The following is a 115,343-nucleotide window of genomic DNA, read 5'->3' as shown; positions in this document are numbered from 1 at the left end:
CCCACGACAGCACCCTGCGTCTGGAACTGGAAACGGGTACTGATGTGGTGGCGTTGATCAAGGCTGGCTGGCTCGATTTACTCGCTGCCGAGCAACCCGCAACACCCGGACACAATTGTCTGAAAGGCACTGTCGAGGAGATTCTCGACGCCGAAGATGGCCCCAGTGAAGTTCGAATTACCCTGCCCAACGGTCAGACGTTATGCGCCCTGGCCGAGCCGCTGCACCTCAAAACCCTGGGTTTGAGCGCCAAAAAGGCCGTTCAGGTGCAGTTCTCGCCCTCCAACGTTTTGCTCGGCACACCGATCTGACTCAGGCCTGTTGCTACGGATTGCCAGTGTTCCTCAGCCGCGTAACTGCAACATTTGTGTCATAGACGCTCCCTAAGGTGGCTGCAAAAACCAGCAGGGAGCCTGATGTGAGCCTATTAGAAGAAAACCAAGCCACCGACCTCGAAAAAATCGTCGGCCTCAGTCGTCGTAGTTTTATCAGCGCTGGCGCCCTCTGCGGTGCGGCGATGTTCCTCGGTGGCAACCTGCTGAGCCGTAGCGTTCTGGCCGCCAGTGTCAGCGCAGCTTCGAGCAAGTTGCTGGGCTTCGACAGCATTGCAACCGCCACCAGCGACACCATCACCCTGCCGCCCGGTTACAGCTCTTCGGTGTTGATCAGCTGGGGCCAGCCACTGCACAAGAACGGACCGGCCTTTGACCCGAGTGGCAATGGCAGCGCCCAGGCCCAGGAAGTCCAGTTCGGCGACAACAACGACGGCATGAGTCTGTTCGCTTTCCCCGGCGACGACCATCGCGCACTGATGGCAATCAACAACGAATACACCAACTATCGCTACCTCTATCCTCACGGCGGCATGCCGCAGTCAGCCGAAGAAGTGCGCAAAGCGGTGGCCTGCGAAGGCGTGTCGGTAATCGAAGTGCAGCGTAAAAATGGCCACTGGCAATTCGTTCAGGGCTCGCACTACAACCGCCGAATCCACGGCAATGCGCCGCTGCAGTTGAGCGGCCCGGCTGCTGGCCATGAGCTGATGAAAACCAGTGCCGACAAGGCCGGCAAGAATGTGCTCGGAACCTTCCAGAACTGCGCCAATGGCAAGACGCCGTGGGGCACTTATCTGACTTGTGAAGAGAACTTCACTGACTGTTTTGGCAGCAGCAATCCCGAGCACAAGTTCGATGCCGCACAAAAGCGCTATGGCGCATCGATCGCCAGTAAAGAGATCAACTGGCATCAGCACGACCCGCGTTTTGACCTGGCGAAAAACCCCAACGAACTCAACCGTCACGGCTGGGTGGTGGAAATCGACCCGTTCGACCCGCAATCGACCCCGGTCAAGCGCACCGCCCTGGGCCGTTTCAAACACGAAAACGCCGCCCTGGCCGAGACCCACGACGGTCGTGCGGTGGTGTACATGGGCGACGATGAGCGCGGCGAGTTCATCTACAAATTCGTCAGCCGCGACAAGATCAATCACACCCCCCCAAAGCCAACCATGACCTGCTGGACCACGGCACGTTGTACGTCGCACGTTTCGATGCCGGCGACAGCAACCCCGACCATCCAAAAGGTCAGGGCCAGTGGATCGAACTGACTCACGGCAAGAATGGTATCGATGCCGGCAGCGGTTTTGCCGATCAGGCCGAGGTGCTGATTCACGCGCGCCTGGCCGCCAGCGTCGTCGGCGCCACGCGCATGGACCGCCCGGAGTGGATCGTGGTCAGCCCGCAAGACGGCCAGGTCTATTGCACCCTGACCAACAACGCCAAGCGTGGCGAAGACGGGCAACCGGTGGGCGGGCCAAACCCACGGGAGAAAAACGTCTACGGGCAAATCTTGCGCTGGCGCACTGATCACGACGACCACGCATCGCTGACATTTGCCTGGGATCTGTTCGTGGTGGCGGGCAACCCGAGCATACACGCCGGCACACCGAAAGCCGGCTCGTCGAACATCACGCCACACAACATGTTCAACAGCCCGGATGGTTTGGGCTTCGACAAGGCCGGTCGCCTGTGGATTCTCAGCGACGGGGACTACAACAACGCCGGCGACTTCGCCGGCATGGGCAACAATCAGATGCTCTGTGCTGATCCTGCGACCGGTGAAATCCGCCGCTTCATGGTTGGCCCGGTAGGCTGTGAAGTGACCGGCATCAGCTTTTCGCCGGACCAGAAGACCTTGTTTGTCGGCATTCAGCATCCGGGGGAAAACGGTGGGTCGACCTTCCCCGAGCATGTGCCGAACGGTAAACCGCGCTCCTCGGTGATGGCGATTACCCGGGAAGATGGCGGGATCGTCGGCGCCTGATCGGGCCCCATCGCGAGCAGGCTCGCTCCCACCGGGTTACGTGTTCACAGATCCAATAATGAAATGGCTACCCCCGCCGCCCCCTGTGATCGCCCACTAAGCTTTCGCAGGGGGCTCATCGGAGACCGTTGCCATGAACAAAGTAGCTATTGCCGCCATCGATCTGGGAAAACACTCTTTCCATCTACACGCGCAAGATGATCGTGGTCATGAGTTACCGCAAAAAGTTTACTCGTGCGGCGCTCATGCAGCACCTGATGAATCTCGAACCCTGCACCGTTGTGATGGAAGCCTGCGGCGGAGCCCACTTCATGGCGCAGGAGGTCGCGAAGCTGGGACATACGCCCAAGCTCATTGCCCCGCATCTCGTACGCCCTTACGTGAAAAGCAACAAAAACGACTTCGCTGATGCCGAGGCGATCTGCGAGGCGGCGACTCGTCCAACAATGCGCTTTGTACACCCCAAAACCCAGGCTCAGCAGCTGCTGGCCATGCTCAACTCGACACGCGATTCGTTCATCAAAGAGCGCACCGCGACCGTCAATCGGATTCACGCAGCGCTTTTGGAGGTCGGCGTCAGTCTGGCCACAGGCTTCAAGCCCATCAAAGAACTGCCCGCTCGGCTTGAAGCGAGTTCAATTCCTGTGCCCATCAAAAAACTTCTGACGAGGTTGCAGGAGCACTTCACCTATCTGGATGGGCAGATCAAGACGCTGGACAAGGAAGTGGAATGCCAGGCCGCCGAAGATGATCTGGCGGCTCGTTTGATGACCATGCCCTGCGTAGGCCCGATCACCTCCAGCGTCCTGGCTGCCGAATTGGGCGATGGCAAGCAGTTCAAATGCGGCCGAGGCTATTCGGCCTCAATCGGGCTGATACCCAAACCAGCATTCTACGGGCGGCAAGACCGTCCTGCTGGGCATCAGCAAGCGAGGTGATCGCAACCAGCGGCGCCTGCTTGTCCAATGTGCCCGTGTTTACCTGATGCAACTGGACCGACAGAAAGGCTGGCTGGCGGACTGGGTCCGGCAGCTATTGGCCCACCATCACTCCAACCATGTGGTCTGCGCGCTGGCCAACAAGCTGGCGAGGATCGCCTGGGCGATTGCGGCCCACACACCGAATTCGATGCAGGGCCAGCCGCGATGAACGCCTGACCCTGCTTGTCACCCGAGCACCACCACCTGGTTTTGCGATGCTGGATAACTGATGACCGTGAACGGCCAACCGGCCTGACGACAACCCTGAGCTCCCACCACGCTGAAAGGGCCGTTCGAATAATTAGGATCGTCGGGCATCGATTCTCATCGAGGCGCGGGTTGCCACCCCCACACAGACGCCGGATAGATGAAAGCAAGCCAAACACGCATCAAAAACAGTATTGCAGAAAAGGGGGTAACCATAGATGTGGGAGCGAGCCTGCTCGCGATGGCGTCAGCAAGATCAACACTCATCTCAAGCCCAACCACTAAAGACGTCCCTTCTGCGCTACCATGTTTGGCCGGACGCGGCAGCCTGCTGCGCGCAGGAGTCAGCATGTCTCACCCGTTTGAAACACTTACCCCCGATCTGGTGCTCGACGCCGTAGAAAGCATCGGCTTTCTCAGCGACGCCCGTGTCCTTGCGCTCAACAGCTATGAAAACCGTGTCTATCAGGTTGGCATTGAAGATGGCGAGCCACTGATAGCCAAGTTCTACCGTCCGCAACGCTGGACCAACGCCGCCATTCTTGAAGAGCACCGCTTCACCTTCGAACTCGCCGAGTGCGAGGTGCCAGTGGTTGCGCCGTTGATTCACAACGGTGAAAGCCTGCACGAACACGCCGGTTTCCGCTTCACCCTGTTCCCGCGCCGAGGCGGCCGTGCGCCAGAGCCGGGCAATCTCGATCAGCTCTACCGTTTGGGGCAATTGCTTGGTCGCTTGCACGCAGTGGGTGCCACCCGCCCCTTCGAACACCGCGAAGCGCTGGGCGTCAAAAACTTCGGCCATGATTCTCTGACCACCTTGCTTGAAGGCAACTTCATACCGCGCAGTTTGCTGCCCGCCTACGAGTCGGTCGCCCGCGACCTGCTCAAGCGCGTGGAAGAAGTCTACAAAGACACGCCGCACCAGAACATCCGCATGCACGGTGATTGCCACCCCGGCAACATGATGTGCCGTGACGAGATGTTCCACATCGTCGACCTCGACGACTGTCGCATGGGGCCAGCGGTGCAGGACCTGTGGATGATGCTCGCCGGTGATCGTCAGGAATGTCTTGGCCAATTGTCGGAACTGATGGACGGCTACAGTGAGTTCCACGACTTCAACCCGCGTGAATTGGCGCTGATCGAGCCACTGCGTGCCCTGCGCCTGATGCACTACAGCGCGTGGCTGGCCCGTCGTTGGGATGACCCGGCGTTTCCCCACAGCTTTCCGTGGTTTGGCACCGAACGTTATTGGGGCGACCAGGTGCTGGCATTGCGTGAACAACTGGCGGCGCTCAACGAAGAACCGTTGAAGCTCTTTTGATTCACCACTGTCCCCTTGTGGGAGCGAGCCGGCTCCGGGCGGCTCGCTCCCACAGGATTTGGTGTTCACAAATGCTCTACCCATTCAGATACGACATCCGCTGAAAAATCTCCTTACAATCCCCCCTTTGTTAGCTGCCTAAGCAAGGATTCTGCATGCAAGCCGCCAACCCGCGTCGCGGGTACCTATTGGGCCTGAGTGCCTACATCATCTGGGGATTGTTCCCGCTCTACTTCAAAGCCATCGCCGACGTACCTGCCGTGGAAATCATCATCCACCGGGTACTCTGGTCGGCGCTGTTCGGCGCCTTGCTGCTGATGGTCTGGAAGCACCCGGGCTGGTGGCGTGAACTGCGCGAGAACCCACGGCGGCTGGCAGTCCTCGCACTGAGCGGCACATTGATTGCAGCCAACTGGCTGACCTACGTCTGGTCGGTGAACAACGGACGTATGCTTGAGGCCAGCCTCGGTTACTACATCAACCCGCTGGTGAACGTGCTGCTGGGCATGTTGATCCTTGGCGAACGCTTGAGACGCCTGCAGTGGGTCGCTGTCGGGCTGGCCACCGTTGGCGTCGCGCAGCAGGTCTGGCAAGTCGGCAGCCTGCCGTGGGTGTCGCTGGTATTGGCGCTGACATTTGGCTTCTATGGATTGATCCGTAAACAGGCTCCGGTCAAAGCATTGCCCGGGCTGGTGGTGGAAACCTGGATGCTGGTGCCGATTGCCCTTGCCTGGCTGCTCTTCAACCCCACAGCGAGCAGCGCACAAGCGGCGTTCTGGAGTACGTCTGAAGCCTGGTGGCTGGTCGCCGCCGGTCCGGTAACGCTGGTGCCGCTGGTTTGCTTCAACGCTGCGGCACGGCATCTGCCCTACACCACTCTCGGCTTCCTGCAATACCTGGCGCCGACGCTGGTGCTGCTGCAAGCCGTACTGCTGTTCGGCGAGCACCTGTCGTCCACCACGCTGGTGGCCTTCATGTTTATCTGGGCAGGTCTGGCGGTTTACAGCGTCGACGCCTGGATGAGTTTGCGTCGGCGCCGCTGATCAAAAAACGCACAACACCTTACAGGCCACGGTTGACGTGGCCTGCAAGCATCCTTCCCAAGGTTATCCACAGCGTGATCCCCGCCGTTTGTGCACAAGCCCTTGAAACTGCTGGTTTTTTGATCAATCCCTGATGAGCCCCGGCCCGCGGGGGCTGGCGACGTATCTCTACAGGTTATCCACAGGCAGGTGCACGCTTTACTTGGATAACCCGTTTACGGCTCGCTGCGCAGCACCAACTCCACCATCAAATCATCGGCCAGGGTCTCCAGCCGCGACTGCAGCACGTCCAGTGAAAGGGTCAACGGCACCGCAAGAATCGCTTCGGCGTGGAACAGTGGCTCGCTGCTCATCGGCGCCGGACGTACGTCGGTTACCAGGCGTTCAAGGTTGACCCCCTGCTCACTCAGCAAACGCGTGATGTCCCGGACTATTCCCGGCCGGTCGTTTCCGACCAGCTCCATGGCAATCGGCTTCCAGGTGCAGGATTGCTCGATACTGCTTTCGGCGATCAGCACCCGAATCCCTTGAGCGGACAACGCCTGAAGTGCATCGACCAGTTCGTCATAGCCCTCGGCTGGCACGCCAACCCGAAGGATCCCGGCAAACTGCCCGGCCATCCGAGACATGCGGCTCTCCAGCCAGTTACCACCATGCTCGGCAATGCATTGGGCGATGCGCTCGACCTGGCCGGGCTTGTCCGGGGCGAATACGGTGAGTACGAGGTGATCCATGGCACAGCCCTCTTGTCATGACTTTTGTTATAGAAAGGCAAGTATAGGCAAGGAGGCCAATTCAGCGCGGCAGCAAAAAAATCAAAGCTCCATAGCAGTGAATTCAATATTATGTGTACAAGTTTTTAGATTTATCTGGAACAATCCAATAGTTTTTTGAGAACATCCTGTCCCCCGGCGTGACCGGACTGCCTGGCCGGGTCGCTAAACGACGTAATTAGTCTAATTTTCACAACCGCAATTCATCATGTAGTATGCCGCAGCGCGCACTACATAACGTTGGATCGATGTCTGCCCAGGCGCCATCGCAACCCTCAAAGCCCTGTCAGAACGGCGTTATGCCGTTGATTGGAACCACCCAGCCGCCAGCAATGGCATGTACTGGTAGAGGGGTTTGTGGTTTAAATGGCCAGAGGCTTCATTGTCAAATTGAAGAGCTGAAAAGCGAAATAGCTGAGCAGAGTGAGGCAAGCAATGACTGAACACGTTCAAGTCGGTGGCCTGCAGGTCGCCAAAGTCCTGTTCGACTTCGTGAACAACGAAGCCATTCCCGGTACCGGCCTCACCGCCGACAAGTTCTGGGCCGGTGCCGACAAGGTCATCCACGACCTGGCGCCGAAGAACAAAGCCCTACTCGCCAAACGCGACGACCTCCAGGCGAAAATCGATGCCTGGCACCAGTCCCGTGCTGGTCTTGCACATGACGCTGTGGCCTACAAAGCCTTCCTGCAAGACATCGGTTATCTGCTGCCAGAAGCGGCCGATTTCCAGGCAACGACGCAAAACGTCGACGACGAAATCGCCCGTATGGCCGGCCCACAGCTGGTGGTTCCGGTCATGAACGCCCGCTTCGCCCTCAACGCTTCGAACGCCCGCTGGGGTTCGTTGTACGACGCGCTGTATGGCACTGACGCCATCAGCTCCGCCTGCGGCGCGGAAAAAGGCAAAGGCTACAACAAGGTTCGCGGCGACAAGGTCATCGCCTTCGCCCGCGCCTTCCTCGACGAAGCCGCGCCATTGGCTGCCGGCTCTCACGTCGATTCCACCGGCTACAAGATCGTTGACCGTAAACTGGTGGTCGCACTTAAAGGCGGCAGCAACACTGGCCTGCGCAACGACGCACAGCTGATCGGCTTTCACGGCGATGCGGCGGCGCCGACCGCGATCCTGCTGAAAAACAACGGCCTGCATTTCGAAATCCAGATCGACGCCAGCACACCGGTCGGCCAGACCGACGCCGCCGGCGTCAAAGACATCCTGATGGAAGCCGCGCTGACCACCATCATGGACTGCGAAGACTCCGTGGCCGCCGTCGATGCCGATGACAAAGTGGTGATCTACCGCAACTGGCTCGGCCTGATGAAAGGCGATCTGTCGGAAGAAGTCGTCAAGGGTGGCAAGACCTTTACCCGCACCATGAACGCCGACCGCACCTACACCGCCCCAGACGGTAGCGAACTGAGCCTGCACGGCCGCTCGCTGTTGTTCGTGCGCAATGTGGGCCACTTGATGACCATCGACGCGATCCTCGACAAGAACGGCAACGAAGTTCCGGAAGGTATCCTCGACGGCCTGGTCACCAACCTCGCGGCGCTGCACAGCCTCAACGGCAACACCACCCGCAAGAACAGCCGTACCGGTTCGGTCTACATCGTCAAACCGAAAATGCACGGCCCGGAAGAAGCGGCGTTCACCAACGAACTGTTCGGACGCATCGAAGACGTGCTCGAGTTGCCGCGCAACACCCTCAAAGTCGGCATCATGGACGAAGAGCGGCGTACCACGATCAACCTCAAGGCCTGTATCAAGGCTGCCAGCGAGCGCGTGGTCTTCATCAACACCGGCTTCCTCGACCGTACCGGCGATGAAATCCACACGTCCATGGAAGCTGGCGCGATGGTGCGCAAAGCCGACATGAAGGCTGAAAAGTGGATCGGCGCCTACGAAAACTGGAACGTCGACATCGGTTTGAGCACCGGCCTGCAAGGTCGCGCGCAAATCGGTAAAGGCATGTGGGCCATGCCCGACCTGATGGCCGCCATGCTCGAGCAGAAAATCGCTCACCCGCTGGCCGGCGCCAACACTGCCTGGGTGCCTTCGCCGACCGCCGCTGCATTGCACGCGTTGCATTACCACAAGGTTGACGTGTTCGCCCGTCAGGCCGAACTGGCCAAACGCGCACGCACGTCAGTCGACGATATCCTGACTATCCCGTTGGCACACAACCCCAACTGGACAGCAGAACAGATCCAGAACGAACTGAACAACAACGCCCAGGGCATCCTCGGTTATGTGGTGCGCTGGATCGACCAGGGCGTGGGCTGTTCGAAAGTGCCGGACATCAACGACGTCGGCCTGATGGAAGACCGTGCGACGCTGCGTATCTCCAGCCAGCACATCGCCAACTGGCTGCGCCATGGCATTGTCAGCCAAGCTCAGGTGCTGGAAACTCTCAAGCGCATGGCGCCGGTGGTTGACCGCCAGAATGCCAACGACCCGCTGTACCGCCCGCTGGCGCCGAACTTCGACAGCAACATTGCCTTCCAGGCAGCGGTCGAACTGGTGATCGAAGGTACCAAACAGCCAAACGGCTACACCGAGCCGGTGCTGCACCGTCGTCGCCGCGAGTTCAAGGCTGCCAATGGCCTGTGAATAAGCGTTAGCGACATGAAAAAGCCCTGATCGAGAGATCAGGGCTTTTTTTGTTGATCAAAAGATCGTCCCCAGTTGATGCTTGACCAGTGCCAACAGCTCTTTGCTATCGATGGGCTTGAGCAGAAAATCCACCACGCTCAAGTGCATGGCATCAATGACATCTCGGGCCTGGGCGTCACCGGAAACGATGATAATCGGCAATGCCGCCCGTTCCGACTCACGCACTTCGCGGACTAGCTCCAGACCATCGATGTGACGCATCCGCAAATCCGTGATGAGCAAACCGATCGACTTGTTCGAATTCAACAGTTTGAGAGCGCTTTCGCCACTGGCTGCCGTCATGCACCGGATGCCGTCCAGAGCAAGAATCTCCGAAAGCAGCTCCCGCGTGTCCTTGTCATCATCGACGATCAGCACACGCTGTGCTGGCAAATCCGGTTCGTGCATGACTGCACTCAGCGCTTCACGCTCGGCATCACTCAAAATATCGTGGTCGGACATAAATCTCTCTACATGTTCAGATTAATCCCCTAGCACCATAGTCGGACATCGCTAAGCAGAACCTAAATGTGCGCTTCGCCGAATAGTTTTCCAAGTGGGCTAACCAGCGGTTTTGCGCATTAATAGCGTAGGGTATTTCCGAAATCTCGCTTCCTGCACCGCGACCTAGACTTACGTCCAATGGGCACTCTTCACGCAGGGGTCGACCATAGCAGTCACTCCGACAACAACAAATCGAAAAAGACTGCGGTAATGGTTATGAGTAAAGCGGACGCCTTCACCCAGGCAGGGAAAACAGCGGTGTTGCAGAACATCCAGGGCACCTTGCAGTTCCTTCAGCGTTTCCCGCCGTTCAATCAGATGGAACACGCGCACCTGGCCTACCTGGTCGAACAATGCCAACTGCGCTTCTACGGCCCGGGCGACAGCATCATCAAGCCTGCGGACGGACCGGTTGAGCATTTTTACATCGTCAAACAAGGCCGGGTGGTCGGCGAACGTCCGCATACGACCAAGGGTGGCACCGAGACCACCTTCGAAATCACCACCGGCGAGTGTTTCCCCCTCGCCGCACTGTTGGGTGAGCGCGCGACCCGCACCGAACACCTGGCTGCCGAAGACACCTTTTGCCTACAGCTGAACAAGCAAGCCTTCATCAAGCTGTTCGCCATTTCCAGTACGTTTCGCGACTTTGCCCTACGCGGCGTCAGCAGTCTGCTCGATCAGGTCAACCAGCAAGTCCAGCAAAAAGCCGTGGAAACCCTCGGCACCCAGTACTCGCTCAATACCCGCCTCGGCGAATTGGCCATGCGTCATCCCGTAACCTGTAGCCCTACGACTCCACTGCGTGAAGCCGTGACCCTGATGCACGAGCAACAGGTCGGCAGCATTGTGGTGGTCGATGAGCAGAAAGCCCCGCTGGGGATTTTCACCCTGCGCGACTTGCGTCAGGTGGTCGCCGATGGCACCAGTGACTTCAATCAGCCCATCGATCGGCACATGATCCACGCGCCGTTCTTCCTGACGCCGGACCACAGCGCGTTCGATGCAGCCATTGCCATGACCGAGCGGCACATCGCCCATGTCTGCCTGGTGAAAGACCAACGCTTGTGCGGCGTGGTCTCGGAACGCGACCTGTTTTCCCTGCAACGCGTCGATCTGGTGCACTTGGCACGCACCATTCGCAGCGCGCCACGGGTGGAAAACCTGGTGGCGATACGCGGTGAAATCGGCCAACTGGTCGAGCGCATGCTCGCCCACGGCGCGTCCTCGACCCAAATCACCCACATCATCACCTTGCTCAACGATCACACCGTGTGCCGGGTCATCGAGCTGACGCTGGCCGATAAAGGCGATCCCGGCATACCGTTCAGCTGGCTGTGCTTCGGCAGCGAAGGCCGCCGCGAGCAGACACTGCACACCGATCAGGACAACGGCATTCTCTTCGAGGCGCGCGATGCGGTGCAGGCGGCCGAGATTCGCAGCAAGTTGTTGCCGATCGCCCAGCAGATCAATCAGAGCCTGGCGCTCTGCGGCTTTACGCTGTGCAAGGGCACTATCATGGCTGGCAATCCGGAGCTGTGTTTGTCCCGCGCCGAATGGGCGCGGCGTTTCGCGGCGTTTATCCGCGAAGCAACGCCCGAAAATTTGCTCGGGTCGAGTATTTACTTCGACCTGCGGGTGGTCTGGGGCGATGAACAAGGCTGCGAGCAATTGCGCCGCGCGATTCTCGATCAGGTGGCAGACAATCGGCTGTTCCAGCGCATGCTGGCCGAAAATGCCCTACGCCAACGCCCACCTGTTGGGCGTTTCCGCGAGTTCGTGCTGGAGAAAAAGAACGGTGAAAAAGCCACTCTCGACCTGAAAGTCCAAGGGCTGACCCCGTTTGTCGACGGTGCCCGGCTTTTGGCGCTGGCCCATGGCATTGGGGTCAACAATACGCTGGAGCGCTTTCGTCAACTGGTGGCCAAAGAAATCATCGACCCGCTGGACGGTGCGGCCTATGAAGAGGCCTATCACTTCATCCAGCAAACCCGCATGCAGCAGCATCAGCGACAGACCCGTGAGAACTTGCCCTATTCCAATCGGGTCGATCCGGACAGCCTGAATCAGCTGGACCGGCGAATCCTGCGTGAGTCCCTGCGCCAGGCTCAACGCCTGCAAAGCAGCCTGACCCTGCGGTATCAGCTATGAAGCTGTTTTCCTGGCTGCGCCCCGCAGCGCTGACATTGACGGTCGCGCAGCAACAACGCCTGGACCAACTGCCAAGCGCCCCGACGCTGGGCGAATGCAGCCTGCGCGAGCAACGCTGGGTGGTGGTCGACCTGGAAACCACCGGGCTGAACCTGAACAAGGACGTGGTGCTGTCGATCGGTGCCGTGGTGATCGAAGATGGCGCGATCGATTTCAGTCAGCAGTTCGAGCAAACCTTGCAGCGCGGCAACCATAAACTCGGGCCTAGCGTGTTGCTTCATGGCCTGGGCCCAAGCGCGATTGCCGCTGGCAGTGATCCGCGGGACGCGTTGCTGGATTTCATGGAGTTCGTCGGTGACAGTCCGTTGCTGGCGTTTCATGCCCCGTTCGACCAACACATGCTCGGTCGCGCCCTGAAGGACAGCCTGGGTTATCGCTTGCAGCATCCTTTCCTTGATGTGGCCGACATGGCGCCACTGCTGTGCCCACAGGCGAACATCCGCGAAGCCGGACTGGACGACTGGATCAACTGGTTCAAGCTGCAAGTCTTCGAGCGCCATAACGCCAGCGCCGACGCCATGGCCACGGCTGAATTGGTGTTGATCCTGTTCAACCGCGCGCGAATGCAGCAGATTCACAGCCCACTGAATCTGCAACAGCGGTTGAGCCAGTGGAAACGTCGGCAGCAAAGCCATTCCTTCTAGGTGTTCAGCGCCTGTTCTGACGTCATCGCGGGCAGCCTTGCTCAGACAACACGCGAACCTGAGCAAGGCTTGCCCGCGATAGCGATCTTGTCAGCACCACTAAACCCTCGCCAGCCGCGTTGGAACTTACTAGGCTAGATCTCTTGCCTATGCTCCCTGAATACAGCCGAGGAATGTCCATGTCCGCCCCCAGCATGACCTTGTTCCACAACCCTGCTTCGCCTTACGTGCGCAAAGTGATGGTGCTGCTGCACGAAACCGGTCAACTGGACCGCGTGGCGCTGCAACACAGCCAACTGACCCCGGTCAGCCCCGATGCCGCGTTGAACCAGGACAACCCGCTGGGCAAGATTCCGGCGCTGCGCCTGGACGACGGTAACGTGTTGTACGACAGCCGGGTGATCCTCGAATACCTCGATCAGCAACATGTCGGCAACCCGCTGATCCCTCGCGAAGGCTCGGCTCGCTGGCGGCGCCTGACCCTGGCTGCGCTGGCCGACGGGATCATGGACGCCGCGGTACTGATCCGTTACGAACTCGCCCTGCGCGCGCCGGAGAAACACTGGGACCAATGGCTCGACGCCCAGCGCGACAAAATCCGCCGGGCTCTGGCGGTGCTGGAAGCCGACGCCATCGCCGAGCTGACCAGCCATTTCGACGTCGCGGCCATCAGCGTTGCCTGTGCGTTGGGTTACTTGGATTTGCGCCATCCGGATCTGACATGGCGCGACGCTAATCCGCAGTTGGCAGCATGGTATTTCGAGGTCAGTCAGCGGCCTTCGATGCTGGCAACGATGCCGAAACTTTGAGGCTAGCGACACCATCGCACTAGCAGTTCTGATAGTAGGCAAACCCTGAAAAAGCTCCGATGCTGATAGTCTGGTTTTATGGACCTTGCTCGGAGCTCAGCCAATGTCTACGCACTCACGCAAAACAATCCTGTTGGCAACCGATCAGCAGCGCTCAGTGTTGATCGCCCTCGACGAAAATCGACCTCATCCCATCGCCTACACACCTTATGGCCATCGCCCACACGGGAACGGTTTGTTGAGCCTGCTCGGGTTTAACGGTGAAATGCCGGACCCGCTGACCGGGCATTATCATTTGGGCAATGGGTATCGGCAGTTCAACCCGGTGTTGATGCGGTTCAACAGCCCGGACAGTTGGAGTCCGTTTGGGAAGGGGGGGTGAATGCATATGCCTATTGCGCAGGTGAACCCGTCAACCGGGATGACAGAACCGGGCATATGTTCAAATTGCCGCTAAAAACACCACCTATAAAAGGTAGCCTTACTAACCGGGTCGCTTCCCCCAAAAACGCACTGCTGCCGATAACCGAGATTATTGAACCTTCAACAACTAAAGGAACAACGAGCATTGTCGCCAAGCAACTCGCAACCCCCGACATCGCTTCGAACACGACACCCATACAGAAAAAACACCCCCCCACACTCTCAAGCACTACCGACGTCGAGTTTCGTAATTCACTCCACCGAGCAGCCGAAGAGGGAAATCCCATTAGCCTGACCGCTAACAATTCAGGGACGGCACCTACGCCCGCGACGGTTCCTAAGGTGAGACCGACACGCTCGCGAAATACGCATGTACTAGGTGGCAATAGAGACTTTCTGGAACTAAAAATCAAAGCATCAAAATCTGCCGAAATACCCAATCAATCCAAGGGAATTCGAGATGTCTGACTTTCATCAAATTTTTTCCAATTGATGACCGACGTCAGAAGGGTTGCAGTCTTATACGAGAAGCGCCTGGCATGCCGAAGTAAGCCAGCGGCCGTCGATGCTCGCGACTCGGCCACCGGTTTGAATTTGCAGTAGCCGCGGGAATCAGCAGTCGGGTTTATCCGCCACAAACCGCCGCGCCGGGTTCACCGCCGCGCCAAACTCACGCAATGCCTTGGCACCGATCAGCAGCGGGTAATTGAAACTGCTGCGGTCGGTCAGGTTGACCTCGACCGTGCGCTTGATGCTGCCCAGGCACAGCTCCAGCTCGACGACCGGACGCTTGGCGACGTCCGCCGTGTCCTTTTCATCTTCCTCGTCGGCGCGGCTTTTGATTTTGCTGATCCGCAAGACTTTGTGTTCGAAAACCTTGCTGCTTGCATCCTTGGTACCCAGACGGAAGCGCACCCAGTCTTCGCCATCGCGGGTGAAGGTTTCGATGTCTTTGGCCGACAGGGAAGCCGTCAGCGCGCCGGTGTCCATTTTGGCCTTGAGGACCTGGCCACCGATTTCCGGCAGCTTGATGTATTCGTAACGACCATAAAGGGTCGGCTCGGCTGCCATGACCGGCAGGGCCACAAGGGCTAACAATGCGAGGATGGATTTCACGTAATGGATTCCCTGGGAGTAGGACGACGGGATTTTAGACCGCCGTTGTAATGATCGTTCGAGCATACCCAGACAAAAGTGAAACATTCGTCAGCCACCCGGATTTGGCCTCTGGGCCGAAGCTGCTTATCATTGCGCGCCCAAACGCTTTCAAGAGTTATTTATGCGCCGCCTGCTCACCGGCTGTTTCGTCACCTTGCTGCTGTTACTCAACACCCTGGTCCTGTTCGGCCCGTTGATGGTGTTTGCCCTGCTCAAACTGCTCTTGCCGGGGCGCTTGCGTGATGATGCCAGCGCGGCGGTGATGTGGCTTGCCGAAACCTGGGCCGAAATCGACAAGCTGATTTTCGCCCTGTGCATCCCCACACACTGGGACATTCGCGGCGGCGAGGGCCTGCGGGTCGACACCTCGTATCTGGTGATCAGCAATCACCTGTCCTGGGTCGACATCCCGGCGCTGATCCAGACCCTCAACCGGCGCACGCCGTTCTTCAAGTTCTTCCTGAAGAAAGAGCTGATCTGGGTGCCGTTTCTGGGCCTGGCCTGGTGGGCGCTGGATTACCCGTTCATGAAGCGCTACAGCAAAGCTTTTCTGGCCCGCCACCCGCAATTGCACGGCAAGGACCTGGAGATCACCAAAGCCGCCTGCGAGCTGTTCAAGCGCCAGCCGGTGAGTGTAGTCAATTACCTGGAAGGCACCCGCTTCACGCCGGCCAAACGTACCGAACAGCAATCACCCTTCAAGCACTTGCTCAAGCCCAAGGCCGGCGGCGTCGCATTTGTATTGGCGGCGCTGGGTGAACAACTGGATGCGGTGCTCGATGTGACCGTGGTGTATCCACAGGCAAAGATTCCGGGGTTCTGGGATCTGATCAGCGGCGCGGTGCCAAGGGTGATCATCGACATCAGGACCCGTGAGCTGGATCCTGCGTTGTGCCGGGGCGATTACGAAAACGATCCGGCGTTTCGCCAGAGCGTCCAGAACTGGGTCAACCAACTCTGGACCGAGAAAGACTCACGCATCGACGCGTTGCGCGCCGAGCGGGCTGAATCAACCGTCGGCGCCCCAGATCCCGCCAAGGCTATTGAGTAGCGAACCGCCGACACCCTGCTGACCGAGGAATTGCAGCAGGATCGGGGTGAACTGGCCGATCATGCCGCCGTCCATGCCCAGCGCGCTGAAGGCGCTGTTCAGGTCATTGGTGTTCTTCACGTTGTCCAGGTTGCCCAAGGCGCTTTCCAGTGGCGACTTGCCGGAGGAACCGCCGAGCAGCCCGCCCAACATCCCCAGACCACCGCCAGCCGACAGCATGCCCAGCCCCGGCGCGTCCTGGGTCAACTGTGAATAGTCGGTCGAGCTCAACTGGTTTTTCGCCAGACCGAGCATGGCGCTCGTGCCACCGATGGCCTGTTCCGGGGTGACGTTCAGCACACTCAGCGCGCTCAACAAACCGGCTGTTTGTGAAGTCGGTGCAGCGGCAGCCGTCTCGTCGTCGTCCTGCATGCCGGACACAACACCCGCCACATCGTTCAGGCTGAAGCCGGCAGCGAAGACCGGGCTGGTCGCCAGGGTCATGAGCGAAGCCAAAGCAAAACCGCGTGAAATCTTCATCGAAACCAACTCCTGAACCCTGAAAGCCACCCGAATGCGGGCGGAAAACTGCTGGTTTGACCGGAATGGGTCAGGCATTGTTCCGTGGCTACGCCACCCTTTTTAGCACTGCCAGGCGAAGATCCAGAAGGCGATCATCGACATCAAGACCCGTGAGCTGGATCCTGCGTTGTGGCAGGGTGATTACGAATACGATCCAGCGTTTCGCCAGAGCGTCCAGAGCGGGGTCAACCAGCTCTGGACCGAGAAGGGCTCACGCCTCGACGCCTTGCGCGCCGAGCAGGTTGAATCAGCCGCCAACGCCCCAGATCCCGCCGAGGCTGTTGAGTAGCGAACCGCCCACGCCCTGCTGACCGAGGTATTGCAGCAGGATCGGAGCAAACTGGCCGATCATGCCGCTGTCCATGCCCAGCGCGGTGAAGGCGTTGTTCAGGTCACTGGTGTTCTTGACGTTGCCCAAGGCGCTGTCCAGGCCTGCCGACTTAGCAGGCGAACCACCGAGCAGGCCGCTCAAGCCACCCAGGCTGCCCAATGCATTGCTGCCCGATAGCTGATCAAGACCCGGCACTTTATTGGTCAACTGAGAATAATCGGCCGCGCCCAACTGATTCTTCGCCAGCCCCAACATGGCTCCCGTGCCACCAATCGCCTGCTCCGGCGTGACGTTCAGCGAACTCAGCGCACTCAACAGGCCTGCTGCCTGCGGGGTCGGTGCGGCGGCAGCCGTCTTGTCGCTGCCCTGCATACCGGACACGGCACCGGCCACATCGTTCAGGCTGAAGCCTGCGGCGAAGACCGGACTGGTCGCCAGCGTCATGAGCGAAGCCAAAGCAAAACCGCGGGAAATCTTCATCGAAACGAACTCCTGAAACCTGAAAACCACCTGCAATCAGGTGGCGGAAACCAGCCGTTTAACGGGCCGCGACATTAATTGTTCCCGGCCATTGTGCGCCGCACCGGCTTGCGTGAAATCTAGCCGAAAAACAATTTTCCTGCGCTGCATCCGATCTCTGACCCACTGCGTATATCAAGCACGGACAGACATTCCTGGCCGATTCCTCACCTAGGACAATCACCATGAAGCGCACTTCGATTAAAGCCCCGTTGATCGCCAGCCTGCTGAGCCTGGCCGTGACCTGCGGTTTGACCCTCAACAGCGTGCACGCGGCAGACATGAGCCATGACTCTGTGATGGTTGGCGGACAAGCCATGATGCCGAGCAAGGACATCATCGATAACGCCGTGAACTCGGCGGATCACACCACTCTGGTCGCTGCGGTGAAAGCCGCCGGCCTGGTCGACACCCTCAAGGGCAAAGGTCCGTTCACCGTGTTCGCACCGGTCAACTCGGCGTTCGCCGCCCTGCCCGCCGGCACCGTCGATACCCTGCTCAAACCCGCCAACAAAGCCACGCTGAGCCACATCCTCACCTACCACGTGGTCGCCGGCAAACTCGACATGGCGACGCTGGCCCAGCAGATCAAGGCCGGCGGCGGTAAAGCCGAACTCACCACCGTCAGCGGCGGCAAGCTGTGGGTGACGATGAACGGCCCGCACAACATCACCCTCAAGGACGAAAAAGGCGCCACCGCCGACATCACTACCTACGACGTGTACCAATCCAACGGCGTGATTCAAGTCATCGACAAAGTGCTGATGCCGAAAAGCTAAGCACGGACGCCGGCCCTGATGCACAGGGCCGGCGTTGCCTTGAGGGCTGTCGCCGTGAATGGAACGACAACGCGCCGTGAACTAACCTCAGCCTGCAACCGACAGCGCATACCCACCAAGATTGCCTGGAGAACGGTCATTTCCACCGCCGACGCCGAACCGCTCAGACAGCTGCTCGCCCAATGTTCACTGGGCGATCGCCGTGCCTTCGAGACGCTCTACCGCAACGTTGCACCACGCCTGCATGGCGTGGCGCTACGCTTCATGGGACGCAGCGACCTGGCCGAAGAAGTACTGCAGGAAAGCTTCGTGCGCATCTGGAACAATGCCTCGCGCTACCAGGCGCATTTGTCGGCGCCCATGACCTGGATGATCAACATCACCCGCAACCAGGCCATCGACCAGTTACGCAAACACCGCGACCGCCGCCTCAGCGAACGGGAAGAACAGGCGCTGGTCGACGAAGCGCCCTCGGCCCACGAGTTACTCAGCAGCGACCGTGAAGCCAGCGCGCTGAAACGCTGCCTGGAGACCCTTGAAGGCATGCAGCGTCAATCGATCACCGTGGCCTACTTTCAGGGTTTGTCCTGCTCTGAGCTGGCCGACCATCTGGCGGCGCCACTGGGCTCGGTCAAGTCCTGGATTCGTCGTGGCATGGAGCGCCTGCGCAGGTGCCTTGAATCATGAACTATCAAACCAGGCGCTTGCGCCGCGCCCTCGCCGCCGACTACGCCATTGGCCTGATGCCCGCCGCCGCGCGCCGCCGCTTTGAGCAGCTACTGCTGGACGACGCCGAACTGCGCGTTGAGCTGGCCAAGTGGCAAGAAAGCCTGGCCAGCCTCAACGAGCCGCTGGTGGAAGTACCCGTGCCCGACCGGATATGGACAGCCATCAATGCGCGGATCGAGCCCCAAGAACTGCACGTGCCGGCCAAACGTCCGTTCTGGAACGGGTTGCGCGTGACAGTGGCCGTCTGCTCGCTGCTGGTGGCCGTGACGCTGGGCATTCTCTACAACCGTGACAGCAGCCAGTACAGCGCAACCTTACTCAGCGCCAGCGCGCAGCCTGCGTTGCGAATCAAGGCTCACGACGATTACCTGCAAGTCGAACCGCTGGCCCTGGCCACCGTCGCCCCCGGACACAGCCTTGAGCTGTGGGCGGTTCCAGCGGATGGCAAACCGATTTCCCTGGGCGTAATCCCGGCCGGCGGCAAAGGCCGGGTCGCGTTGAGCGAAAAACAGCATGCGCTGCTCGGTAAACCGATAGCGCTGGCAGTCAGCCTTGAGCCTGAAGGCGGTTCGCCGACCGGGCAACCGACGGGGCCGGTGTTGTATCAGGGGGCGTTGGCGGGGTTGTAGGTCCGTCAGGTTCCGTCCGACGGCATTTTGGGAAAACACCTCCTTACCCGAACCTTGTCGCTCCAGAGAATGGCGCTTATAGTTCGCCCGTCGCCCACATGGCGATTCGGGTTTGGCGACTCGGGGGATGTGATGCAAAAGCTCTGTGCTCTCTTGCACGCGTTTTTGCACCCGCAAGGCTGCTTTATGGCAGCTGTGCGCGGGAGACCTTCGGGTCTGCCGGTCTCCATCCCCGGTTCGCCAACCTGCGTACAGCTGCCACCCATATCGTTTGGCGACGATTGAGCGGTCGCTCTCTTCTTAATCAGGATGGAGTTCTACCTATGAACCGCTACATGCCCATCACCGGCGTCGACTGCAACCGCGCCTCCCTGCTCATCGACACCGAAGCTCCACTCGACGTGCTCCACGAAACCGCTGCCTACCGCATCCGTACCGTCACCCAACTACTGGAAAACATCGCCTTTCGCGATGAAATCAGCAGCGACGCCGTGGTGCTCCATGATTTCGCCCAACTTCTGGCCATTCCCCTGCGCGACGGCTGCGACCTGCTCGACGTGATCGGCCGCCGACTACGCGCCAGCGCCACCCCCTAAACCCACCGCCCTGCCCTGATCGTTCCCACGTCGAGACGTCGAACTGTCCGCGTGGGAATGCCGCCCGTGACGCTCTGCGTCATCTCCAGCCGTAGACCCTAGCAGTTCTGCTAGTAGGCAGCCCTGACCGATTGCGTCACAGTAAAACCCCGAATCGACGCGCCTTTCAGGGATCCCGCCCATGCCGACCAATCGCGAAACCCTGCTTTGCCGCTACCGCTACGACCCACTGGATCGCCTGACCGCTTGCGCGCCATCGGTGCAGACGAGCACCCAACGCTTCTACCTCAAAGATCGCCTGGCCACCGAGATCCAGGGCGCGGTGCAGCATTCGATCATGCAGCACGAGGATCAATTGCTGGCACAGCAACGGCGTGAGAGTCGCACCGTGGAAACCCGTTTGCTCGCCACCGATCAACAGCGGTCAGTGTTGAACGCACTCGACGCGATGCCCCCGCACGCCATCGTCTACACACCCTACGGCCATCGCCCGCCGGTAAACGGCTTGCTCAGCCTCCTCGGCTTCAACGGCGAACGACCGGACCCGGTGACCGGGCATTATTTGCTCGGTAATGGCTATCGGGCGTTTAACCCAGTGTTGATGCGGTTTAACAGTCCAGACAGTTTGAGTCCGTTCGCTAGGGGGGGGATCAATCCCTATGCGTATTGTTCGGGAGATCCTCTGAATAGGAGGGATCCTACAGGGCACTTCTCTTTTTTCCCGAAAGGATATAACCCTATCAAGGGCCTTAAAAACATGCTGGGAATCAGGAAACCATCGTCTCTCAAAAAAGAGCCACTGCCAGACGGAACAAAATCCTTAGTTGGATACCACGGAACTTCGGAAACTAGCGCACGAAATATATTAAATAACGGCGTCCAAGAGGGGCATATAGGAAAAAACACCTCGAATTTTGGCGACGGGTTCTATGTATCGGATACCTTAGACGTAGCCCAAGGTTACGCCCGAGATCACCTGAGAAATAATCACCGCGCAGTCGTGTTGAAGGTCTACGTACAAGACATTCAACAGAAAACAATGGGCGTTGATTACGCCGTGGGCACTGGCGGGCACGAAGGAGAAATCGTCTTTTTTCCTTCTACATACAACGATTTGTCATTCAAACGCGACGGCTCGTTCCGACGTGATGAGCGTGGCACTTACCGTCAAACTTTAAACAAGGAAATCCGTTCAACGACAAATGACCCGACTCGGTGACCGGACATTTTCTACTGGGATTTGGCTATCGAGCGTTTAATCCAGTGTATATGCGATTGAACGACCCTCAAGGCAAGTCCGTTGGTTCAACGTCAAAAGGGCAACATCACGTCGCCCTTCTTTCACTTGGAACGCCCTTACGCCGCACTAAACAACTTACGCAGATTATTCACAAACTTCTTCGGCACGCCCGCATCGAACTCGCCATACCCACGTGGCACGTCGTCCAGGCTAATCACCTCAACCCCAACGATGTCGGCGATCTTGATCCGGTCCCACATGATCGCCTGCATCAGCTGGCGGTTGTACTTCATCACCGGGGTCTGGCCGGTGTGGAAGCTGTGGGATTTGGCCCAGCCAAGACCGAAGCGGATGCTCAGGCTGTCCATCTTCGCGGCGGCATCGACGGCACCTGGATCTTCAGTCACGTACAGGCCCGGAATACCGATTTTGCCGGCAACCCGAACCACGCCCATCAGCGAGTTGAGTACAGTGGCCGGTGCTTCGTGTTTCACCCCCGAATGGCCGTGACCACGGGCTTCGAAGCCCACGGCGTCGACGGCGCAATCCACTTCCGGTTCGCCCAACAATGCAGCGATCTGTTCGTGCAGCGGAGTGTCCTGGGACAGGTCGGCGATTTCAAAACCCTGGGCCTTGGCGTGAACCAGGCGGATCGGATTGACGTCACCGATGATCACCACTGTCGCGCCCAGCAGGCGAGCGGAAGCGGCAGCCGCCAGCCCCATCGGACCCGCGCCGGCGATGCAGACGGTGCTGCCCGGGCCAACACCCACCGTGACAGCGCGGTGGTAACCGGTCGCTAGAATGATCGTTGACTCCTGCGTGGGAATCCCGCCCGCGACGCTCTGCGTCATCTCCAGCCGTTGACCCTAGCAGTTCTGATAGTGGGCAAGCCCGGCCAATTGCGCCACAGTGAATCCTTGAATCGACGCACCTTTCAGGAAATCCCGCCCATGCCGCTCAATCGCGGAACCCTGCTTTGCCACTACCGCTACGACCCACTGGATCGCCTAACCGCTTGCGCGCCATCGGTGCGGACGAGCACCCAACGCTTCTACCTCGAAGATCGCCTGGCCACCGAGATCCAGGGTGCGACGCAGTGTTCGATCATGCAGCACGAGGATCAACTGCTCGCACTACAACAGCGTCAAAACGGCGCAGCGGAAACCACCTTGCTCGCCACCGATCAGCAACGTTCGGTGTTGAACGCACTCGACGCCACGCAGCCTCATCCCATCGCCTACACGCCTTACGGCCATCGCGCTCCCGGAGGCGGTTTGCTCAGCCTGCTCGGTTTCAACGGCGAACGGCCGGACCCGGTGACCGGGTGTTATTTGTTGGGTAATGGCTATCGGGCGTTTAATCCGGTGTTGATGCGGTTTAACAGCCCGGACAGTTGGAGTCCGTTTGGGGAGGGTGGGTTGAATGCGTATGCGTATTGCACAGGAGATCCGTTGAATCGAGTGGACAATACGGGGCATAGCTGGGCACTAGTCAGGACCAATCTGAAGCTCCTGGCTCAACAAGCAAAAAAAATTGCTCCTTCAACAACGGCGCAAAAAATGCCAAAAACTCAACATATGCTAAAGAGGCGTCAGATTGCAAAAGGAGTTGTAAGCTACGAGGACACATCTGAAGGTGGTCGACGAATAAATTTTATCGGCCATGGAGTAAAGCCCGCTCCAAACGAAAATTCATTATTAACGACTAGCGAGGGCGAATGGGGCCCACTCAAACTATTCATTGCTGCAAAAAAACAAGGAATCGACTTTGATTCATATAACAACGTTCGAATTTTGTCTTGCTACTCTGCGGAGGGAGAAGCCAATTCTTTTGCAGCAATTTTTGCAAAATTATCTAACAAGCCAACTAAAGGTTACTACGGCGAATTGCTCACAAGGCATGACCTAGCCTTAACCGAACATAAAATCCCCACAAGTCAATTTACCATTATCAAACGAAATCCCTTTGACCCTCTCAATAAAAAAGAAAGAAAAAATATTTCGACTTTTCCTTCAGATCCATAAGACACAGCCCATAAAAATGCAACAAGAATCATAACAAATCGATTTAATGTCCAACCCAACAGTCCAAGATATATATACAAATCAAAAGGACGACATTAAGTCGCCCTTTTTTTCACCTACAGCCCTTACGCCGCACTAAACAACTTATGCGGATCAATCACAAACTTCTTCGGCACGCCCGCATCGAACTCGCCATAGCCACGTGGTGCGTCGTCGAGGCTGATGACCTCGACGCCCACGATGTCGGCAATCTTGATGCGGTCCCACATGATCGCCTGCATCAGCTGGCGGTTGTACTTCATCACCGGGGTCTGCCCGGTGTGGAAGCTGTGGGATTTAGCCCAGCCCAGACCGAAGCGGATGCTCAGGCTGCCCATTTTCGCGGCCGCATCGACTGCACCCGGATCTTCGGTGACGTACAGGCCAGGGATGCCGATTTTGCCGGCAACCCGAACCACGCCCATCAGCGAGTTGAGTACGGTGGCCGGTGCTTCGTGTTTCACCCCGGCATGGCCGTGACCACGGGCTTCGAAGCCCACGGCGTCGACGGCGCAATCCACTTCTGGCTCGCCCAACAGCGCGGCGATCTGTTCGTGCAGTGGGGTGTCTGTCGACAGGTCAGCGATTTCAAAACCCTGGGCCTTGGCGTGAGCCAGGCGGATCGGGTTGACGTCACCGATGATCACCACTGCCGCGCCCAGCAGGCGAGCGGAAGCGGCAGCCGCCAGACCGACCGGACCTGCGCCCGCGATGTACACGGTGCTGCCAGGGCCAACGCCGGCAGTGACTGCGCCGTGGTAACCGGTTGGCAGGATGTCGGAGAGGCAGGTCAGGTCACGGATTTTTTCCATGGCCCGGTCGCGGTCCGGCAGTTTCAGCAGGTTGAAGTCGGCATACGGCACCATTGCGTATTCGGCCTGGCCGCCTGTCCAGTCACCCATGTCGACATAACCATAGGCACCGCCCGGACGGGCCGGGTTAACGCTGAGGCAGACACCGGTGTGCATTTCTTTGCAGGAACGGCAGCGCCCGCACGCCACGTTGAACGGCACCGACACCAGGTCGCCGATTTTCAGGTTCTCGACGTCGCTGCCCTTCTCGATCACTTCACCGGTGATCTCGTGGCCCAGCACCAGACCGGTTTGAGCCGTGGTGCGACCACGCACCATGTGCTGGTCGGAACCACAGATATTGGTGGATACCACGCGCAGGATGACGCCGTGCTCGATCTTCCTGCCGCGTGGGTCCTGCATTTTTGGATAGTCGATTTTCTGTACTTCGACCTTGCCATTGCCGAGATACACCACACCACGATTACCAGACATGCTTTCACCTCGCTGTTGTTTTTATGAAACCGCGTTACCAACTGAGGGCAACGCGTAGATTGCTTGGGTTAGTGCTTGTGTCTTGTGTTGTTTGTAAGGGCCTCATCGCGAGCACGCTTTGCTCCTACGAGGTGACGTCGGCCATTAAATAACGGGACGACGCGATCACTGTAGGAGCAAGGCTTGCCCGCGATGGGTCGCAAAGCGGCCCCAAAAATCTAAAGAACTACTGTTCTGTTGGCGTTGAGAAACACCCGCCGTTCAATGTGATAACCCACCGCTCGGGCCAACGTCAGCCCTTCGATATCCCGGCCTTTGGCAATCAGGTCTTCGGGATAATGGCTGTGATCCACCGCTTCCACGCCTTGGGCGATGATCGGGCCTTCGTCGAGGTCGTTGTTGATGTAGTGCGCCGTGGCGCCCACCAGTTTCACACCCTTGTTGTACGCCTGGTGATACGGCTTGGCGCCTTTGAAACCGGGCAGCAAGGAGTGATGGATATTGATCGCTTTACCATCGAGCTTGCGGCACAGCTCCGGCGACAGCACTTGCATGTAGCGCGCAAGCACCACCAGTTCTGCACTGGACTCTTCGATCACCTGCCAGACTTGCCGCTCTTGCGAGGGCTTGTCGTTGGGGTCGAGCGGGAAGTGGTAATAAGGAATCCCGTGCCAATCGGCCAGCGGCTTGAGGTCCGGGTGGTTGGACACCACCGCGACCACATCCATCGACAGTTGGCCGATGCGCTGGCGATAGAGCAAATCGTTGAGGCAGTGATCGGCCTTGGAGACCATGATCACCACTTTTGGCCGGTGGTGCGGCGGAGTCAGCTCGAACACCATGCCGAACGCGTCGGTCCGTCCGGCTAAACCGCTGCGGAACGTCTGTTCGTCGAAGGCGTCGGGCTGACGGAACTCCACACGAATGAAGAAGCGGCCCGAAAGCCGATCATCGAAGGAATGGTGCTCGGTGACGTAGCAACCCTGTTCGAACAGAAAGCGGGTCACCGCATCCACCGTGCCCAGGACGCTTGGGCAATGGGCAGTCAAAATCCATGTATCTGGTGCGCGGCTCATAGTGCGGTGACTCCTTTGTGGCGAGGGAGCTTGCTCCCGTCGGCTGCGTAGCAGTCGTAAATCTACGGATTCGGTCTCACTGGCGGAATGCTATAGATGGCATTGGGGCTGCTGCGCAGCCCAGCGGGAGCAAGCTCCCTCGCCACAGATCAGGCCTGGACGCTAAGGCCATATTCAGCAGCCGCATCCTGCAACCACAGCCACCAGTAATCCGAGAAGCTGCGACGGATCAGCAGTTCCCAGGTGTCTTCGGCGGTGTGGCGGATCACCAGTTGCGACTTGGCGAACACCGTGCCCACCGCTTTGCCCACCGGGAAGTTGTTAGGGTGCACGTCGTAGCTGGTGGACTTCATCAGCACTTCGCGGACTTTCGGGCCGCTCAGCTCAAGGATCTGCTGGCCGCCGCTGACATTGACGATGGAGATGTGCAGATCGCCCAGGGCTTCACGCAGTTTTTTCTCGGCAGCGAATTCTTCACCACTCGGCACGATCAGCAACCACTCGTCCGGGCCCATCCATTGCAGGCTGGTTTCGCCTTTGGCGACCACGGTCAGCGCGACCGGCAGCTCAAGGCCCAGGGCCTTGTGCACGCCCGCGGCGAATGCCGGGTTGTGGGCATCGCCACGAATGGTCAGATGGCCCAGGAGTTTTTTCTCACGCACGGTGACACCGGCGTTTTTACGGCCCTTGCCCACCAGGCTTTGCAGGCCCGCGTGGTGCAGCGACGACTCGGCCTTTGCCCCAGTGGTTGGGCGCTGTTGGTAAACGTTGGCTGTGGTCATAAAGCACCTGTCTTGAATTCTGTTGGTTCCGGCCCTGGTGGTGGCTACGCTGCCGCCATCGCGAGCAAGCTCGCTCCCACAAAGGTTACGCGATCTCCTGTGGGAGCGAGCCTGCTCGCGATGCAGACAACGCGGTTCAGCTGACACCCCACAGGATTCGAGGCCACTAGATGTTCTGGCGATCGCCTTTCGGATCGAAGAACACCGAAGAAACGATTTCCGCTTCGATCACGCTGCCATCGGCCAACGGCGCGAACACGCGCTCGCCGAGGCGCTTCAAGCCGCCTTTGACCACACCCATGGCAAACGAATAGCCAAGGGAGTTGTGGGCGTAGCTGGAGGTCACGTGACCGACCATGCTCATCGGGATCGCTTGCTTGGTGTTGAACACCAGTTGCGCACCTTCCGGCAGCCATTTGGTCGGGTCGATCGGCTTGAGGCCGACCAACTGTTTGCGCTGATCACGCACACAGTCTTCACGGTTCATGCCACGCCAGCCGATCCACGAGAACGGTTTGGTGCGACCGACGCACCAGCCCATGTTCAGGTCGTCCGGGGTCATCGAGCTGTCAGTGTCCTGACCGACGATGATGAACCCCTTCTCGGCCCGCAGGACGTGCATGGTTTCAGTACCGTACGGCGTCAGGTTGTACTTCTTGCCCGCCTCGACGATTTTTTCCAGAACGCCCATGGCGTAGTCGGCCTGCACGTTGACTTCGTACGACAGCTCACCGGTAAACGAGATCCGGAACACCCGAGCCGGCACACCGCCTACCAAACCTTCTTTCCAGGTCATGAACGGGAAACCGTCCCTGTCCAGATCGATGTCGGTGACTTCGCTGAGCAGCTTGCGGCTGTTCGGCCCGGACAGGGTCATGGTCGCCCAGTGGTCGGTAACCGAGGTGAAGTACACCTTCAGGTCTGGCCATTCGGTCTGGTGGTAGATTTCCAGCCATTGCAGCACGCGCGCAGCGCCGCCGGTGGTGGTGGTCATCACGAAGTGGTTGTCGGCGAGGCATGCAGTGACACCGTCGTCGAAGACCATCCCGTCTTCTTTGCACATCAGGCCGTAGCGGGCCTTGCCCACGTCGAGCTTGGTCCAGGCGTTGGTGTAGACGCGGTTGAGGAACTCACGCGCATCCGGGCCTTGAATGTCGATCTTGCCGAGTGTCGAGGCATCCAGCAGGCCGACGCTTTCACGCACGGCCAGGCATTCACGTTTCACCGCGGCATGCAGGTCTTCACCGTTTTTCGGGAAGTACCAAGGACGCTTCCACTGACCGACGTCTTCGAACTCGGCACCGTTTTTCACGTGCCAGGCGTGCAGTGCGGTGCAACGCACTGGTTCGAAGATGTGCCCACAGTGACGACCGGCTACCGCACCGAAAGTCACCGGCGTGTAGTTCGGGCGGAACATGGTGGTGCCCATCTGCGGGATGGTCACGTTCAGCGAACGGGCGGCGATGGCCAGACCGTTGACGTTGCCAAGCTTGCCCTGGTCAGTACCGAAGCCCAGTGCGGTGTAACGTTTTACGTGCTCGACCGACTCGAAGCCCTCGCGGGTCGCCAGTTCGATGGCGGCAGCGGTGACGTCGTTCTGCAGGTCGACGAATTGCTTCGGCGCACGTGCGGTAGCCTTTTCATGCGGCACCTGGAACAGCGCCAGAGTCGGCTCTTCGACACGGCTCAGGGCTTTGGGCAGGACGCCTTCGACCGCTTTGAAGCCGGCTTCGCTGGCCGCGCGCACGCCGCCTTCAAAACCGTCGGCCAGAGTATCGCCGAGGCTGTAGACGCCATTGATGCCGCCCACGCAGACGCGTTTTTGCGGTGCTTCGCCCGGAATGAAACCGAGGATGTCTTCACGCCAGATCGGTTTGCCACCCAAGTGCGAGGCCAGGTGAACCACTGGGCTGTAGCCGCCGGAACTGGCAACCAGATCGCACTCAAGCCATTCGCCAGGGCTGGTGACGGTGTGCGCCTTGACGTCGATCGCGGCAACACGAGCGGCGGTGACGCGCTTGCTGCCGCGCGCTTCGATGACGGCACTGCCGGTCAGAATACGGATGCCTTTGGCACGTGCTTCTTCTACCAGCGCACCGCGAGGATTGCTCCGCGCATCGGCGATGGCCACCACTTGCAGGCTGGCGTCGAGCCAGTCCAGCGCCACGCGGTAGGCGTGATCGTTGTTGGTCGACAGCACCAGTTTCTTGCCCGGTGCTACGCCGTAACGGCGCACGTAAGTCGAGACGGCACCGGCGAGCATGTTGCCCGGCACGTCGTTGTTGCCGTAGACCAGTGGACGCTCGTGAGCACCCGTCGCCAGTACCACGCGCTTGGCGCGAACCCGGTGGATACGCTGACGAACCTGGCCGATCGGTGCGCGGTCGCCGAGGTGATCGGTGAGGCGCTCGTGAATGGTCAGGAAGTTGTGGTCGTGGTAACCGTTGACGGTCGCACGCGGCAGCACCAACACGTCAGGGGTGTTTTTGAGTTCGGCAATGACACTGGCGACCCACTCGGTGGCGGGTTTGCCGTCGAGGCTTTCACGGGAATCGAGCAGGCTGCCGCCAAACTCTTCCTGCTCATCGGCCAGAATCACTCGGGCACCGCTGCGCGCAGCCGCCAGGGCAGCCGCCAGACCGGCCGGGCCACCGCCGACAATCAGCACGTCGCAGTGCTGGTTCATGTAGTCGTAGGTGTCCGGATCGTTCTCGGTCGGCGAACGGCCAAGACCTGCAGCCTTACGAATGTACTTCTCGTAGGTCATCCAGAACGATTGCGGGTACATGAAGGTTTTGTAGTAGAAACCCGGTGGCATCAGCTTGCCGCCGACCTTGCCGAGAATCCCCATCATGTCGTTGTTCACGCTCGGCCAGCCGTTGGTGCTGGTGGCGACGAGGCCCTGGTACAGCGCCTGTTGAGTGGCGCGCACGTTAGGAATTTGCGTGGCTTCGGTGGCACCGATCTGCAGCACCGCGTTCGGCTCTTCGCTGCCCGCGGCGAAGATCCCGCGAGGACGCGAATACTTGAAGCTGCGACCGATGATGTCGACGCCGTTGGCCAGCAATGCAGCGGCCAGGGAGTCGCCTTCAAAGCCTTTGTAGAGCTGGCCGTTGAAGGTGAAGCTCAGGACTTTGTTGCGGTCGATCCGTCCACCGTTGGACAGGCGATTGATCTGGCTCATACCTTCGCTCCCAGAGCCTGCGCGGCCGCTTTCGGACTTTCAGTCTTGTCGGTGAACTGCGGCTTGGTGCCGATCTTGTAGGTTTCGAGAATCTCGTAGGTCACGGTGTCGCGGGTGACGTTGAAATACTGACGGCAACCGGCGACGTGATCCCACAGCTCGTGGTGCAACCCGCGAGGGTTATCGCGGAAGAACATGTAGTCGCCCCACTCCTCGTCGGTGCAGCTGTTCGGGTCCAGTGGGCGCGGGATGTGCGCCTGGCCGGATGCATGGAATTCCTCTTCGGAGCGCAGCTCGCCGCAGTGAGGACAGAAGATATGCAACATAGGGATTTCTCCTGTTAGTGGGCGACTGCAGCAGCGCCGTGTTCATCGATCAACGCACCGCTGTGGAAACGGTCGATGGAGAAAGGTGCAGCCAATGGGTGCATTTCACCCTTGGCAAGGCTGGCGGCAAACACGTTGCCCGAGCCTGGAGTCGCTTTGAAACCACCGGTGCCCCAACCGCAGTTGAAGAACATGTTCGGTACCGGCGTTTTCGAGATGATCGGGCAGGCGTCCGGGGTGGTGTCGACGATGCCGCCCCACTGACGGTTCATGCGCACTCGGGACAAGACCGGGAACATCTCGACGATGGCCTGGATAGTGTGCTCGATCACCGGATACGAACCGCGCTGACCGTAGCCGTTGTAACCGTCGATACCGGCACCGATGACCAGGTCGCCCTTGTCGGACTGGCTGATGTAACCGTGTACGGCGTTGGACATGATCACGCTGTCGATAATCGGTTTGATCGGCTCGGATACCAGCGCTTGCAGCGGGTGGGATTCGATCGGCAGACGGAAACCGGCCAGTTTGGCCATGTGCCCGGAGTTACCGGCGGTGACTACACCGACGCGCTTGGCGCCGATGAAGCCCTTGTTGGTTTCGACACCGATGCACACACCGTTTTCCTTGCGGAAACCGATCACTTCGGTCTGCTGGATCAGGTCCACGCCCAAGGCATCGGCCGCACGGGCAAAGCCCCAGGCCACGGCATCGTGACGGGCCACGCCGCCGCGACGCTGAACGGTAGCGCCCATCACCGGGTAGCGAGTGTTTTTCGAGCAGTCGAGGTACGGAATCTCGTCAGCCACTTGCTGAGCGGTGAGCAGTTCACCATCGACGCCGTTCAGGCGGTTGGCGCTGACCCGACGCTCGGAATCACGAATGTCCTGCAGGGTGTGGCACAGGTTGTAAACGCCACGCTGGGAGAACATCACGTTGTAGTTCAGGTCCTGGGATAGACCTTCCCAGAGTTTCATCGCGTGTTCGTACAGGTGGGCCGATTCGTCCCACAGGTAGTTGGAACGCACGATGGTGGTGTTGCGCGCGGTGTTACCGCCGCCCAGCCAGCCCTTCTCGACCACGGCCACGTTAGTGATGCCGTGTTCCTTGGCCAGGTAGTAGGCGGTCGCCAGACCATGCCCGCCGCCGCCGACGATGACCACGTCGTAGACTTTTTTCGGAGTCGGCGTGCGCCACATCCGCTGCCAGTTTTCGTGGTGGCTGAGGGAGTGTTTGAAGAGGCCGAAGCCTGAGTAGCGTTGCATAGTCATTTACTCCAAAACCGCGCTCAGCGATAAACCGGGAAGTCCGCGCACAGGGCTGCCACATGCTTGGCAACATTGGCCTCGACATCGGCGTCGCCGAGGTTGTCGAGGATGTCGCAGATCCAGCCGGCCAGCTCAACGCACTGGGTAACCTTGAAACCGCGCGTGGTGACCGCCGGGGTGCCGATACGCAGGCCCGAGGTGACGAACGGCGATTGTGGATCGTTCGGTACGGCGTTCTTGTTCACGGTGATGTGGGCACGACCCAGGGCGGCGTCGGCTTCCTTACCGGTCAGGCCCTGACGGATCAGGCTCACCAGGAACAGGTGGTTATCAGTCCCGCCGGACACTACATCGTAGCCACGTTTGATGAAAACGCCGGCCATTGCCTGTGCGTTGTCGATCACTTGTTGCTGATAGACCTTGAAACCAGGCTCCAACGCTTCCTTGAAGCACACCGCCTTACCGGCGATCACGTGCATCAGCGGGCCGCCCTGGGCACCGGGGAAGACTGCCGCGTTGAGTTTTTTCTCGATTTCTTCGTTAGCCTTGGCCAGGATCAGGCCGCCACGCGGACCGCGCAGGGTCTTGTGGGTGGTGGTGGTCACCACGTCGGCATACGGCAGCGGGTTCGGGTACAGGCCGGCAGCGACCAGACCGGCAACGTGCGCCATGTCGACGAACAGCAGCGCCCCCACCTTGTCGGCGATCTGACGGAAACGTGGGAAGTCCAGAGTCTTGGAGTAAGCCGAGAAACCGGCGACGATCATCTTCGGCTTGCATTCGACGGCCAGACGCTCGACTTCGTCGTAGTCGATCAGGCCGGTTTTGGTGTCGATGCCGTACTGCACGGCGTTGTACAGCTTGCCCGAGGACGACACCTTGGCGCCGTGGGTCAGGTGACCGCCATGGGCCAGGCTCATGCCGAGAATGGTGTCGCCGGGTTGCAGCAGGGCCAGGTAAACGGCGCTGTTGGCCGACGAGCCGGAGTGCGGCTGGACGTTGGCGTAATCGGCACCGAACAGCAGTTTGGCGCGTTCGATGGCCAGCGCTTCGACCTTGTCGACGTGCTCGCAGCCGCCGTAGTAGCGTTTGCCCGGATAGCCTTCGGCGTATTTGTTGGTCAGGCCGCTGCCTTGCGCTTCCATGACGCGCTTGCTGGTGTAGTTCTCTGACGCGATCAGCTCGATGTGATCTTCCTGGCGCAGCTCTTCGGCATTCATCGCCGCCAGCAGTGCATCGTCGTAACCCTTGATCTGGTCTTGCTTGCTGAACATCGCGTCTCTCCCAGCGGCGGCTTGTGCGCCTTTCGTCTCGGTGAGGCACGTACCTTACGGCAGTGCCCTTTGGAAGCGATGGTATGGCCGGCGCAGACAGGTCAAATGCCTATGGACGCCACGCAAAGGTGCGTTTACGACATACACCCAAAGAGCGACCACTGACCGGCGCTCGCGACACACCCGGCAGCTCCTACAGCAGGTTCAACACAACGTTGCGTGTAGTCATGTGCATAATTGCCTGACGTCTTTGTATTTTTCTGACAGACACATCGCGTGTGCTCCCCTGCCAATCTTGGGTACAGTGCGCACCATCATCGACCACGGAGCCGGCCATGACCGACAAGAGCCAACAATTCGCCAGCGACAACTATTCCGGTATCTGCCCGGAAGCCTGGGCCGCCATGGAACAGGCCAATCAAGGCCACCAACGCGCTTATGGCGACGATGAGTGGACCGCACGCGCCTCGGACGATTTCCGCAAACTGTTCGAAACCGACTGCGAAGTGTTCTTTGCCTTCAACGGCACCGCGGCCAACTCGCTGGCGCTGTCGTCGCTGTGCCAGAGCTACCACAGCGTAATCTGCTCGGAAACCGCCCACGTCGAAACCGACGAATGCGGCGCGCCGGAATTTTTCTCCAACGGCTCCAAGCTGCTCATCGCACGCACTGAAAATGGCAAGCTGACCCCGGAATCGATCCGCGAAATCGCCCTCAAGCGCCAGGACATCCACTACCCGAAACCGCGCGTCGTGACCCTGACCCAGGCGACCGAGGTCGGCAGCATCTACACCCCGGAAGAAATCCGCGCCATCAGCACCACTTGCAAGGAACTGGGCCTGAACCTGCACATGGACGGCGCGCGCTTCTCCAACGCCTGCGCATTCCTCAACTGCTCGCCCGCCGACCTGACCTGGAAAGCCGGCGTTGACGTGTTGTGCTTCGGCGGGACGAAAAACGGCATGGCGGTGGGTGAGGCGATTCTGTTCTTCAACCAGAAACTCGCTGAAGACTTCGACTACCGCTGCAAACAGGCCGGGCAACTGGCGTCGAAAATGCGTTTCCTCTCGGCGCCATGGGTCGGCCTGCTGGAAAACGACGCCTGGCTCAAACACGCCCGTCACGCCAACTACTGCGCACAGTTGCTGGCCGAGCTGGTGAGCGACATTCCAGGTGTTGAACTGATGTTCCCGGTGCAAGCCAACGGCGTGTTCCTGCAGCTGTCGGAATCGGCCGTCGCGGCGCTGACCGCCAAGAGCTGGCGTTTCTACACCTTCATCGGCAAAGGCGGCGCACGCTTCATGTGCTCATGGGATACCGAGGTAGAGCGGGTGCGGGAATTGGCGGCGGATATTCGGGAAGTGATGGCGGGGTAATACCCCACCAGAATGCAATGAAACTTTGTGGCGAGGGAGCTTGCTCCCGCTCGGCGGCGAAGCCGTCGTGAATTCAGCAAACACGGTGCACCTGACAGACCGCATGCTCAGGATTTGGGGCTGCTCCGCAACCCAGCGGGAGCAAGCTCCCTCGCCACAGAAAGCTGATCGTTCCCACGCAGAGCGACACTAGTGACGCGCAGCAAAGGAATGCAGCCCGGGACGCTCTGCGTCCCTTCCCCCGGAGTAACGGCTTAAAACTCGATCCGCACATCTCCTTTCGGAATGCTGCAGCACGACAGGATGTAGCCCTCGGCTTCGTCCTCTTCGGTGATCCCACCGTTGTGCTCCATCTCGACCTCGCCGCCCAGCTTCATCACCTTGCACGTTCCGCAGATCCCCATCCCGCAGGCTTTCGGAATCAGCAGGCCAAGCTTGGAGGCGGCGGCGTGGACGGTCTCGCCCGGCGCCACACGGATGCTTTTGCCGGAGGCGGTGAATTCCACCTCATGCAGGTCAGCGGCGTCGATCGCCGGCGCGTCGGCCGCCTGTTCGGCGTGTTCCACGGCGTCGGCGCGAGCCTCCGGCGGCGTGGCACCGAAAGACTCCTCATGGTAGCGCTTCATATTGAAGCCAGCGTTCTCCAGCAGGCGCTTGACCGCATTCATGTACGGCGTCGGGCCGCAGCAGAACACTTCACGCTCAAGGAAGTCCGGGACCATCAGTTCGAGCATCTTGTGGTTCAGGTAACCGCGATACCCGGCCCATGGCTCACCGAAACCATGTTTTTCGCAGATCAGGTGCAGGCTGAAGTTTTCGATCCGCGACGCCATGTGTTCCAGCTCGCGGTGATAGATGATGTCTTTTGGCGAGCGGGCGCTGTGGATGAACGCCATATCGACATTGCCGTTAGTGTCGAAGAACCAGCGGGCCATGGACATGACCGGGGTGATTCCCACACCACCGCTGAGGTACAGCACTTTCGGGTTCGGGAAGTCGATGGCGTTGAACAGCCCGACCGGCCCGTGCACCGCCAGTTCCTGGCCTTCATGCAGGGTGTCGTGCAGCCAGTTGGAAACCTTGCCGCCCGGTACGCGCTTGATGGTTACCGAAAAGCTGTAAGGCACCGACGGCGAACTGGAAATGGTGTACGAGCGCATGATCGGCACGCCCTCGATCTCCAGCTCCAGGGTGACGAACTGCCCCGGTTTGAAAAAGAACATAATCGGCTGGTCGGCCATGAAGCAGAAGGTCCGCACGTCCCAGGTTTCCTGGATGACTTTGACGCAACGGACAATGTGCCGGCCATTGGCCCAGGTCTGGGTGGTGACTGGGTTCAGGAAACTATTGGACATGCTGATCTCCACGGTCGACTGTCGACCTCATGTTGCCGATTCTGCGTATAGCGCAGATTGCCCATTTACCTATCTGCGACATTCACATGCTTATCGCGACCAGCCCACAACCACCGGGGGTTGAGCGTCGGGAACAGATTGGGCCATGTCGCCCATGGATAAGGTTCCAGCCTGCGCCGGCCCCACACTCGCCTCAACAGATAAACGCTGTTTTCTGCCTTGCGTAGCAACCCTGATTAGCCACTATTCGCCGGCCACACAGATGGCCATGAGGACTTAAACGATGGACGTCACCACTACCCTGAGCTTGGGCGATCCGCTGGAACCCGCACGCAAGGCCACCGCGCAGATGCTGCAAGAGCGCGAGCGTACATTTTCGCTGCCACAGCCGTTCTACTCTGATGAGCGCTTGTTTGATATCGACATGCAGGAGATCTTCCAGAAAGAGTGGCTGATCGCCGGCATGACCTGCGAAATCCCGACCAAGGGCAACTTCCTGACCCTGCAGATCGGCAAGAACCCGATCATCGTGATTCGCGGTGCAGAAGGTGTGGTCCATGCCTTCCATAACGTCTGCCGCCACCGTGGTTCGCGTCTGTGCACCAGTGAAAAAGGCAAAGTCGCCAAGCTGGTCTGCCACTACCACCAGTGGACCTACGAGCTGGACGGGCGCCTGCTGTTCGCCGGCTCCGAGATGGGCGACGACTTCGACATGAAGCAGTACGGCCTGAAACCGGTAAACGTGAAAACCGCTGGCGGCTACATCTTCGTCAGCCTCGCGGAAAACCCTCCGGCCATCGATGACTTCCTGTCGACACTGAGCCATTACATGGAACCGTACGACATGGAAAACACCAAGGTGGCGGTGCAAACCACCCTGGTGGAACAGGCCAACTGGAAGCTGGTGCTGGAAAACAACCGCGAGTGCTACCACTGCAACGCGTCGCACCCGGCACTGCTCAAAACCCTGCTGGAATGGGACGACGTCACCGACCCGCGTGCCGACCAGGCGTTCAAGGACCACGTAGCCGCCTCTGCCGCTGCCTGGGAAGCCGAGAAGATTCCTTACGCACACGCCAGCTTCGGCCTGCGTAACCGCATCGTGCGCATGCCGCTGCTCAAAGGCACCGTATCGATGACCCTGGACGGCAAGCAAGCCTGCAAGAAACTCATGGGCCGGATCCAGAACCCGGACCTGGGCTCGATGCGCATCCTGCACCTGCCGCACTCATGGAACCACTGCATGGGCGATCACATCATTGTGTTCACCGTGTGGCCGATCAGCGCGCAGGAAACCATGGTCACCACCAAATGGCTGGTGCACAAGGACGCTGTCGAAGGCGTGGATTACGACGTCGAGCGCATGCGTGAAGTCTGGGATGCCACCAACAACGAAGACCGTCGCCTGGCCGAAGAGAACCAGCGCGGGATCAACTCCACGGCGTACCAGCCAGGCCCGTACTCCAAGACCTATGAGTTCGGCGTGGTGAACTTCGTGGATTGGTACAGCGAGCGCCTGTTGAACAACCTGGGGGCCGAGCCTGCGCCGTACCTCAAGGGCGTGCCGGTACACGGTTAAGCTCTAAAGTATCGCGAGCAGGCTCGCTCCCACATTGATTGATGTTGTTCGCAGCATGTGTGAACACCACCAATCCCCTGTGGGAGCGAGCCTGTTCGCGATAGCGTCCTAGCAGTCACCACTCCCCCCCCTGAATACACTCTCCCGGTCTTTAGAACTGTACGAAATATGATCTATCGCGTTCCAGCCTATAAGGAACGTGGCGTGCAGCCTTCAGCGAACAAGTTATCCACACCTCCACCCACAGCTAATGGGGACAACTGTGGAAAGACTGAGCGTTTTCTCCACAGAAACTGAAGAAAATCCGTGACTTATTCAATTGATCGGTTTTCGACGACTATTGACTGTTTTTTGATCAAAAGCCTGTAAGCCACGTTATTCATGGCTCACAGAGGATCGCAAACACCTTATCCACAGAAGCGCCAACAGACTTTGGGGGCAACTGTGCACATTATTCAGTGTGTTGTGGAAAACCACGTCAAGGCTGCATATTTCGTGGGTTCGAGCAGTCAGCGGAGGACAAAAACCGGCATTTGGTTATTTATTGACCAGAAGCTTGAAAGCCACGATCTGTATGGCTTACAGCGGACAGCAAACATCTTATCCACAGAAGCGCCAACAGAGATTGGGGGCAAGTCGTGAACGACCGATGCCCTTATCCACTGAAAAAAGCTCGAAAAAACGCGGGGTTAGGCTGGTTGTTTTTCGTACAAGGGCTTGCAGGGCTTGATATGCGTGGGGTGTAGCGAGGGGTGAACATGTTATCCACAGAAGCGCTAACAGGGATTGTGGGTAAAAGCTCATAACAACTGTGGGAGCGAGCCTGCTCGCGAAGAGGCCATCAAATTCAACGATGATGTTGACTGACAGATCTCTATCGTCGGATCGCCGCCCGGAGCAGGCTCGCTCCCACAGGGATTTGCTTATGCTTAAGGCCGATACATCAAATAGGCTTCACCCGTGACCCGAATCATCGGGTGGGGTGTGATCTGGCAGGTATCGACGATACGGAAGCCATGTCGCTCGTAAAACCGACGGGCGCCGGTGTTCGCCGCATAGTCGATCAGGCTCAAGCCATTGAGCCCCAACTGGTTGGCACGGTCGTAAGCGTAGGCGAGGAATTGTTGGCCCAAGCCCTGATTGCGCCAGCCCTCATGCAGCGCCAGGCTCGAAATATAGAGGGTGTCGGGGATTTCCAGCTTGGCATACGGCGCCAGGACCGGATCGGTGACGGGAGCGGCCAGCGGATCGTGACGCATCACGTAGCTGTGCAGCATGCCAATGACCTTCCCCTCTGCCTGCGCGATCAGGCAGTTTTGATAGGAGAAATCGACGTCTTCACGGGCGTAGCGACTGGCACCGACATCCAGCAGGTCCTGGCCGGGCTCTGCCAGTTGGCTCCAGATGTAATCCGCGGCACCTTCCGATGAAATCTGAAACAAGCGAGCAATCTCCCGCGCATCCGCGCGCAGGGCTGCACGAAACTCAACGGTCATTATTTTCTCCGACAGGATAATAGCGAGGGTACTTCACGCTTTGAATTTCAGGCAGGTAACAGGGACGCGGAGCGTCCCGGGCGGCCCCCCTTTGCTCCGCGTGGGAACGATCACTGTGTGAAGATCAGCGAACCACGCCTTCTTCGATCAGCAACTTGAGAATCGCTTCAGCCCCGGCTTCGGCACTCAGGCCTTTGAGCACTTGCCCACCGCCACCGCTGGCCTTGGCCGTTGCAGCTTTCATCCGGTCGGCGCCGCTCTTGGCCTTGATCACTTTCAGGCGTTTTGGCCGTGGCTTGGCCGGCTGCAACGTTGCAACCGCGAGCAATTCGTCGTCGATGATTTCAACATCTTCGGCGTGCAACACGCCGCGTCGAGCCGGGCCGAACGCACTTTGCCGAGGTTTTGGCGCGGCGTTATCCACCGTGGCGAGAAACGGCAGGCGCACTTTCAAGCGTCGACGCTGACCGCGAGGCAAGGCTTGCAGCACCAGGGCCGAATTGCCGTCGATGGACTCGACCTGCGCCAGCCCGACCACCAGCGGCCAGCCCAGGCTTTCCGCCAGCAGGAACGGCAACATGCCCGAGCCTTCACCGGTTTCCGCCTGACTGCCGGTCAGCACGACCTGCGCACCGGCATCGCGCAAATAAGCGCTCAACGCTGGCAGCGCATCGGCGCCCTGGGGCTGTTCGAGCACGTGCAACTGTTCCAGGCCCATGCCCAGATAAGCCCGCAGCGCAGGCTCCTCGACGTCACCGGCGTGCAGCACTTGCAGGTTACCACCTGCCAGTTGCAGACCGAGTTCAACCGCCCGCGCATCCTGTTCGGCGCGGCGTGGCCGGCCCGAGGTCGGGTGAGCGCCGATCGACACCAGGCTGATTACATGAGTACTCATAACCCTTTCCTTCTCTTAAGCCGCATCGCGCTTGGCGTCGTTGCGGTAAGCCTCTACCGCCGCGATCAAGGCCTGAAGAATTTCTGCGCTTTCGCCTATCACCGACAGGTCGGCGCGTTTGATCATGTCGCAGCCAGGATCGAGGTTGATCGCCACCACCTTGTCGCAGGCACCGATGCCTTGCAGATGCTGGATCGCCCCGGAAATCCCCACTGCCACGTAGACACGTGCCGTGACCCAGGTGCCGCTGGCGCCGACCTGACGGTCGCGGGCCATGAAACCATCGTCCACCGCGACCCGCGATGCACCTTCGGTAGCGCCCAACGCTGCCGCTGTCCTGTGGAAAAGAGCCCAGTCCTTGACCCCGTTGCCGCCCGAGAAAATGAACTCGGCTTCGGCCATCGGAATCGCTGCCGGGTCGACCGCTACCGCGCCCAGGTCCTCGATCCGCGACAGGCTGCGCGCAACCGTTGTGGATAACTCCACCGGCAACGCTTCATGGCGGGTTTCGCTGACCGGCTCGGCACATTCCACCGCCGCCAGAATCAACCGTGCAACAGGGCGCGCCAAGTCTTGCAGACCGGCACCGGCGCGGCCGATGCACTCCTGATCCTTGACCTGCCAGACCCGCGTGGCCGGGCGTTCGCCGAGTGCCGCGGCAAAGCGTCGACCCAGTTCACCGCCACCGGTGCGGCTGTCCGGCAGCAACCAGTGACGAGGGCTGAACTGGTTATCCACAGCCCGCAGACCCTGCACTCGCTGTTCCGGTGCATAACCCTCGAATTCTACGCCATCAAGTACCAACAGGCGGTCGACGCCCGCGGTGGCGAAGGCGCTTTCCTTGTGTTCGCCGAAGACCACCGCCAGCACTGCACCGTCCTTGCCGGCCAGTTGATGGGCCAGGCCCAGCAGGTCGCGGTCGTGGCTGCTCAAACGGCCGCCGACCATGTCCGGCACCACGCTGATGTAGAACGCAGGTGCAGCCACCTGATGCAGCGGCAATTGCACTTCAACGGCGGCCGTACGCTTGGTCGCCCCGCCCTGCTGTGCACCACTGCGGTCAATCCGCTTGATGCCATTGGGGCCGATGAAACCCATGCCGTGAGGATTCTTGCGAATGATCCCGTTAGGGCCCATCCAGCTGTGTTCCACCGGTTGCATGGCGGCATGCAGCGGATGCAGACGGTTACGGGCGATCCATTCAGCGCGCGGATCGCGGCGGATAATGTCGCTCATCAGTGGGCCTCCGCGGGTTGACGTTTAGTCGGTGCCGGTGACTTGCTGGGCGCCGCGTCTTCGAGCAGCGCGTCGGCCACCAGTTCGGCGATGTCCTTGATCAGCGGTCGTGGTTCGACCACGCCTTCGAGCATCGCGGTGCACTGTGGACAACCCACGGCCACCAGTTCGGCGCCGGTTTCGCGAATGTCGTCCATGCGCATGTCGGGGATCCGTTGCTTGCCCGGAATGTCAGTGATCGGCGCACCGCCGCCACCGCCGCAGCAGCGCGAGCGGAAACCGGAACGTTGCATTTCCTTGACCTCGATCCCCAACGCGCGCAGTACCTGGCGCGGCGCCTCGTATTCGCCGTTGTAGCGGCCGAGGTAGCACGGGTCGTGATAGGTCACGCTGTCGCCTTTGTGCTGACCCAGGTTGAGCGCGCCAGCGTCGATGATTTCGGCCATGTAGGTGCTGTGGTGCTGCACCAGGTAGTTGCCATCGAAGGCACCGTATTCGTTTTTCAACACGTGGAAACTGTGCGGATCGCAGGTGACGATGCGGTTGAAGCTGTATTTGGCCAGGGTCTGGATGTTGCGTTTGGCCAACAGCTGGAAGGTTGCTTCATCACCCAGACGGCGGGCCACGTCACCGCTGTCACGCTCTTCGAGACCGAGCACCGCAAAATCGACTTTCGCAGCTTTCAGCACTTTGACGAAGGCGCGCAAGGTGCGCTGGTTGCGCATGTCGAACGCACCGTCGCCGACCCAGAACAGCACGTCGGTGGATTTCTTCTCGCTGAGCAGCGTCAGGTTCAGATCCGCCGCCCAGTTCATCCGCCCGCCCGGGGCGAAACCGCCCGGGTTGTCGGTGGCGATCAGGTTTTCCAGAACTTCGGCGCCCTTGTTCGGAGTGGCACCTTTTTCCAGGGTCAGATGGCGGCGCATGTCGACGATCGCGTCAACGTGCTCGATCATCATCGGACATTCTTCAACGCAGGCACGGCAAGTGGTGCAAGACCACAGGGTTTCCGCATCCACCAGACCGTTGACGATCGGTTGATGCGGATTACCCGCGTGCTCGCCAATTGGCTTGCCTGGGTACGGGCTGCCAGCGAACTTGGCATCGGTGCCGCCAGCCAGGCCGACGACCATGTCCTGAATCAGTTTTTTCGGGTTCAGTGGCTGGCCAGCGGCAAACGCCGGGCACGCCGCTTCGCATTTACCGCACTGCACGCAGGCGTCGAAGCCGAGCAGTTGGTTCCAGGTGAAATCCTTGGGTTTTTCCACACCGAGCGGTGCGCTTGGATCGTTCAGATCCAGCGGTTTCAAACCGGTGGAACGACCGCCACCAAAACGTTCGGCGCGACGGTGCCAGGCCAGGTGCAAGGCACCGGCGAAGGCGTGCTTCATCGGCCCGCCCCAGGTCATGCCGAAGAACAACTCAGACACGCCCCACAGCACACCGACACCGAGGATCGCCGCCAACAGCCAACCGCCGAAGTTTTCCGGAAGAATGCCCGCCACCGGCAAGGTCACGAGGAAGAACGACGCCGAGAATGCCAGCAAGCTTTTCGGCAGGCGCATCCATGGACCTTTGGATAAACGGGCCGGCGGGTTACGCCGACGCAGGTAAACAAAGATCGCACCGACGAACATCACTGCCGTCATCAACAACAGTGCATAACCGAGGAAGCGGTTATGCAGGCCAAAACCGTGAACCAGGATCGCCAGCACAATCGACGCCACCGCACCACCCGCCGTGGCGACGTGGGTGTTGGCGATGTATTTGTCCCGCGCCACCACGTGGTGCAGATCGACCATGTAGCGTTTGGGCATGGCCAGCAAGCCGCCGATCAGATCGACCTTGGACGCACGGCCCCGGCGCCACATAGCCACCCGCCGCAACGCGCCCAGGACAGCCAGGCCCAGGGCAGCAAACAGCAGGATGGGAAGAAGGGTGTTTAGCATGGTGGAGCTCCCAAAGACCTCGGGGTCATGTACGCGCCGGTAAGGGCGAGCACCTACTTGTGGCGAGGGAGCTTGCTCCCGCTGGAGTGCGAAGCGCTCCCAAAACAGTCGCCAGTGCCTATCTGATGCACCTCGGTTGCAGGTTTTGGGGCTGCTTCGCAGCCCAGCGGGAGCAAGCTCCCTCGCCACAGGTGATGGTGGTGATGTCGTTAGAAATCCTTGCAAAGCCGCAGTGCGTCGTAGATCGCCGCGTGCGTGTTGCGCTGGGCCACGCAGTCACCGATGCGGAACAGCAAGTAGCCGTCACCCGGTTGGCTCAGCGAAGGCTGAGGCTTGATTGCGAACAGGGCTTCGATGTCCATCTGGCCTTTGTTGCGCGAGCCTTCCTTCAGTGCGTAGTAGATTTCTTCGTCCGGCCGCACGCCGTTCTCGACCACGACCTGGTCAACCACCCGCTCCTCTTTGGCGCCGGTGTATTCGTTTTCCAGCACCGCCACCAGCTTGTCGCCTTCGCGGTAGACCTTATCGAGCATCATGTCGCCGGTCATGATCACTTCTTTCGGGTACATGCTGCGGTAGTACGTCGGGAACGACGTACCGCCGATGGCCACACCCGGCTTGATGTCGTCGGTGACGATCTCGACCTGGCTGCCCTTGTCGGCGAGATAGTCGGCAACCGACATCCCGGTGAACTCGCAAATGGTGTCGTAGACCAGCACGTTCTTGCCTGGTGCAACCTTGCCGTCGAGCACGTCCCAGCTGCTGACCACCAAACCTTCAGCCGCGCCCCAGTGTTCGTTCTGCTCAAGGAACGGATGACCGCCAACGGCGAGCACCACGATGTCCGGACGCAGGTCGAGAATGGTCGCCGCGTCGGCGGCCACGCCCAGGCGCAGGTCGACTTTCAAACGCGCCAGTTCCAGCTGGAACCAACGGGTGATACCGGCGATCTGGTCCCGTTGCGGGGCTTTCGAGGCGGTAGTGATCTGTCCGCCGATAAATTCTTTCTTCTCGAACAGGGTCACGTCGTGGCCACGTTCGGCGGCGACACGTGCCGCTTCCATCCCCGCAGGGCCGGCACCGACCACCACGACTTTGCGTTTCACACCGGTCGATTTCTCGATGATGTGCGGTACGCCCATGTATTCACGGGAGGTCGCGGCGTTCTGGATGCACAGCACGTCCAGACCCTGGTACTGACGGTCGATGCAGTAGTTGGCACCCACGCATTGTTTGATCTGGTCGATCTGGCCCATCTTGATCTTGGCGATCAGGTGCGGGTCGGCGATGTGCGCACGGGTCATGCCGACCATGTCGACGTAACCGCCTTCCAGAATACGTGTTGCCTGGTTCGGGTCCTTGATGTTCTGCGCGTGCAGCACCGGGGCCTTGACCACTTCCTTGATACCGGCCGCCAAGTGCAGGAACGGCTCCGGTGGATAACTCATGTTGGGGATGACGTTGGCCAGGGTGTTGTGGGTATCGCACCCCGAGCCCACGACGCCGATGAAGTCGATCATGCCGGTGTCGTCGTAATACTTGGCGATCTGCTTCATGTCCTCATGGCTCAGGCCATCAGGGTGGAATTCGTCACCGCAGATACGGATGCCGACGCAGAAGTCCGGACCGACTTCCTTGCGCACAGCCTTGATCACTTCCAGGCCGAAACGCATGCGGTTCTCGAAGCTGCCGCCCCATTCGTCGGTACGCTTGTTGACGCGCGGGCTCCAGAACTGGTCGATCATGTGCTGGTGCACCGCCGACAGTTCAACGCCGTCCAGGCCACCGGCCTTGGCACGCGCAGCGGCGCTCGCGTAGTTGCCGATCACCCGCCAGATCTCTTCCGGCTCGATGGTTTTGCAGGTCGCGCGGTGCACCGGTTCACGGATCCCCGACGGCGACAGCAGGGTCGGCCAGTGCTCGCCGTCCCAACGCGAACGACGGCCCATGTGGGTAATCTGGATCATGATCTTGGCGCCATGCTTGTGCATGGCATCGGCCAGATTCTGGAAGTGCGGAATAATCCGGTCGTCGGCCAGGTTGACCGATTTCCACCAGCCTTGCGGGCTGTCGATGGCCACGCTGGAAGAACCGCCGCAAATCGCCAGGCCGATCCCGCCCTTGGCTTTCTCTTCGTAGTACTTCACGTACCGATCGGTGGTCATCCCGCCGTCGGTGGCGTAAACCTCGGCATGCGCGGTGCTGAGCACGCGGTTGCGGATGGTCAGTTTGCCGATTTGAATCGGCTGGAACATTGCTTCGAAAGCCATGACAGGATCCTCGACTTACAACGGCTTGACGGTGAACAAGCCGTCGTCGTGGCCTTCTTCGGAGCCACCGTAAACCTGTTCAGCGACGGTGCGAATCTTGCTGCCCCGCGCTTGCAGGATCTGGTCCATGGCACCGGCAAACCAGCCAGTGAACATGTAGTCGACCTTGCGTCCAACCTTGCCGTAGACGTAGACGAACGCCGAGTGCTCGAGCTTGACGCTGGCGGTGCCTTTGTCGAGGTCGATGTCCTGGATCTTGAACAGGCCCCAGCCACGTTGCGACAGGCGCTTCATGTAGTGCTCGAACACCGCAACGCCTTCCAGGCCGTGGCATTCAGCTTCTTTTTCACACCAGTGCCAGGCGGACTTGTAGCCAGCCTTGTAGAGGATCTCGGCATAGGCCTCGCTGCCCAGCACTTCCTCGATGCCCATGTGGTTGTTGACGAAGAAGTGACGCGGCACATACAGCATCGGCAGGGCGTCAGAGGTCCAGACACCGGTTTCGCTGTCGACTTCGATTGGCAGTTGCGGGGCGATCTTGGCCATGAAAACTTAACTCCAGAAAATTTGTTGTGTTGCCCGCTGCTCGGGTGGCAGCGGGAAAGGATTCAGAGGTACGGTGGCTTATTCGCCCCAAACGTCCTTGAGGACGTTGACCCAGTTTTCGCCCATGATCTTGCGCACTACGCGCTCGGAATGGCCGCGCTTGAGCAGCGTCTCGGTCAGGTTCGGGAACTCGCCCACGGTGCGGATGCCCAGCGGGTTGATGATCTTGCCGAAGCTGGTCAGACGGCGGGCGTAGCCCTTGTCATGGGTCAGGTATTCGAAGAAATCCTGGCCATGGCCCTGGGTGAAGTCGGTGCCGATGCCGATGGCGTCTTCGCCGACGATGTTCATGGTGTATTCGATGGCTTCGGCGTAATCGTCGATGGTCGAATCGATACCTTTGGCCAGGAACGGCGCGAACATGGTCACGCCGACGAAACCGCCGTGATCGGCGATGAACTTCAGTTCTTCATCGGATTTGTTGCGCGGGTGCACTTTCAGACCCGACGGCAGGCAATGGGAGTAGCACACCGGCTTCTTGGATTCGAGGATGACTTCTTCGGAAGTCTTCGAACCGACGTGGGACAGATCGCACATGACACCGACGCGGTTCATCTCGGCAACGATTTCACGACCGAAACCCGACAGGCCGCCATCGCGCTCGTAGCAACCGGTACCGACCAGGTTCTGGGTGTTGTAGCACATCTGCACAATACCGACGCCCAGCTGCTTGAAGACCTCGACATAGCCGATCTGGTCTTCGAAGGCGTGAGCGTTCTGGAAGCCGAACAGGATGCCGGTCTTGCCCTGCTCCTTGGCTTTGCGGATGTCGGCGGTGGTGCGCACCGGAATCACCAGGTCGCTGTTCTCGCGAATCAGCTTCTGGCTGGCGGCAATGTTGTTGACGGTGGCCTGAAAGCCCTCCCACACCGAAACGGTGCAGTTGGCCGCGGTCAAGCCGCCTTTGCGCATGTCTTCAAACAGCTCGCGGTTCCACTTGGCAATAATCAGCCCGTCGATAACGATGCTGTCGGCGTGCAATTCGGCTGGGCTCATCAGGCAGTCCCCTATTAGCGATTCATGCGCCGAATCGTCTGCCGGCGCTTTGGGTCAGCATATGCTTGAGGGACGGGGCAGCCGGGTGCAAAAACGACAGGGGAATTGCCGAAAGCGTCAATACGCGACAAAGGGTCTCACCGCAGGCCCTTTGCCCTCCTGTTCTTTCCCGAATAGTTGGGCCAGAATTCGCCGCATCACTGGATGCATCACTGGAACAAGGGGCGGCAACGCGATGAAATCGATCTTCCTGGCTTTGGCACTGATAGCGACCGGCGTACAGGCGGCAGAAGAAGCCGACAAAAACCCATGCGATGCAGTCGAAAACGACGTCCAGACCCTGGAGTGCTCGACCTATAGCAAAAACACCGCCGAACAACTGCTCAAGGACAATTTCCAGGGATTACTGGATCGAATGAAAACCCAATACGCGAACAACAAGGCGCAATTGGCAGACATCACCGGCAAACTCCAGACCGCCGAGCAGCTCTGGATGAAATCGCGGGATGCCGATTGCGCGATTGCAGCGTTCCCTGCAGCGGTGGGCAGCAAGACCTACACCATGGACCTGAACGATTGCCTGGCGAGCAAGAGCGACGAACGCTCGGAGTTTCTGGAATCGATCGGCCAGCAGTAAGCGCGGCTCTACTGCCCTGCAATAGCACCATCATCTCAAGGCGTGTTCATGAAATTCTGCGGCATCGAAATCAAAGGCAGCGAAGCGATCTTCGCCGTCGCCTCCCTCGACAATCAGGTGCTGACCCACGTCGCCCTGAACACCAAAAAAATCGCCCTCGACGACGATGATGAAGCCGCCAACGTCAAAGCCTTCGCCGCGCAAGTCGGCGCCTTTATTCGTGACAACGGCATCGAGCGCATCGCGATCAAGAAGCGCAGCAAAAAAGGCGAATTCGCGGGCGGCCCGACCACCTTCAAGATCGAAGGGGTTTTCCAGTTGCTGGACAACTGCGAGGTGACGCTGCTGTCACCGCAGACCATCAATGCGCAGAACAAGAAGTTCAACTTTGCACTGCCGGCGACGTTGAACAAGTATCAGCATGAAGCGTACAAGGCGGCGTGTTCTGCCCTTATGAAGAAGTAACCCAGCCCTCCAGACAAAGATGATCAAATGTGGGAGCGAGCCGGCTCCGGGCGGCGATCCGACGATGGCAGTGTGTCAGCCGACATCAATGTCGAATGTGCCGGCCCCATCGCGAGCAGGCTCCCCACAAGGACGCTGCGGTGCTTTCAAACCACCTCCCGCCCATCCCCCAACCGCCGGCGGTCTTCTCGCGGGCAGCGGGCAAATCGTGTCCGATAACTGCGGGTGAAATACGACGGCGATTCAAACCCGCAGGCGATGCTCACTTCCAGCACGCTCATGTCGGTCTGGCGCAGCAGTTGCCGGGCTTTTTCCAGTCTTAATCCCAGGTAGAAGTTGCTCGGCGTGTCGTTGAGGTGCAAGCGGAACAGCCGCTCAAGCTGACGTCGCGTCACCTTGATCGTATCCGCCAGTTCCAGGGTGCTGAGCGGCGGCTCGCTGTGCTGTTCCATCTCGCCAATTACGTGCACCAATTTCTTGTTGCTGATGCCGTAACGCGTGGCGATCTGCATGCGTTGGTGGTCTTTGCGCGGGCGAATGCGCCCGAGCACGAATTGCTCGCTGACCTGGATTGCCAACTCGGGGCCGTGCGCCTGGGCGATCAGGTCCAGCATCAGGTCGATAGAGGCTGTGCCACCGGCCGAGGTAATGCGGCGCCGGTCGATCTCGAACAGCTCCTGGGTCACGCTGAGCTGTGGATAAGACTCCTTGAAAGCATCGATGGCTTCCCAGTGCAGGGTCACGCGGTGGCCGTCGAGCAACCCCGCTTCGGCGAGGATAAAACTGCCGGTGTCGATGCCGCCGAGGGTCACGCCGTCGTGATCGAGGCGACGCAGCCAGTGTTCCAGTGTCGGGTTGACGAACTTCAACGGCTCGAACCCCGCGACCACTAACAAGGTCGCGCCCTTTTTCAGCGGCTCCAGCGCCGCATCGGCGTTGAGCGACATGCCGTTGCTGGCCAGTACCGGACCGCCGTCGGCGCTCAGTACGTGCCAGCGGTACAACTCGCCGCGAAAGCGGTTGGCCACCCGAAGCGGTTCGATCGCCGAGATGAAACCGATGGCCGAGAAACCCGGCATCAACAGAAAGTAGAAATCCTGGGACATGGAGCGCACTCGGATGGCGGGCAGCGTGGAACAGGTGATACGCCAATTACTACCCCGCCACAAGAGCACAGGTCGCTGCAGTGCAAGAGCTGGTCGCCGCTGTGCGTTTTCTGCCAGGTTCAGCTGCGTAACGTGACATCACCGGCACGCAGAGATGCCGGACCCCACAATAACGACCTGCCGAGGATCCCACCATGAAACGACTGATCAGCAGCTGCGTTCTCGCACTCAGTGGTACCGCTTTCTTGAGTTCCGGCGCGATGGCTGCCGACCCTGCCGCCTGCCAGAACGTGCGCATGGGGGTGGTGAACTGGACCGACGTGATCGCCACCAGCGCCATGACCCAGGTTCTGCTCGATGGCCTCGGCTACAAGACCAAACAAACCAGTGCTTCCCAGCAAATCATCTTCGCCGGCATCCGCGACCAGCGCCTGGACATGTTCCTCGGCTACTGGAACCCGTTGATGACCCAGACCATCACCCCGTTTGTCAGCGGCAAGCAGGTGAGCGTCCTGAGCGAACCCAGCCTCAAGGATGCCCGCGCCACCCTGGCCGTGCCGACTTACCTCGCCGACAAGGGCCTGAAAACTTTCGCCGACATCGCCAAGTTCGAAAAAGAACTGGGCGGCAAGATCTACGGCATCGAGCCAGGTTCGGGTGCCAACACCCAGATCAAGGAAATGATCGCCAAGAACCAGTTCGGCCTGGGCAAATTCCAACTGGTCGAATCCAGTGAGGCCGGCATGCTCGCGGCGGTCGATCGCGCCGTACGACGCAACGAAGCCGTGGTGTTCTTCGGCTGGGCGCCACACCCGATGAACGTCAACGTGAAAATGACTTACCTCACCGGCAGCCAGGACGCCCTGGGCCCGAACGAAGGCTCGGCCACCGTCTGGACCGTGACCGCCCCAAACTACGCCAGCCAGTGCCCGAACGTCAGCCGCTTGCTGAGCAACCTGACCTTCACCGCCGAAGACGAGAGCCGGATGATGCAACCGCTGCTCGATCACAAGGACGCGTTCGAATCGGCCAAGCAATGGCTCAAGGATCACCCGCAAGACAAGCAGCGCTGGCTTGAAGGCGTGACCACATTCGACGGCAAACCGGCTGCCGAGAACCTGCAACTGACCAGTCAATAACATCGAAATGAACCCCTCTTCGCAGCCGGTTTCGGCTGCGAGCGGGCCCGCTACGCCCAAAAATCATGCCTGAAGGAAACCGCACCATGAACCACGACGTCATCATCACCTGCGCACTCACCGGTGCTGGCGACACGACCGCCAAGAGCCCACACGTGCCGGTCACCCCGAAACAGATCGCAGCCGCTGCTGTGGAAGCCGCCAAAGCCGGCGCCACCGTGGTCCACTGCCATGTGCGCAACCCTGAAACCGGCAAGTTCAGCCGCGATGTGGCGCTGTACCGCGAAGTGATGGAGCGCATTCGCGAAGCGGACGTCGACATCATCGTCAACCTGACGGCCGGCATGGGCGGCGACCTGGAAATCGGCGCTGGCGAAAACCCGATGGAGTTCGGCCCGAACACCGACCTGGTCGGCCCGCTCACCCGTCTGGCCCACGTCGAAGAGCTGCTGCCGGAAATCTGCACGCTCGACTGCGGCACCCTGAACTTCGGCGACGGTGACACCATTTACGTCTCCACCCCAGCCCAGCTGCGCGCTGGCGCCAAACGCATCCAAGAGCTGGGCGTGAAGGCCGAGCTGGAAATCTTCGACACCGGTCACCTGTGGTTTGCCAAACAGCTGATCAAGGAAGGCCTGCTCGACGACCCGCTGTTCCAGCTGTGCCTGGGCATCCCATGGGGCGCACCGGCTGACACCACCACCATGAAAGCCATGGTCGACAACCTGCCGGCCAATGCGGTCTGGGCCGGGTTTGGCATCGGTCGCATGCAAATGCCGATGGCGGCTCAAGCGGTGCTGCTGGGCGGCAACGTGCGGGTCGGGCTGGAAGACAACATCTGGCTGGATCGCGGCGTACTGGCGACCAACGGCCAACTGGTCGAACGCGCCAGCGAAATCCTCAGCCGTCTCGGCGCCCGCGTTCTGACCCCAGCCGAAGGCCGGGCGAAGATGGGCCTGACCAAGCGCGGTTAAACCACACCACACCTATCACCTGTAGGAGCGAGCTTTTGTGGCGAGGGGGCTTGTCGGAACGCCGCACCGCCCCGTTGGGTCGCGAAGCGGCCCCAAAACCTGCAACGGCGGTGTGTCAGGCACACCGCATGCAAAGTTTTACGACTGCTTCGCAGCCGAACGGGGGCAAGCCCCCTCGCCACAAAAGCTCGCTCCCACATTGGATCACCGAATACTTCCAGGAATTTGCCATGAGCTTTATCACCGAAATCAAAACATTCGCCGCGCTGGGCAGTGGAGTCATCGGCAGCGGTTGGGTCTCCCGTGCCCTCGCCCATGGCCTTGATGTGGTGGCCTGGGACCCGGCGCCCGGTGCCGAAGCCGCGCTGCGCAAACGTGTCGCCAATGCCTGGGGCGCGCTGGAAAAACAAGGCCTGGCACCCGGTGCATCACAGGATCGTCTGCGCTTTGTCGCGACCATCGAAGAATGCGTGCGCGATGCCGACTTCATCCAGGAAAGCGCCCCGGAACGCCTTGAACTGAAACTCGACCTGCACAGCAAAATCAGCGCGGCGGCCAAGCCCAATGCACTGATCGGCTCCAGCACTTCGGGACTGTTGCCGAGCGAGTTCTACGAGGGCTCGACCCACCCGGAACGTTGCGTGGTCGGCCATCCGTTCAACCCGGTTTACCTGCTGCCACTGGTGGAAGTGGTCGGCGGCAGGAACACTGCACCAGAAGCGGTGCAGGCCGCCTTGAAAGTGTACGAATCGCTGGGCATGCGCCCGCTGCATGTGCGCAAGGAAGTACCGGGGTTCATCGCTGACCGTCTGCTCGAAGCGCTGTGGCGCGAGGCACTGCACCTGGTCAACGACGGTGTGGCGACCACCGGCGAAATCGACGATGCGATCCGGTTTGGCGCGGGGCTGCGCTGGTCGTTCATGGGCACGTTCCTGACCTACACCCTGGCTGGCGGCGATGCCGGTATGCGGCACTTCATGGCGCAATTCGGCCCGGCGCTGCAACTGCCATGGACATACCTGCCGGCGCCGGAACTGACCGAAAAACTGATCGACGACGTGGTCGATGGCACCAGCGATCAACTGGGCAAACACAGCATTTCGGCGCTGGAACGCTATCGTGATGATTGCTTGCTGGCGGTGCTGGAAGCGGTGAAGACCACCAAGGCCAAGCATGGCATGAGCTTCAGCGAGTAAGCGCAAAACCCTGTGGCGAGGGAGCTTGCTCCCGCTCGGCCGCGAAGCGGTCGTAAAAACCGGTAAAGACGTTTTATCTGATAGAACGCAACTGCAGGTTTTGGGACTGCTACGCAGTCCAGCGGGAGCAAGCTCCCTCGCCACATGTGTTAACCCATGAACATTTGTGGAGCGGCACCATGCCAACCCTCACCACCTACACAACCACCATCGCCCCCGATTGGGTCGACTACAACGGCCATCTGCGCGATGCGTTTTACCTGCTGATTTTCAGCTACGCCACTGACGCGCTGATGGATCAACTGGGCATGGACAGCAACAACCGCGAAGCCAGCGGCAACTCGCTGTTCACCCTCGAACTGCACCTCAATTATCTGCACGAAGTGAAGCTCGGCGCCGAGGTCGAGGTGCATACCCAAATTATTGGTCACGACCGTAAACGCCTGCACCTTTATCACAGCCTGCATCTGGTAGGCGACGCGCAGGAACTGGCGGGCAACGAACAAATGCTGCTGCACGTCGACCTCGCGGGACCGCGCTCGGCACCGTTCAGCGAGCCGGTACTGAACAAACTGCTGGCCATGACCGCCTTGCAATCGGACCTGCCCACTCCTACCTATATTGGCCGCGTGATCGCACTACCGCCTGAAAAATAACAATCAAAACAAGGAGCTCGCATGAACACCGCCGCCGCTGTTGCCGACTTCCGCAGTTACCCGCTAATCAGCGCCTTGACCGCCGTGCAAACCCTGGCAGATCACGTGCGGGTGACCTGGGCCGATGGCCGGCTCAGCCCCTTTCATCATCAATGGCTGCGCGACAACTGTCCGTGCCCGGTTTGCGTATATGCCGTGACCCGCGAACAGGTGCTGGAAATCGTCGATGTCGCTGAAGATCTGTGCCCTGCCGTAGCCCAAGTGGATGCGCAGGGTTGTCTGGCTATCGATTGGCGGGACGGCCATACCAGCCGCTTCGATCCTGGCTGGTTACGTGCTCACGCCTATGACGACGAATCCCGGGCCGAGCGCAACGCCAACAAACCGAAAAGCCGGCTGTGGAACAGCCAACTGAAGCTGCCGGTGTTCGAGTATCAAGCGGTAATGGACGATCCCAAGGCGCTGCTGCAATGGCTTCTGGCACTGCGCGATATCGGCCTGACCCAAGTACGCGGCGTCCCCACCGAACCCGGCTCGCTGACGCACATCGCCAAGCGTATTTCGTTTATCCGCGAGAGCAATTTCGGTGTGCTGTTCAACGTGCAATCCAAGGCCGACGCCGACAGCAACGCTTACACTGCATTCAACCTGCCGCTGCACAGCGACCTGCCGACGCGCGAGTTGCAACCGGGGCTGCAATTTCTGCATTGCCTGGTCAATGAGGCGGACGGTGGCGAGAGCATTTTTGTCGACGGTTTTGCCATTGCCGACGCCTTACGTCAGGAAGACCCCGAGGCCTTCCGGGCGCTGTGCGAGATCCCCGTGGAGTTTCGCAACAAGGACCGCCACAGCGACTACCGCTGCCTGGCACCGATCATCGCCCTCGATACGCTGGGACAGGTATCGGAAATCCGCATGGCGAATTTCCTGCGGGGGCCGTTCGATGCCTCGGTCGAGCAGATGCCCAGCTTGTACCGGGCCTATCGACGGTTTATCGCCATGACCCGCGAAGCGCGTTTCCGGCTCATCACCCGGCTCAACCCCGGTGAAATGTGGTGCTTCGACAACCGCCGAACCCTGCACGCCCGTAACGCTTTCGACCCTACCAGCGGCGCCCGGCATTTCCAGGGCTGCTACATCGATCGTGATGAGTTGCTGTCGCGCATTTTGGTGTTGCAACGCTAGACCGTGTCATCGTTCATCGTCGGAACGCCGCCCGGAGCAAGCTTTGCTCCTGCGAGGGTATCTGATTACCCCCCTGTAGGAGCAAGGCTTGCCCGCGATGGCGTCGCCTCAGACAGCACACTCACACCTGATTCACAGACAAAAAAAGCCCCGATCAAGCCGTGACAGGATCGAGGCAGAAGTTACTGTTGAGGAGCTGTTGCGCGAGGGTGACCAAACCTTCGTGAAGCCAGCTGAATCCAGTGTGCCTACTCCCCACTCACGCAAGTTAGTCGAAAACGACCTATTCATAGGTATAGCGGCCATTGCGACAAATCGTCCTTGCCGCGCCCCATCACCCCTACCAGAATCGAACCACGACACCGTTCCCTGAAGAAGGATTGCGTCATGATGCACGCTGATTTGATTGACCAGGAAGACCTGTTGGGCCAGCTCAAGGCACGCGGATTTGAAGTCCCGATGGGGGCCACTGCAGAGCAGGCCTGTGAATGCGCGGTACGTGGCCTGGATGACACGCGAGCCTATGAGCTGCGCAAGATGGTCAAGGACATGTACACCAGCAGCGCAACGATTCTGCCCGCCGTGCGCCAGGCGATCGACAAGCAACTGCTGCCGGCATTGGCGCTGTACCAGCAAAGCCGTAGCGCCTGATCACTCTCTGTGGCGAGGGAGCTTGCTCCCGCTCGACCGCGAAGCGGTCGCAAATCCGGTAAACGCATTTGACTGACATTGCGCGTTCTTCAATTTGGGGCTGCTACGCAGCCCAGCGGGAGCAAGCTCCCTCGCCACAAAAGCGCGCTCAGTTATAGCCTTACGCTGGCGAAAGTCGACTCATTACGCGCCTGACTCAACGCCGACATCGGTCCGGACAACGGTGCCAGCACCAGTGCCTGCGGGATCGGCATCATTGCCACCTGTTGGGTGGTGTTAGAACCGACGCGCTCGTCGCGTGGTGGAATGCCGAAGTATTCGCGGTAGCACTTGGAGAAGTGCGGGGTCGACACGAAGCCGCAAACCGAAGCCACCTCGATGATCGACATCGGCGTTTGCTTGAGCAGTTGCCGAGCACGGATCAGTCGCAGCTTGAGGTAGTAACGCGACGGCGAGCAGTGCAGGTATTTCTGGAACAGCCGCTCCAACTGACGACGTGACACAGCGACGTACACCGCCAGTTCATCGAGGTCGATCGGCTCTTCAAGGTTGGCCTCCATCAGCGCGACGATTTCCTGCAACTTCGGCTGATTGGTGCCCAGCATGTGCTTGAGCGGCACGCGCTGGTGATCCTGCTCGTTGCGGATGCGCTCGTAGACAAACATCTCCGAGATCGCTGCCGACAGTTCGCGGCCGTGGTCGCGGCTGATCAGGTGCAGCATCATGTCCAGTGGCGCGGTGCCGCCGGAGCTGGTGAACCGGTTACGGTCGAGGGTGAACAAGCGCGTGCTCATGGCCACACGAGGGAAAGCTTCCTGCATCGACGCCAGACACTCCCAGTGCACGCTGCAATCGAAACCGTCCAGCAGACCGGCACACGCCAGGGCCCAACTGCCGGTGCAGACGGCGCCAAGACGGCGCGACTGACGGGCCTGGCTTTGCAGCCACGACACGTGTTCACGGGTTACGGTGCGTTGAATGCCGATGCCACCGCAGACAATCACGGTATCCAGGGGCGGGGCTTTGTGCATCGCCGCATCCGGCGTGATTTGCAGGCCGTCACTGGCCCAGACCTGGCCGCCGTCAACGGTGAGGGTGCTCCAGCGATACAGCTCGCGACCAGACAATTGGTTGGCCATGCGCAGGGGTTCTACTGCGGAAGCCAGGGAAATCAGCGTGAAATTGTCCAGCAGCAAAAAGCCGATGGATTGAGGCGCACGGTTCTGGGGTTGGGCCCCGGAGTTGAACGACGTCATCGCGGTATCTCCTCACACAAAGCGGGTGATGGCCTCAGGCGGAGGCTCTTGTTATGGCCATCGTTCTCTTGCGTGAGACGGGGCTTTGTTATGACAGAGCAATTGCCATGCCTAAAATTGAATGCGCATTCAATAACTCCTGAAAACGACGTCGCGATGTGTCTATATGTGTCTATAGAGCTCAGTCGACGCGTAAGGGTTATCAGGCTGGCAGATGCCCTACCCCGCGGGGTGTGAGCAAATCGGTAGCACTTTTGGGAAACGCATCAAAAGTGCCGGGGAAGAGTGTCACCCCAGGCACAGGTGACGAGCGGTCAGCGCCCGGAATGACGCCTGACCGCCGGGGATATTTGTTGCCTGATTGCGACGCGCTAAAAGGTGGCGCTCAGTTGGATCAGTGTTCACTTAGCGCGCAGTTTTGATCATCCCTGTGGCGAGGGGGCTTGCCCCCGTTGGACCGCGAAGCGGTCCCAGAGTTTGCATCCTTGTTCTTTCAGGCATACCGCGCTCGCAGGTTTCACGACTGCTACGCAGCCGAACGGGGCGTTGCGGCGTTCCGACAAGCCCCCTCGCCACAGGTTTTTAAAAACCCTAATCAACATTCAACCGCGCTGACCGCCAACCCACCGCGCGATGTCTCTTTGTATTTATCGTGCATGTCGGCGCCGGTATCGCGCATGGTGCGGATCACCCGGTCCAGCGAGATGAAGTGCTGACCGTCACCGCGCAAGGCCATTTGCGCAGCGTTGATCGCCTTCACTGCGGCAATCGCGTTGCGCTCGATGCACGGCACCTGTACCAGCCCGCCAACCGGGTCGCACGTCAGTCCGAGGTTGTGCTCCAGGCCGATTTCCGCCGCGTTGCAGAGTTGCTCCGGCGTCGCCCCAAGAATCTCCGCCAACCCGGCCGCCGCCATCGCGCAAGCCGAACCGACTTCGCCCTGGCAGCCGACTTCGGCGCCGGAAATCGAGGCGTTCTTTTTACACAGTATCCCGACCGCTGCCGCACCGAGGAAATAGTCGACGACGTTGGCGTCCGTCACCACCTCGCTGAACTTCATGAAGTAGTGCAACACCGCCGGGATGATCCCTGCCGCACCGTTGGTCGGTGCCGTGACCATCCGCCCGCCTGCCGCATTTTCTTCGTTGACCGCAAGGGCGAACAGATTGACCCACTCCATGGCGCTCAAGGTCGAGCCGATCACGTTGGGCTTGTTCAGCTCTTGCAGGCTGCGATGCAATTTAGCGGCGCGGCGGCGCACATTCAGACCGCCAGGCAGGATGCCTTCGTGCTTGAGGCCCTGCTCGACGCAGTCCTGCATGGCGCGCCAGAGTTTCATCAGGCCGCCGCGGATTTCTTCTTCCGAACGCCAGACCTTTTCGTTCGCCATCATCAACTCGGCGACGCGTAGGTTGTGTTGCTTGCACAGGGCAAGCAGCTCCGCTGCGCTGGAAAAATCGTAAGGCAACACGGTGCGATCCAGATCGACCACGCCGCTTGAAGCCTGCGCCTCATCAACGACAAAACCACCGCCGACTGAATAGTAGGTGTCGCGGTGCAACTCAGCGTTTTCGTCTTCAGCCACCAGGGTCATCGCATTGGGATGGAATGGCAGGTTCTCATCGATCAGGCGCATGTCCCGCGCCCAGATGAAGGGCACCGGCAAGCGACCGTCGAGCAACAGGGTGTGGGTTTCACGCAAGGTCTCGATGCGAATGCCGATTTGCGACGGGTCGATCGCGTCCGGCCATTCACCCATCAAGCCCATGATCACCGCATTGTCGCTGCCGTGACCGATGCCGGTAGCCGACAACGAACCGAACAGCTGGACCTCAATCCGGCGCACCTGCTCCAGCAGCCCCTTCTCGCGCAGCGACTCGACGAATAACGCCGCAGCGCGCATAGGCCCCACAGTGTGCGAACTAGAGGGGCCAATACCGATTTTGAACAGGTCGAAAACACTGATAGCCATGACTTGCGAGACTCCTCGATGAGCAGATTCCAGGCGTCAAAGCACCCGGTGACGGAGCTGCTACGCTCAAGCTGCGATCCGCCGAGATAACCGCATCATCGGGCTTTTGCGATGTCGTTCGACGTCTCACACCGACGTACCCATGCCCACCAACGCCGCTGGCCGCAGACGGCACGTTTTGGCCGTTTTTTTACAGTTCAGAGGACTAAAAAGCGCTGAATAAAGCTGTAAACGACCTCACCGACACTGGAAGCGACCATCCCTGTACTGGATACGACGCACCCTGTAGGCGTCAGAATTTCACTGGTCCATGATCAGTCTCGACTCGATTGCACGGCGCTGTGGTAGAGCAGTCTTCATAACGCCGACCAACCGCAACACTCATAAGTGCGGTCAGAACACCGCCAAAAAAAACACTCAGGAGTCCACCCATGAAAATAGGTTCCCCGTCGTTGTTGTTGGCCGCGATGCTGAGTCTGCCGCTTCTGGCTCATGCCGCAGAACCGGCGCAGTGCAGCACCGTAAACTTCTCCGATGTCGGCTGGACCGACATCACCGCCACCACTGCGACCACCAGCGTCGTGCTTGACGCGCTGGGCTACAAGACCAAGACCACCATGATTTCCGTGCCGGTGACCTACAAGTCCCTGGCCGACGGCAAGAACATGGACGTGTTCCTCGGCAACTGGATGCCGACCATGGAAAACGACATCAAGGCCTACCGCGATGCCGGCACCGTGGAAACCGTGCGCACCAACCTCAAAGGCGCCAAGTACACCCTGGCGGTGCCACAAGCGCTTTACGACAAAGGCCTGCATGACTTCGCCGATATAACCAAATTCAAGAAAGAACTCGACGGCAAAATCTATGGCATCGAGCCGGGTAACGATGGCAACCGCCTGATCCAGAGTATGATCGACAAGAACGCCTTCGGCCTCAAAGACGCTGGTTTCAAAGTGGTCGAGTCCAGTGAAGCCGGCATGCTCTCGCAAGTCGACCGCGCTCAGAAGCGCGATACCGCTGTGGTGTTCCTGGGCTGGGCACCGCACCCGATGAACAAGCGCTTCAAGATCCAGTACCTCACCGGTGGCGATGATTATTTCGGCCCGGATTTCGGTGCGGCGACAGTCCTGACCAACACCCGCAAGGGCTACACCCAGGAATGCAGCAACGTTGGCCAGTTGCTGAAAAATCTGGAGTTCACCGTAGACATGGAAAGCTCGCTGATGGGCAACATCCTGGACGACAAGATGAAACCTGAAGCAGCCGCCAAGGCCTGGCTGAAAAAGAACCCACAGGTACTCGATACCTGGCTCGCTGGCGTGACCACCATTGACGGTAAACCTGGCCTGGAAGCCGTGAAAGCCAAGCTTGCAAAGTAATCGTTGACGCCGGGCGAGTTCGCTCGCCCGGGCTGTTTTTTTCCTCGCATGCGGACGTTCACTACCATGCTGATTGATCAGAAAATCCCTTTAGGCCAGTACATCGCTGCCTTCGTTGAATGGTTGACGCAACACGGCGCCAGCACATTCGATGCGATCGCCACGACACTGGAAACGATGATCCACGGCGTGACGTTTGCGCTGACGTGGTTCAACCCGCTGGCACTGATCGGATTGATCGCATTGCTGGCTCACTTCATTCAACGCAAATGGGGCCTGACCGCTTTTGTCATCGCCTCCTTCCTGCTGATCCTCAACCTGGGTTACTGGCAGGAAACCATGGAAACCCTCGCCCAGGTGCTGTTCGCCACCTTCGTCTGCGTGATCATCGGCGTGCCGTTGGGCATCGTCGCCGCGCACAAACCGATGTTCTACACGATGATGCGTCCGGTGCTCGATCTGATGCAGACCGTACCGACGTTCGTGTACCTCATTCCTACCCTGACCCTGTTCGGTCTGGGTGTGGTCCCGGGTCTGATTTCAACGGTAGTGTTCGCGATTGCCGCGCCTATTCGTCTGACCTACCTGGGTATCCGCGATGTGCCGCAAGAACTGATGGACGCTGGCAAGGCCTTTGGCTGCTCGCGCCGTCAGCTGCTCTCGCGTATTGAACTGCCCCACGCCATGCCAAGCATCGCAGCCGGTATCACCCAGTGCATCATGCTGTCGTTGTCGATGGTGGTGATCGCGGCACTGGTGGGCGCCGATGGCCTGGGCAAACCCGTGGTCAACGCACTGAACACTGCTGATATCGCCCTGGGCTTCGAAGCCGGGTTGGCGATCGTACTGCTGGCGATCATGCTCGACCGTATCTGCAAACAACCCGAAGCTAAAGTAGGGGGTGACGCATGAGCATAATCCGCTTTGATAAGGTCGACGTGATCTTCTCCAAAGATCCACGCGAGGCCCTCAAGCTGCTGGATCAGGGCATGACCCGCGACCAGATCCTGAAGAAAACCGGGCAAATCGTTGGCGTTGAAAAAGCCAGCCTGGACATCGAGAAAGGCGAAATCTGCGTGCTGATGGGCCTCTCCGGCTCCGGTAAATCCAGCCTGCTGCGCTGCATCAACGGTTTGAACACGGTCAGCCGTGGCAAGCTGTTCGTCGAGCATGAGGGACGCCAGATCGACATCGCTTCCTGCACCCCGGCAGAGCTGAAAATGATGCGCACCAAGCGCATCGCCATGGTGTTCCAGAAGTTCGCCCTGATGCCCTGGCTGACGGTGCGCGAGAACATCAGCTTCGGCCTCGAAATGCAGGGTCGTCCCGAAAAGGAACGTCGCCAACTGGTCGACGAAAAACTCGAACTGGTGGGCCTGGCCCAATGGCGCAACAAGAAGCCCGACGAACTCTCCGGCGGCATGCAGCAACGTGTGGGCCTGGCCCGTGCGCTGGCGATGGACGCCGACATTCTGTTGATGGACGAACCCTTCTCGGCACTTGACCCGCTGATTCGCCAAGGCCTGCAAGACGAACTGCTGGAACTGCAACGCAAGCTGCACAAGACCATCGTCTTCGTCAGTCACGACCTCGATGAAGCGCTGAAACTCGGCAGCCGTATCGCGATCATGAAAGACGGCCGGATCATCCAGTACAGCAAGCCCGAAGAAATCGTCCTCAACCCGGCCGATGACTACGTGCGGACCTTCGTCGCGCACACCAATCCGCTGAACGTACTGTGCGGTCGCAGCCTGATGCGCACGCTGGACAACTGCAAACGCATCAACGGCTCGGTTTGCCTGGATCCGGGCGGCGACTCGTGGCTGGACCTGGCCGAAGGCAACACCATCAAAGGCGCACGCCAGAACGGCTCAAGCCTGGACCTGCAGAACTGGGTACCGGGGCAAGCGGTGGAAGGCCTGGGCCGTCGCCCAACGCTGGTGGATTCGAACATCGGCATGCGCGACGCGCTGCAGATTCGTTATCAGACCGGCAACAAGCTGGTGCTGCACGACAACAATAAAGTGGTAGGGATTCTCGGCGACAGCGAGTTGTACCACGCGCTGCTTGGCAAGAACCTGGGGTAAGGCAGCAGACACGAAAACGCCGCGAGAGGATCGCGGCGTTTTTGTTGGTGCACAGAACCTGTGGGAGCGAGCTTGCTCGCGATGGCGGTGGGTCAGTCAACATTGATGCTGACTGTTATGCCCTCATCGCGAGCAGGCTCGCTCCCACAAGGATTGCGGTGCAGTTGATGCACCGCGTCGCTTAAGCCTCAGCTATACACCCGGCCCAGGAGCTGCCGATGGCTTTCAAACTGATCGAGCACGTCACGGGTGATCTGATCCTGAGTGAAGCCCATCAAGTCGTACTCCTGACTGCCGTTGTGCAGGTACACCTCGGCGCGGTAGTAACGCGTGCGCGCTTCATCCGGGTTCGGCGACTCGCTCGGCGTAGCCAGATAGCCATCCAGGCTCACTTCGTAGACAAACGGGTTGCCCTCTTCCATCTCGATCCGCACGCCCATGCAACGCCTGGCTTTACCCAGCAACGTCTGAACATCCAGCCCTTGAGTACGCAATTGCGCCGCCGCATCTTCCAGCGCCGGGCTGACGTGCTTGTTCATGAACCGCTGAACGATCGACTGGCTCGGTTGCAGGTCCAGCTGGGTCAGACGCTCGCTGAAACCACGACGACCACGTGCCGCCAGCTCGGCTTGTTCCTGCTCGATCTGCACATCCTGGCGCATGGCCTTGTGCAAGCCGAACATGAAGAACACCAGCACCACCGAGAACGGCAGACCGGCCAACACGACCATGGTTTGCATGGCTTCGAAGTTACCGGCGAACAGCAGGCCAATGGTCACCAGTGTGATCACCACCGACCAGAAGATCCGCAACCAGTGCGGGGCGTCTTCGTCGACGTTGCCGCCCTTGCAGGACAGGTTCGCCATCATCACCGCGCCAGAGTCGGCCGGAGTCAGGAACAACACGAAACCGACAAAAATCGACACGCCGATCACGATTTTCGACGCCGGGTAGTGCTCAAGCAGTTGATAGATCGCCATGGACGGCTGTTCCAGCGCCGTCTTCCCAAGCTCCACTGCCCCGTGGTTCATCACCAGATCCAGTGCCGAGTTACCGAAGATCGACAACCAGGCCAAGGTGAAGCCCAGCGGAATCAGCAGCACGCCGGCTACCAGTTCACGCACGGTACGACCGCGGGAAATACGCGCGATGAACATGCCTACGAATGGCGCCCAGGAAATCCACCAGGCCCAGTAGAACAGGGTCCACAGGCCCAACCAGCGCTCGGATTTGGCGTTGTCGGCTTCGTACACGTACAGGTCGAAGGTTTTCAGCACCGCGCCGTTCAGGTAGTCGCCGATGTTCTGCACGAAGCCGTTGAGCAGGTGCAGGGTCGGGCCGAACAGCAGGACGAAAATCAGCAGGCCGCTGAACAGCACGATGTTCAGGTTGGACAAACGGCGGATGCCGTTTTCCACGCCCGACACGGCAGCGATGGTCGCCACGGTGCTCATCACGATGATCACGATCAGCAGGTTGGTGTTGCTGTGCTCCATGCCGAACAGGTTCTCAAGACCCGACGACACTTGCAGCGAGCCGATCCCCAGGTTGGTCACCAGACCCAGCAGGGTCACGAACATGCCAAAGCCGTCTACCGCATGACCGGCCGCGCCTTTGACCCAACGCTCGCCCACCAGCGGATACAGCGCCGAACGCAACGCCAGCGGCTGGTTATGACGGTAGGCAAAGTACGCCACGGCCAAGCCGACCAAAGCGTAGATCGCCCAGCCATGCAGGCCCCAATGCAGGAATGTCAGTTGCACCGCCTGACGCGCTGCCAGGTTGCTACCGGCCACGCCTTCCGGCGGATTGAAGTAGTGATCCAGCGGTTCGGATGCACCGAAGTACAGCAGCGAGATACCGATACCGGACGAGAACAGCATCCCGGCCCAGGCGCCATAGCTGAAGTCCGGAGTATCGTCCTTGCTGCCCAGTTTGAGCTTGCCGTAGGACGAAAACGCCAGGCCGACGACGAATACCAAATAGGCGGCGATCACCACCATGTAGTACCAGCCGAAACTGCGCGACAACCAGGCCTGAGCGATCCCCAGCATTCTCCCGGCTTCTTGTGGTGCGGCGATGAGGATGGCGGTCAGCAGCAGGATCAATGCGGTCGAGGTGTAGAACACCCAGCCGTTGACCGCCACCTTTTCGGGTGGGGTCTTTATAAGAGAGGCAGAACTCATTGCACAGATGCTCCAGGCAGTGCGAGAGAAAGACACAAGGCAAAGCAGTACCCGACCAATCGGTTAGTTGGCAGCCGACCAGCGAGTGATATAAAGACACCTCGAAAAAAAGCCCGAAACCGCGGCAGCAGTGTTGAAAACCGACCTCGAAGATCGCGTGCGCGCCCATGACACAGCACATGACCCTGAGCGTCTTGCCCATTCAACACGTCCATTGAATTCGGTTCGCAGCATGCCCCGTAAGGGTTTCGAGCATTTTCGGATGTCGTTTTTCCGCCAACCACTTGTAGGAAAAACCTGTAGGCAGCGACGATTTGTCGCAGATCTTATTCTTTGTTGATTGAACGTTCAATCAAAACAAAATAGACTGGCCCTCAATCCGGTAGCCGGTTTTCGTCCACCGGGAGGCCTAAGGAGATGTGCAAGATGCCCAAGGTCGGTATGCAACCCATCCGCCGTCAGCAGTTGATCGAAGCCACATTGCAGGCCGTCGATCAGGTCGGGATGGGGGACGCCAGCATTGCGCTGATCGCCCGTTTGGCTGGTGTCTCGAACGGCATCATCAGTCACTATTTTCAGGACAAGAATGGCCTGATCGCCGCCACGATGCGGTATCTGATGAACGTCCTCAGCGAGAACGTCACCGCGCGCCGCCTGGCGCTGAGAGATAACAGCCCGCGGGCTCATCTTCAGGTGATTATCGAAGGCAACTTCGACGCCAGCCAGGTCAATGGCCCGGCAATGAAAACCTGGTTGGCCTTCTGGGCAACCAGCATGCACCAACCGTCTTTACACAGGTTGCAGCGGATCAACGATCACCGCCTGTATTCCAACCTGTGCTGCGAGTTCCGCCGAGCGCTGCCGCTTGATCAGGCACGCAGCGCAGCACGCGGGCTGGCGGCCCTGATTGATGGTTTGTGGTTGCGCGGCGCGCTGTCGGGAGACGCTTTCGACACCGAGCAGGCACAACGAATCGCTTACGAATATATGGATATCCAACTGGCCAAGCAGGAGTTGCTGGAGCACACATAACCGCTCGGCCCCTGAACGGCGACTGATCAACGTGCCCAGGCTGTATGGCACGTCCAGTGGCTGACGCCAATAACTAATGCACTTGCGAGGACTCTATGGCCCGTTTCGAACTGCAAAAACTTTACATCGACGGCGGTTACTCCGACGCCAGCGGCGACGCCACCTTCGAAGCCATCAACCCGGCTAACGGTGAAGTTCTCGCCACTGTGCAACGTGCAACCTTCGCCGACGTTGAGCGCGCTGTCGTCAGCGCCGAAAAGGGCCAGAAAATCTGGGCCGCAATGACCGCCATGGAGCGTTCGCGCATCCTGCGCCGTGCCGTTGAAATCCTGCGCGAGCGCAACGATGAACTGGCTGCGCTGGAAACCCTGGACACCGGCAAGGCGTACTCCGAAACCCGCTACGTCGACATCGTTACCGGCGCTGACGTACTGGAATACTACGCAGGCCTGGTGCCCGCCATCGAAGGCGAACAAATCCCGCTGCGCACCACATCGTTCGTTTACACCCGTCGCGAGCCACTGGGCATCGTGGCCGGTATCGGTGCGTGGAACTACCCGATCCAGATCGCTCTGTGGAAATCCGCTCCAGCCCTGGCGGCCGGTAACGCGATGATCTTCAAGCCAAGCGAAGTCACTTCCCTGACCACCTTGAAACTGGCTGAGATCTACACCGAAGCGGGCCTGCCAGCAGGCGTGTTCAACGTTCTGACCGGTAGCGGCCGTGAAGTCGGCACCTGGCTGACCGAGCACCCACGCATCGAAAAAGTCTCCTTCACCGGCGGCACCGACACTGGCAAGAAGGTCATGGCCAGCGCTTCCGGTTCGTCCTTGAAAGACGTGACCATGGAACTGGGCGGCAAATCCCCGCTGATCATTTTCGACGACGCCGACCTCGATCGCGCCGCCGACACTGCGATGATGGCCAACTTCTACAGCTCCGGTCAGGTCTGCACCAACGGCACTCGCGTGTTCGTACCGAGCCACCTGAAAGCTGCTTTCGAAGCCAAGATCGTGGAACGCGTCGCGCGCATCCGCGTCGGCAACCCGCAAGACGAAAACACCAACTTCGGCCCGCTGGTCAGCTTCGCCCACATGGAAAGTGTGCTCGGCTACATCGCCAAAGGTAAGGAAGAAGGCGCACGCCTGCTGTGCGGCGGCGATCGTCTGACCGACGGCGAGTTCGCCAAAGGCGCCTTCGTGGCACCGACCGTGTTCAGCGACTGCACCGACGAGATGACCATCGTTCGTGAAGAAATCTTTGGCCCGGTGATGAGCATCCTGACTTACGAAACCGAAGAAGAAGTGATCCGCCGCGCCAACGACACCGAGTTCGGCCTGGCCGCTGGCGTCGTCACCAAGGATCTGAACCGCGCTCACCGCGTGATTCATCAACTGGAAGCCGGTATCTGCTGGATCAACGCCTGGGGCGAGTCCGACGCCAAGATGCCGGTCGGCGGCTACAAGCAGTCGGGTGTCGGTCGTGAGAACGGCATCAGCTCGCTGAACAACTTCACCCGCATCAAATCGGTACAGGTCGAGCTGGGCGATTACGCCTCGGTTTTCTGATCTGACGCACAACCTGTGGCTGGGGCCTTTTGTGGCGAGGGAGCTTGCTCCCGCTGGGCCGCAAAGCGGCCCCAACCCAGGCACCGTGCTTCTTCAGACAAACCACAGTCGCTGATTTTGCGCCTGCTGCGCAGCCGAGCGGGAGCAAGCTCCCTCGCCACAGTGAGTGGCAGCAAGGCAAGCGCGACCTGACCACAATTCAAGAGGGTGCATTCAATGTCCCAGGAATACGACTACATCATCATCGGGGCCGGCTCTGCCGGTAACACCCTGGCGACCCGTCTGACTGAAGACGAAGGCGTCACCGTCCTGCTGCTCGAAGCCGGCGGCCCGGACTACCGTTTCGACTTCCGCACGCAAATGCCTGCGGCACTGGCGTTCCCGCTGCAAGGCCGTCGCTACAACTGGGCCTACGAGACCGATCCAGAGCCACACATGGACGGCCGCCGGATGGAATGCGGTCGCGGCAAGGGCCTGGGCGGCTCTTCGCTGATCAACGGCATGTGCTACATCCGCGGTAACGCCATGGACTACGACGGCTGGGCGAAAAACCCTGGCCTGGAAGACTGGAGCTACCTGGACTGCCTGCCGTACTTCCGCAAAGCGGAAACCCGCGACATCGGCCCGAACGACTACCACGGTGGCGAAGGCCCGGTCAGCGTGACCACGCCTAAAGCCGGCAACAACCCGCTGTTCCACGCGATGGTTGAAGCAGGCGTACAGGCCGGTTACCCGCGTACCGAGGACCTGAACGGCTACCAGCAAGAAGGTTTCGGCCCGATGGACCGTACCGTGACGCCTAAAGGCCGTCGCTCCAGCACCGCACGTGGTTACCTGGACACCGCCAAAAAGCGCTCGACCCTGAACATCGTCACCCACGCCCTGACCGACAAGATTCTGTTCGAAGGCAAGCGTGCGGTTGGCGTACGTTACCTGGTGGGCAGCGCCGAAGAGCGCGTTGAAGCCCGTGCACGCAAAGAAGTGTTGCTGTGCAGCGGCGCGATCGCTTCGCCGCAAATCCTGCAACGCTCCGGCGTCGGCCCGGCCAAGCTGCTCAAGAGCCTCGACATTCCCGTGGTTCACGACCTGCCAGGCGTCGGCGAGAACCTGCAGGACCACCTGGAGCTGTACCTGCAATACGCATGCACCCAGCCGGTTTCGCTGTACCCGTCGCTGCTCTGGTACAACCAGCCGGCCATTGGTGCCGAGTGGCTGTTCAACGGCACCGGCATCGGCGCCAGCAACCAGTTCGAGGCCGGCGGTTTTATCCGTACACGTCCGGACTTCGAATGGCCGAACATTCAGTACCACTTCCTGCCGGTAGCGATTAACTACAACGGCAGCAACGGTGTGAAAGAGCACGGCTTCCAGGCGCACATGGGCTCCATGCGTTCGCCAAGCCGTGGCCGCATCCAGGTCAAATCCAAGGATCCGCGCCAGCACCCGAGCATCCTGTTCAACTACATGGCTACCGAGCAAGACTGGCAGGAATTTCGCGACGGCATCCGCCTGACCCGTGAAATCATGCAGCAGCCGGCACTCGACGCGTTCCGTGGTCGCGAGCTGAGCCCGGGCATCGAAGTGCAAACCGACGAGCAACTCGACAAGTTCATCCGTGAGCACGCCGAAACCGCGTTCCACCCGTCCTGCTCGTGCAAAATGGGCACCGACGAAATGGCCGTGGTCGATGGCCAGGGTCGCGTCCACGGGATGCAGGGCCTACGCGTAGTCGATGCCTCGATCATGCCGCTGATCACCACCGGTAACCTGAACGCGCCAACGATCATGATCGCCGAAAAAATCGCCGACAAGATCCGTGGCCGTCAGCCACTGCCACGCAGCAAGGCCAAGTACTACGTAGCGGGCGACGCCCCGGTGCGTGGCAAGCCGTTGCGTGAAGTGGGCCCAACCGCGCAGTAACCGTTACACCGCAGCGCGGCCATCGCGAGCAAGCTTTGCTCCTACGGTACGGGGGTTGAATCACGTAATGGTGATCACCCCCAATCCTGTAGGAGCAAGGCTTGCCCGCGATGACGTCCGTCCAATCAACGCCTTCCTTCCTGCCTCACACCGCATAAACCCTTCCCACACCGCTTCACCCTTGATCCCACCCCCCGCGCAGGCCTACTCTAGTCACCGCGCAAACGTTTCACCCCCCGCCCCCATCGACAAGCCGCCACCTGGCTGGCCACGAGGCTTACTCATGTTTGATGTCGTGTCTTCGAGCAAATGGCCCACCGGCTACCTGATCAATCCCAATGTAGAACCCCTCGATCCGAAGTGGCTGAAGGAATTCAGCAAGATCCCTGCCGCCGCCGTCAGCGACTGCCTGGGTCGCAACGTCGGTGGCCTGGGTTTGAAAGCCTTCCACGGCAATGCGCCGATGTTGGGCAGCGCGCTGACGGTTCGCGTGCGCCCCGGCGACAACCTGATGATTCTCAAAGCCATGCAGATGGCCCGCCCGGGCGACGTGCTGGTGATCGACGGCAGTGCCGACCTGACCCGCGCCGTGTTCGGCGGCATCATGCGCGCCATGGCCCTCAAGGCCGGGATCGTCGGCGTGGTGATCAACGGCGCCCTGCGTGACCTCGACGAGTGGCAAACCGGCGAACTGCCGGCCTACGCCATCGGCGGCGTGCACCGAGGCCCGAGCACTGACGGTGGCGGCGAAATCAACGTACCGATTTCCTGCGCCGGCATGCTGGTCGCCCCTGGCGACCTGATGATTGGCGACGGTGACGGCGTGGTAGCGGCATCGCGCAGCGAACTGCCGGAGCTGCTGGTGCGTTGCCACGACCTGCTCGCCCGGGAAAAGGCCACGCTGGCGGCTATCGAAGCCGGAACGCTGGACCCGGATCGGTTTGATGCCATCTTGCGCGCCAAGGGTTGCCCGGTCTAATCGCCAAAAGCATCGCGGGCAAGCCTTGCTCCTACGGTTTTGTGGTGAATCTCACACCGATGATTCAACCCTGAACCTGTAGGAGCAAGGCTTGCCCGCGATGAGGCCCTCAAGGTCGCCGATACTCACAAGGAGGTCCCCGCATGTTCGATTTCCACCCCCAGCTCAAGCAGCGTTTCGCTGCCTTGCGCACGGGCGCTGAATTCTTTTCGCTGCGCTATGTGCGTGAGTCGGGTCAGTACCTGTCGGTACGCAAAAACGTTGCCGAGCCTCCAAGCCTGAGCCGTGACGAAGGGGCGATGCTGACTGCACGGGTCAATGGCGTCGAAGCTTATTCCGCGACCAACGACCTGTCGCCATCAGGCCTGCAAGCCGCCCTCGACCGCGCCGAACGACAGGCCCGCTCGATTGCCGCCCACGCCCTGCTCGATCTGCGCCAGCAAACTGTTTCCAGCGATCGCGCCGATTACCTTTCACCGAATCTTGCACAACCCTTCCCGTCCCTCAGCGATTGCTACCAACTGCTCGGTGCCGAATCCGCCGCCGTGCCCAAGGACGAGCGACTGGTGAACTGGCAGGTCAGCATCGGCATCACGCACGTCGAGCAGATCTACCTCAACAGCGCCGGCGCCGAATTGCGTCAGGCGCAACGCTTCGTCTACCCGGGGCTGGATGTCACCGCCTACAACGGCAACGACAGCCAGACCCGCAGCCTGGGCCGCGAAAACTTCGGCCAGCAAGGCGGCGCAGACGTAATCAGCCGCTGCGGCCTGATCGGCGCCGGCCCGCACGTCGCCGATCAGGCGCTGCAATTGCTGCTCGCCCCCAATACCCCGCAAGGCAAACGCGACCTGCTGCTGATGCCGGACCAAATGATGCTGCAGATCCACGAGTCCATCGGCCACCCGCTGGAACTGGACCGAATCCTCGGTGACGAGCGCAATTACGCCGGCACCAGCTTCGTCAAAACCAGCGATTTCGGCAGCCTGCAATACGGCTCAAAACTGCTCAACGTGACCTTCGACCCGGACATTCCCGAGCAGCTCGCCAGCTACGGCCATGACGACGACGGCACGGCGGCGAGCAAACAATTGCTGATCCGCGAAGGCTTGCTGATCCGCCCACTGGGCGGCGCGCTGTCGCAATTTCGTGCAGGCCTCGACGGCGTCGCCAACAGCCGCGCCTGCGGCTGGAACCGTCCACCCATCGACCGCATGGCCAACCTCAACATCGAGCCTGGCGACCAGTCGCTCGAACAGTTGATCAGCGGCATCGAACACGGCGTGCTGATGTCGACTAACCGCTCATGGTCAATTGACGACGCGCGGAATAAATTCCAGTTCGGCTGCGAGTGGGGCCAGTTGATTGAAAACGGCGAACTCAAGGGCGTGGTGAAAAACCCGAACTACCGGGGTATTTCTGCGCAGTTCTGGCGCAACCTCAGCGCCGTTGGCGACGTCGGCACCTTCAAGGTGCTGGGCACGCCGAACTGCGGCAAAGGCGAACCGAACCAGGTGATCCGCGTCGGCCACGCCTCGCCGGCCTGCGTGTTCAGCAACATTGATGTGTTTGGAGGAGACGCCTGATGAGTACGGCATTGAGTCAGGTCGAACAATTCAAAGGACTGGTGGCCTGTTTGCGCAGTGCCCTGCGCGAGCCTGAGCAGTTCACCTTGAGCTACGCAGCCGAATCGTCGGCCTTCGTACGCTTCAACCACGCCAAGGTGCGCCAGGCCGGCCAGGTCCAGCAAGCCAGCGTCGGTTTCAAACTGATCAATAACGGCCGGCATGCAGACCTCAGTATCACCCTCGCCGGTGATCCCGAGGTCGACCTTCAGCGCCTGGCCGAAGGTCTGCAACAGCTGCGCGAGACCCTGCCGCTGTTACCGCAGGATCCGTATCTGCTGCTCAACCACACGGGTTGGCAGAGCAAGAACGTGCAGGACCACCCGTTGCCGGACACCGAGCAGGTGGTTGCCGAAATCGCCCGAGCCGCCGAAGGGCTCGACCTGGTCGGGTTCTACGCCGCCGGGCCCATCAGCCGGGGTTTCGCCAGTTCGTCCGGTGCCTTTGGCTGGCATCAGGCCAACAGCTTCAATTTCGACTTCAGCCTGTTCCACGCCAACGGCCAAGCGGTGAAAGCCAGCTACGCCGGGCACGACTGGAACAGCGAAGGTTTCGCCAAACGCTTCCAGCAGGCCCGCGAGCAATTGGAGTTCTTGGGGCGGCCACTGCGCACGTTGGCGCCGGGTCAGTACCGCGCCTATCTGGCGCCGGCCGCACTGGAAGAGATTGTCGGCATGCTCTGCTGGGGTGGTTTCTCCGCGCAGTCGATTGCCAGCAAAAGCAGCCCGCTGCAAAAACTCTACGCGGGTGATAACAGCTTCAGCCCATTGCTCTCACTGGATGAAAAAGTCGGTGGATCCCTGAGCCCGGCGTTTTCCGGCGAAGGCTACCCGCGCAGCGATCTCGGGTTGATCGTTGCGGGCAAGGCTGGCGAGCAGCTGGTCGGCTCGCGCAGCGCCGCCGAATACGGTCTGACCGCCAACGGCGCCAGCGGCGGTGAGTCGCCGAGTGCTTTGAACATGGCCGCCGGTGCGTTGCCGGAAGCTGAAATCCTCAAGCAGCTCGGCACCGGCTTGTATATCAGCAACCTGTGGTACCTGAATTACTCGGACCAACCGGCCGCACGCCTGACCGGCATGACCCGTTTCGCGACCTTCTGGGTCGAAAACGGCGAGATTCAGGCACCGGTCAGCACCATGCGCTTCGATGACAGCGCCTACAGCCTGCTCGGTTCGCAGCTGGAAGCACTGACGAGTGAACGTGAGCTGATTTTGTCGCCCAGCACCTACAGCCAGCGGGCCACGGCTTCGGCGGTGTTGCCGGGAGCGCTGGTCAGCCGCCTGACATTGACGCTGTAAACACGTAACACCTTGTGGCGAGGGAGCTTGCTCCCGCTGGGTCGCGCAGCGGCCCCGAAATCAGCAAGCGCGGTTCACCAGACGGACCGCACTGGCTGGATTACGACTGCTGCGCAGCCGAGCGGGAGCAAGCTCCCTCGCCACAAAGAGCAAGTATTACCTGTACAACCCACACGAGGTCCCATGCCCAACCGTCCGGCTCTTGATGCAATCACCGCCCGTTGGGTCCCGTGGGTGGTGGCGATTGCGTTTTTCATGCAGTCCCTCGACGGGACCATCCTCAACACCGCCCTGCCCGCCATGGCCCTCGATCTGGCCGAAGACCCACTGCGCATGCAGGGCGTGATCATCGCCTACATGCTCACGGTCGCCTTGCTGATTCCGGCGTCGGGCTGGGTTGCCGATCGCTTCGGCACCCAGAAAATCTTCTTCGGTGCGATCCTCTTGTTCAGCCTCGGCTCTTTGCTCTGTGCACTCTCCAGCACCTTGACCATGCTGGTCGGCGCCCGGGTGATTCAGGGGCTGGGCGGCGCATTGATGTTGCCGGTCGGGCGCCTGGTGGTGCTGCGCGCTTATCCGCGTTCGGAGCTGGTGCGGATCATGGGCTTCATCACCATCCCCGGCCTGCTCGGGCCACTGATCGGCCCGACCATGGGCGGCTGGATGGTGCAATACCTGACCTGGCACTGGATCTTCCTGATCAACCTGCCGGTCGGGCTGGTCGGCTGCTACGCGGTCTGGAAGTTCATCCCGGACCTGCGCGGCTCTGAGCGCACGCGCTTCGATGGCTTGGGTTTCCTGCTGTTCGGCGCGGCGATGGTGCTGATCACCATTGCCATGGAAGGCCTGGGCGAACTGCACCTGCCGCATTTGCGGGTGATGTTGCTGTTGTTCGGCGGCATGGCGTGCCTGGCGGCTTACTGGCTGCGGGCCGGGCACATCGACAATCCGCTGTTCGCGCCAGCGCTGTTCAAGACCCGGACCTTTGCCGTGGGGATTCTCGGCAACCTGTTCGCCCGGCTGGGCAGCGGCGCCCTGCCGTTTCTGGTGCCGTTACTGCTACAGGTCGCCTTGGGCTACTCGCCCTCCCTGGCCGGGATGAGCATGTTGCCGCTGGCCGCGGCGGCGATGTTTGCCAAGTCGATCGCTCGACCGCTGATCGAACGCCTGGGTTATCGCATCGTGCTCACCGGCAATACCCTGGCACTGGGAATCATGCTGGCGAGCATGGGCCTGGTCAGCGAACAAACGCCTTATTGGTTGCTGCTGGTGCAACTGGCGATACTCGGAGCAATCAACTCCTTGCAGTTCACGGCGATGAACACCGTGACCCTGATCGACCTCGACGACGCCAGCGCCAGCAGCGGCAATAGCCTGCTGTCGGTGGTCGCGCAGTTGTCGCTGAGTCTCGGCGTTGCCTGCGCCGGCGCCCTGCTGGGCGGCTTCACGGCGCAGGTCGGCAATGATGGCGTGGACACGGTGCTGGGCGCGTTCCAGCTGACCTTCGTGACCGTCGGAGTCATGGCAATGCTCGCTGCGACGATCTTCTCGCAACTGTCGAGAGAAGACGGACGGCGCGTCAAGCGTCCGGAATCGCACATAGAGCCTTAGGGCGAATGGCCACTGGGCTGGTACACTGCGCGACATTTTGTTTTGCAGGCCAGTCCCGTGACCACCATCGCCACCGCTTTTAATACTTTGCCGCTGTCCGCCGCCATGCTGGCTAACCTCGACTCCCTCGGTTATGCCCAGATGACGCCGATCCAGGCGCAAAGCTTGCCGGTGATCCTCAAGGGGATGGACCTGATCGCCCAGGCCAAGACCGGCAGCGGCAAAACCGCCGCCTTCGGTATCGGCCTGCTGAACCCGATCAATCCGCGCTTCTTCGGCTGCCAGGCACTGGTGATCTGCCCGACTCGCGAACTGGCTGACCAGGTCGCCAAGGAAATCCGTCGTCTGGCCCGCGCCGAAGACAACATCAAGGTGCTGACCCTGTGTGGCGGCGTGTCGTTCGGTCCACAGATCGGTTCGCTGGAGCACGGCGCGCACATCATCGTCGGCACTCCGGGGCGCATCCAGCAGCACCTGCGCAAGGGTTCGCTGGTGCTCCACGGCCTGAACACGCTGATCCTCGACGAAGCCGATCGCATGCTCGACATGGGTTTCTACGATTCCATCGAAGAAATCATCGCCCAGTGCCCTGAGCGTCGCCAGACCCTGCTCTTCTCCGCCACGTATCCGGTGGGCATCAAGCAGTTGGCATCGAAGTTCATGCGTAACCCGCAGCAAGTGAAGGCCGAGGCGTTCCACGACGACACGCAGATCGAGCAGCGTTTCTTCGAGATTTCGCCGGAAGAGCGCATGGACGCGGTGGTCAAGGTCCTCGCCCATTACCGCCCGCAATCGACCGTCGCTTTCTGCTTCACCAAGCAGCAAGTGCAGGAAACCGTCGACCACCTGACCGCCAAAGGCATCTCGGCCGTTGGCCTGCACGGTGACCTGGAACAGCGTGATCGCGACCAGGTGCTGGCAATGTTCGCCAACCGCAGTACCTCGGTACTGGTCGCCACCGACGTCGCTGCCCGTGGTCTGGACATCGATGCGCTGGACATGGTGGTCAACGTCGAACTGGCCCGTGACTCGGAAATCCACATTCACCGCGTTGGCCGTACCGGTCGTGCCGGTGAGAAAGGCATCGCCATCAGCCTGGTAGCGCCGTCCGAAGCGCATCGCGCCCAAGCCATCGAGCAACTGCAGAAGTCACCGCTGAGCTGGGATCAACTGGGCAGCCTGACCTCCCAGGGCGGCGCCCCGCTGCTGCCGGCCATGAGCACCCTGTGCATCGGCGCCGGCCGTAAAGACAAGGTTCGCCCCGGTGACATCCTTGGCGCACTGACCGGCGATGCCGGTGTTCCTGGCGCCCAGGTCGGCAAGATCGCGATCTTCGACTACCAGGCCTATGTCGCCGTGGAGCGCGGGATCGCCAAGCAAGCCGTGCAGCGCTTGAGCGACGGCAAGATCAAAGGCCGCTCGCTGCGCGTACGGATTTTGTAACAAGCGCAGCCCACCTCTGTGGCGAGGGAGCTTGCTCCCGTTGGCCTGCGAAGCAGGCCCAAAACCTGCTACCGCGTTTTAACAGTCAGAACGCATCCGCTGGCTTTGCGAGTGCTACGCACTCGAGCGGGAGCAAGCTCCCTCGCCACAAAAGCACTTGCCAGCCTAGCTAACGAAACTTGAGGACACCGTTTTGCGCTCTACCGAAGTCGTGATCATTGGCGCTGGCGCCGCTGGGTTGATGTGTGCACTGACCGCCGCCGGGCGCGGGCGCAAGGTGATGTTGCTCGACCACGCAAACAAGGCCGGCAAGAAAATCCTCATGTCAGGTGGTGGCCGCTGCAATTTCACCAACATGTACACCGAGCCAAGCAATTTTCTCTCGCAAAACGCCCACTTCTGCAAATCCGCACTGGCGCGCTATACCCAGTGGGATTTCATCGCGATGGTGGCCAAGCACGGCGTGCCGTACCACGAGAAAAAGCTCGGCCAGCTGTTCTGCGATAACAAATCCAGCGACATCCTCGGCATGCTCCTCGACGAGTGCGATCAGGTCGGCGTCAGCCTGCACCTCGACACCTCGATCCAGCAGATCGAAAAACTCGACAGCGGCTACCTGCTGGAAACCACGCTGGGCCAGTTGACCTGCGAATCGCTGGTGATCGCCACCGGCGGCCTGTCGATTCCAACCCTGGGCGCTACCGGTTTCGGTTATCAGGTGGCCAAGCAGTTTGGCCACCAGTTGCTGCCCACCCGCGCCGGCCTGGTGCCGTTCACCATCACCGACCAACTCAAAGAGCTATGCACCGAACTCTCCGGTACGTCGGTGGATTGCCTGGTGAGCTGCAACGATCAGAGCTTTCGCGAGAACATCCTGTTCACCCATCGCGGCCTCAGCGGCCCGGCGATTTTGCAGATCTCGTCATTCTGGCAATCCGGTGACACAGTCGAAATCAATCTTTTGCCCGACCACGACGTGCCGAGCTGGCTGCAACAGCAGCAAGCCGAGCGGCCGAACAGCGAGCTGAAAACCCTGCTCGGCGAAATCTTCACCAAGAAGATGGCCAACCTGTTGGCCGATAACTGGTTCGCCTCCAAGCCAATGAAGCAATACACCCACGCTGAACTGGCCGATATCGCCACAAAACTCGCGAGCTGGACGCTGGTCCCGGCCGGCACCGAAGGCTATCGCACCGCCGAAGTCACGCTCGGCGGCGTCGACACCCACGAAGTCTCGTCCAAAACCATGGAATCGCTGAAAAGCCCCGGCCTGTACTTCATCGGTGAAGTGCTGGACGTTACCGGGCACCTGGGCGGCTTCAACTTCCAATGGGCCTGGGCCTCGGGTTACGCAGCGGCGCAGTACGCCTGACTTACACATTGTGAGGGGCGGGGTTTTGTGGCGAGGGAGCTTGCTCCCGCTGGCCTGCGAAGCAGACCCAAAACCTGTCACCACTGTCTGCCAGACACACCGCATGCATAGGGTTTACGACGGCTACGCCGCCGAGCGGGAGCAAGCTCCCTCGCCACAGGGTTCAATGCAGACCTGACAGTTTTACCCAGGAAGGAACAGTTTTTGCTGTCAGATGTGATCGGCGCCATTGCGTCGTCGTCATTACTGGCTCAATTTAGCTGCATTGCCCCGGAAGGCCTCCGCACTTCATGCCATCAACCTCGTTTCGTCAGACTCTGCGTCGCCTTTGGGCGCTGGATAAATTCAGCTACAGCGTGCGGGTGTTCATCGCCCTGACCGGCACCATGGCGCTGTGCTGGTATAAAAATGAAATGGGCCTGCTGATCCCGCTGTTCCTGGGGATTATCGCCAGTGCCCTGGCCGAGACCGACGACAGCTGGCAAGGCCGGCTCAATGCGTTGGCCGTGACCCTGGTGTGCTTCAGCGTTGCCGCGTTCTCGGTCGAGCTGCTATTCCCCTATCCGTACATCTTCGTGGTCGCCCTGGCACTGGCCAGTTTCGGCCTGACCATGCTCGGCGCCTTGGGCGAACGCTATGGCGCGATTGCCTCCGCGACATTGATTCTGTCGGTGTACACCATGATCGGTGTGGACCAGCGCGGCGGCGCGGTCACCGATTTCTGGCATGAACCGGTGTTGCTGGTGGCCGGCGCCGCCTGGTACGGCTTGCTCTCGGTGTTGTGGCAGGCGCTGTTTTCCAACCAGCCGGTGCAACAGAGCCTGGCGCGACTGTTTCGCGAGCTGGGGTTTTACCTGAAGCTCAAATCATCGCTGTTCGAGCCGATCCGCCAGATGGACGTCGAAGCCCGCCGGCTGGAACTGGCGCAGCAGAATGGCCGAGTGGTCGCAGCGCTCAACGCTGCCAAGGAAATCATCCTGCACCGGGTCGGCAACGGTCGGCCGGGCTCGAAACTCAGTCGTTACCTGAAGCTGTATTTCCTCGCCCAGGACATCCACGAACGCGCCAGTTCTTCGCACTATCCGTACAACGCCCTGGCCGAAGCCTTTTTCCACAGCGATGTGCTGTTCCGCTGCCAACGCCTGCTGCGCCAGCAAGGCAAAGCCTGCCGGGCATTGGCCGAGTCGATACAGATGCGCCAGCCGTTCGTCTATGACGACAGCTTTGCGCAAGCCCTGAGCGACCTGCACGCCTCCCTCGAACACCTGCGCATCCAGAGTAACCCGGCCTGGCGCGGTCTGCTGCGTTCATTGCGCGCACTGGCAGCCAACCTCAGCACTCTTGATCGCTTGCTCAGCGACGCGAGTAACCCCGACAACCTGGCCGACGCCAGCGACAGCAGCCTGCTCGACCGTTCACCGCGCAACCTCAAGGACGTCTGGACGCGCCTGCGCACGCAACTGACGCCGACCTCGTTGCTGTTTCGGCATGCCCTGCGTTTGCCTCTGGCCCTGACCGTCGGCTACGGCATGGTGCATTTGATCCACCCCTCGCAGGGCTACTGGATCATCCTCACCACGCTGTTTGTCTGCCAACCGAACTACGGCGCCACCCGGCGCAAACTCGGCCAGCGGATCCTCGGCACGGCGATCGGCCTGACCCTGGCCTGGGCATTGTTCGATCTGTTCCCCAACCCGCTGGTGCAATCGTGTTTCGCGATTGCCGCTGGTGTGGTGTTCTTTATCAACCGCACCACCCGCTACACGCTGGCGACAGCAGCGATCACCTTGATGGTGCTGTTCTGTTTCAACCAGGTCGGCGACGGTTACGGGCTGTTCCTGCCAAGGCTGCTCGACACCTTGCTCGGCGGTCTGATCGCGGGGCTCGCGGTGCTGCTGTTCCTGCCAGACTGGCAGGGTCGTCGGCTGAACAAAGTGCTGGCCAATACCCTGACCTGCAACAGCATTTACCTGCGCCAGATCATGCAGCAATACGCTGTCGGCAAACGTGATGACCTGGCCTATCGGCTGGCTCGACGCAATGCCCACAACGCCGATGCGGCGCTGTCGACCACCTTGGCCAACATGCTCATGGAGCCGGGGCATTTCCGAAAGGACGCCGACGTCGGTTTCCGTTTCCTGGTGCTTTCCCACACCTTGCTCAGCTACCTCTCGGGCCTCGGCGCACACCGTGAAATCCAGCTACCCGCTGACGTTCGGGAACAGCTGATCAACGGTGCCGGTGTCAGCCTGGCGGCCAGCATCGACGAAATCGCCCAAGGGCTGGCGAGCAAACTGCCGATTGCGATTCAGAGCGACGACGAAGAAGCCCTGGCTGCCGGGCTCGAACAAATGCCTGACGAGATCGACGAAGGTCAGCGTCTGGTGCAAACCCAACTGGGGTTAATCTGCCGGCAACTGGGGCCGTTGCGCACGCTGGCGGCGCATTTGATCAAGGATACGAGCGAGGAGTGAGCGCGCCCCTGTGGCGAGCGAGCTTGCTCGCGCTCGGGTGCGCAGCAGCCGTAAAACCGGTAAATGGTTTTCTACCTGACACATCGAGCAGCTTGTCTTGGGTCGCTTCGCAACCCAGCGGGAGCAAGCTCCCTCGCCACAACAGCAGACGTCACATCCCATGCTGCCTGAGCAACTGCTCATAGCTACCATCAGCCTTCATCGCTGCAATCTCGCGGTCGAACCCGGCAACAATCTCTTCATGGTCAGGGTTCTTCAGGCTGACCAGAATGTGCAGGCTGTTTTCACTCAAGGGATTGGGCAGGAACTCCACGGCATTGCGCACCTTGGAGGATTCGCGCGCCAGGTAATAGCGGGCGACGAATTCGTCTTCCAGCGTCAGCTTCACCCGGTCTGCGGCGAGCATGCGCACGGCCATGGGGAAGTTTTGCACCTGGACTTTCTGCAAGGCGGCGTCACCGTCAAACACGGGTGAATAGGCGTAGCCGCGCACCACGGCAACCGGATAGGTGTGCAGTTGCTGCAAGTTGTTGTATTCGATCGGCGTGTCTTTACGCTTGAGGAAAAGTACCCGGTTGAGCAAATACTCACTGGAAAACTGCCCGATGTGGGTTCGCTCTTCGTTGAACCAGGCATTGACCAGCACGTCGTAACGCCCTTCGCCCACACCCAGCAAAGCCCTGGCCCAAGGCACCTGCTCGAAATCGCTGGCATAACCGGCCCGCGCCAGCGCGGTACTGACAATGTCAGTCGCCACCCCGCCATTGACCAGTGTGGCATCGGTAAAGGGTGGCCAGGCATCGGCCACCAGCCGCAGTTTTTCTGCTGTGGCGATCTGGCTCAGCAACAGCAATCCAATCAAAGCAACAGCTCGATGCAATCGCGGCATGCTAAAAAATCCTTAGCGGGCGGGCAGCCCAGCGTGCTTTTAGCCAAAACTCGAAGGCCGGCATGCCGAATCACGGCCACACCCCCGGCCCTAACAGTAGCTCATTGAAGCCACAACAAACCGCTACAAAGCAGATTACAAAAAGATGACAACGCCGCGAGAAATGAATGATGGCATTTTGGCCTTTATCACGGTTTTTTATGCCGCAAGACATCCGGCAACGGGACGCTTAGTATCGGAACAACGTTGTTCAAGGAATGTGAAGATGACAATTGATTGGGTCTGCAAACACCACAGCGATCTGGGCAAAGAGCAGTTGTACGCCATTTTGCAGTTGCGCACGCAAGTGTTCGTCGTTGAGCAGAAATGCGCCTATCAGGAAGTCGATGGACTGGACCTGGACGGTGACACCTGCCACTTGATGGCCTGGAACGGCGATCAGTTGGTGGCCTACCTGCGTTTGCTCGACCCGATTTCACAGGGCGGCGACGTGGTCATCGGCCGCGTGGTGATTGCTCCTCAGGCGCGGGGCCTGGGCCTGGGTCATGAGTTGATGAGTCAGGCTTTGATACAGGCTGAGAAATACTGGCCTGAAGTGCCGATCTATCTGTCGGCCCAGGCGCATTTGCAGGGGTATTACGGGCGCTACGGGTTTGTCGTGGTGGGCGAGGAATATCTGGAAGATGACATTCCGCATATCGGCATGCGCCGTTCTTGAGGGCCCCATCGCGAGCAGCGGCAACACCGCAAAAGCTCAGGGGTATTCCAGCACCGCTTTGATCTGCTGCACATGCTGTTCGATCCAGCGCGGATCAATTGCCCCCCAGCTCAGGATCCGATAACGCCCGGCATGGTTGCGCGCGCCCTCTTCCTGCTCGAACTCGCACACGATATCCAGATCGGCCAACGCGGCGATGGTGTCCTGGGCCGTACGCCGCGGCATGCCGGTCACGTCGGTGAGTGCCGGGACGTTGCTGGCCAGACCGCGGTCGATCAGGTACGCCACATACAGGCGGCGGTAAAAGCTGCTTTTGGTCTTGCTGACGTCCATTCACCCGCTCCATGTTCAGACGATCTATTGATCTGCTATTGCATATCCCGCCAGGTGAGGTACACCCGCAAGTCGAACTCCAGCTGGTGATAGCCCGGCAGCATATGCTCGCACAACTTGTAGAAAGCCTTGTTGTGATCGGACTCTTTGAAGTGCGCGAGTTCATGCACCACGATCATTTTCAGAAACTGCGGCGCGGCGTCCTTGAATAACGAGGCGATGCGAATTTCTTTCTTGGCCTTGAGCTTGCCGCCCTGCACCCGCGAGATCGCCGTGTGCAAACCGAGGGCACGGTGGGTCAGGTCGAGACGGTTGTCGAACAGCACTTTGTCGATGGCCGGCGCATTGCGCAGGTATTCCTGTTTCAACTCCAGCGCGTAGCTGTACAGCGCCTTGTCACTCTGCACTGCGTGCTTGTCCGGGTAACGCTGGCTCAGGTAGTCCCCCAGTCGATCCTGATCGATCAACTGGCGCACTTGGTCTTGCAAGGCAGCGGGATAAGCCTGGAGGTACTTCAGCGCGGTCATGGGCCAACAACAGAGTGACGAAAGACCGCCAGTGTAGCGAATTCAGGCAGTCAGCGCGCTCCAGTCAAACGGCTGCGCAAACCCAGCGGCATCCTCGGCCATCAGCGGCCTGGCTACCAGGAAACCTTGCACATACTGGCAACCGTTGGCCTCAAGCCATTGATACTGCGCAACGCTCTCCACGCCTTCGGCGATCACCAGCATCCCGAATTGCTTGCATAACTCAATGACGCTGCGCGCCAGCGCCGCATCCCGGGGTGAATCGAGTATCCGGGCAATCAGGTGCCGGTCGAGCTTGAGCGTGTCCAACTGCAGATCGCGTAAATGAGCCAACGAGCACGGCCCTGAACCAAAGTCATCCAACGCCACGCGCACCCCCAGGTGACGCAACAGACGCAGCTGCTTACGTGACTCATCAACATTTTGTATCAAGGCATCTTCGGTGATCTCAACTTCCAGCTGACACGGCTGCAGCTCATGACGCTCCAGCACCTGACGCAATTCAGTGACCAGGTTCGGCATGCCGAACTGGGTACTGCTCAAGCTCACACCAAGCACCAGATCCTTGGCAAACAGGCTTTCCCAGGCCTTTCGCTGTTGGGCGCCGTGATGGTAAATCCAACTGCCGAGACGACTGATCAGCCGCGCCTCTTCCAGCAGCGGTAAAAACAACCCTGGAGGCACATCGCCAACACTCGGATGCCGCCAGCGCAGCAACGCTTCAAACCCGCGTACGCGACCGTCGGCAATCGCCACCTGCGGTTGATACACCAGGTTGAAATCCTGGTTTTCGATGGCCGTGCGCACGCTGTCTTCAAGCATCAGCCGTGAGCGCGCGCGACCGTTCATTTCATGGTCGTAAAAACGATACTGCTGACGCCCGGCACGCTTGGCCTCGTACATCGCGATGTCTGAGGCACGCAACAAGCCGTCAAGGTTGGAACCGCAATCGGGATAGGTCGCAATGCCGATGCTCGCGCCGAGCACCACATCCAGCCCTTCAATCTGCTGACAGATCGAGATTCGCTCGATGAGCTTCTCGGCAATCTTCGCCGCTTGCTCGGGACACTCCAGATCGAGCAACGCCGTGAACTCATCGCCGCCCATGCGCGCCAGAATATCGAACGGCCGCAGGCAGGCTTTCAACTGCTCGGACACCCAGCGCAGCACCCGGTCACCGGCATCGTGGCCCAAGGAATCATTGACCCGTTTGAAGCCATCAAGGTCCAGGTACAACAAAACCCACGTACCGTCGGAGCGCTCACCACGCAACAACAGGTTTTCGACAGTCTGGTAGAAACCACGGCGATTGAGCAGCCCGGTCAGCGGGTCTGTGACAGCCTGGAACTCCAGCTGTTGATGCAGATGGCGGACTACCGACATGTCGAGCACGGTCACCACCATGGCCTGCTGTTCGGACGGCAATGGCGCACAGGACAGCGCCACCGGCACTTGCTGACCCGGCGCGGTGCGCAGGATTGCATCGTGCACGCGCCAGGTCTCACCCCGTTGATAACCGGCATAAATATCAGAATCAGCCCACACCGGCACGTGCGGTTTTTGCAGGAAGTCCACAAACTCCGCGCCTTGCAATTCGGTGACTGTCGCATTGAGCAGGCGGGACATGGCCGGGTTTGCGAAGCGGATCAGACCATCATCGCCCACCACCAGAATCCCTTCGGCGGCGTTATCCAGCACCGAGGCATTGAAAGCGCGCGCCGCTTCCAGATCCTGGCTCAACCGCTGCAAGGCCCGGCGATTACGCTGGTGCTCAAGCAGGGCCTGGACTTTGGGTTTGAGGATTTGCGGGTCAAACGGTTTGAACAGGTAATCCACCGCGCCGCTGGCATAGCCCTTGATCACCGCATCCTGGGACTGTTCGTTGGCGGTCAGGAAAATGATCGGGGTCAAACGGGTACGCTGGCTACCGCGCATCAAACGCGCCACTTCAAAACCGTCCATCCCTGGCATCTGCACATCAAGCAGCACCAGGTCGATTTCATGTTCGAGTAACAGACTCAAGGCTTCAAAGCCGGATGCCGCGGTCATCACCTGCCAGTCCTGGCGCTGTAACAACGCACGCATGCTGACCAGGTTTTCAGGGTAATCATCCACGATCAATAGAACTGAGCTGCCTTCAACTGACTTGGGTTGCGCGCATTCCATGCTGCTTCTCTTGTAGTGACGTCAGGCCGGTACTGTCGAAAAAAACCGGACAAATACTGCGACTCCACTCTAGACCGGGATATACAAAAGCAGTAGGTGTCATGGCGCCATCACCGACTCAAAGCCCCAGACTCCGACTAACGGTCAGCGACGGAGGCACCGAGACCGGGAAACGCGACATTCCGACAGAGCATTGACGCCAGTTATCCGCCAGACGGGCATTAACAAGCACTCCTTCTACGCTTATAAAGACCGCCCTCTAATGCGCAGGCTAGAGCTTCTGGTACGCGCGCCCAGCTAGAATTCGCGGATACTTTGACCCTGATCGATCTCGCAACCTGGAACCTCAGTGTCCCTGTCGGCAACTCTCCGTACACCGTTGATACCGCCAAACTGGTGGACGGTTTCAAGGATCAATATTTCCATTCCGACACCGGCACACTTCTCTTCTGATCCCCGGTGACCGGCTCTCGTACTGAAAACGCGATTTACTCGCGCACCGAGCTTCGCGAAACCTACAGCAACGGCACCTTGCGCAACTGGCTCTACCCCGGCGGCGCCCTGGGTATCAGCGCCGCCGGCTACTCATGGGACACCCGGATCAGCACCAACTGGCGCGATAAACCGCTGTACTTCAAGGCCGGGGTGTACGTGCAGGACAACACCGGGTACACCAGCGAGGGCGGGAAAGTGACGTTCAGCAAGCTGGATATTGATCACAACAAGAGCTGACGACTTGATCTCAACTCTCCTGATCGTTCCCACGCGGAGCGTGGGAACGATCAGTTCAGTAGGAACTATCCCATTGTGGCGAGGGAGCTTGCTCCCGCTGGGTTGCGAAGCAGCCCCTAACCTTTGCCACCTCATTTCCTCAGACACACCACACCGCCCGGTTTACGACGGCTACGCCGCCGAGCGGGAGCAAGCTCCCTCGCCACAATGACTGCGCAACGGTCCTACCGTCCGGTTGCCGCCCCCAAAATCGCCGCTTACAGTTCATCCCGTCAGCCGACTCCGGTCAGCGGCAGGGTTTCGCAGCCCTAACAACATGGGCCACATCCGCCCCAAAAAGTTATGCTGGCAACCTCTCGCCAGCAGGGTGATTTATGGCGGCTGTCTGTGAGAGATCTTCGGGTCTGCCGGGTTCTCTCGTTGCTCGGTCTGCAAACCCGCGTACAGCTGCCACCCAATTTGTTTCGCAGCGAACGGTGGCAATCTTTCTTTAAACAAGAGGGTGCACCCAATGACTACCCAATACCCGCCCCGCCGCTTTTTTTTTGCTGACGCCGAAGAAAAAACCGCTGCAGCACATCTGAGAACACTTTACAAATAAGAAATATTTATTACACTTCATTACAGGAAAAATTCTTATGATCGCAAATAATGCTGAGCCTATAGGTATTTTTCAAATCTATACCGCACCGCCTCAGGGGAACTGCGTTCCATGAACACTCGAGTCATCCGCAAAAAAGCAGTCTCGGCAATCACTATTCTCGCTATTGCGGCCATTATTTATAGTTTTCCGATAGCCACTCTTTGGTTTGTTATCGTGCTTTGTATTTGCGGTATTTATGATTTCCTACGCAATGGCATCTTCGATACCGACATCATCAAAAAGTATTTTATAGGTGGCGGCCGTAATACATGGTTGCTCGCGCCTTTGAATACCTTTTTCGATGTGCTGTGCAAGCCAAGCCGTTACGTTTACAAGTTGCGCGAGCTTCCCGAAAGCCACCAGCATGACATCAACTACGTGATTGAAACCGCGATGGCTCACAAGGAAGAGATCATTGCATTCCTCGATGCGCGCATGGCCCAGAAAAAGCGTGGCATGTTGTTCTTCCAATGGTATGGCCGCAAGATCGATACCGAACTCCAGATCCCCGCACTTCAGAAAAAACTGCCTTATATTAAGACCATCGGCGTATCGGTTTTCAATGAAAATCAGTCGACCTCCTTTCACTTCGGGCCATTGCGCATGATGTACCGCGTGCTCTACAACATCATGCCGGCCGCTCATCATGACGGTGTGTACATTCAAGTCAGGAAGCAAAAACACTACTGGCACGATGATCCGCTGTTCATCTTTGACGACACCCTGCTGCACGCCTCCTTCAATAAGAATGACGCCAAGCGCTACTGCCTGTTTCTCGACATACTGCGCCCGTCCTGGGCCTCTTTTATCCTGAACGGCATCGTTGCTTCGTTTGCAGGCGCAGCCTTTGCCTTGCGCCGGTTCTTTTACAAAAACTGGAAACTTATTCAGTAAGCATCAACAACGGGAAAAGCCTGCTTACCCCATTGCGATCACCCAATAAAAAACCCGCCTCTCGGCGGGTTTTTTATTAGTGCAATTAAACGTTCAGGTCTTAGTTAACCTTGGCGTTCAACTCACCCTTCAAATAACGCTGGAACATCGCTTCCAACGAGATCGGCTTGATCTTCGAAGCATTACCGGCAGTCCCAAACGCTTCATAACGTGCAATACACACATCACGCATTGCAGTCACAGTCGCGCCGAAGAATTTACGCGGGTCGAATTCGCTCGGGTTGGTAGCCATCAGGCGACGCATCGCACCGGTGGAGGCCAGGCGCAGGTCGGTGTCGATGTTGACCTTGCGCACGCCGTGCTTGATGCCTTCGACGATTTCTTCAACCGGGACGCCGTAGGTTTCTTTGATGTCGCCGCCGTACTGGTTGATGATCGCCAGCCACTCTTGCGGCACTGAAGAAGAACCGTGCATCACCAGGTGGGTGTTCGGGATGCGCTTGTGGATTTCCTTGATGCGGTCGATGGCCAACACGTCGCCGGTCGGTGGCTTGGTGAACTTGTAGGCGCCGTGGCTGGTGCCGATGGCGATGGCCAGGGCGTCGACCTGGGTGCGTTTGACGAAGTCAGCGGCTTCTTCCGGGTCGGTGAGCATTTGGCTGTGATCGAGCACGCCTTCTGCACCGATACCGTCTTCTTCACCGGCCATGCCGGTTTCCAGCGAACCCAGGCAGCCCAGCTCGCCTTCTACCGATACGCCGCAGGCGTGGGCCATGGCTACGGTTTGTTGGGTTACACGGACGTTGTAGTCGTAGTCGGTCGGGGTCTTGCCGTCTTCGCCGAGGGAGCCGTCCATCATCACCGAGCTGAAGCCCAGCTGGATCGAGCGCTGGCAGACGTCAGGGCTGGTGCCGTGGTCCTGGTGCATGCACACCGGGATGTGCGGGAACTCTTCGATCGCCGCCAGAATCAGGTGACGCAGGAATGGCGCGCCAGCGTATTTACGGGCGCCGGCCGAAGCCTGGACGATCACCGGGGAGTCAGTCTTGTCAGCGGCTTCCATAATGGCGCGCATCTGCTCAAGGTTGTTGACGTTGAAGGCTGGAACGCCGTAGCCGAACTCGGCTGCGTGGTCCAGCATCTGGCGCATGCTGATAAGTGCCATGGTGTGTGTCTCTCCCGGTTGAGGGTCGTTAATCGTGCAAGCCTGCCGTAGCGGTGGCTGCTATTCAAGTTAATGCAGATCGGGGGTAAGACCGGCCTGCGAATTCGGTACAACATAAATCTTGTGTGTTACGAAGAACCCTGTGGCGAGCGAGCTTGCTCGCGCTCGGCTGCGAAGCAGTCGTAAACCAATTGACTCGGTCTTTCCGAATCACTGAGTCGACTGGCTTAGGGACCGCTTCGCGCTCCAGCGGGAGCAAGCTCCCTCGCCACAAAAGCTCTGTGATCAGCGGTGTTACTTGGCTTTACAGCCGCGGCCGATCAAATCGTTGGTGGCGACCCAGTACACCAGGCCTTCCTCACCTTTGACGTGAAACGCCAGTTTGTCATCGCTGTACAGCGAACCGCTGCCTGCCGGCTCCAGCTTCAAGCGGTGCACCTGATCGTCACCACCCAGGCGCACGTCAACAGCCTTGTGGCTGTTGTCAGCGTAGTGCCAGAGCACTTGTGCCTGGCTGTCGCAAACCCAGTTCGTCCAGCTATCGGACGCAGCAGGCGACGACGCGAACGGGTTCATTGTGGCGCAACCGGCAAGTACTGCCAGCGACCCCACAGCTATCAAGCCTTTCATCAATGTTCCTCGGCTGGCGGCGCACGCCACCAGCACTGGGAGTGTTTGAGTCAGACCGGTCAAGGGCAACCATGTTCCTTGGCCGGGGTCCGTGTCTCGTATTTATCCAGGCCATCCGGCCCGGAACGCTTGTTGAGCACCGGGTTGGTTTCTGCTTGCCAGTCGGCCTGATAACAACCCTTGTCCGACGCGCCGGCATCCGGTTCCTGCGCGGCTTTCGGGGTACTCCCGCAGCCGGCCAGTACGCCCGCTGCGATCAATGTCGCTAACGTCTTGACCATGTAAACACTCCTTTGCCTGGCCAATGGACGACCCTTAGGCCTTTGCCCGGCTTTCCAGGACTTCAACGGCTGGCAGCACTTTGCCTTCGACGAACTCGAGGAACGCGCCACCGCCGGTAGAAATGTAGGAGATTTGCTCGGCAACGCCATACTTATCGATGGCTGCCAGGGTGTCTCCGCCGCCCGCGATGGAGAACGCCGAGCTATCGGCGATGGCCTGAGCCAGGACTTTGGTGCCGTTACCGAACTGGTCGAATTCGAATACGCCGACCGGGCCGTTCCACAGAATAGTCTTCGACGACTTCAGCAGTTCTGCGAAGTGCGCTGCGGTCTGTGGGCCGATGTCGAGGATCATGTCGTCTGCTGCTACGTCGGCGATCAGCTTGACGGTCGCAGTAGCGCTTTCAGCGAATTCCTTGGCAACCACCACGTCGACTGGCAACGGCACGCTGACTTTGGCTGCGATGGCGCGGGCGGTGTCCAGCAGGTCTGGCTCGTACAGCGATTTGCCGACCGGGTGACCGGCAGCGGCCAGGAAGGTGTTGGCGATACCACCACCGACGATCAACTGGTCGCAGATCTGGCTCAGGCTGTTCAGCACGTCGAGCTTGGTCGAGACCTTGGAGCCGGCAACGATGGCGGCCATTGGCTGGGCCGGGGCGCCCAGGGCTTTGCCCAGTGCGTCCAGCTCGGCAGCCAGCAACGGGCCAGCAGCGGCGACTTTGGCAAACTTGGCCACGCCGTGGGTCGAACCCTCGGCACGGTGAGCGGTGCCGAAGGCGTCCATCACGAACACGTCGCACAGGGCGGCGTATTGCCGGGCCAGCTCGTCAGCGTTCTTTTTCTCGCCCTTGTTGAAGCGCACGTTCTCGAACAGCACGATGTCGCCAGCCTTGACGTCAACACCGCCCAGGTAGTCGGACACCAGCGGTACTTCACGGCCCAGGGCCTTGCTCAGGTAGTCAGCGACGGGCTTGAGGCTGTTCTCGGCCGAGAATTCACCTTCGGTCGGACGGCCCAGGTGCGAGCAGACCATCACGGCTGCGCCTTTTTCCAGGGCCAGCTTGATGGTCGGCAGCGAGGCCAGGATTCGCGCATCGCTGGTGACAACACCATCCTTGACTGGGACGTTGAGGTCTTCGCGGATCAACACGCGCTTACCTTGCAGATCGAGGTCGGTCATCTTCAAGACGGTCATGGGTCGCATTTCCTGGATAGCTGTTTTAGAGAGCAGGTTTTTTAGAAGCAGAGAGCTGAAAGACAGAGAGCTTAATAGCGGTTTGCAGATAGTGTTCTGCAACATCCAGCATTCGGTTGGCAAAACCCCATTCGTTGTCGAACCAGGCCAGCACGTTCACCAGCCGTGGGCCGGAAACGCGAGTCTGACTGGCATCGACGATCGCCGAATGCGGGTCATGGTTGAAATCACAACTGGCGTGAGGCAACTCGGTGTAAGCCAAAAGACCCTTGAGCGGGCCGCTGGTGGCCGCCTCGCGCAGGATCCGGTTGACCTCGGCCGCGTCGGTATCGGTGACAGTTTGCATCGTAATATCGAGGCAAGACACGTTGACCGTCGGCACGCGTACAGCTTTGGCCTGAATTCGCCCGGCAAGTTCCGGCAGTAGGCGTTCTATGCCGCGCGCCAGGCCGGTGGACACCGGGATCACCGACTGGAACGCCGAACGGGTGCGGCGCAGGTCTTCGTGATGGTAGGCGTCGATGACCGGCTGATCGTTCATCGCCGAGTGAATCGTGGTGATCGACACGTAATCCAGGCCAAAGGCCTGATCCAGCAGACGTAACAGCGGCACGCCGCAGTTGGTGGTGCAGGATGCGTTGGACACCAGCCGTTCATCGCCGGTCAGGCAATCCTGATTGACGCCGTAGACGATGGTGGCGTCGACATCCGCCTCGCTGGCCATCGGTTGGGAAAACAGCACACGCGGAGCGCCGGCGTCGAGAAAACGCTGGCCGTCTGTGCGCGTGTGGTAAGCGCCGGAGCACTCCAGCACCAGATCGACGCCCAGCGACGCCCAATCGATGCCTTCGGGGGTGGCACTGCGCAGGACCTTCACGCAGTTGCCCTTAATATGCAGACAATCGCCGTCGACCTTCACCTCGCCGGGAAAACGCCCGTGGGTGGAGTCGAAGCGTGTCAGGTATTCGATGCTGGCCATGTCAGCCAGATCGTTGATTGCCACAATTTCAAACCCGGCCGCCGCCCCTCGCTCGAACAAAGCACGCAAGACGCAACGACCAATCCGGCCGTAGCCGTTGAGTGCAACTTTGTAAGGACGCGGTTGAGGCATGGGGTTCTCGATTACCGTGGTGAATCCGTCAGTTCAACGTTGAATGTTCCATTGTCATCGCGGGCAAGCCTTGCTCCTACGGATAGATGATTGCCACGGGATTCGGGCACGACATAAATCTGTAGGAGCAAGGCTTGCCCGCGATGGTGTCAGAACAGGCAATACATCACCTGGACTTAGTCTTCCAGCAGCTCTTCAGCCTGACCCAGGATGTTTTCCAGGGTGAAGCCGAACTCTTCGAACAAGGCCGGCGCAGGCGCCGACTCGCCGTAGGTGGTCATGCCGATGACGCGACCTTCCAGGCCCACGTACTTGTACCAGTAGTCCGCGTGAGCAGCCTCGATAGCAATACGGGCGCTGACCTGCAACGGCAGAACCGCTTGCTTGTAGCCGGCATCCTGAGCATCGAACACGCTGGTGCATGGCATGGAAACCACGCGCACCTTGCGACCCTGTTCAGTCAGTTTGTCGTAGGCCTGAACGGCCAGGCCGACTTCCGAACCGGTGGAGATCAGGATCAGCTCAGGCTCGCCGGCGCAGTCCTTGAGCACATAACCACCACGGTTGATCAGTTCGATCTGCACCGCGTCACGGGTTTGGTGCTGCAGGTTCTGACGCGAGAAAATCAGTGCCGTAGGACCGTCTTTACGTTCCAGGGCGTTCTTCCAGGCCACGGCCGATTCAACGGCATCGGCTGGACGCCAGGTGTCGAGGTTCGGCGTGCAGCGCAGGCTGGCCAGTTGTTCGATGGGCTGGTGAGTCGGACCGTCTTCGCCCAGACCGATGGAGTCGTGGGTGTAGACGTGGATCACACGCTGCTTCATCAGGGCGGACATGCGCACGGCGTTGCGGGCGTATTCCATGAACATCAGGAAAGTCGCGCCGTAAGGCACCAGGCCGCCGTGCAGGGCAACGCCGTTCATGATGGCGGTCATGCCGAACTCGCGAACGCCGTAGTACATGTAGTTGCCGCTGGCGTCTTCAGCGCTGACACCTTTGCAACCTTTCCACAGGGTCAGGTTGGAACCGGCCAGGTCAGCCGAACCGCCGAGCATTTCCGGCAGCAGTGGGCCGAACGCATTCAGGGCGTTCTGGCTGGCTTTACGGCTGGCGATGGTTTCGCCCTTGGCCGCGACTTCAGCGATGTAAGCCGAAGCTTTTTCAGCGAAGTCTTCTGGCAGCTCACCGCTCAGACGACGAACCAGTTCGTTGGCCAGTTCAGGGAATTCGGCGGAGTAGGCAGCGAAACGTTGATCCCAGTCGGCTTCGACTGCGCGACCGGCTTCCTTGGCGTCCCACTCGGCGTAGATGTCGGCCGGGATTTCGAACGGGCCGTAGTTCCACTTCAGCGCGGTACGGGTCAGAGCGATTTCCGCGTCACCCAGAGCGGCGCCGTGGCAGTCTTCCTTGCCCTGCTTGTTCGGCGAACCGAAACCGATGATGGTTTTGCAGCAGATCAGCGTTGGTTGCTGGCTTTTGCGTGCAGTCTCGATCGCGGTTTTGATTTCTTCCGGGTCGTGACCGTCAACGTTGCGGATCACCTGCCAGTTGTAGGCTTCGAAACGCTTCGGGGTGTCATCGGTGAACCAGCCTTCGACTTCGCCATCGATGGAGATGCCGTTGTCATCGTAGAAAGCGATCAGTTTGCCCAGGCCCAGCGTACCGGCCAGGGAGCTGACTTCGTGGGAAATGCCTTCCATCATGCAGCCATCACCCAGGAACACGTAGGTGTGGTGGTCGACAACGTTGTGGCCAGGACGGTTGAACTGCGCCGCCAGGACTTTTTCTGCCAGGGCAAAACCCACGGCGTTGGCCAGGCCCTGACCCAACGGGCCAGTGGTGGTTTCAACACCCGGGGTGTAGCCAAGCTCCGGGTGACCCGGGGTGCGGCTGTGCAGTTGGCGGAAGTTTTTCAGGTCATCGATCGACAGGTCGTAGCCGGTCAGGTGCAGCAGCGAGTAGATCAACATCGAGCCGTGACCGTTGGACAGGATGAACCGGTCACGGTCGGCAAACGATGGATTGCTCGGGTTGTGCTTGAGGTAGTCACGCCAAAGCACTTCGGCGATATCCGCCATCCCCATAGGGGCACCGGGATGGCCGCTGTTGGCTTTTTGCACGGCATCCATGCTGAGGGCACGAATGGCGTTGGCACGCTCACGACGGCTGGGCATCGCTGTTCTCCTGCTGATACTGAATCGAGAGTGAATAAAACGAAACGGAAAAAAGGCGAGCATTTTCCCTCAGCGGACAGCCTCGGGGCAATGACAGATAGTCATCTGGAGACGTTTTTCCAATGGATAACGCAGGTTTCTACTGGTGAAACCTTTCCGCGCTTCGTTTGTAGAGTGAAGCACAGCCCCGGAAGTGCCATCTATCGAGCAATATCAAAACTTTTTGATATTGGCCTTGCAGGGATTTCAGCGCATCACTAGACTGCTGGCCTTATGAACTTACGCGTGCCTTCCATTCGCCATGACGATTGCGATGAGCTGGCGGCCTTGTGCAAGGCCGGCGGCGATCCGTTGCGGCTGAACGTTTTGCGCGCACTGGCCAACGATTCGTTCGGCGTACTCGAGCTGGCGCAAATCTTCGCCACCGGCCAATCGGGCATGAGCCACCACTTGAAGGTGCTGGCCCAGGCCGACCTGGTAGCGACCCGCCGTGAAGGCAACGCGATTTTTTACCGGCGCGCCCTGCCCCACACCGAATTGTTGGGCGGCAAGCTGCACGCGGCACTGCTAGACGAAGTGGACAACCTGACCCTGCCCAGTGAAGTACAGGCGCGGATCAGCCAGGTCCACGGGCAACGAGCCGCTGCCAGTCAGGACTTTTTCTCACGGGTTGCGGAAAAGTTTCGCGCCCAGCAAGACTTGATCGCCGGCTTGGCGCAGTACCGCGAAAGCGTGCTGGCGCTGCTCGACAAGTTGAGTTTCAGCGAAGGCGCCACCGCCATTGAAGTCGGTCCCGGCGACGGCAGTTTTCTGCCGGAACTGGCGCGCCGCTTCAATCAGGTCACGGCGCTCGACAACAGCCCGGCGATGCTCGAACTGGCGCGTCAGGTCTGCGAACGTGAAACGCTGGCTAACGTCAGCCTGCAATTGGCCGATGCATTGGATGGCGTAAGCCTTGAGGCCGATTGCGTTGTACTGAACATGGTGTTGCACCATTTCGCCGCGCCAGCCGATGCGCTCAAGCACATGGCCGGTTTGCTGCAACCAGGCGGTAGCCTGTTAGTGACAGAGTTATGTAGCCACAACCAAAGTTGGGCCAGGGAGGCCTGCGGTGATCTTTGGTTGGGGTTTGAACAGGACGATTTGGCCCGTTGGGCCACCGCTGCGGGACTCGTTCCCGGGGAAAGCCTCTATGTAGGCTTACGTAATGGTTTCCAGATCCAGGTCCGCCATTTTCAGCGACCGGCTGGCGACACTCACCATCGGTAAATTTCAGGAAAACATCGAGATGAGCGAATACTCCCTTTTCACCTCCGAGTCCGTGTCTGAAGGGCATCCGGACAAAATCGCCGACCAGATTTCTGATGCGGTGCTGGACGCCATCATTGCTGAAGACAAGTTCGCCCGTGTGGCGTGCGAGACTCTGGTGAAAACGGGCGTGGCGATCATCGCCGGCGAAGTCACCACCTCGGCCTGGGTCGATCTGGAAGACATCGTCCGCAACGTGATCCTCGACATCGGCTACAACAGCTCGAATGTCGGCTTCGACGGCGCGACCTGCGGCGTGATGAACATTATCGGCAAGCAGTCGGTAGACATCGCCCAGGGCGTTGACCGCAGCAAGCCGGAAGATCAAGGTGCCGGCGACCAGGGCCTGATGTTCGGCTACGCCAGCAACGAGACCGACGTGCTGATGCCAGCACCGATCACCTTCTCGCACCAGCTGGTTCAGCGTCAGGCTGAAGCCCGCAAATCCGGCCTGCTGCCATGGCTGCGTCCGGACGCCAAGTCGCAAGTCACTTGCCGCTATGAAAACGGCAAGGTTGTGGGCATCGACGCGATCGTTCTGTCGACCCAGCACAACCCGGAAGTGTCTTACAAAGACCTGCGCGAAGGCGTGATGGAGCTGATCGTCAAGCACGTGCTGCCAGCTGAGCTGCTGCACAAAGACACCCAGTTCCACATCAACCCGACCGGCAACTTCATCATCGGTGGCCCGGTGGGCGACTGCGGCCTGACCGGTCGCAAGATCATCGTCGACACCTACGGCGGCATGGCCCGTCACGGCGGCGGCGCGTTCTCCGGTAAAGATCCATCGAAGGTTGACCGTTCCGCTGCTTACGCCGGTCGTTATGTCGCCAAGAACATCGTCGCTGCCGGCCTGGCTGAGCGTTGCGAGATTCAGGTTTCCTACGCTATTGGCGTCGCTCAGCCGACGTCGATCTCGTTGAACACCTTCGGCACCGGCAAGATCAGCGATGACAAGATCATCAAACTGGTCCGCGAAGTGTTCGACCTGCGTCCATACGCGATCACCACCATGCTCGACCTGCTGCACCCGATGTACCAGGAAACCGCAGCCTACGGCCACTTCGGTCGTACGCCGGAAACCAAGACGGTGGGTGACGATACATTCACCACCTTCACTTGGGAAAAGACCGACCGCGCCGACGCCCTGCGCGCTGCTGCCGGCCTGTAAGACTTTCCTGGCTGCACAAAAAGCCCCGCACGGTTCGCCGTGCGGGGCTTTTTCATGGGCGCTGATCCGGGCTGGACACACCCTGAAAACTACCTGCGCTCGCTAGCCTCCCTGCTGATCTAGCCTTCAGGCATCCCCCTCGAGCAAGGATGCTCATGATGCTGCCCACGCTTCGTCTGCTGATCGGTTTTTGGCTGATAGCCGCTTGCCTGAACGCTAACGCCACTCCCTGCCCTGACTGGCTGCCCATCCGGGCCCAAGCCGAAATCACCGCGCTGCAAGAGCAAATCGAGCGCTGGGACGACAGCTATCACCGGCGGGGACGCTCGCTGGTCGCCGACGAGCTCTATGACCAGTCCCGTGCCCGCCTCGCCGCCTGGCGGGTGTGCTTCGAGCCAACCTCAGCAACTGAAAATCCGCTGCGCACCGCCCGAGGCACGGTGCCCCACCCGATTGCACATACAGGCCTGGAAAAACTCATCGACGGTAAGGCCGTCGAAGCCTGGCTCAAGACACGCGACGATATCTGGGTTCAGCCCAAAGTCGATGGCGTAGCGGTCACGCTGATTTACCGTGAGGGTCTGCTCCAGCAGGCGATCAGTCGCGGGGACGGTGTCAACGGCCAGGACTGGACCACCTCGGCGCGCAAGATCGCCGCCATCCCCCAGCAACTGCCGCAGCCACTGGATTTATTGCTGCAAGGCGAACTCTATTGGCGCCTGACGGATCATGTGCAAGCCAAACGCGGCAGCTTGAACGCCCGCAGCGCCGTGGCCGGGTTGATGGCTCGCAAAGAGCTGAACCCTGTGGACGCTAACGGAATAGGGCTATTCGTCTGGGACTGGCCGCAAGGTCCGACCAGCTTGCCAGAGCGCCTGGCCGCACTGAAAGCGCTGGGTTTCCCTGACGGTGAGTTTTACAGCCAGCCCGTCAGCGCATTTGCCGATGCCGAGCGTTGGCGCGATCACTGGTATCGCACACCTCTGCCGTTTGCCAGTGACGGTATCGTCTTGCGTCAGAGCCAACGTCCGGCGGCGCAGCGCTGGGAGGCGAAAACACCGTTCTGGAGCGTGGCCTGGAAGTACCCTTTCGCCCAGGCACTGGCTGAAGTGCGCAAGGTCAACTTCAAGATCGGGCGCACTGGACGCATCACCCCGGTGCTGGAGCTTGCCCCGGTCATGCTCGATGACCGTCAGATCAAACGTGTGAGCGTCAGTTCGTTGCAGCGCTGGCAGGCCATGGATATCCGCCCGGGCGATCAGGTTGCCATCAGCCTTGCCGGGCTGACCATCCCACGACTCGACAGCGTCGTGTTGCGCAGCACTGAACGACCCGAGGTAAGCGCGCCGCGTGCAGAAGACTTTCATCACCTCAGCTGTTGGCAACCGACACCGGGTTGCGAAAGCCAGTTTCTCGCGCGACTGACCTGGCTCAGTGGCAAACAAGGCCTGGCGCTGCGCCATATAGGCCCCGGTACCTGGGAAAAACTGATCAGCGCCGGACGCCTCAAGGGTTTGCTCGATTGGTTGACCCTCGACGCCCAAGAGCTTGCTAACATTGGCGGCTTCGGCGAGCGCAGCAGTGTCCGCTTGCTGAATAGCCTGCAAAGCACCCGGCAACAGCCCTTTTCACGCTGGCTGAAAGCATTGGGCTTGCCGCCCACCGGTGAGGCCAGACTTGCAGACTCATGGAAATTACTGGCGCAACGAGACACTGAGCAATGGCAGACCGAAGCCGGAATCGGCCCGGGGCGCGCAGCGCAATTGAGCGCATTTTTCCGCAACCCGCAGGTGCTGGCCTTGAGCGAACAATTACACGCTGCCGGGATAGACGGTTTCTAGATGTTTAGAGAGCCGGCAGTTTTGAACCCAATGGGTATCGATGCGCTCCAGCAGCCCATCTGCTGCCGATCTGATGATTTTTTAAACGGAGCCTTTATGAAATTTCTTTCACCGCTCGCCATGCTGACCCTTTGTGGCGTCATGGCGACACCGCTGATGGCTGCCGAAGAAACTCCGCAACTCACTGGCTGCGCCGCCAAACGCCAGTCCATCAGCAACCAGATCGAACAGGCCAGGGCGCATGGCAATGCCGGGCAACAGGCTGGTCTGGAAAAAGCCCTGAGCGAAGCCACCGAGCACTGCAACGACGCCTCCTTGAAGAGAGAACGCGAGAACAAGGTGCTCGACGCCAAGCACGAAGTCAGCCGCCGTCAGGCCGACCTCGACAAGGCCATGAAAAAGGGCGATGCCGAAAAGATCAACAACCGTAAAGACAAACTCGCCGAGGCCCGTAAGCAATTGCAGCGAGCACTGGATGAGCTGGACAAGTAAATCCGGACGAGGTGAGCACACTGAGCACAGGTGCTTTTGTGGCGAGGGAGCTTGCTCCCGCTCGGACGCGTAGCGTTCGCAGTCCGGCGGACACGATTTCCCGGGATAATCGCGATAGCCGATTTTGGGGCGGCTTCGCCACCCAGCGGGAGCAAGCTCCCTCGCCACAGAGTTATCAGTTGAACCTGAAATCAGTGATCACGAAACTGTTTATGGCACGCACTACAGGCGTCTTCGACTTTCTGCACAGCCGGGCCCAGGTTACTGGCCTTGTACGGCTGAACCTGGCTGGCAATCACCAATTCACCGGTGGCGGCTTCAAGCGTGCGAGCCATGTCCTGGAAACGCGCCTGCTGCTGCCAGACACCGTCTTTGGCGCTGGTGTTGCCGTCCTCACGAACCTGTGGGAAATGCTTCCACGGCTCATGGGACAAGGCGTCGAGCTTGACTGCACCTGCGGTAAAACGCGGGCCATCGAACGGGATACGTCCCCGCAACATGCCGCCCAGGTCTTCGCCGGTCTTGAGCATTTGCTTGAAAATCGCCTTGCGCTGACCCAGCGGCGAGTTCGGATCGACACCGCCACAGGCCGACAGCGTCAGGCAGGCCAGCAATACAACAGAAAGTCTTTTAAGAGTCATGGTGGCTTCAGGTCACGGGAAACGGCGACCAGTATCCTCGCGTCGTCGGCAAAGACCAATAGCCCTATTAACAACAAGGGTTGCTTGAACGCTGGAAGCGCTCGGGCAACCTGCACAGGAAATACTGCATGAATAGCCGTTTCAAGGCCTGGCGCAACACTCTGCTCTGGACCGTACCGATGGTCGCCCTGCTCGCCGGTTGCAACAGTGGCGACACCGCAAAACCACAAACCCATGCCATCGCCACCTATTCCAGCGCGACGTGGGAAGCTTTGCCGGCGGTATCCGATAATGACTTGCTGGCCGGCTTCGGTTCCTGGCGCAGCGCCTGTATTCGCCTGAAGTCCGACCCGGTCTGGGGCGCGACCTGCGCAGCGGCCGCAAACGTGCCGCAAACCGCAGACGCCATCCGTGGCTTTCTCAAGGAACAGCTGGCGGTCTACGGCCTGCGCTCCTCCAGCGGCAATGCCAATGGCCTGATCACCGGCTATTACGAGCCGGTCTATCCGGGCAGCCTGACGCAGAACCCGGTGGCCAATGTGCCGGTTTACGGTGTACCGGACGACATGATCATCGTCTCGCTTGAGAGCATTTACCCCGAACTCAAAGGCAAGCGCCTGCGCGGTCGCCTTGAGGGCCGGGTGCTGAAGCCTTACGACGATGCCGCCGCCATTGAAACCAAAGGGGTCAAGGCGCCTGTGCTGGCATGGCTGACCGACCCGATGGACCTGCAGTTTCTACAAATCCAGGGCTCGGGCCGCATTCAACTGGAAGATGGCCGCCAACTGCGCATCGGTTATGCCGACCAGAACGGTCACCCCTACCGCCCAATTGGCCGCTGGCTGGTAGATCAGGGCGAACTGAAGAAGGAAGACGTCACCATGGGCGCCATCAGTGCCTGGGCCAAGGCCCACCCGACGCGCATTCCTGAACTGCTCGGCAGTAACCCGAGTTATGTATTCTTCAGCCGCAATCCTGACAGCAACGAAGGCCCGCGCGGCTCGTTGAACGTGCCACTGACCTCGGGTTACAGCGTAGCGGTGGATCGCAAGGTGATTCCGCTGGGCAGTCTGCTGTGGTTATCCACCACCCGCCCTGATGGCAGCGCACTGGTACGCCCCGTCGCCGCACAGGACACCGGCGGCGCGATCACCGGTGAAGTTCGTGCCGACCTCTTCTGGGGCACGGGCGATGCCGCCGGGCAACTGGCCGGCGACATGAAACAGCAAGGGCAAATCTGGATGCTCTGGCCAAAAGGCGCGGCGCTGCCGCAACTGCCGCAGGTGGCTGATGCGGTAAAGACTACCCCTTAGGTATTGTGTCGACTGGGCTATTGCAATCGCGAGCCTGCTCGCTCCCACATCTATGGTTACCCCCTTTTCTGCAATACTGTTTTTGATGCGTGTTTGGCTTGCTTTCATCTATCCGGCGTCTGTGTGGGGTGGCAACCCCGCGCCTCGATGAGAATCGATGCCTAACGATCCTAATTATTCGAACGGCCTTTCAGCCGTGTGGGAGCTCAGGGTTGTCGTCAGGCCGGTTAGCCGTTCACGTCATCTGTTATCCAGCATCGCAAAACCAGGTGGGTGGTGCTCGGGTGACAGCAGGGTCAGGCGTTCATCGCGGTTGGCCCTGCATCAAATTCAGTGTGGTGGGCAGCAATCGCCCAGGCGATCCTTGCCAGCTTGTTGGCCAGCGCGCAGACCACATGGTTGGAGTGATGGTGGGCCAATAGCTGCCGGACCCAGTCCGCCAGCCAGCCTTTCTGTCGGTCCAGTTGCATCAGGTAAACACGGGCACATTGGACAAGCAGGCGCCGCTGGTTGCGATCACCTCGCTTGCTGATGCCCAGCAGGACGGTCTTGCCGCCCGTAGAATGCTGTTTGGGTATCAGCCCGATTGAGGCCGAATAGCCTCGGCCGCATTTGAACTGCTTGCCATCGCCCAATTCGGCAGCCAGGACGCTGGAGGTGATCGGGCCTACGCAGGGCATGGTCATCAAACGAGCCGCCAGATCATCTTCGGCGGCCTGGCATTCCACTTCCTTGTCCAGCGTCTTGATCTGCCCATCCAGATAGGTGAAGTGCTCCTGCAACCTCGTCAGAAGTTTTTTGATGGGCACAGGAATTGAACTCGCTTCAAGCCGAGCGGGCAGTTCTTTGATGGGCTTGAAGCCTGTGGCCAGACTGACGCCGACCTCCAAAAGCGCTGCGTGAATCCGATTGACGGTCGCGGTGCGCTCTTTGATGAACGAATCGCGTGTCGAGTTGAGCATGGCCAGCAGCTGCTGAGCCTGGGTTTTGGGGTGTACAAAGCGCATTGTTGGACGAGTCGCCGCCTCGCAGATCGCCTCGGCATCAGCGAAGTCGTTTTTGTTGCTTTTCACGTAAGGGCGTACGAGATGCGGGGCAATGAGCTTGGGCGTATGTCCCAGCTTCGCGACCTCCTGCGCCATGAAGTGGGCTCCGCCGCAGGCTTCCATCACAACGGTGCAGGGTTCGAGATTCATCAGGTGCTGCATGAGCGCCGCACGAGTAAACTTTTTGCGGTAAAGCTCATGACCACGATCATCTTGCGCGTGTAGATGGAAAGAGTGTTTTCCCAGATCGATGGCGGCAATAGCTACTTTGTTCATGGCAACGGTCTCCGATGAGCCCCCTGCGAAAGCTTAGTGGGCGATCACAGGGGGCGGCGGGGGTAGCCATTTCATTATTGGAATGCATTCTCCTGTGGGAGCGAGCCGGCTCCGGGCGGCGATCCGACGATGAGGCCAGTAGCAACACCAAAAACCCATGCCAGATTCAGATCGACACAAAAAAGAAACTGGCAATCAGCCCCATGCCGACAAACCACACCAGCGAACGCAAGATTGCCCAGTCTGCCAGGTAGCAGATGATGTAAAGCAGGCGGCTGGTGATGAACAGCACCGACAGCACGTTGATCGTCACCAGTTCGGCATTGCCGACCAGATGCGCGACGATGACCGCAGCGGCAAACGCCGGGGTGACTTCAAAGCTGTTCAACTGGGCCCAGTGGGCACGCCTGGCGAACCCTTCGAGGGACTCAAGAAAATCTCGCGGATCATGATTATCCCGAAGCCCGAACTTGCCGCCGATCTTGGCGATGGCAGTGCAAACGTACGGCAAGAAAATCGCGATCAATACACACCACAGGGCAACATTCATTGCAGATTCCTTTTAGCGTTTTGTAAGCGCTCGCTCAGAACTTCATCACGAGCATGCCGGCCAGTACCAGCCCACAAGCCAAGAGCCTGGGCCTGCCGAAAGGTTCCTTGAGGTAACGCATGCCGAACAGCACCACCAGAATCACACTGATCTCGCGCAACGCCGCCGCTTCGGCAATTGACCCCAACTGCATGGCCCAGAGCACCAAAGCGTAGCTGAACAACACGCAGAACCCGACGCTCAACCCCAGTTGCCACTGTTCACGCCAGAACAGCATAAAAGCCGGACGCTTGCGCACCAGCGCCAACAGCGGGAACGGCCAGGCACTGAACAGCGTGACCCAGACCAGGTAATCGAGCGGGTGCGACCAGCGCCGTAATGCCTGCCCATCGATGAAGGTGTAGCAGCCAATGCACAAGCCGATCAGCACCACCACCGGCAACATCGACCACGGCAAACGCTCCCCACCACCGCCCTGCCAGAGCAGGCACAGCATGCCGAACGGGATCAGCAAAATGCCGAGGATCTGCTGGATCGTCAGCACTTCGCCGGCAAAGATCAGCGTCAACGCCAAGACCACCAACGGCGACAAACCGCGCATCAGTGGATAGACCAGCCCGAGATCGCCGACCCGATAGGCCTGGATCAGCAAATAGCGATAGAGCAACTCGAAGGCCGCCGAAGCAAGTATCCACGGCCAGATGTCCATCGGCGGCAGCGCGACGAAACCCAGCATCAGCGCGACAAACAGCATCGCGACGCTGTCCATGCAGGCCACGACCAATAACCGCTCGGCACTGAATTTGATCAGGGTATTCCAGGCTGCGTGCAACAACGCCGCCACCAATACCAGAATTGTCGCAAGCACCCTGCTCTCCTTGCCCGCATCAACCGAATTGATTCGCCATATGTCAGCGGCTGTTTATACTGCAACCGACCACGCCGCACTCAGTTGCGCACATACCTATTCCAATAAATTTCTGCTGCTACCCGATCCTCACGGCCCCGGGAGTTCGCATGCGTATGCCTGATCAGAGCGTCAAGACTACCGACAGAGACCTTGCGCATGCCACTCGCCTTGCTTGCACTGGCTGTTGCCGCCTTCGGCATCGGCACCACTGAATTCGTCATCATGGGCTTGCTGCCCGATGTCGCCCGCGACCTCGCCGTGAGTATTCCGCACGCCGGCCTGCTGATTACCGGCTACGCCCTGGGCGTGGTGTTCGGCGCGCCGATCCTCGCGATCGGCACCGCCAACATGCCGCGCAAAGCCACGCTGCTGGGCATGACGCTGATGTTCATCCTCGGCAATATCCTCTGCGCGCTGGCCCCGAACTACGCCACGTTGATGGCCGCGCGGGTGATTACTGCGTTGTGCCACGGTGCGTTTTTCGGCATCGGCTCGGTGGTCGCTGCCGGCTTGGTGGCGCCGAACAAACGCGCCCAGGCGATAGCGATGATGTTCACCGGCCTGACCCTGGCCAACGTACTCGGCGTACCGTTGGGCACCGCGCTCGGGCAGTACGCCGGCTGGCGCTCGACCTTCTGGGCGGTGTCGGTGATCGGCGTGATCGCCGCCATCGCCCAATGGGTCTGGCTGCCGAAAGAGATCGCCATGGACAAGGCCAACCTGGCCAGCGAATTCAAGGTGCTGGGCAAAACCAATGTGTTGTTGGCGCTGGGCATGAGTGTGTTGGCGTCAACCAGCCTGTTCAGCGTCTTCACCTACATCGCACCGATCCTGCAGGACATCACCGGTGTGAGCCCGCACGGCGTAACCATCATGCTGTTGCTGTTCGGTGTGGGTTTGACCGCCGGCAGCATGCTCGGTGGGCGCCTGGCCGACAGCCGCCTGTTGCCGTCACTGGTCGGCATGGCCCTCGCCGTCGTGCTGGTGCTGGCCGCGTTCAGCCAGACCAGCCACTCGGTGATCCCGGCAGCCATCACCCTGGCACTGTGGGGTGTGTTCGCCTTCGCGCTGTGCCCGATCCTGCAACTGCTGATCATCGACCAGGCCTTTGAAGCGCCAAATCTGGGCTCAACCCTGAACCAAAGCGCCTTCAACCTGGGCAACGCGGCCGGCGCGTGGATCGGCGGACTGGTTGTCGCCAGCGGCGCCGACCTTGCAGACCTGCCGTGGACCGGCGCACTGGTCAGCGGCTTGACCGTACTGACAGCGCTGTTCTTTATCTACCTGCAACGCCGCAGCGCAGTGACAGCCAACGTCCCCGGCTAAGTCTTTGGATGAAGCTGTGCAACAACACAAAACCCCGTGGCGAGGGAGCTTGCTCCCGCTGGGGCGCGCAGCGGCCCTAAAACCTGCAATCGAGTTTTGTCAGACGCAACGCATTAATCGATCTGCGACCGCTTCGCGGCCCAGCGGGAGCAAGCTCCCTCGCCACAAGGACCGCGGTCATTCGACGGCGGGATCGTCCTGGAACTGGTCCTTGACGTACTTGATCTCGGTCCGGCCATGGGGCGCAGGCAAGCCGTCTTCGCCCAGGTTGACGAAGACCATCTTCTCGACCGTCAGGATACTTTTACGGGTGATCTTGTTGCGCACTTCGCAGGTCAGGGTGATCGACGTACGACCGAACTCGGTGGCGGTGATACCCAGCTCGATGATGTCGCCCTGGCGCGAGGCGCTGACGAAGTTGATTTCGGAAATGTACTTGGTGACCACGCGCTGGTTGCCCAGCTGGACGATCGCGTAGATGGCCGCTTCTTCGTCGATCCAGCGCAGCAGACTGCCGCCGAACAACGTGCCATTGGGGTTAAGGTCTTCGGGTTTTACCCATTTGCGGGTGTGGAAATTCATGCTCGCTCCTGACCGTCTTGCCGATTGATGCTGGCCATCATGGCAGACCGGGCAGTCATGCTCCATGAGGCTTCGACTATAGTCGCCATTAACGATCTTCATCTGGCCGACAGAAACCCTTTGGAAGTCTGGGCCAGACGGCTATAATCGCCCCCGTTTCAAAACGGTCATCTTCGATTGATACCGTTTTCCCGCCACCTGTCCGAGGGGCGCTGCAGCAGGTTCGACCTGTCAGGCTCGGATGGGGCGTTGCCCGGCCACGATCGGCTGGACACTAAACGCACAACGGCGCCCATTCGCATACTTACGAATGGAGGCTCTTCATGAGCGCTGTCAACACGCCTGCAGATTTTAACGACTACAAAGTTGCCGACATGTCCCTGGCTGCCTGGGGCCGTCGCGAAACCATCATCGCCGAATCCGAAATGCCAGCCCTGATGGGTCTGCGCCGCAAGTACTCTGTCGAGCAACCACTCAAGGGCGCGAAGATCCTCGGCTGCATCCACATGACCATTCAGACTGCCGTGCTGATCGAAACCCTGGTTGCCCTGGGTGCCGAAGTACGCTGGTCGTCCTGCAACATTTTCTCGACTCAGGACCAGGCCGCTGCCGCTATCGCCGCTGCCGGCATTCCGGTTTTCGCCTGGAAAGGCGAAACCGAAGCAGAGTACGAGTGGTGCCTGGAGCAAACCATCCTCAAGGATGGCGCGCCTTGGGATGCCAACATGATCCTCGACGATGGCGGCGACCTGACCGAGCTGCTGCACAAGAAGTACCCGGCGATCCTGGACCGCGTCCACGGCGTGACCGAAGAAACCACCACTGGCGTACACCGTCTGCTGGACATGCTGGCCAAGGGCGAGCTGAAAATCCCGGCCATCAACGTCAACGACTCGGTGACCAAGAGCAAGAACGACAACAAGTACGGCTGCCGTCACAGCCTGAACGACGCGATCAAGCGCGGTACCGACCACCTGTTGTCCGGCAAGCAAGCGCTGGTCATCGGTTACGGTGACGTGGGCAAGGGTTCGGCCCAGTCCCTGCGTCAGGAAGGCATGATCGTCAAAGTCTCCGAAGTTGACCCGATCTGCGCCATGCAAGCCTGCATGGACGGTTTCGAACTGGTTTCGCCGTTCATCGACGGCATCAACAACGGCACTGAAGCAAGCATCGACAAGGCCCTGCTGGGCAAGATCGACCTGATCGTGACCACGACCGGCAACGTCAATGTTTGCGACGCAAACATGCTCAAAGCCCTGAAGAAGCGCGCCGTGGTCTGCAACATCGGTCACTTCGACAACGAAATCGACACGGCTTTCATGCGCAAGAACTGGGCATGGGAAGAAGTGAAGCCACAGGTTCACAAGGTACACCGTACCGGCCCTGGCGATTTCGACGCACAGAACGACGACTACCTGATCCTGCTGGCCGAAGGCCGTCTGGTTAACCTGGGCAACGCCACTGGCCACCCAAGCCGCATCATGGACGGCTCGTTCGCCAACCAGGTTCTGGCGCAGATCTTCCTGTTCGGCCAGAAGTACGCCGACCTGTCGCCAGCCCAGAAAGCCGAGCGCTTGACCGTTGAAGTACTGCCGAAGAAACTCGACGAAGAAGTGGCCCTGGAAATGGTCCGCGGTTTCGGTGGTGTGGTCACTCAACTGACCAAGCAACAGGCTGAATACATCGGCGTGACCGTCGAAGGCCCATTCAAGCCGCACGCTTACCGCTACTGATAGGCACAGACTGTCCGCTCCCCCTGTGGGAGCGGGCTTATGTAGGAGCCCTGTTTACTGTAGGAGCAAAGCTTGCTCGCGATAGCATCACCACGGTGTTCCTGAAACACCGCGGCGCTTGCATCGCGAGCAAGCTTTGCTCCTACAGTGAGCGCGGCGCCTACAAGGCTTACGCGTTTGCAAGGGTATTCCTATGTCCCAAGACCGCCGCTACAGCTTCGAGTTCTTCCCTACGAAGACCGATGCCGGGCATGAAAAGCTCATCGCCACTGCCCGTCAGCTGGCCACGTACAACCCCGATTTCTTCTCCTGCACCTATGGCGCCGGGGGTTCGACCCGTGATCGCACCCTCAACACCGTGTTGCAGCTCGAAAGCGAAGTCAAAGTCCCTGCCGCACCGCATCTGTCTTGCGTTGGCGACAGCAAGGCTGACTTGCGCGGCCTGCTGGCTCAATACAAGGCGGCCGGCATCAAACGGATCGTTGCTTTGCGCGGTGACCTGCCTTCAGGCATGGGCATGGCCAGCGGCGAAATGCGCCATGCCAATGACCTGGTGAGCTTCATTCGTGAAGAGACCGGCGACCACTTCCACATCGAAGTCGCCGCTTATCCGGAAATGCACCCGCAAGCCCGCAACTTCGAAGACGATCTCGCCAATTTCGTGCGCAAGGCCAATGCCGGTGCCAGCAGTGCGATCACCCAGTACTTCTTCAACGCCGACAGCTACTTCTACTTCGTCGAGCGTGTACAGGCGATGGGCGTGAACATCCCGATTGTTCCGGGCATCATGCCGATCACCAACTACAGCAAGCTGGCACGCTTCTCCGACGCCTGCGGTGCGGAAATTCCGCGCTGGATCCGTAAACAACTGGAAGCCTACGGTGACGACACCCAAAGCATTCAGGGTTTCGGCGAACAGGTGATCACCGAAATGTGTGAACGCTTGTTGCAAGGTGGTGCACCAGGGCTGCATTTCTATACCCTGAACCAGGCTGAACCTAGCCTGGCGGTATGGAACAACCTGAAACTGCCGCGTTAAAACAGCACCAAAGATCGCAGCCTGCGGCAGCTTCTACATCGAAGTGATGTAATCCCTGTAGGAGCTACCGTAGGCTGCGAGCTTTCGATTCTCGGATCGCACGCCAAAATCCCTTGTGCTAGAGCGCCCACTTCCAACACTCGCTTCTGGCTATTGCCTAAATCTCGTCGTAATCTCCAGCGATGCCCGTCATTGCCCAATTGCTGACAGCCGTGCTTTTTGCTTGCCTGAGCCTTTCCGCTCGGGGCGAGAAGCTGCGCATTGTCACCGAGCCCTGGACACCCTACGTCTATGAGGAAAACGGCCAGGCCCTCGGACTGGACTACGAAACCACCGCGATCGTCTTCCAGCGCCTGGGGATCGAGGTGCAGTGGCAGTTCCTGCCATGGAAGCGTTGCCTGGCCATGCTTGATCAAGGGCTGGCCGACGGCGCGCTGGATATCTTCCACAGCAGCGAACGCGACTCCACCCTGCTCTATCCCGGCGAACCACTCTCGGAAGTCGAGTTTGTGCTGTTCTATGCCAATGATCGCCCTCACCCCTTCCACACCCTTGAAGACCTGCGCGGCCTGACCATCGGCACCTCGCCCGGCTATCTGTACAGCCAGGACTTCAGGGACTCGCCCCTGTTCACCCGCGAGCCCGCGCCGACCCATGAAGCCAACTTTGGCAAGCTGCAACGTGGTCGCATCGACATGCTGATCACCGACCGCCGAGTGGGTCAAACCCTGCTCGACACCTTGAAACTGCGCGACCAGATCAGCGAAAGCCCCACGATCATCAGTCACCAAAGCCAGTTTCTGGCCCTGCGTCGCAATGCCGGCATGGACCTGTTGGTGCAGCGTTTCGGTGCCGAGCTCAAGCGCTTCAAACGCGAACCGGCCTACGCTCAATTGAGTGCGCGTTATGGCGCCGGCCCGGTACCTGACGCTGTGCAGGTCACGCCGCAAGCCGGCAACGGGAAAACCGTTGAGCAGCAGGAAAGCAGCGCGCCGTGATTGCTCTGTTATACTCCGGCCTTCCCGCCAGGCTTACGCCCGGACGCTCGGTCTTGTTTAAGGCATCTCGACACCGCTACAGCGCAGCTTTTCGGCCCGCGCGAGCACTCCAAGATGAGCCTTCAAGCCCCAGCAGGACCGGGCGCGATTGCGCTTCTCCATAAACGCCATTCGCGCCAGGCAAGACTATCCCATTGGGCCAAGCCCTAACTAAAACAGGATTACTCATGTCCTTTGCTTCCCTCGGTCTCTCCGAGGCTTTAGTCCGCGCCATCGAGGCAGCGGGCTACACCCAGCCTACCCCGGTGCAACAGCGGGCCATTCCCGCCGTGTTGCAAGGTCGCGACTTGATGGTTGCGGCGCAGACAGGTACGGGTAAAACCGGCGGTTTCGCCTTGCCGATTCTGGAGCGCTTGTTCCCCAACGGTCACCCGGACAAATCCCAGCGTCACGGCCCGCGCCAACCACGCGTCCTGGTCCTGACCCCGACTCGCGAACTGGCCGCCCAGGTCCACGAGAGCTTCAAGCTCTACGCCCGTGACCTGAAATTCGTCAGTGCCTGCATTTTCGGCGGCGTTGGCATGAACCCACAGGTTCAGGCCATGTCCCGCGGTGTCGACGTGCTGGTAGCCTGCCCGGGCCGTTTGCTCGACCTGGCTGGCCAAGGCAGCGTCGACCTGTCCCACGTGGAAATCCTGGTACTGGACGAAGCGGACCGGATGCTCGACATGGGCTTCGTCCATGACGTGAAGAAAGTCCTCGCCCGCCTGCCGGCCAAACGTCAGAACCTGCTGTTCTCGGCAACCTTCTCCAAGGACATCACTGACCTTGCCGGCAAGTTGCTGCACAACCCGGAACGCATCGAAGTCACGCCACCGAACACCACGGTCGAGCGCATCGAGCAACGGGTGTTCCGTCTGGCCGCCAGCCACAAGCGCTCGCTGCTGGCACACCTGATTACTGCCGGCGCCTGGGAACAGGTTCTGGTTTTCACCCGCACCAAGCACGGCGCCAACCGCCTGGCCGAGTACCTGGACAAACACGGCCTGAGCGCCGTCGCGATCCACGGCAACAAGAGCCAGAATGCTCGCACCAAAGCCCTGGCCGACTTCAAGGCCGGCGAAGTGCGTATCCTGGTGGCCACCGATATCGCTGCTCGCGGCCTGGATATCGACCAACTGCCACACGTGGTCAACTTCGAGCTGCCAAACGTCGATGAAGACTATGTGCACCGTATCGGCCGTACCGGCCGTGCAGGTCGTTCGGGCGAGGCGATCTCGCTGGTTGCCCCGGACGAAGAAAAACTGCTGAAAAGCATCGAGCGCATGACCAAGCAGAAAATCGCCGATGGCGACCTGATGGGCTTTGATTCCAGCAGCGTCGAAGCCGAGAAGCCAGAAGTTCGCGAGCGTCCGGATGTGCGTAACCCGCGCAATCCACGTGGCCCGCGCGGCGACGGTCCAAACGGCAGCGGCGGTGGCGGCGGTCGTAAAGACAAGGGCAAGGACAAGGGCGGAAAGGAAAAGCCGGCTGCCGGCCGTGGCGAACGCCCGGCTCAAAAGCCGCGTGAAGGCACCCCGGCCCGCGAACAACAGCGTCCGGCACCCCGCGCCGCTGCTGACCGCGCACCGGACGAGTTCCTCGACGACGATATCGATAACTTCGGTAACCGCGTCGACTACGTTCCGCAGCAAAAGGCCCCTCAAGGCCGTGGCCGCCGTCCGGGTGCTCCGGCACCAGGCGCTGCTGGTGCAGGTGCTCCACGCACCGGCCAGCCACAAGGTCGCCAGAACGGTCCGCGTAACAGCAGCGGCGCCAGCACTGGCACCCCGCCTGCCAAGCGCAGTGGTCCACGTAGCGGTGCTCCACGTGACGGCCAGGCTCGTCGCGAGGAGTCGCGCAACCGCCGCCCTGCCCGTGACGACCAGCCGCGTCAGGAACCCGCAGTGCAGAACCCGCGCGGCACGCAGCCGAAGATCATGCACAAGGAGTCCAAGGCTGATCGCTTCCCGACGCCTGAGCAGCTCGATCAACTGCCAAGCCGTCCACGTGGCGAGAAACCGGCGTTGCTGACGCGCAACCGCTGATTTCTCCTGCGACACCAAAACCTGTAGGAGCAAAGCTTGCTCGCGATAGCGTCATTGGGAACACCACGGAAACCAAGGTGAACCCATCGCGGGCAAACGGAACGCCGCCCGGCCGCTCCTACAAGGGCAGAAACAAAAACGCCCCTGATCTCGCGATCAAGGGCGTTTTTGTGTCAGCAACGAAAATTATTTCGCTTGAACACCTTCAAACGTGATGTCCAGGTCCAGGGTCTGGGAAGTAGGACCTGGGCCTTTGATGCCGAACTCGCTCAACTGCAGGGTAGTCGTGCCGTTGAAGCCGGCACGGTAGCCACCCCACGGATCCTTGCCTTCGCCGTTGAAGGTTGCCTTGAACACGACTGGCTTGGTCACACCGTGCAGGGTCAGGTCGCCGGTCACGTCAGCGGTTTTTTCGCCAGTGGATTTGACACTGGTGGAAACGAACTTGGCTTCAGGGTATTTCGCTGCATCCAGGAAGTCCGGGGTACGGATGTGCTTGTCACGTTCAGCGTGGTTGGTATCAACGCTGGCGGTTTTCAGCACAACATCGATTTTGCTGGCTTCTGGAGCCTTGGCGTCGAAGCTGAACTTACCGTCCCAGTCCTTGAAAGTACCGTGGATGAAGCTGTAGCCCAGGTGGCTGATCTTGAAGTCGACGAAAGCGTGATTGCCTTCTTTATCGATCTTGTATTCTGCGGCCATCGCTTGCCCTGCCGACAACAGCGCAGTACCGATTGCCAGAGCGGCGAGAGTCTTTTTCAACATGCTTTCTATTCCTTGGAGTCGAGGTTGAACATCAGGCTTTGCGTCCCAGCATTCGCGTCAGGGTCGCATCACGGTCGATAAAGTGGTGCTTCAGTGCTGCCAACGCATGGAGGCCGGAAAAAATCACCAGCGCCCAGGCCAGATACAGATGAATCGCACCAGCGGTGTCTGCCTGGTCCGGTAGACCGGAAATCAGCGCAGGAATTTCAAACAGACCAAACACCGGAATCCCGACACCGTCTGCGGTGGAAATCAGGTAACCGGCAATCATCACCGCGAACAGGCTGAGATAGAGAAAGGAATGACCGAGCTTGGCGCCGAGGCGCGTCATACGGCTATAGCCTTGCAGCGTTGGCGGCGGCGGGCTGATAAAGCGCCACAACACCCGCAGCAACATGATCGCCAACAGCGTCAGGCCGATGCTTTTGTGCAAGTCCGGCGCTTCTTTGCGCCAGTTGCTGTAGTAGTCGAGACCGACCATCCACAAGCCCAGAGCAAACAGACCGAAGACTGCCAGTGCCACGCCCCAGTGCAGAAAGACGCTGACCCAGCCGTAGCGGGAGGAAGAGTTACGTAGCTGCATTACCCAAATCCTGTAAGAACTGCGACCAAGACTATCGAGTTATCTATCGATTTAAAGCCGAAAATTTCGCTTTGAAATATCGAGAAATACGATCAAGAGTCTGAAAGAGGTGGGTTAAGGAAAGATTAACCCCCAACGTGCGACCCAAACATCAGACGCTCTAGCGTGCCCTGTCAGCGTAAGTGCACGTCAATACAAAAACGTAGCGCACCTCTGTTTCCATGTACAAACGCCACAATAGGTTGTCCGCTCGCCTGGCATTGCATAGGCTTGCGCGATTGTATGTCCGCGCACGTCACGGATCGCCTCGAGGAGAGTGAAAATGGGCTTGAATAATCAGTGGATGCAGCGCGATCTCGCGGTCCTGTGGCATCCCTGCACCCAGATGAAAGACCACGAACAGCTGCCGCTGATCCCGATCAAGCGCGGCGAAGGCGTATGGCTCGAAGACTTCGAAGGCAAACGCTACCTCGACGCGGTCAGTTCCTGGTGGGTCAACGTGTTTGGCCACGCCAACCCGCGGATCAACCAGCGGATCAAGGACCAGGTCGATCAACTGGAACACGTGATCCTCGCCGGCTTCAGCCATCAGCCGGTGATCGAGTTGTCCGAACGCCTGGTGAAGATGACGCCGGAAGGCCTGACGCGGTGTTTCTACGCCGATAACGGTTCGTCCTGCATCGAAGTTGCGCTGAAAATGAGCTTTCACTACTGGCTCAACCGCGGCCAGCCGAACAAGAAGCGCTTCGTCACCCTGACCAACAGCTATCACGGCGAAACCATGGCCGCGATGTCGGTCGGCGACGTGCCGCTGTTCACTGAAACCTATAAAGCACTGCTGCTGGACACCATCAAGGTGCCGAGCCCGGACTGCTACCTGCGCCCCGAAGGCATGAGCTGGGAAGAACACTCGCGCACAATGTTCGCCGCGATGGAACAGACCCTCGCCGAAAATCATGAAACCGTCGCTGCGGTGATCGTCGAGCCGCTGATTCAGGGCGCTGGCGGGATGCGCATGTATCACCCGGTGTACCTGAAACTGCTGCGCGAAGCCTGTGACCGTTACGGCGTGCACCTGATCCACGATGAAATCGCCGTCGGCTTCGGCCGCACCGGGACGATGTTCGCCTGCGAACAGGCCGGCATCCGTCCGGACTTCCTGTGCCTGTCCAAAGCCCTGACCGGCGGTTATCTGCCGCTGGCAGCGTGCGTTACCACGGATGAGGTCTACAGCGCTTTCTACGACGACTATCCGACCCTGCGCGCCTTCCTGCATTCCCACAGCTACACCGGTAACCCGCTGGCCTGTGCGGCGGCGTTGGCAACGCTGGATATCTTCGAAGAAGACAACGTCATCGAGAACAACAAGGCCCTCGCCCAGCGCATGGCCAGCTCGACCGCGCACCTGGTTGACCACCCGCATGTTTCGGAAGTGCGTCAGACCGGCATGGTGCTGGCCATCGAGATGGTTCAGGACAAGGCGAGCAAAACCGCCTATCCCTGGCAGGAACGTCGTGGGCTGAAGGTGTTCCAGCACGCACTGGAACGTGGTGCACTGTTGCGGCCGTTGGGCAGCGTGGTGTATTTCCTGCCGCCCTACGTGATTACCCCCGAGCAGATCGACTTCCTTGCCACGGTTGCCAGCGAAGGGATCGATATCGCTACCAGCAACAAGGTCAGCGTGGCGGTGCCGAAGGACTTCCACCCAGGCTTCCGCGATCCGGGCTAACAGACACTGAGTAACCCAGTGGCGAGGGGGCTTGTCGGAACGCCGCAACGCCCCGTTCGGCTGCGAAAGCAGTCGTAAACCCGGCCAACTCGGTGTGCTTGAAACTAACCGGGTTGGCAGATTTGGGGGGCCGCTTCGCGACCGAAACGGGCGTTGCGGCGTTCCGACAAGCCCCCTCGCCACAAAGCGCCACTCGATCCAACTTACTACGCCGAACATCAGATTCAGTAGAGAACCAGAATGAGACTGTCCCGCTTCTTTATCGACGCCCCCTTGAGCCTCGGCGAACATGAATTGCCAGAGGCCCAGGCGCACTACATCAGTCGCGTACTGCGCATGGCCGAGGGCGATGCGCTGCAAGTGTTCGACGGTTCAGGTCAGGAGTTTCGCGGTACGCTGGCAGAAGTCGGCAAAAAGCGCGTGCGCGTGGCGTTAACGGAAAGCTTCGCCGGGCAAGTCGAGTCGCCGCTGCAGATTCATCTGGGCCAGGGTTTGTCTCGCGGCGAGCGGATGGACTGGGCGATTCAGAAAGCCACCGAACTGGGCGTGACTGAAATCACCCCGATTTTCAGTGACCGCTGTGAAGTCCGGCTCAAGGACGAACGCGCCGACAAACGTTTGCAACACTGGCGTCAGGTCGCTATCAGCGCATGCGAGCAATGCGGTCGTTCGCGAGTGCCGCTGATCCACCCGCCCCTGTTGCTGGCCGACTGGCTCAAACAATCCGAGGCCGAGCTGAAACTGGTGCTGCACCCGGTGGCCGAGCCGCTGGTCAGCCATGCGAAACCTTCGACACTGGCGTTCCTGATCGGCCCGGAAGGCGGGTTGTCGGACGTGGAAGTCGATCAGGCTCAAAGCGCCGGTTTCCATTCCGCCCGCCTCGGCCCACGAGTGCTGCGCACCGAAACCGCGCCGGTGGTGGCATTGGCCGTGGCACAGCAGTTGTGGGGCGATTTCTAGTCCCCTATCGCGAGCAGGCTCGCTCCCACAGGTACAGCGGCGTTCTTGTGGGAGCGAGCCTGCTCCGGGCGGCGTTCCGACGATGGCCGCGCCTCGGTTTAAAGGACGTAAAACAGAATCGCCACGAAGTGCAGCAAACTGCCGGCGATGACGAACAGGTGCCAGATGCCGTGGGCGTGGCGCAGTCGGCTGTCGAGGGCGAAGAAGATGATGCCGACGGTATAAAACACCCCGCCCGCCGCCAGCCAGGCAAAACCGACGGTGCCCAACGCCGCCAGCAGCGGCTTGACCGCCACCAGCACGATCCAGCCCATCACCGCGTAGATCACGATCGACAGAATCCGTGCCTCGGAGCGCGGTTTGATCTCTTGCAGCATGCCGATCACCGCCAGCCCCCAGACGATCCCGAACAGCGTCCAGCCCCACGGCCCACGCAAGGTCACCAGGCAAAATGGCGTGTAGCTGCCAGCGATCAGCAGGTAGATCGACAGGTGATCGACCTTCTGCATGATCACCTTCGCCCGCCCGCGCACGCTGTGATAAACCGTCGAAACGCTGTACAGCACCAGCAAGGTAAACCCGTAAATCGCCACACTGACAATCTTCCAGGGGCTGCCATCCAGACTGGCAATCACCAGCAACCAGACCGCCCCTACACACGCTGCAACCGCCCCGAACAAATGGCTCCAGGCGTTGAATCTTTCTCCGTGATACATGTGTCTCCAACCTCAAAAAATCACTGCAACATCGCACAAGCCTCAGGCTTGTAGCCTGAGAGCGCAATGTTTCTAAAAGATGATGCGCGTTGCAAACACTCTATTGCGTTGACGTCAGCCTGCCATGGCTCGCTCGACGCTGATCAACATCTCTCGAGTGCCGCTCAGCAATTGCTTGAGCAGCGATTCGTCTTCATCCATGTACCCCTCGTATTCCGCCAGATTCCGGCGCTCGTGACACAAGGCAAACAATCGAACCTGAAGTTTGCTCAACCCGGCTGTGTGAATCAGGCATTGGAAGACCAAATAGCGTTTGTCCGATCGATAGCCGTGCAAACGCAGCGCGGTCAGCGCAATGGCATGGGCGGCGTTGTAGGCCAGGTCAAACCGGCTGGCGAAAGAGAGCTGCGCGCTTCCCGCATCCTTCAAGCGATCTGTCGCTGAACGCATTAACCCTTCACATTCCTTGCGATCAGGCGGTTCGCCTTTCAGTCCACCGCTGCGTAGAAGGTTCTCAAGACTCTCGTTGCTGCCCATCCTTGGACTCCAAAGGGTTTTCACCTATCAGGTTGATCTTTTCCTGTTGCGCTACCCGTTGCACGAAGCTGTTACCGGCAGCCAGTTTCGCCGCCCAGTCTTCAGGGGTGTAGAGCGTCGGATTGAGAGGACGGCCGAGTTGTTCTTCCATTGGCATCAGCCGTTCCATCACGTCACTGTAGTGCAGCCCCTCGCCTATCAGCATGAGATCAATGTCACTGGATGCGTTCGCCTGATCCTTGGCAACGGATCCATAGACAAATGCCCAGGTCAATTGACCGGCAAATGGTGCCAGGGCGAGACGCAAAGGATCGGCAATCCCGAAGGTTTTACGAACGATGCCCAGCAGTTCCTGATAGATCGGGCAATCGGGATTGGCCTGATAGTGGGTCTGATTACCTTGACGGGTCATGCTCAGTACCCCCGCTGATTGCAAACGCTCCAGCTCACGCATCAAGCTGCCTTTGCCAACCTGAGCCCAACGAGCGATTTCATTGGCGTAAAAGCTTTGATCCGGTTTGCCAAAGAGTAAACCCAGCACCCTTTGCTGAGTCACGGTA

The 115,343-nt window shown here is 59.7% G+C and carries 96 protein-coding genes, 7 pseudogenes and 1 riboswitch (2 of these 104 cut by a window edge); of the genes and pseudogenes, 57 read left to right on the top strand and 46 right to left on the bottom strand.

Going from position 1 to position 115,343, the window contains the following annotated elements; genetic code table 11:
• The 3 genes and pseudogenes from HK44_RS24870 to HK44_RS24860 form a co-directional block, all read left to right on the top strand.
• A protein-coding gene (locus tag HK44_RS24870; RefSeq protein WP_019693967.1) for a TOBE domain-containing protein crosses the window boundary here: on the top strand, positions 1-311 show its final stretch. 454 nt of this gene lie to the left of the window's left edge; 311 of the gene's 765 nt are visible here — the last part of the coding sequence; the start codon falls outside the window, past its left edge; the stop codon is at positions 309-311.
• A 107-nt stretch (positions 312-418) separates the two neighbouring features.
• Positions 419-2,319: pseudogene (locus HK44_RS24865) on the top strand (PhoX family protein).
• A 133-nt stretch (positions 2,320-2,452) separates the two neighbouring features.
• A pseudogene (locus tag HK44_RS24860) lies at positions 2,453-3,476 on the top strand (IS110 family transposase).
• Positions 3,477-3,485: 9 nt separating this feature from the next.
• Here HK44_RS24860 and HK44_RS30225 read toward each other — a convergent pair.
• Positions 3,486-3,617 carry a hypothetical protein gene (locus tag HK44_RS30225; RefSeq protein ID WP_024265161.1) on the bottom strand — a complete coding sequence of 44 codons (132 nt, stop codon included), beginning with the start codon at positions 3,615-3,617 and terminating at the stop codon, positions 3,486-3,488.
• Positions 3,618-3,855: 238 nt separating this feature from the next.
• On the opposite strand from HK44_RS30225, the gene HK44_RS24855 reads away from it, so the two are divergent.
• Together HK44_RS24855 and rarD are read left to right on the top strand one after the other, a co-directional pair.
• Positions 3,856-4,830, top strand: a complete 975-nt coding sequence (locus HK44_RS24855; protein ID WP_019693968.1) for a serine/threonine protein kinase — start codon at positions 3,856-3,858, stop codon at positions 4,828-4,830.
• A 155-nt stretch (positions 4,831-4,985) separates the two neighbouring features.
• The gene (gene rarD, locus HK44_RS24850) at positions 4,986-5,873 is read left to right on the top strand and encodes an EamA family transporter RarD (protein ID WP_019693969.1); all 888 of its coding nucleotides are present in this window, start codon (positions 4,986-4,988) and stop codon (positions 5,871-5,873) included.
• Positions 5,874-6,088: 215 nt separating this feature from the next.
• Here rarD and HK44_RS24845 read toward each other — a convergent pair whose 3' ends face one another.
• On the bottom strand, positions 6,089-6,607 hold the full coding sequence (locus tag HK44_RS24845; protein ID WP_019693970.1) for a glycine cleavage system protein R: 519 nt from the start codon (positions 6,605-6,607) through the stop codon (positions 6,089-6,091).
• Positions 6,608-7,081: 474 nt separating this feature from the next.
• Here HK44_RS24845 and HK44_RS24840 point away from each other — a divergent pair, with 474 nt between their 5' ends.
• A complete protein-coding gene (locus tag HK44_RS24840) occupies positions 7,082-9,259 on the top strand; it encodes a malate synthase G (protein ID WP_019693971.1) in 2,178 nt (725 codons plus the stop codon).
• Between the two features lie 57 nt (positions 9,260-9,316).
• On the opposite strand, the gene HK44_RS24835 is transcribed toward HK44_RS24840, so the two are convergent.
• Positions 9,317-9,763, bottom strand: a complete 447-nt coding sequence (locus HK44_RS24835) for a response regulator (protein ID WP_019693972.1) — start codon at positions 9,761-9,763, stop codon at positions 9,317-9,319.
• 252 nt (positions 9,764-10,015) lie between these two features.
• Between HK44_RS24835 and HK44_RS24830 the strand changes: the two genes are divergently transcribed.
• The 4 genes and pseudogenes from HK44_RS24830 to HK44_RS29955 all read left to right on the top strand — a co-directional run.
• On the top strand, positions 10,016-11,956 hold the full coding sequence (locus HK44_RS24830; RefSeq protein WP_019693973.1) for a putative nucleotidyltransferase substrate binding domain-containing protein: 1,941 nt from the start codon (positions 10,016-10,018) through the stop codon (positions 11,954-11,956).
• On the top strand, positions 11,953-12,660 hold the full coding sequence (locus HK44_RS24825) for a 3'-5' exonuclease (protein ID WP_019693974.1): 708 nt from the start codon (positions 11,953-11,955) through the stop codon (positions 12,658-12,660). Before HK44_RS24830 ends, HK44_RS24825 begins: the two co-directional genes overlap by 4 nt.
• 179 nt (positions 12,661-12,839) lie before the next feature.
• On the top strand, positions 12,840-13,469 hold the full coding sequence (locus HK44_RS24820) for a glutathione S-transferase (RefSeq protein ID WP_019693975.1): 630 nt from the start codon (positions 12,840-12,842) through the stop codon (positions 13,467-13,469).
• A 124-nt stretch (positions 13,470-13,593) separates the two neighbouring features.
• Positions 13,594-13,910 (top strand): annotated as a pseudogene (locus HK44_RS29955) (RHS repeat-associated core domain-containing protein); the annotation flags it as partial.
• Positions 13,911-14,504: 594 nt separating this feature from the next.
• Here HK44_RS29955 and HK44_RS24810 read toward each other — a convergent pair.
• Positions 14,505-15,008, bottom strand: coding sequence for an ATP-dependent zinc protease family protein (locus HK44_RS24810; protein WP_019693977.1), 504 nt, complete (start codon positions 15,006-15,008; stop codon positions 14,505-14,507).
• Positions 15,009-15,171: 163 nt separating this feature from the next.
• On the opposite strand from HK44_RS24810, the gene HK44_RS24805 reads away from it, so the two are divergent.
• The gene (locus tag HK44_RS24805; protein WP_019693978.1) at positions 15,172-16,101 is read left to right on the top strand and encodes an acyltransferase; all 930 of its coding nucleotides are present in this window, start codon (positions 15,172-15,174) and stop codon (positions 16,099-16,101) included.
• Here the strand turns inward: HK44_RS24805 and HK44_RS24800 are convergent.
• A complete protein-coding gene (locus HK44_RS24800) occupies positions 16,060-16,620 on the bottom strand; it encodes a DUF2780 domain-containing protein (RefSeq protein ID WP_019693979.1) in 561 nt (186 codons plus the stop codon). The genes HK44_RS24805 and HK44_RS24800 overlap by 42 nt on opposite strands.
• 127 nt (positions 16,621-16,747) lie before the next feature.
• Here HK44_RS24800 and HK44_RS29950 point away from each other — a divergent pair.
• Positions 16,748-16,951: pseudogene (locus HK44_RS29950) on the top strand (acyltransferase); the annotation flags it as partial.
• Here HK44_RS29950 and HK44_RS24795 read toward each other — a convergent pair.
• Entirely contained in the window at positions 16,910-17,473 is a 564-nt protein-coding gene (locus HK44_RS24795) for a DUF2780 domain-containing protein (protein WP_019693980.1), read from the bottom strand. The pseudogene HK44_RS29950 and the gene HK44_RS24795 overlap by 42 nt on opposite strands.
• 224 nt (positions 17,474-17,697) lie before the next feature.
• On the opposite strand from HK44_RS24795, the gene HK44_RS24790 reads away from it, so the two are divergent.
• The 6 genes and pseudogenes from HK44_RS24790 to HK44_RS30705 form a co-directional block, all read left to right on the top strand.
• A complete protein-coding gene (locus HK44_RS24790) occupies positions 17,698-18,291 on the top strand; it encodes a fasciclin domain-containing protein (protein ID WP_019693981.1) in 594 nt (197 codons plus the stop codon).
• A 54-nt stretch (positions 18,292-18,345) separates the two neighbouring features.
• On the top strand, positions 18,346-18,978 hold the full coding sequence (locus HK44_RS24785) for a sigma-70 family RNA polymerase sigma factor (RefSeq protein ID WP_019693982.1): 633 nt from the start codon (positions 18,346-18,348) through the stop codon (positions 18,976-18,978).
• Positions 18,975-19,649, top strand: a complete 675-nt coding sequence (locus HK44_RS24780) for an anti-sigma factor (protein ID WP_019693983.1) — start codon at positions 18,975-18,977, stop codon at positions 19,647-19,649. The genes HK44_RS24785 and HK44_RS24780 overlap by 4 nt, the downstream gene beginning before the upstream one ends.
• Before the next feature lie 323 nt (positions 19,650-19,972).
• The gene (locus HK44_RS24775) at positions 19,973-20,245 is read left to right on the top strand and encodes a hypothetical protein (RefSeq protein WP_019693984.1); all 273 of its coding nucleotides are present in this window, start codon (positions 19,973-19,975) and stop codon (positions 20,243-20,245) included.
• Between the two features lie 181 nt (positions 20,246-20,426).
• The gene (locus HK44_RS24770) at positions 20,427-21,464 is read left to right on the top strand and encodes an RHS repeat-associated core domain-containing protein (protein ID WP_019693985.1); all 1,038 of its coding nucleotides are present in this window, start codon (positions 20,427-20,429) and stop codon (positions 21,462-21,464) included.
• Positions 21,452-21,533: pseudogene (locus tag HK44_RS30705) on the top strand (RHS repeat-associated core domain-containing protein); the annotation flags it as partial. The gene HK44_RS24770 and the pseudogene HK44_RS30705, both read left to right, overlap by 13 nt.
• 68 nt (positions 21,534-21,601) lie before the next feature.
• Here the strand turns inward: HK44_RS30705 and HK44_RS24765 are convergent.
• Positions 21,602-22,291 (bottom strand): annotated as a pseudogene (locus HK44_RS24765) (formaldehyde dehydrogenase, glutathione-independent); the annotation flags it as partial.
• A gap of 147 nt (positions 22,292-22,438) precedes the next feature.
• On the opposite strand from HK44_RS24765, the gene HK44_RS24760 reads away from it, so the two are divergent.
• On the top strand, positions 22,439-23,512 hold the full coding sequence (locus tag HK44_RS24760; protein ID WP_024265159.1) for an RHS repeat-associated core domain-containing protein: 1,074 nt from the start codon (positions 22,439-22,441) through the stop codon (positions 23,510-23,512).
• A 125-nt stretch (positions 23,513-23,637) separates the two neighbouring features.
• Here HK44_RS24760 and fdhA read toward each other — a convergent pair whose 3' ends face one another.
• From fdhA to glyA, 7 genes are all read right to left on the bottom strand, one after another.
• Positions 23,638-24,837 carry a formaldehyde dehydrogenase, glutathione-independent gene (fdhA, locus tag HK44_RS24755; protein WP_019693988.1) on the bottom strand — a complete coding sequence of 400 codons (1,200 nt, stop codon included), beginning with the start codon at positions 24,835-24,837 and terminating at the stop codon, positions 23,638-23,640.
• A gap of 218 nt (positions 24,838-25,055) precedes the next feature.
• Entirely contained in the window at positions 25,056-25,913 is an 858-nt protein-coding gene (gene purU / locus HK44_RS24750) for a formyltetrahydrofolate deformylase (RefSeq protein ID WP_019693989.1), read from the bottom strand.
• A 149-nt stretch (positions 25,914-26,062) separates the two neighbouring features.
• Entirely contained in the window at positions 26,063-26,695 is a 633-nt protein-coding gene (locus HK44_RS24745; RefSeq protein WP_019693990.1) for a sarcosine oxidase subunit gamma, read from the bottom strand.
• 166 nt (positions 26,696-26,861) lie between these two features.
• Positions 26,862-29,879, bottom strand: a complete 3,018-nt coding sequence (locus tag HK44_RS24740; RefSeq protein ID WP_019693991.1) for a sarcosine oxidase subunit alpha — start codon at positions 29,877-29,879, stop codon at positions 26,862-26,864.
• Positions 29,876-30,205: a sarcosine oxidase subunit delta gene (locus HK44_RS24735; protein ID WP_019693992.1), complete on the bottom strand. Its 330-nt coding sequence runs from the start codon at positions 30,203-30,205 to the stop codon at positions 29,876-29,878. The genes HK44_RS24740 and HK44_RS24735 overlap by 4 nt, the downstream gene beginning before the upstream one ends.
• A 14-nt stretch (positions 30,206-30,219) precedes the next feature.
• Positions 30,220-31,470: a sarcosine oxidase subunit beta gene (locus HK44_RS24730; protein ID WP_019693993.1), complete on the bottom strand. Its 1,251-nt coding sequence runs from the start codon at positions 31,468-31,470 to the stop codon at positions 30,220-30,222.
• Positions 31,471-31,493: 23 nt separating this feature from the next.
• Positions 31,494-32,747 carry a serine hydroxymethyltransferase gene (gene glyA / locus HK44_RS24725; RefSeq protein WP_019693994.1) on the bottom strand — a complete coding sequence of 418 codons (1,254 nt, stop codon included), beginning with the start codon at positions 32,745-32,747 and terminating at the stop codon, positions 31,494-31,496.
• 335 nt (positions 32,748-33,082) lie between these two features.
• Between glyA and HK44_RS24720 the strand changes: the two genes are divergently transcribed.
• Positions 33,083-34,123: a low specificity L-threonine aldolase gene (locus HK44_RS24720; RefSeq protein ID WP_019693995.1), complete on the top strand. Its 1,041-nt coding sequence runs from the start codon at positions 33,083-33,085 to the stop codon at positions 34,121-34,123.
• A 254-nt stretch (positions 34,124-34,377) separates the two neighbouring features.
• Here the strand turns inward: HK44_RS24720 and gbcB are convergent, their stop codons facing one another.
• Positions 34,378-35,478, bottom strand: a complete 1,101-nt coding sequence (gene gbcB, locus HK44_RS24715) for a glycine-betaine demethylase subunit GbcB (RefSeq protein WP_019693996.1) — start codon at positions 35,476-35,478, stop codon at positions 34,378-34,380.
• A gap of 283 nt (positions 35,479-35,761) precedes the next feature.
• Here gbcB and gbcA point away from each other — a divergent pair, with 283 nt between their 5' ends.
• Positions 35,762-37,057: a glycine-betaine demethylase subunit GbcA gene (gene gbcA / locus HK44_RS24710; protein WP_019693997.1), complete on the top strand. Its 1,296-nt coding sequence runs from the start codon at positions 35,762-35,764 to the stop codon at positions 37,055-37,057.
• 929 nt (positions 37,058-37,986) lie between these two features.
• On the opposite strand, the gene HK44_RS24705 is transcribed toward gbcA, so the two are convergent.
• The 7 genes from HK44_RS24705 to HK44_RS24675 form a co-directional block, all read right to left on the bottom strand.
• Positions 37,987-38,553, bottom strand: coding sequence for a GNAT family N-acetyltransferase (locus HK44_RS24705; RefSeq protein WP_019693998.1), 567 nt, complete (start codon positions 38,551-38,553; stop codon positions 37,987-37,989).
• 124 nt (positions 38,554-38,677) lie between these two features.
• The gene (locus HK44_RS24700) at positions 38,678-39,448 is read right to left on the bottom strand and encodes an electron transfer flavoprotein subunit beta (RefSeq protein ID WP_019693999.1); all 771 of its coding nucleotides are present in this window, start codon (positions 39,446-39,448) and stop codon (positions 38,678-38,680) included.
• 15 nt (positions 39,449-39,463) lie between these two features.
• Positions 39,464-40,684 carry an electron transfer flavoprotein subunit alpha/FixB family protein gene (locus tag HK44_RS24695; protein WP_019694000.1) on the bottom strand — a complete coding sequence of 407 codons (1,221 nt, stop codon included), beginning with the start codon at positions 40,682-40,684 and terminating at the stop codon, positions 39,464-39,466.
• Positions 40,684-42,633, bottom strand: coding sequence for a dimethylglycine demethylation protein DgcB (gene dgcB, locus HK44_RS24690; RefSeq protein WP_019694001.1), 1,950 nt, complete (start codon positions 42,631-42,633; stop codon positions 40,684-40,686). The genes HK44_RS24695 and dgcB overlap by 1 nt, the downstream gene beginning before the upstream one ends.
• Before the next feature lie 209 nt (positions 42,634-42,842).
• Positions 42,843-44,903 (bottom strand): dimethylglycine demethylation protein DgcA, encoded by a 2,061-nt coding sequence (gene dgcA, locus HK44_RS24685; RefSeq protein WP_019694002.1) that lies wholly within the window; start codon positions 44,901-44,903, stop codon positions 42,843-42,845.
• Positions 44,904-44,918: 15 nt separating this feature from the next.
• Entirely contained in the window at positions 44,919-45,449 is a 531-nt protein-coding gene (locus HK44_RS24680; protein ID WP_019694003.1) for a DUF5943 domain-containing protein, read from the bottom strand.
• A 78-nt stretch (positions 45,450-45,527) separates the two neighbouring features.
• Complete coding sequence (locus HK44_RS24675; protein WP_007907542.1) at positions 45,528-46,505, bottom strand: dipeptidase; 978 nt, start codon at positions 46,503-46,505, stop codon at positions 45,528-45,530.
• A gap of 235 nt (positions 46,506-46,740) precedes the next feature.
• Between HK44_RS24675 and HK44_RS24670 the strand changes: the two genes are divergently transcribed.
• Positions 46,741-47,142, top strand: a complete 402-nt coding sequence (locus HK44_RS24670; RefSeq protein WP_019694004.1) for a lysozyme inhibitor LprI family protein — start codon at positions 46,741-46,743, stop codon at positions 47,140-47,142.
• 48 nt (positions 47,143-47,190) lie between these two features.
• The gene (locus HK44_RS24665) at positions 47,191-47,607 is read left to right on the top strand and encodes a DUF3010 family protein (protein WP_019694005.1); all 417 of its coding nucleotides are present in this window, start codon (positions 47,191-47,193) and stop codon (positions 47,605-47,607) included.
• 146 nt (positions 47,608-47,753) lie between these two features.
• On the opposite strand, the gene HK44_RS24660 is transcribed toward HK44_RS24665, so the two are convergent.
• Positions 47,754-48,713, bottom strand: a complete 960-nt coding sequence (locus HK44_RS24660) for a GlxA family transcriptional regulator (RefSeq protein ID WP_019694006.1) — start codon at positions 48,711-48,713, stop codon at positions 47,754-47,756.
• 194 nt (positions 48,714-48,907) lie between these two features.
• Between HK44_RS24660 and choX the strand changes: the two genes are divergently transcribed.
• From choX to HK44_RS24630, 6 genes are all read left to right on the top strand, one after another.
• Positions 48,908-49,852: a choline ABC transporter substrate-binding protein gene (gene choX, locus HK44_RS24655; protein ID WP_019694007.1), complete on the top strand. Its 945-nt coding sequence runs from the start codon at positions 48,908-48,910 to the stop codon at positions 49,850-49,852.
• A gap of 86 nt (positions 49,853-49,938) precedes the next feature.
• Entirely contained in the window at positions 49,939-50,826 is an 888-nt protein-coding gene (locus tag HK44_RS24650; RefSeq protein WP_019694008.1) for a 3-keto-5-aminohexanoate cleavage protein, read from the top strand.
• A gap of 230 nt (positions 50,827-51,056) precedes the next feature.
• Positions 51,057-52,022: an L-carnitine dehydrogenase gene (locus HK44_RS24645; RefSeq protein ID WP_019694009.1), complete on the top strand. Its 966-nt coding sequence runs from the start codon at positions 51,057-51,059 to the stop codon at positions 52,020-52,022.
• 179 nt (positions 52,023-52,201) lie between these two features.
• The gene (locus HK44_RS24640) at positions 52,202-52,678 is read left to right on the top strand and encodes a thioesterase family protein (protein WP_019694010.1); all 477 of its coding nucleotides are present in this window, start codon (positions 52,202-52,204) and stop codon (positions 52,676-52,678) included.
• A gap of 21 nt (positions 52,679-52,699) precedes the next feature.
• A complete protein-coding gene (locus HK44_RS24635) occupies positions 52,700-53,863 on the top strand; it encodes a gamma-butyrobetaine dioxygenase (RefSeq protein ID WP_019694011.1) in 1,164 nt (387 codons plus the stop codon).
• 387 nt (positions 53,864-54,250) lie between these two features.
• Positions 54,251-54,514 carry a hypothetical protein gene (locus HK44_RS24630; protein ID WP_019694012.1) on the top strand — a complete coding sequence of 88 codons (264 nt, stop codon included), beginning with the start codon at positions 54,251-54,253 and terminating at the stop codon, positions 54,512-54,514.
• Between the two features lie 152 nt (positions 54,515-54,666).
• Here the strand turns inward: HK44_RS24630 and HK44_RS24625 are convergent, their stop codons facing one another.
• The gene (locus HK44_RS24625) at positions 54,667-55,770 is read right to left on the bottom strand and encodes a GlxA family transcriptional regulator (protein WP_019694013.1); all 1,104 of its coding nucleotides are present in this window, start codon (positions 55,768-55,770) and stop codon (positions 54,667-54,669) included.
• Positions 55,771-56,365: 595 nt separating this feature from the next.
• The gene (locus HK44_RS24620) at positions 56,366-57,742 is read right to left on the bottom strand and encodes an L-serine ammonia-lyase (RefSeq protein WP_019694014.1); all 1,377 of its coding nucleotides are present in this window, start codon (positions 57,740-57,742) and stop codon (positions 56,366-56,368) included.
• Between the two features lie 431 nt (positions 57,743-58,173).
• On the opposite strand from HK44_RS24620, the gene HK44_RS24615 reads away from it, so the two are divergent.
• From HK44_RS24615 to choV, 3 genes are all read left to right on the top strand, one after another.
• Positions 58,174-59,124 carry a choline ABC transporter substrate-binding protein gene (locus HK44_RS24615; RefSeq protein WP_019694015.1) on the top strand — a complete coding sequence of 317 codons (951 nt, stop codon included), beginning with the start codon at positions 58,174-58,176 and terminating at the stop codon, positions 59,122-59,124.
• A gap of 66 nt (positions 59,125-59,190) precedes the next feature.
• A complete protein-coding gene (gene choW / locus HK44_RS24610) occupies positions 59,191-60,036 on the top strand; it encodes a choline ABC transporter permease subunit (RefSeq protein ID WP_019694016.1) in 846 nt (281 codons plus the stop codon).
• Positions 60,033-61,211: a choline ABC transporter ATP-binding protein gene (gene choV / locus HK44_RS24605; protein ID WP_019694017.1), complete on the top strand. Its 1,179-nt coding sequence runs from the start codon at positions 60,033-60,035 to the stop codon at positions 61,209-61,211. The genes choW and choV overlap by 4 nt, the downstream gene beginning before the upstream one ends.
• Before the next feature lie 188 nt (positions 61,212-61,399).
• Here the strand turns inward: choV and HK44_RS24600 are convergent, their stop codons facing one another.
• Entirely contained in the window at positions 61,400-63,340 is a 1,941-nt protein-coding gene (locus HK44_RS24600; protein WP_242031596.1) for a BCCT family transporter, read from the bottom strand.
• 483 nt (positions 63,341-63,823) lie between these two features.
• Between HK44_RS24600 and betI the strand changes: the two genes are divergently transcribed.
• The 10 genes from betI to yccS all read left to right on the top strand — a co-directional run bounded on the left by betI (position 63,824) and on the right by yccS (position 78,719).
• Positions 63,824-64,429 carry a transcriptional regulator BetI gene (gene betI / locus HK44_RS24595; protein WP_019694019.1) on the top strand — a complete coding sequence of 202 codons (606 nt, stop codon included), beginning with the start codon at positions 63,824-63,826 and terminating at the stop codon, positions 64,427-64,429.
• Between the two features lie 95 nt (positions 64,430-64,524).
• Entirely contained in the window at positions 64,525-65,997 is a 1,473-nt protein-coding gene (gene betB / locus HK44_RS24590; RefSeq protein ID WP_019694020.1) for a betaine-aldehyde dehydrogenase, read from the top strand.
• A gap of 216 nt (positions 65,998-66,213) precedes the next feature.
• Positions 66,214-67,917 carry a choline dehydrogenase gene (betA, locus tag HK44_RS24585; RefSeq protein ID WP_019694021.1) on the top strand — a complete coding sequence of 568 codons (1,704 nt, stop codon included), beginning with the start codon at positions 66,214-66,216 and terminating at the stop codon, positions 67,915-67,917.
• 283 nt (positions 67,918-68,200) lie between these two features.
• Positions 68,201-68,896, top strand: a complete 696-nt coding sequence (locus HK44_RS24580; RefSeq protein ID WP_019694022.1) for an RraA family protein — start codon at positions 68,201-68,203, stop codon at positions 68,894-68,896.
• A gap of 143 nt (positions 68,897-69,039) precedes the next feature.
• Positions 69,040-70,482, top strand: coding sequence for a TldD/PmbA family protein (locus HK44_RS24575; protein ID WP_019694023.1), 1,443 nt, complete (start codon positions 69,040-69,042; stop codon positions 70,480-70,482).
• On the top strand, positions 70,482-71,819 hold the full coding sequence (locus HK44_RS24570) for a TldD/PmbA family protein (RefSeq protein WP_019694024.1): 1,338 nt from the start codon (positions 70,482-70,484) through the stop codon (positions 71,817-71,819). Before HK44_RS24575 ends, HK44_RS24570 begins: the two co-directional genes overlap by 1 nt.
• A gap of 183 nt (positions 71,820-72,002) precedes the next feature.
• Positions 72,003-73,430, top strand: coding sequence for a multidrug transporter subunit MdtD (gene mdtD / locus HK44_RS24565; protein WP_019694025.1), 1,428 nt, complete (start codon positions 72,003-72,005; stop codon positions 73,428-73,430).
• A gap of 105 nt (positions 73,431-73,535) precedes the next feature.
• Positions 73,536-74,873, top strand: a complete 1,338-nt coding sequence (gene dbpA / locus HK44_RS24560; protein ID WP_242031595.1) for an ATP-dependent RNA helicase DbpA — start codon at positions 73,536-73,538, stop codon at positions 74,871-74,873.
• Positions 74,874-75,066: 193 nt separating this feature from the next.
• Positions 75,067-76,245 carry an NAD(P)/FAD-dependent oxidoreductase gene (locus HK44_RS24555; protein ID WP_019694027.1) on the top strand — a complete coding sequence of 393 codons (1,179 nt, stop codon included), beginning with the start codon at positions 75,067-75,069 and terminating at the stop codon, positions 76,243-76,245.
• Positions 76,246-76,535: 290 nt separating this feature from the next.
• Entirely contained in the window at positions 76,536-78,719 is a 2,184-nt protein-coding gene (yccS, locus tag HK44_RS24550; RefSeq protein ID WP_019694028.1) for a YccS family putative transporter, read from the top strand.
• Positions 78,720-78,870: 151 nt separating this feature from the next.
• On the opposite strand, the gene HK44_RS24545 is transcribed toward yccS, so the two are convergent.
• Positions 78,871-79,608, bottom strand: coding sequence for a substrate-binding periplasmic protein (locus HK44_RS24545; protein ID WP_019694029.1), 738 nt, complete (start codon positions 79,606-79,608; stop codon positions 78,871-78,873).
• Between the two features lie 265 nt (positions 79,609-79,873).
• Between HK44_RS24545 and HK44_RS24540 the strand changes: the two genes are divergently transcribed.
• On the top strand, positions 79,874-80,326 hold the full coding sequence (locus tag HK44_RS24540) for a GNAT family N-acetyltransferase (RefSeq protein ID WP_019694030.1): 453 nt from the start codon (positions 79,874-79,876) through the stop codon (positions 80,324-80,326).
• Positions 80,327-80,362: 36 nt separating this feature from the next.
• On the opposite strand, the gene HK44_RS24535 is transcribed toward HK44_RS24540, so the two are convergent.
• The 3 genes from HK44_RS24535 to HK44_RS24525 are packed head-to-tail and all read right to left on the bottom strand — an operon-like array spanning position 80,363 to position 83,352.
• Positions 80,363-80,659, bottom strand: a complete 297-nt coding sequence (locus HK44_RS24535) for a winged helix-turn-helix domain-containing protein (RefSeq protein WP_019694031.1) — start codon at positions 80,657-80,659, stop codon at positions 80,363-80,365.
• 35 nt (positions 80,660-80,694) lie between these two features.
• Complete coding sequence (locus tag HK44_RS24530; protein WP_019694032.1) at positions 80,695-81,186, bottom strand: M48 metallopeptidase family protein; 492 nt, start codon at positions 81,184-81,186, stop codon at positions 80,695-80,697.
• Positions 81,187-81,228: 42 nt separating this feature from the next.
• Complete coding sequence (locus HK44_RS24525; protein WP_019694033.1) at positions 81,229-83,352, bottom strand: putative bifunctional diguanylate cyclase/phosphodiesterase; 2,124 nt, start codon at positions 83,350-83,352, stop codon at positions 81,229-81,231.
• A 321-nt stretch (positions 83,353-83,673) separates the two neighbouring features.
• On the opposite strand from HK44_RS24525, the pseudogene HK44_RS24520 reads away from it, so the two are divergent.
• Positions 83,674-84,084, top strand: a pseudogene (locus HK44_RS24520) (polysaccharide lyase family 7 protein).
• 712 nt (positions 84,085-84,796) lie between these two features.
• Complete coding sequence (locus HK44_RS24515) at positions 84,797-85,621, top strand: aspartyl/asparaginyl beta-hydroxylase domain-containing protein (RefSeq protein ID WP_019694034.1); 825 nt, start codon at positions 84,797-84,799, stop codon at positions 85,619-85,621.
• A gap of 100 nt (positions 85,622-85,721) precedes the next feature.
• Here HK44_RS24515 and fba read toward each other — a convergent pair whose 3' ends face one another.
• The 6 genes from fba to tkt all read right to left on the bottom strand — a co-directional run bounded on the left by fba (position 85,722) and on the right by tkt (position 92,180).
• Positions 85,722-86,786 carry a class II fructose-bisphosphate aldolase gene (fba, locus tag HK44_RS24510; RefSeq protein ID WP_019694035.1) on the bottom strand — a complete coding sequence of 355 codons (1,065 nt, stop codon included), beginning with the start codon at positions 86,784-86,786 and terminating at the stop codon, positions 85,722-85,724.
• 294 nt (positions 86,787-87,080) lie between these two features.
• The gene (locus tag HK44_RS24505) at positions 87,081-87,416 is read right to left on the bottom strand and encodes an MliC family protein (RefSeq protein WP_019694036.1); all 336 of its coding nucleotides are present in this window, start codon (positions 87,414-87,416) and stop codon (positions 87,081-87,083) included.
• Between the two features lie 59 nt (positions 87,417-87,475).
• Positions 87,476-87,697: a hypothetical protein gene (locus tag HK44_RS24500; RefSeq protein WP_019694037.1), complete on the bottom strand. Its 222-nt coding sequence runs from the start codon at positions 87,695-87,697 to the stop codon at positions 87,476-87,478.
• Positions 87,698-87,731: 34 nt separating this feature from the next.
• Positions 87,732-88,895 (bottom strand): phosphoglycerate kinase, encoded by a 1,164-nt coding sequence (locus HK44_RS24495; protein WP_019694038.1) that lies wholly within the window; start codon positions 88,893-88,895, stop codon positions 87,732-87,734.
• Positions 88,896-88,920: 25 nt separating this feature from the next.
• Complete coding sequence (gene epd / locus HK44_RS24490; protein ID WP_019694039.1) at positions 88,921-90,006, bottom strand: erythrose-4-phosphate dehydrogenase; 1,086 nt, start codon at positions 90,004-90,006, stop codon at positions 88,921-88,923.
• A gap of 176 nt (positions 90,007-90,182) precedes the next feature.
• The gene (gene tkt / locus HK44_RS24485) at positions 90,183-92,180 is read right to left on the bottom strand and encodes a transketolase (RefSeq protein WP_019694040.1); all 1,998 of its coding nucleotides are present in this window, start codon (positions 92,178-92,180) and stop codon (positions 90,183-90,185) included.
• A 273-nt stretch (positions 92,181-92,453) separates the two neighbouring features.
• Here tkt and HK44_RS24480 point away from each other — a divergent pair, with 273 nt between their 5' ends.
• The 4 genes from HK44_RS24480 to HK44_RS24465 all read left to right on the top strand — a co-directional run bounded on the left by HK44_RS24480 (position 92,454) and on the right by HK44_RS24465 (position 96,992).
• Positions 92,454-93,449 (top strand): ArsR/SmtB family transcription factor, encoded by a 996-nt coding sequence (locus HK44_RS24480; RefSeq protein ID WP_019694041.1) that lies wholly within the window; start codon positions 92,454-92,456, stop codon positions 93,447-93,449.
• A 19-nt stretch (positions 93,450-93,468) separates the two neighbouring features.
• Positions 93,469-94,659, top strand: a complete 1,191-nt coding sequence (metK, locus tag HK44_RS24475) for a methionine adenosyltransferase (protein ID WP_019694042.1) — start codon at positions 93,469-93,471, stop codon at positions 94,657-94,659.
• A 158-nt stretch (positions 94,660-94,817) separates the two neighbouring features.
• Positions 94,818-96,500, top strand: a complete 1,683-nt coding sequence (gene ligB / locus HK44_RS24470; RefSeq protein ID WP_019694043.1) for an NAD-dependent DNA ligase LigB — start codon at positions 94,818-94,820, stop codon at positions 96,498-96,500.
• A 96-nt stretch (positions 96,501-96,596) separates the two neighbouring features.
• Positions 96,597-96,992 (top strand): DUF1090 domain-containing protein, encoded by a 396-nt coding sequence (locus HK44_RS24465; RefSeq protein WP_019694044.1) that lies wholly within the window; start codon positions 96,597-96,599, stop codon positions 96,990-96,992.
• Positions 96,993-97,183: 191 nt separating this feature from the next.
• On the opposite strand, the gene HK44_RS24460 is transcribed toward HK44_RS24465, so the two are convergent.
• Positions 97,184-97,633 carry a c-type cytochrome gene (locus HK44_RS24460; protein WP_019694045.1) on the bottom strand — a complete coding sequence of 150 codons (450 nt, stop codon included), beginning with the start codon at positions 97,631-97,633 and terminating at the stop codon, positions 97,184-97,186.
• A 128-nt stretch (positions 97,634-97,761) separates the two neighbouring features.
• On the opposite strand from HK44_RS24460, the gene mltA reads away from it, so the two are divergent.
• A complete protein-coding gene (mltA, locus tag HK44_RS24455) occupies positions 97,762-98,946 on the top strand; it encodes a murein transglycosylase A (RefSeq protein WP_019694046.1) in 1,185 nt (394 codons plus the stop codon).
• Positions 98,947-99,242: 296 nt separating this feature from the next.
• Here the strand turns inward: mltA and HK44_RS24450 are convergent, their stop codons facing one another.
• The 3 genes from HK44_RS24450 to HK44_RS24440 form a co-directional block, all read right to left on the bottom strand.
• On the bottom strand, positions 99,243-100,268 hold the full coding sequence (locus HK44_RS24450) for an IS110 family transposase (protein ID WP_024264761.1): 1,026 nt from the start codon (positions 100,266-100,268) through the stop codon (positions 99,243-99,245).
• A gap of 166 nt (positions 100,269-100,434) precedes the next feature.
• Positions 100,435-100,818 (bottom strand): MAPEG family protein, encoded by a 384-nt coding sequence (locus HK44_RS24445; protein ID WP_024265157.1) that lies wholly within the window; start codon positions 100,816-100,818, stop codon positions 100,435-100,437.
• Positions 100,819-100,852: 34 nt separating this feature from the next.
• Positions 100,853-101,686, bottom strand: coding sequence for an EamA family transporter (locus HK44_RS24440; protein WP_024265156.1), 834 nt, complete (start codon positions 101,684-101,686; stop codon positions 100,853-100,855).
• Positions 101,687-101,884: 198 nt separating this feature from the next.
• On the opposite strand from HK44_RS24440, the gene HK44_RS24435 reads away from it, so the two are divergent.
• Complete coding sequence (locus HK44_RS24435; protein WP_024265155.1) at positions 101,885-103,054, top strand: MFS transporter; 1,170 nt, start codon at positions 101,885-101,887, stop codon at positions 103,052-103,054.
• Positions 103,055-103,231: 177 nt separating this feature from the next.
• On the opposite strand, the gene HK44_RS24430 is transcribed toward HK44_RS24435, so the two are convergent.
• Positions 103,232-103,636: an acyl-CoA thioesterase gene (locus tag HK44_RS24430; protein WP_019694048.1), complete on the bottom strand. Its 405-nt coding sequence runs from the start codon at positions 103,634-103,636 to the stop codon at positions 103,232-103,234.
• Positions 103,637-103,834: 198 nt separating this feature from the next.
• A riboswitch (S-adenosyl-L-homocysteine riboswitch) is annotated at positions 103,835-103,937 on the top strand.
• A gap of 22 nt (positions 103,938-103,959) precedes the next feature.
• Between HK44_RS24430 and ahcY the strand changes: the two genes are divergently transcribed.
• The 4 genes from ahcY to HK44_RS24410 all read left to right on the top strand — a co-directional run bounded on the left by ahcY (position 103,960) and on the right by HK44_RS24410 (position 109,493).
• Positions 103,960-105,369, top strand: coding sequence for an adenosylhomocysteinase (gene ahcY / locus HK44_RS24425; RefSeq protein WP_019694050.1), 1,410 nt, complete (start codon positions 103,960-103,962; stop codon positions 105,367-105,369).
• Positions 105,370-105,562: 193 nt separating this feature from the next.
• Complete coding sequence (gene metF / locus HK44_RS24420; RefSeq protein ID WP_019694051.1) at positions 105,563-106,408, top strand: methylenetetrahydrofolate reductase [NAD(P)H]; 846 nt, start codon at positions 105,563-105,565, stop codon at positions 106,406-106,408.
• Between the two features lie 182 nt (positions 106,409-106,590).
• Positions 106,591-107,406 carry a substrate-binding periplasmic protein gene (locus HK44_RS24415; RefSeq protein WP_019694052.1) on the top strand — a complete coding sequence of 272 codons (816 nt, stop codon included), beginning with the start codon at positions 106,591-106,593 and terminating at the stop codon, positions 107,404-107,406.
• 227 nt (positions 107,407-107,633) lie between these two features.
• Complete coding sequence (locus tag HK44_RS24410) at positions 107,634-109,493, top strand: DEAD/DEAH box helicase (RefSeq protein WP_019694053.1); 1,860 nt, start codon at positions 107,634-107,636, stop codon at positions 109,491-109,493.
• Between the two features lie 186 nt (positions 109,494-109,679).
• Here the strand turns inward: HK44_RS24410 and HK44_RS24405 are convergent, their stop codons facing one another.
• Both HK44_RS24405 and HK44_RS24400 read right to left on the bottom strand, forming a co-directional pair.
• Positions 109,680-110,258 (bottom strand): YceI family protein, encoded by a 579-nt coding sequence (locus HK44_RS24405; protein WP_019694054.1) that lies wholly within the window; start codon positions 110,256-110,258, stop codon positions 109,680-109,682.
• Between the two features lie 31 nt (positions 110,259-110,289).
• Entirely contained in the window at positions 110,290-110,841 is a 552-nt protein-coding gene (locus HK44_RS24400) for a cytochrome b (protein ID WP_019694055.1), read from the bottom strand.
• A gap of 322 nt (positions 110,842-111,163) precedes the next feature.
• Here HK44_RS24400 and HK44_RS24395 point away from each other — a divergent pair, with 322 nt between their 5' ends.
• Positions 111,164-112,570: an adenosylmethionine--8-amino-7-oxononanoate transaminase gene (locus HK44_RS24395; protein WP_019694056.1), complete on the top strand. Its 1,407-nt coding sequence runs from the start codon at positions 111,164-111,166 to the stop codon at positions 112,568-112,570.
• 240 nt (positions 112,571-112,810) lie between these two features.
• Complete coding sequence (locus HK44_RS24390; protein WP_019694057.1) at positions 112,811-113,530, top strand: 16S rRNA (uracil(1498)-N(3))-methyltransferase; 720 nt, start codon at positions 112,811-112,813, stop codon at positions 113,528-113,530.
• Positions 113,531-113,628: 98 nt separating this feature from the next.
• Here the strand turns inward: HK44_RS24390 and trhA are convergent, their stop codons facing one another.
• From trhA to HK44_RS24375, 3 genes are all read right to left on the bottom strand, one after another.
• Positions 113,629-114,246, bottom strand: a complete 618-nt coding sequence (gene trhA, locus HK44_RS24385) for a PAQR family membrane homeostasis protein TrhA (protein ID WP_019694058.1) — start codon at positions 114,244-114,246, stop codon at positions 113,629-113,631.
• 114 nt (positions 114,247-114,360) lie between these two features.
• Positions 114,361-114,783, bottom strand: coding sequence for a hypothetical protein (locus HK44_RS24380; RefSeq protein ID WP_019694059.1), 423 nt, complete (start codon positions 114,781-114,783; stop codon positions 114,361-114,363).
• On the bottom strand, positions 114,761-115,343 hold the 3' portion of the coding sequence (locus HK44_RS24375) for a nucleotidyltransferase domain-containing protein (RefSeq protein ID WP_024265154.1). 32 nt of this gene lie beyond the right edge of the window; only the last 583 of its 615 coding nucleotides appear in the window; its start codon lies beyond the right edge, outside the window — the gene reads right to left on this strand; its stop codon occupies positions 114,761-114,763. Before HK44_RS24375 ends, HK44_RS24380 begins: the two co-directional genes overlap by 23 nt.

This window comes from Pseudomonas fluorescens HK44 (assembly GCF_000217955.3).
GTDB classification, from domain to species: domain Bacteria; phylum Pseudomonadota; class Gammaproteobacteria; order Pseudomonadales; family Pseudomonadaceae; genus Aquipseudomonas; species Aquipseudomonas fluorescens_AQ.
Note: the sequence above shows the minus strand (reverse complement) of the source record. Positions and strands in the feature narration are given on the sequence as shown.

Excerpts from the sequence above, each read along its gene's own strand:
- HK44_RS30225 (WP_024265161.1), bottom strand. The coding sequence starts at position 3,617 with ATGCCCGACGATCCTAATTATTCGAACGGCCCTTTCAGCGTGGTGGGA.
- HK44_RS24855 (WP_019693968.1), top strand. The coding sequence starts at position 3,856 with ATGTCTCACCCGTTTGAAACACTTACCCCCGATCTGGTGCTCGACGCC.
- rarD (WP_019693969.1), top strand. The coding sequence starts at position 4,986 with ATGCAAGCCGCCAACCCGCGTCGCGGGTACCTATTGGGCCTGAGTGCC.
- HK44_RS24845 (WP_019693970.1), bottom strand. The coding sequence starts at position 6,607 with ATGGATCACCTCGTACTCACCGTATTCGCCCCGGACAAGCCCGGCCAG.
- HK44_RS24840 (WP_019693971.1), top strand. The coding sequence starts at position 7,082 with ATGACTGAACACGTTCAAGTCGGTGGCCTGCAGGTCGCCAAAGTCCTG.
- HK44_RS24835 (WP_019693972.1), bottom strand. The coding sequence starts at position 9,763 with ATGTCCGACCACGATATTTTGAGTGATGCCGAGCGTGAAGCGCTGAGT.
- HK44_RS24830 (WP_019693973.1), top strand. The coding sequence starts at position 10,016 with ATGGTTATGAGTAAAGCGGACGCCTTCACCCAGGCAGGGAAAACAGCG.
- HK44_RS24825 (WP_019693974.1), top strand. The coding sequence starts at position 11,953 with ATGAAGCTGTTTTCCTGGCTGCGCCCCGCAGCGCTGACATTGACGGTC.
- HK44_RS24820 (WP_019693975.1), top strand. The coding sequence starts at position 12,840 with ATGTCCGCCCCCAGCATGACCTTGTTCCACAACCCTGCTTCGCCTTAC.
- HK44_RS24805 (WP_019693978.1), top strand. The coding sequence starts at position 15,172 with ATGCGCCGCCTGCTCACCGGCTGTTTCGTCACCTTGCTGCTGTTACTC.
- HK44_RS24800 (WP_019693979.1), bottom strand. The coding sequence starts at position 16,620 with ATGAAGATTTCACGCGGTTTTGCTTTGGCTTCGCTCATGACCCTGGCG.
- HK44_RS24795 (WP_019693980.1), bottom strand. The coding sequence starts at position 17,473 with ATGAAGATTTCCCGCGGTTTTGCTTTGGCTTCGCTCATGACGCTGGCG.
- HK44_RS24790 (WP_019693981.1), top strand. The coding sequence starts at position 17,698 with ATGAAGCGCACTTCGATTAAAGCCCCGTTGATCGCCAGCCTGCTGAGC.
- HK44_RS24780 (WP_019693983.1), top strand. The coding sequence starts at position 18,975 with ATGAACTATCAAACCAGGCGCTTGCGCCGCGCCCTCGCCGCCGACTAC.
- HK44_RS24775 (WP_019693984.1), top strand. The coding sequence starts at position 19,973 with ATGAACCGCTACATGCCCATCACCGGCGTCGACTGCAACCGCGCCTCC.
- HK44_RS24770 (WP_019693985.1), top strand. The coding sequence starts at position 20,427 with ATGCCGACCAATCGCGAAACCCTGCTTTGCCGCTACCGCTACGACCCA.
- HK44_RS24760 (WP_024265159.1), top strand. The coding sequence starts at position 22,439 with ATGCCGCTCAATCGCGGAACCCTGCTTTGCCACTACCGCTACGACCCA.
- fdhA (WP_019693988.1), bottom strand. The coding sequence starts at position 24,837 with ATGTCTGGTAATCGTGGTGTGGTGTATCTCGGCAATGGCAAGGTCGAA.
- purU (WP_019693989.1), bottom strand. The coding sequence starts at position 25,913 with ATGAGCCGCGCACCAGATACATGGATTTTGACTGCCCATTGCCCAAGC.
- HK44_RS24745 (WP_019693990.1), bottom strand. The coding sequence starts at position 26,695 with ATGACCACAGCCAACGTTTACCAACAGCGCCCAACCACTGGGGCAAAG.
- HK44_RS24740 (WP_019693991.1), bottom strand. The coding sequence starts at position 29,879 with ATGAGCCAGATCAATCGCCTGTCCAACGGTGGACGGATCGACCGCAAC.
- HK44_RS24735 (WP_019693992.1), bottom strand. The coding sequence starts at position 30,205 with ATGTTGCATATCTTCTGTCCTCACTGCGGCGAGCTGCGCTCCGAAGAG.
- HK44_RS24730 (WP_019693993.1), bottom strand. The coding sequence starts at position 31,470 with ATGCAACGCTACTCAGGCTTCGGCCTCTTCAAACACTCCCTCAGCCAC.
- glyA (WP_019693994.1), bottom strand. The coding sequence starts at position 32,747 with ATGTTCAGCAAGCAAGACCAGATCAAGGGTTACGACGATGCACTGCTG.
- HK44_RS24720 (WP_019693995.1), top strand. The coding sequence starts at position 33,083 with ATGACCGACAAGAGCCAACAATTCGCCAGCGACAACTATTCCGGTATC.
- gbcB (WP_019693996.1), bottom strand. The coding sequence starts at position 35,478 with ATGTCCAATAGTTTCCTGAACCCAGTCACCACCCAGACCTGGGCCAAT.
- gbcA (WP_019693997.1), top strand. The coding sequence starts at position 35,762 with ATGGACGTCACCACTACCCTGAGCTTGGGCGATCCGCTGGAACCCGCA.
- HK44_RS24705 (WP_019693998.1), bottom strand. The coding sequence starts at position 38,553 with ATGACCGTTGAGTTTCGTGCAGCCCTGCGCGCGGATGCGCGGGAGATT.
- HK44_RS24700 (WP_019693999.1), bottom strand. The coding sequence starts at position 39,448 with ATGAGTACTCATGTAATCAGCCTGGTGTCGATCGGCGCTCACCCGACC.
- HK44_RS24695 (WP_019694000.1), bottom strand. The coding sequence starts at position 40,684 with ATGAGCGACATTATCCGCCGCGATCCGCGCGCTGAATGGATCGCCCGT.
- dgcB (WP_019694001.1), bottom strand. The coding sequence starts at position 42,633 with ATGCTAAACACCCTTCTTCCCATCCTGCTGTTTGCTGCCCTGGGCCTG.
- dgcA (WP_019694002.1), bottom strand. The coding sequence starts at position 44,903 with ATGGCTTTCGAAGCAATGTTCCAGCCGATTCAAATCGGCAAACTGACC.
- HK44_RS24680 (WP_019694003.1), bottom strand. The coding sequence starts at position 45,449 with ATGGCCAAGATCGCCCCGCAACTGCCAATCGAAGTCGACAGCGAAACC.
- HK44_RS24675 (WP_007907542.1), bottom strand. The coding sequence starts at position 46,505 with ATGAGCCCAGCCGAATTGCACGCCGACAGCATCGTTATCGACGGGCTG.
- HK44_RS24670 (WP_019694004.1), top strand. The coding sequence starts at position 46,741 with ATGAAATCGATCTTCCTGGCTTTGGCACTGATAGCGACCGGCGTACAG.
- HK44_RS24665 (WP_019694005.1), top strand. The coding sequence starts at position 47,191 with ATGAAATTCTGCGGCATCGAAATCAAAGGCAGCGAAGCGATCTTCGCC.
- HK44_RS24660 (WP_019694006.1), bottom strand. The coding sequence starts at position 48,713 with ATGTCCCAGGATTTCTACTTTCTGTTGATGCCGGGTTTCTCGGCCATC.
- choX (WP_019694007.1), top strand. The coding sequence starts at position 48,908 with ATGAAACGACTGATCAGCAGCTGCGTTCTCGCACTCAGTGGTACCGCT.
- HK44_RS24650 (WP_019694008.1), top strand. The coding sequence starts at position 49,939 with ATGAACCACGACGTCATCATCACCTGCGCACTCACCGGTGCTGGCGAC.
- HK44_RS24645 (WP_019694009.1), top strand. The coding sequence starts at position 51,057 with ATGAGCTTTATCACCGAAATCAAAACATTCGCCGCGCTGGGCAGTGGA.
- HK44_RS24640 (WP_019694010.1), top strand. The coding sequence starts at position 52,202 with ATGCCAACCCTCACCACCTACACAACCACCATCGCCCCCGATTGGGTC.
- HK44_RS24635 (WP_019694011.1), top strand. The coding sequence starts at position 52,700 with ATGAACACCGCCGCCGCTGTTGCCGACTTCCGCAGTTACCCGCTAATC.
- HK44_RS24630 (WP_019694012.1), top strand. The coding sequence starts at position 54,251 with ATGATGCACGCTGATTTGATTGACCAGGAAGACCTGTTGGGCCAGCTC.
- HK44_RS24625 (WP_019694013.1), bottom strand. The coding sequence starts at position 55,770 with ATGACGTCGTTCAACTCCGGGGCCCAACCCCAGAACCGTGCGCCTCAA.
- HK44_RS24620 (WP_019694014.1), bottom strand. The coding sequence starts at position 57,742 with ATGGCTATCAGTGTTTTCGACCTGTTCAAAATCGGTATTGGCCCCTCT.
- HK44_RS24615 (WP_019694015.1), top strand. The coding sequence starts at position 58,174 with ATGAAAATAGGTTCCCCGTCGTTGTTGTTGGCCGCGATGCTGAGTCTG.
- choW (WP_019694016.1), top strand. The coding sequence starts at position 59,191 with ATGCTGATTGATCAGAAAATCCCTTTAGGCCAGTACATCGCTGCCTTC.
- choV (WP_019694017.1), top strand. The coding sequence starts at position 60,033 with ATGAGCATAATCCGCTTTGATAAGGTCGACGTGATCTTCTCCAAAGAT.
- betI (WP_019694019.1), top strand. The coding sequence starts at position 63,824 with ATGCCCAAGGTCGGTATGCAACCCATCCGCCGTCAGCAGTTGATCGAA.
- betB (WP_019694020.1), top strand. The coding sequence starts at position 64,525 with ATGGCCCGTTTCGAACTGCAAAAACTTTACATCGACGGCGGTTACTCC.
- betA (WP_019694021.1), top strand. The coding sequence starts at position 66,214 with ATGTCCCAGGAATACGACTACATCATCATCGGGGCCGGCTCTGCCGGT.
- HK44_RS24580 (WP_019694022.1), top strand. The coding sequence starts at position 68,201 with ATGTTTGATGTCGTGTCTTCGAGCAAATGGCCCACCGGCTACCTGATC.
- HK44_RS24575 (WP_019694023.1), top strand. The coding sequence starts at position 69,040 with ATGTTCGATTTCCACCCCCAGCTCAAGCAGCGTTTCGCTGCCTTGCGC.
- HK44_RS24570 (WP_019694024.1), top strand. The coding sequence starts at position 70,482 with ATGAGTACGGCATTGAGTCAGGTCGAACAATTCAAAGGACTGGTGGCC.
- mdtD (WP_019694025.1), top strand. The coding sequence starts at position 72,003 with ATGCCCAACCGTCCGGCTCTTGATGCAATCACCGCCCGTTGGGTCCCG.
- dbpA (WP_242031595.1), top strand. The coding sequence starts at position 73,536 with ATGCTGGCTAACCTCGACTCCCTCGGTTATGCCCAGATGACGCCGATC.
- yccS (WP_019694028.1), top strand. The coding sequence starts at position 76,536 with ATGCCATCAACCTCGTTTCGTCAGACTCTGCGTCGCCTTTGGGCGCTG.
- HK44_RS24545 (WP_019694029.1), bottom strand. The coding sequence starts at position 79,608 with ATGCCGCGATTGCATCGAGCTGTTGCTTTGATTGGATTGCTGTTGCTG.
- HK44_RS24540 (WP_019694030.1), top strand. The coding sequence starts at position 79,874 with ATGACAATTGATTGGGTCTGCAAACACCACAGCGATCTGGGCAAAGAG.
- HK44_RS24535 (WP_019694031.1), bottom strand. The coding sequence starts at position 80,659 with ATGGACGTCAGCAAGACCAAAAGCAGCTTTTACCGCCGCCTGTATGTG.
- HK44_RS24530 (WP_019694032.1), bottom strand. The coding sequence starts at position 81,186 with ATGACCGCGCTGAAGTACCTCCAGGCTTATCCCGCTGCCTTGCAAGAC.
- HK44_RS24525 (WP_019694033.1), bottom strand. The coding sequence starts at position 83,352 with ATGGAATGCGCGCAACCCAAGTCAGTTGAAGGCAGCTCAGTTCTATTG.
- HK44_RS24515 (WP_019694034.1), top strand. The coding sequence starts at position 84,797 with ATGAACACTCGAGTCATCCGCAAAAAAGCAGTCTCGGCAATCACTATT.
- fba (WP_019694035.1), bottom strand. The coding sequence starts at position 86,786 with ATGGCACTTATCAGCATGCGCCAGATGCTGGACCACGCAGCCGAGTTC.
- HK44_RS24505 (WP_019694036.1), bottom strand. The coding sequence starts at position 87,416 with ATGAAAGGCTTGATAGCTGTGGGGTCGCTGGCAGTACTTGCCGGTTGC.
- HK44_RS24500 (WP_019694037.1), bottom strand. The coding sequence starts at position 87,697 with ATGGTCAAGACGTTAGCGACATTGATCGCAGCGGGCGTACTGGCCGGC.
- HK44_RS24495 (WP_019694038.1), bottom strand. The coding sequence starts at position 88,895 with ATGACCGTCTTGAAGATGACCGACCTCGATCTGCAAGGTAAGCGCGTG.
- epd (WP_019694039.1), bottom strand. The coding sequence starts at position 90,006 with ATGCCTCAACCGCGTCCTTACAAAGTTGCACTCAACGGCTACGGCCGG.
- tkt (WP_019694040.1), bottom strand. The coding sequence starts at position 92,180 with ATGCCCAGCCGTCGTGAGCGTGCCAACGCCATTCGTGCCCTCAGCATG.
- HK44_RS24480 (WP_019694041.1), top strand. The coding sequence starts at position 92,454 with ATGAACTTACGCGTGCCTTCCATTCGCCATGACGATTGCGATGAGCTG.
- metK (WP_019694042.1), top strand. The coding sequence starts at position 93,469 with ATGAGCGAATACTCCCTTTTCACCTCCGAGTCCGTGTCTGAAGGGCAT.
- ligB (WP_019694043.1), top strand. The coding sequence starts at position 94,818 with ATGCTGCCCACGCTTCGTCTGCTGATCGGTTTTTGGCTGATAGCCGCT.
- HK44_RS24465 (WP_019694044.1), top strand. The coding sequence starts at position 96,597 with ATGAAATTTCTTTCACCGCTCGCCATGCTGACCCTTTGTGGCGTCATG.
- HK44_RS24460 (WP_019694045.1), bottom strand. The coding sequence starts at position 97,633 with ATGACTCTTAAAAGACTTTCTGTTGTATTGCTGGCCTGCCTGACGCTG.
- mltA (WP_019694046.1), top strand. The coding sequence starts at position 97,762 with ATGAATAGCCGTTTCAAGGCCTGGCGCAACACTCTGCTCTGGACCGTA.
- HK44_RS24450 (WP_024264761.1), bottom strand. The coding sequence starts at position 100,268 with ATGAACAAAGTAGCTATTGCCGCCATCGATCTGGGAAAACACTCTTTC.
- HK44_RS24445 (WP_024265157.1), bottom strand. The coding sequence starts at position 100,818 with ATGAATGTTGCCCTGTGGTGTGTATTGATCGCGATTTTCTTGCCGTAC.
- HK44_RS24435 (WP_024265155.1), top strand. The coding sequence starts at position 101,885 with ATGCCACTCGCCTTGCTTGCACTGGCTGTTGCCGCCTTCGGCATCGGC.
- HK44_RS24430 (WP_019694048.1), bottom strand. The coding sequence starts at position 103,636 with ATGAATTTCCACACCCGCAAATGGGTAAAACCCGAAGACCTTAACCCC.
- ahcY (WP_019694050.1), top strand. The coding sequence starts at position 103,960 with ATGAGCGCTGTCAACACGCCTGCAGATTTTAACGACTACAAAGTTGCC.
- metF (WP_019694051.1), top strand. The coding sequence starts at position 105,563 with ATGTCCCAAGACCGCCGCTACAGCTTCGAGTTCTTCCCTACGAAGACC.
- HK44_RS24415 (WP_019694052.1), top strand. The coding sequence starts at position 106,591 with ATGCCCGTCATTGCCCAATTGCTGACAGCCGTGCTTTTTGCTTGCCTG.
- HK44_RS24410 (WP_019694053.1), top strand. The coding sequence starts at position 107,634 with ATGTCCTTTGCTTCCCTCGGTCTCTCCGAGGCTTTAGTCCGCGCCATC.
- HK44_RS24405 (WP_019694054.1), bottom strand. The coding sequence starts at position 110,258 with ATGTTGAAAAAGACTCTCGCCGCTCTGGCAATCGGTACTGCGCTGTTG.
- HK44_RS24400 (WP_019694055.1), bottom strand. The coding sequence starts at position 110,841 with ATGCAGCTACGTAACTCTTCCTCCCGCTACGGCTGGGTCAGCGTCTTT.
- HK44_RS24395 (WP_019694056.1), top strand. The coding sequence starts at position 111,164 with ATGGGCTTGAATAATCAGTGGATGCAGCGCGATCTCGCGGTCCTGTGG.
- HK44_RS24390 (WP_019694057.1), top strand. The coding sequence starts at position 112,811 with ATGAGACTGTCCCGCTTCTTTATCGACGCCCCCTTGAGCCTCGGCGAA.
- trhA (WP_019694058.1), bottom strand. The coding sequence starts at position 114,246 with ATGTATCACGGAGAAAGATTCAACGCCTGGAGCCATTTGTTCGGGGCG.
- HK44_RS24380 (WP_019694059.1), bottom strand. The coding sequence starts at position 114,783 with ATGGGCAGCAACGAGAGTCTTGAGAACCTTCTACGCAGCGGTGGACTG.